Consider the following 113213-nt stretch of genomic DNA (forward strand, 5'->3'; position numbering starts at 1 on the left):
AGTTGGATCTTGCGCCAAGATGGCGTCAAGAATCGAATCAGAAATTTGGTCAGCTACTTTATCGGGGTGGCCTTCAGAAACGGATTCTGAGGTGAAGAAGTAATCATTTGCCATTGCATATTCCTTTAAAAATTAACACGATCTATGGGACAACTCGACGTGCCAGGAACCACAACGGCGACGCTTTAGCAGAATTTTTGAATCGCCCTGCAAGTTGTCTTAACTCAGCGATATTTGAATTTTAGCGAAAAAGGTAAATTTCAGCAAGAAAAGGCTAGTTATCCACTTTCTACCGAATCGCTACAGCATTGAATATCATTGGGGGGTGCGAAAACTCCTTCTCAAAATTGGCCTAAATATGATTGCTGTGCTTCCCCTTGCGGCAGTGCAGGTATTAGGTTCATTACTGGGCATGCTTGCTTATGTGGGTTCACAACAATATCGCTCGCTTTTCAGGCCTCAATATGAGTCTGTAGTGAATACTCGCAAACTTCCACTCGAGCTGTGGAAGGCAATCAGGGCATCTGGCATGCTGTTTTCAGACAGTCTTTGGATTTGGCGCAATCCCCAAAAAGCACTTCAGTTGGTTGAGGTACAAAACTGGGACTTAGTTGAATCTGCCATTAACGAAGGACATGGGCTAGTGATGCTCACACCCCACCTTGGCGGCTTCGAAATTATTCCGCGCGTCTTAGCGCAACATTTCCCTGCAACGATTTTGTATCGTCCTTCCCGCCAAGAGTGGCTCAACGAAGTTGTTGAAGAGGGTCGCGCTTACCCGAATATGCATTTCGTCCCGACCAATCTCCATGGTGTGCGCCAAATGACTAGAGCACTCACACGTGGAGAGGCTATTGGCATTCTTCCAGACCAAGTGCCCAGCGGGGGAGAAGGGGTCTGGGTTCCCTTCTTTGGGCGCCCTGCCTATACAACCCCCTTGCCAGCACGCCTTGCTAACCGCAATAGCACGCCCGTCATTATGTTTACTGCAAAACGAAAAGGTATTGGCAATGGCTGGCTAATGCAGGCCACGCGTCTTGCACCCTTCTCTGAAGACGCTAGCGTTGCTGCGGCTGAACTCAATGTAGCAATCGAGAACGCTGTTCTTATTGCACCAGAGCAATTTATTTGGTCCTATAACCGCTATAAGCATCCAGCTGGTGCAGAATTGCCACCAAGCGCCTAATTCAATCGTTATCATTTTTAGAATGGTCTGGTTATCTAACCTCTTCAATTTCTTGGCGCTCAGTCTCCTGCGCCTGTTTGCCTTTTTGCCATATGCCCTAACCATCTATGTTGGCTACGGTTTAGGCTGGCTAGCTGCCCATATTCCCAATAGCCGCGCGAAGGTTGTGAAAACCAATTTGCGCCTGTGCTTTCCCAATCTTAGCGAACCAGAAATTGATGCTCTCGCACTTGAGCACTGGAAATTATTTGGACGCAGCGTACTTGAACGCAGCCGTATTTGGCTGGGCAGCGGACGTCAAATCACTGACATTGTCACAATCGATTCTGCAATTACTCTAGGCGATCGCAAACCGCGCCTATTGATCAACCCCCATTTTGTTGGACTTGAGGGGGGCTTTATGGCTCTATCAGTATTAGCAAGTCAGCATGATTGGCCAAGAGGTGCCGGCCTTTACCAAAATATGAAGAATCCTTTTTTCAATCAAAAGATGATTGAGTGGAGAAACCGTTTTGGTGGCAAATCGATTGAAAGACAAAGCCGACTACGCGACCTCATTCGAGAAATTCAAACGGGTAACTTTATTTTTATTGCTCCCGATATTGACTTGGGGCCACGCGATTCAGTCTTTGTCCCGTTCTTTGGCATTCAGACCAATACCATTACCTCTGTATCTCGCTTAGCCAAACTCAGTGGAGCGGAAGTATGCCTGATGACGACCACTCTGAATGAGGATCGCAAAGCGTATACCTGCCATATCAGCGAGCCATTACCAAATTTTCCCAGCGATGATGTGGAGAAAGATACGGCCCGATTAAATCAATACATTGAAGAGCTTGTTCGAGAAAGGCCAGCGGAGTACTATTGGGTACATAAACGCTTTAAACATCGCCCTCCTGGCGAACCAAGCCTTTACGATTAATGAGATTTTTTTGAGCACATCTTCAAGCCATACCGGACGCAAATTGCGCTTCACCAAAATGCATGGTGCGGGGAATGATTTCATCGTACTAAATGGTATTGATCAAGATCTCAGCAACATCACTCGTGAGCAATGGCAAGCCTTGGCACACCGTCAATTTGGCATTGGCGCCGATCAAATTCTGCTCGTAGAAAAAGCGACTCGTCCCGATGCTGATTTTCGGTATCGCATTTTTAATGCCGATGGTGGCGAGGTTGAGCAATGTGGCAATGGCTCTCGCTGCTTTGTACGCTTTGTATTAGATCAAGGGCTTTCTGACAAGAACCCATTACGAGTAGAAGTGGCCCACACCGTACTCACTCTCAAGTCTCATGCCGATGGTCAAGTTGAGGTGAATATGGGTGCGCCAATTTTTGAACATGCTGCGATTCCATTTGATGCAACTGGCATCGCAAGCATGCAAGAGTTTCAAGAAGTGCTCTATGCCCTGCCTTTAGATTACCCAGCCACCCATGACAGCTTCGTCGGCGTTCTCTCTATGGGCAATCCTCATGCCGTTCAAGTCGTGGGCGATCTTGAAAGCGCGCCGGTTCTTCAAGAGGGCCCTGAAATTGAAAAACATCCAGCCTTTCCAAAAAGGGTAAATGCTGGGTACATGCAGATTGTGAACCGCAATGAAATTCAATTGCGTGTTTATGAGCGCGGTGCAGGGGAGACTCTGGCATGCGGTACTGGCGCCTGCGCAGCGGTAGTTTCAGGAATTCGAAGAGGCCTGCTGGACTCTCCAGTCAAAGTGCATACGCGTGGTGGCGACCTCCAGATTGCTTGGGGCGGCATCGTCAATGGTGTTTCACAACCCGTCATCATGACAGGCCCAGCGGTGACTGTATTTGAAGGCGAAACCGAAATCTAAGAACGTTGCCTTGCTTGTTCTTAGATACCGTATTTCTCGCGATACGCTTTTACAGCGGGCAAATAATTCGTTAGCTGACTATCGCTTGAAGCAGTCAAGAAGGCCATCAAACCAGTAAGGTTCGCTATAGAAATTACTGGCAAACCAAACTCTTGCTCAACAGCTTGTACTGCTGACTTGTCCCCAATATCAATCGCGGTTCCGGATCTCTCCATACGATCGAGTGCAATCAATACTGCTGCAGGCTCAGCACCCGCTTTACGAATCAAATCCACAGACTCTCTTACCGAGGTTCCCGCCGAAATCACATCATCCACAATGATGACTTTGCCCTTCACGGGCGCACCAACTAATACGCCGCCCTCACCATGGTCCTTGGCTTCTTTGCGGTTATAGGCATAAGGCACATTAATGCCATCATTCGCCAAAGCAATAGCCGTTGCAGCTGCGAGCGTAATACCCTTGTAAGCAGGCCCATAGAGCATGTCGAATGAAATTTTGGATTCTTGCAGTGCTTTTGCGTAATAACGACCTAGGGCGCTAAGACGAGCACCATCGTTAAATTCGCCAGCATTAAAGAAATAAGGCGAGAGTCTGCCTGCTTTAGTTTTAAACTCCCCGAAGGACAAAACCTTTGCCTCCAAGGCAAAACGAATAAAGTTATCTTGATTTGAATTATTTGAGCTCATAGGCCTACATGTTACGCATCATTTCCGCGAACCTCAACGGTATCCGTTCAGCAGTCAAAAAAGGCTTTCTACCTTGGGCTATTCAGCAAAAAGCGGACTTTATCTGCATGCAGGAACTTAAAGCCCAGCGTGATGATTTAGAAGACGCTATTTTGAATCCTGATGGCTTGCACGGTTTTTTTCATCATGCCGAGAAAAAAGGCTACAGCGGTTGTGGAATCTATACACCCCATCAACCAGATGAAGTCTTATATGGCTATGGCAACGAGGAATTTGATGCTGAAGGGCGATATGTAGAAGCGCGCTTTAAGGGGCTTTCCGTCATTTCCGTGTACATGCCCTCTGGATCGAGCTCACCAGAGCGTCAAGAGGCCAAATATCGCTATTTGGATAGCTTCTTGCCTCACCTAATAGCGCTAAAAAAATCGGGTCGTGAAATCGTGCTGTGTGGAGATGTAAATATTGCTCATCATGAGATCGATCTCAAAAACTGGAAGGGCAATCTGAAGAACTCTGGCTTTTTGCCAGAAGAGCGCGCCTGGCTTACCAATCTTTTTGACAAGGTGGGCTATGTAGACGTGTATCGCACATTAGAGCCGCAAGCGAGTGAATCCTGTTACACCTGGTGGAGCAATCGCGGCCAAGCCTATGCCAAGAACGTCGGATGGCGAATTGACTATCACATCAGCACACCGGGGATTGCTGCGACCGCCAAGAAAACCGCTGTGTATAAGGATGAGCGCTTTTCCGACCATGCGCCGCTGACGGTGGACTACGACTGGAAGCTTTAAAAAGTAAGTTCTTAAGGTGCTAGTCTTTTTGAACTTGCACAACCTTAAAGTGAATCGTCGCCCAAATTAAAATGAGTACGGGCGCGCCAATAATCGCGGTGCCGTAAAAGAAAGTCTGATACCCAAAGTTGTCAACAAAGACGCCGGAGAAGCCTGCCAACCATTTGGGTAATAGCAACATCATTGAACTAAATAGCGCGTACTGAGTAGCCGAGTAGCGAATGTTGGTAAGCGAAGATAAAAATGCAATGAAGGCAGCACTGGCTATGCCAGAACTTAAATTATCGGCCGAGATCACCCAAATCAAACCCTGTAAATCATGGCCTTGATTTGCAAGCCAGGCAAACAATAAATTGCTCACCGCCGACAGCACTGCACCCAAAAACAAAATACGTAGAACACCAAAACGTAGCGTCAATACCCCGCCCACAAAAGCGCCCACTAAAGTCATCACCACACCAAATACTTTGCTCACCGCTGCCACCTCGTCTTTGGTGTAGCCCATATCGACATAAAAAGGGTTGGCCATGATGCCCATCACCACGTCACTAATACGATAGATCGCAATTAAAGACAAAATCAAAACAGCATGCCAACCGTAGCGTTTAATAAAATCTGCAAAAGGCTCAACCAAGGTTTGATACAGCCATGCTTTTGCATCACGAGCCTTGGCTAGCTCATAGCGCGCAGGCTCCGTACTAAATAAAGTTGTCAGCACACCAACGCCAATAGAAGCAGCCATACAAAGATAGGCAAACTGCCATGCGCCAGCATCATAGCCGCTACCGGTTTCGGCCCTAGCTGCCAACCATAAGACACCTGCACCAGCCCATATTAAGGCGAGTCGATATCCTGTTTGGTAGGTAGCCGCAAGAGCAGCTTGATGGTCGCTATTTGCAGACTCAATGCGGAAAGCGTCCAAAGCGATATCTTGAGTTGCCGACCCAAATGCTACAAGCAACGCACACCAAACAATGGAATTGAGTGCAAGCTTGGGATCTAGAGTCGACATGCCGACTAAACCCAAGATGATAAGTGCTTGCGCAAAAATGAGCCAACTTCTACGGCGGCCCAATAACTTGGTCAGCAGCGGTATCTGTAAGCGATCGACCAAAGGTGCCCAAACCCACTTAAATGCATAGATCAGGCCAACCCAAGTTAAGTATCCAATCGTGCTGCGATCGATTCCTGCCTCACGCAACCAAAAGCTGAGGGTCCCCAGAATCAACAATAAAGGGAGGCCAGCCGAGAAACCCAGAAATAGCATGCGCAGACAAGGCCATTCGAGGTACACCCGAAAGTCTTTTAGCCAAGATTGGACTGCAGTCAACACCTGAATATTGTTAATCTATGCGCGACGAACACGGAACAGCGCAAGACTGCCAAAAAGGTTGGGTAGCAAGGTGACCTTACGACCATCATGCAAAATGCATTGGTCTACCACTTTCAAACCAAGACTTGAGGCGAGCCTCTCGAAATCAGCCACAGTTAATACACGCACATTGGGTGTGTTGTACCACTGATAAGGAAGACTCTTGGAGACAGGCATATGTCCCAGCGCTACCGCCAAACGATGAGACCAATGTCCAAAGTTTGGAAAAGAAACGATAGATTCTTTTCCAACACGCACGACTTCACGCAAGATTTTTTCTGTTTGATGAATAGTTTGTACGGTTTGTGACAAGACCACCGTATCAAAACTATTGTCTTCAAATAAGGCCAAGCCGCCCTCTAAGTCTTGCTGGATAACGTTAAGACCTTTTTGCACACAAGACAATACTCGTGCATCATCAATCTCTACACCATAGGCATGCACGGGTTTTTGCTTTTGCAAAAACTCCAAGAAGCTACCATCGCCACAACCTAGATCGAGCACCTGACTATTGGGCGCGATCCAATCAGCGATAGCCTGGAAGTCGGCACGTTTATTCACATGCATCATGAGCGTACCTCGCGCATCTTATTGAAATAGGCTCTGACCAAATTGTGATAACGCTCGTCATCTAACAAGAAAGCATCGTGGCCATGAGGCGCATCAATTTCTGCATAGGTAACTTCACTCTTATTGCTAAGCAAAGACTGCACAATCTCACGACTACGATTGGGCGGGAAGCGCCAATCAGTTGAGAAACTCACGACTAGAAACTTTGCATGTACCTCTGCTAAGGCGCGGTTCAAACTGCCGTCATAACGACGTGAAGGATCAAAATAATCCAGGGCACGTGTAATTAAGAGGTAGGTATTAGCATCAAAGTAGGTGGAGAATTTGTCGCCTTGGTGACGCAAATAACTTTCGACTTCAAATTCAACATCAAAGCTAAAGCGGTAGTCGTTCGACTCACCATTTGGACGCTGCAATTCCCGGCCAAATTTTTCAGCCATATCGTCATCTGATAAGTAGGTGATATGACCAACCATGCGAGCTAAACGTAAGCCACGCTTTGGCACCACACCATGTTCATAATAGTTGCCACCGTGGAAGTCTGGGTCAGAAAGAATCGCATTGCGCGCTACTTCATTAAATGCAATATTTTGTGCGCTCAATTTTGGCGTCGAAGCAATCACCACGCAATGGTCAAGACGTTTAGGAAACTGGATCGCCCAAGCCATTGCTTGCATGCCACCCAAACTTCCACCCATCACTGCAGCAAACTTACGAATGCCCAACTTGTCTGCCAAACGGGCCTGAGTATTTACCCAGTCTTCTACAGTTACTACTGGAAAATCGGCGCCATATGGCTTGCCGGTAGCAGGATTAATGCTCATGGGTCCAGTAGACCCAAAACAAGAACCCAAATTATTAATTCCGATAACAAAAAAATGATTGGTGTCTACTGGCTTACCAGGACCAATCATGTTGTCCCACCAACCAATGTCTTCAGGATTATCAGGACTCGGGCCAGCAACATGGTGAGAAGCATTGAGCGCATGACAAATGAGCACTGCATTACTTTTATCGGCATTGAGCTTGCCGTAGGTTTCTATAACTAAGTCATAACCAGACAAGATAGCGCCACTTTGCAAAGGCAAGGGCTCAGCAAAGTGAATGGTGTTTCTAGAGAGATGTAGCTCGCTCATTCTGACAGGAGAAGGCGCAAGCTAACATCGGAGGCCTCTGTAGGCAGCTTCTTAAATCCGCTGCGGGCAAAACGATGCCACCGGCCCAATACAAAACTCATCAACATGGCGGCACGAATACCGACTTCTTCTTGGCCCAACTTGGCCCAATTACCACCTTGAGTTTGAGCAATGCGCAAGGCTTGCTTCAAAGAAGCCTCTACGCGATCTAAAACCTGTGTAATGCGCTCTTGCAAGCGATCATCCTCTTGTAACAACGCATCCCCCAATAAAACGCGCGTCATACCGGGATTTTTCTCAGCAAAGTAAAGAAGCATCTGCAAAATGCCGCGGGCCTGCGCAAGCCCTGATTCTTCCTTTTGATTAATCTGATTAATCAAACCAAATACGGTTTGCTCAATGAAAGAAATCAAGCCTTCAAACATCTGGGCCTTACTCGCAAAATGACGATATAAAGCTGCTTCAGAAACATCAATCTTGGCCGCCAATGCAGCAGTAGTAACGCGCTCCCCTTTTGGGTTTTGCAACATCTCTGCGAGCACTTGCAAAATCTGTAAGCGACGCTCGCCGGGACGCGGACGCTTGCGTGTCTTGCCAGCGTCAGCGCTCGTGCTGTCGATATCTGCCGGTTCTAGAGATTCACGCATGTAGATTTGCTTATCGAGAACGAATCATTGTGCCGAACGCCTGTTCGGTCAAAATTTCTAACAACAAGGAATGTTCAATTCGGCCATCAATGATGTGAACTGAATTCACACCACTCTTAGCCGCATCTAAAGCAGAAGAGATCTTAGGCAACATACCACCCGAAATCGTGCCATCAGCAAACAATGCGTCGATTTCTCTTGCTGTTAAATCCGTTAACAACTTGCCGTCTTTATCCATCACGCCAGGGATGTTCGTCATCATGACCAACTTCTCTGCATGCAAGATCTCTGCCATCTTGCCAGCCACTAAGTCAGCATTAATGTTGTAGGCCTGACCCTCTGCACTAAAACCAATTGGCGAAATGACTGGAATAAACGCATCGTCTTGCAAAGCCTTAACTACCGCTGGATTAATTGCTTCAATCTCGCCTACAAAACCAATATCCACCTTCTTGCCTGGCTCCGTATCGCTAGGAATCATCATTTTCTTAGCGTGAATTAAGCCACCATCTTTACCGGTTAAACCCACTGCCTGACCGCCAAAGTGGTTAATCAGCATCACGATGTCTTGCTGTACTTCTCCGCCCAAGACCCATTCAACGACTTCCATCGTCTCTTCATCGGTGACGCGCATACCTTGAATAAAGGTCCCGGTCTTACCAATCTTTTTGAGGGCTTCATCAATTTGTGGGCCACCGCCGTGAACAACCACAGGGTTCATACCAACCAATTTGAGCAAAATGACATCGCGCGCAAAACTCTCTTTGAGGCGCTCTTCTACCATCGCATTTCCACCGTATTTAATAACGATGGTCTTGCCGTGATAGGCGCGGATATAAGGCAATGCCTCAGCAAGAATCTCCGCCTTTAATAAAGGCGAAATATCACTAATAGTTGTTAGATGCTTAGTCATTACAAATGAAATTTATTCGCCAAATAATTTTTGACGGAGTTCGCGACGCTCTTGAGCCTCAAGAGATAAATTGGCTGTAGGCCTTGCAATTAAACGGTTTAAGCCGATTGGCTCACCTGTTTCTTCACACCAACCATAGTCGCCTGACTCAATTCGACCCAATGCTTGCTCAACTTTTTTCAACAGCTTGCGCTCACGATCGCGTGTACGCAATTCCAATGCGTGCTCTTCTTCAATCGTTGCGCGATCCGCTGGATCGGGAACCAAAATGTTTTCGCGTAAATGCTCTGTAGTTTCCGAAGCATTTTTGAGAATGTCATCTTTGAGGGTCAATAATTTTTGACGGAAAAAATCTAACTGCGCAGCATTCATGTAGTCCTTATCGGACATCTTGAGCAATTCTGCCTCAGTCAGTGGAGCACCTTTTGCAGCTTTGGTGCTCGCAGCTTTACTGCTAGCTTTTGCAGCAGTTGCTGGTTTTGTTGCTGTTTTTACCGTCATCTCATTCTTTCCTAGATTTGAAGCATTATTGCCTCATTCTGCCAAACTTTTACAGCCTTTATGAATAATGGCCGTGGCGGCGGATTGTACCCGAATCTGGCTAGGCCAAACATCCCTCAAGCCCAGCCAGTAGGGTGTCTTTGGGCAAATCGATGCCAATAAAGACCATACGGGTTTGCTTGTGCTCAGCGCCCCATGGACCGGCCAAATCGCTACCCATCATCTGATGAACCCCCTGGAACACCACTTTTCGGTTGCTTCCCTTCACATAGAGCACCCCTTTGTAGCGCAACATCTTCTCCCCAAACACCTCCAAAATGCCCCCCAGGAAGTCTTCCAATTTTTTATGGTCAAAGGGTTTATCACTACGGAAAATGAAGGATTGGATGCGGTCTGTGTGACCAGCGTGCCCATGGTGATGATCGTGACTGTGATCATGGCCGCAAGTGCTGTGGTCATGATCATGTGAATGGTCATGACCACAATGGGCGTGATCATGGTCGTCTTGCTCTAAAAAGTGCGGATCAATATCCAACTTGGCATTGAGATTGAAGCCCTTGAGATCCAATACCGCATTCAAGGGCACAACCCCTTTAGAAATTGCAGTAATCGGCGCCCTAGGATTCATGTGCATTAAGCGCTGGCGCAAAGCCTCTACATCAGCGGGCGATACTAAATCAGTCTTCGTAATAAAAATTTGATCAGCAAAGCCCACTTGGCGCTGAGCTTCTTCATGTTCGGTGAGCTGCTGTTGGCCATGCTTGGCATCTACTAAAGTGACGACCGCATCTAAGACATAGTGATCAGCGACATCATCATCCATGAAAAAAGTTTGTGCTACAGGCCCTGGATTGGCTACCCCAGTGGTTTCAATGACAACGCGATCAAAGCTAATCTTTTTATCTTTACGCTGCTCCCAGAGTTCATTTAAAGCCTCTACGAGATCTCCACGAATCGTGCAGCAAATACAGCCGTTGCTCATCTGCACAATATTTTCTTCATGGTCCTGCACCAAAATATCGTTATCAATATTTTCTTCGCCAAACTCATTCTCAATTACGGCAATTTTTTTGCCATGATCTTCAGTGAGGATGTGCTTGAGTAAAGTGGTTTTTCCACTTCCCAAAAAGCCCGTCAAAATCGTTACCGGAATTAATGCCATGAATGATCCAATCTAAATCTAGCTATTGCAGATTCCCAAAAGGGGAAGCCTTCTATATTACCGACTTCCTCAGCCTTTACCAGCCTTTGCGCGAGGATGCGCTTTATCGTATGCCTGGGCCAGGTGCTGAAAATCCAAAGAGGTATAAATTTGGGTGCTCGCAATGCTGGCATGCCCCAGCATCTCTTGTACGGCCCGCAAATCCTGCGAAGACTGCAAGACATGGCTAGCAAAGCTGTGGCGCATCATATGGGGATGCACGTGCGTGGGTAAGCCAGCCCGCATGGCCAGAGTACGGAGACGCGCCTGAACAGTGCGCGGGGATAAGCGCTTGCCAGAGGCAGACAAAAATAAGGCGATAGATTCTGCTTCATATGCAACCCCGTCACGATGCTCGCGCCAAGCCGCCAGAGATTGCATCGCAGGACCGCCCACTGGCACAGAGCGTCTTTTGCCGCCCTTACCCAGGACCGTTACTTCAGCAGCATCCCAATCTAACCAACCAGCTGACTCCTGTTGACGATCTTTACTCTGCATGACATCAATTCCCAGTAACTCAGACAGTCGCAAGCCTGAGGAATACAACAAATCAATAATGGCGGCATCCCGAATCGATTCAAAATCTTTTTTCTCTTGGGCCTCTTTTACCGCCTGATTTACCAAAGAGAGAGCCTGCTCAACAGACAGCGCTTTTGGTAGGGACTTGAGGCGTTTGGGCGCCTTCACGTCATCGACCGGATTAGCCACAAGGTTGCTAGTCACCTTACCAGCATGCGCATCTCGTCGAGCATCTTTTTCTGTGAGCCAGTCATACCAGCCTCGCCAGGCCGACAGCGCCCTAGCAATGCTTCTGGAAGACTTTTCTTTGGAGTGCAAACGCCCCGCCCAACGACGGACATGGCTATTGCTAACTTTTAATAAATCTACTGCGTCTTCAAGAGCAAAGTTTTGAAGGTCGCTCAGATCCATGCCATAAGCTTTTAGCGTATGGGGCGAGAGTTGACGCAACACATGAAGCTCATGCAAATACTCTTGCATGAGCGGATGAAGATCAGTCGGCTTTAGCTTCATAAGCCTGGATACGATCCAAAGCTGCAGCAGTAAGTTCAGCAATTTGACGCAAATAGAATGCGCCCATATCCGCAGTAAAACGGGTTTCGTCTTTACTCGCCAACAGCAGAACTGCTGGTGATTGATTGCCACCAATACTTTTACCCAAAGGTAGGCCGATAGCCACCATGCTTTGCCATGCTGGATCAATCGTCGTTTGACTGGCTAGCAAATCAACGCTCGCTGCTGCCAACTCTTTTGCAGAGCCGCAGAGCGGCGTATCAACCCAAGGGCCAAACGCAGCATTAGGCGCCAACAATTGCGCAGACTCAACCTCAAATACTTCTGCTAAGCCTGCGGTAATGGCAGCTTCAACATCCGACTGATTATTGGCTTTCATCAAACGCAACAACCAGGCCACTAAGCTTTGCTGTGTCTTGTCATTGCGGCTACCAAAATGCAGCATCTCACTTAAGCGACGATTGAGCTCCTGGTTTTGAGTGCGCAATACCGTCATTTGACGTTCTTGCAAAGAGATGGCGCGATCTTCATGAGGATGCTTGATCCGAATCTCATTAAAGAGATCGGCGTAACGCTCAAAGAAGCCGGGCGTTGCACGCAACCATTCTGCAACCAATTCTTCTTGCTCAGCCTGCTTTGGATCAATTGCGCTCATCTATCTCTTTCTGTATTACGGATTGGTTAACTCAATTTTTTACGAAGCAATTCATTCACCTGACCAGGATTGGCCTTGCCTTGAGAGGCTTTCATAATCTGCCCCACCAACGCATTGAACGCCTTCTCTTTACCAGAGCGGAACTCTTCTACCGACTTCGCATTGGCCGCCAGTACTTGATCAATGATGGCCTCCAGGGCGCCACTATCGCTGATTTGCTTCAAGCCCTTGGCCTCAATGACTTGATCTACCGTGCTGATAGCTTTTCCGGCAACGGCTTCCTCCCAAAGAATTGCAAAGATATCTTTAGCAATCTTGTTAGAAATCGTGCCATCAGCCACGCGAGTGAGCAGGGGCCCCAAATGCACTGCTTTTAAGGGTGCATCTGCAGCAGCAATGCCTGCGCGATTTAAGGATGAAGCAAACTCACCAGCAATTAAATTGGCAGCTGCTTTTGCTAATGGCTTACCAACCATTGCTAATAGCTCTTCAAATACTTTTGCAGTATCGCGATCTTGCGTGAGTAACTGTGCATCGTACGCACTTAAACCAAATTCGCTTTGCCACTGCTCACGCAATTGCGCAGGCAGCGCAGGCATCTTGCTACGCACATCCGCAATCCACGCATCATCAATCACCACCGGCAATAAGTCGGGATCCGGGAAATAGCGGTAATCGTTCGCATCTTCTTTGCTGCGCATGCTGCGCGTTTCACCGCGATCAGGATCATATAGACGCGTCTCTTGAACAACAGTTCCGCCATCTTCAATCAATTCAATTTGACGACGCACTTCATATTGAATAGCTTCTTCCAAAAAGCGGAATGAATTTAAATTCTTAATTTCACAACGAGTACCAAACTCAGCCTGACCTTTTGGGCGGACCGATACGTTGGCGTCACAACGGAACGAGCCTTCTTGCATATTGCCGTCACAGACACCCAGCCACACAACCAATCCATGCAGGGCCTTGGCATAGGCAACCGCCTCCGCAGCGCTACGCATTACGGGCTCAGTCACAATCTCGAGGAGTGGTGTGCCAGCGCGGTTTAAATCGATGCCACTAGAAGGTTCGCCATGTGGGCCAATAAATCCCTCTTCATGAACTGATTTGCCTGCATCCTCTTCCATGTGGGCGCGGGTCAGCTGGACGACTTTTACCTCATCGCCAACCAAGATTTCGACTTGGCCCCCAACAACAACCGGAATCTCCATCTGACTAATTTGATAGCCCTTCGGTAAATCGGGATAGAAATAATTCTTGCGCGCAAAAATACTGGCTGGAGAAATCTTCGCGTTGACTGCTAATCCAAAACGAATGGCATGCTCAACCGCTTGACGATTGAGCACCGGCAAGACGCCTGGTAAGGCGAGATCAACTGCACAAGCTTGTGTATTTGGCGCAGCACCAAAGCGTGTACTTGCACCACTAAAAATCTTAGATTGCGTTTGTAATTGCGCGTGGGTCTCTAGACCAATAACGACTTCCCACTGCATCATGCCACCTCGCTTGCTTGACGCAAATGCCAATCACTGGCTTGCTGAAATTGATGGGCAACTTGTAATAGACGTGCCTCTGAAAAATAGTTGCCAATCAACTGCATACCAATCGGGAGGTTCTGGGCGTTAAAGCCACAAGGCGCACTCATTGCAGGCAACCCAGCCAAATTCGTGGATAAAGTGTAAATATCTTCTAAATACATTTGTACTGGATCTTTCGACTTCTCACCCAGGCGCCACGCCACATCTGGAGCTACCGGCCCAAGAATGATGTCGCACATGTTAAATGCCGCCTGAAAGTCTGCTGCAATAATGCGACGAATTTTTTGTGCCTGCAAATAGTAAGCATCGTAGTAACCATGACAAAGAACATACGTTCCAATCATGATGCGACGCTTGACCTCAGAACCAAAACCTTCGGTGCGAGACTTCTGATACATGTCACCAAGATCTTTGTACTCGCTAGCGCGATGACCATAACGCACACCATCAAAACGACTCAAGTTACTAGATGCTTCAGCTGGCGCTAATACGTAGTAAACCGGGATAGATAATTTGGTTTTAGGCAAACTCACTTCCACGAGCTTGGCGCCTAAATTTTCTAAAAGCTTTGCCGCTTCATTCACCGATTTAGCAACCTCTGCTGATAGGCCTTCAGCAAAAAATTCTTTTGGTAATCCAACGCGTAAACCTTCTAAAGGTTTTGCGGGATTAGAGTTACCTGCTTGCCATGATTGATTGAGGTAGCGACCATAGTCTTCGCCAGAATCTGCAAGTGAAGTTGAATCACGGGGGTCGTGTGATGACATGGCGGATAAGAGCAATGCACAATCTTCAGCCGTCTTACCCATTGGTCCAGCCTGATCTAAGGATGAGGCATAGGCAATCATCCCGTAACGAGACACGCGCCCATAGGTTGGCTTAATTCCGGTCAGCCCGCAAAAGGCCGCTGGTTGACGAATGGAACCACCGGTATCCGTACCGGTAGCAATCGGGGCTAAACCTGCTGCCACGGCTGCAGCTGAGCCGCCAGACGAACCCCCAGCCACGTGAGCGGCATTCCAGGGGTTTAAGACGGGTCCATACGCTGAGTTCTCATTGGATGAGCCCATCGCAAACTCGTCCATATTGGTTTTGCCCAAGCAAACCATGCCAGCACCATGGGGGTTGCTCTCATCTGGAATTCCCAAGTTAGCCACCACGGTGGCATCAAATGGACTTTGATAATCAGCCAAGATTTTGGAGGCTGCAGTAGATTTCCAACCGCGCGTTACGAAGACATCCTTGTGTGCCACGGGTATACCGGTTAATTTGCCTGCCTTACCAGATGAAATCAGTTGATCTGCTTTATTTGCTTGCTCTAAAGATAAGTGAGTACTCACATCAAGATATGCATTCCACTGCTTTCCGGCTTCAATGCGATCTAAAAAGTACTGAGTCAACTCGGTACTAGAGACCTTTTTTTCGGCCAATGCTTTTGCCATCAAGGCAATTGGAGTGTTGTGCCAGCTCATTCGATCACCCTGGGAACAAGGAAGTAACCATCATGCTGAGCAGGGGCTGATTGCATGTTTTCTGCGCGATGATCTGCTTCAGTCACCTGATCAACGCGCATGGGTTGGGCCAAATCACGCAAAAAGAGGATTGGGTGAGCCAATGGCTCAAGCCCAGTTGTATCGACAGCCTGCATTTCTTCAACCAAGGAAAAAATGGCCTGCAGCTGAGGCAAAACTGCTTCAGCTTCTGCTTGGTTTAGCTCAAGTCTGGATAGGTGCGCAATGCGCTGAACATCATCAAGTTTCATGGGACGAGAGTATCATTCCTATATATTTTTATTAACACCTTCTATTTTCCCACTACATCATGTTTGGTTTTTTCCGCAGCTACTTTTCCAATGACCTAGCCATCGACCTAGGAACCGCCAACACCTTAATTTATATGCGTGAGCGGGGTATTGTTCTCGATGAACCATCTGTTGTGGCAATCCGCCAAGAGGGTGGCCCAAATGGCAAAAAGACCATTTTGGCAGTCGGAAAAGAGGCAAAAGCGATGTTAGGTCGCGTTCCGGGCAATATTGAGGCGATTCGCCCTATGAAGGATGGCGTTATTGCCGACTTCACCATTACCGAACAAATGCTCAAGCAATTTATCAAGCTTGTGCACGAAAGCAAGCTCTTAAAACCAAGTCCTCGCATCATTATTTGCGTTCCTTGCGGATCTACTCAAGTTGAACGTCGCGCGATTCGCGAATCTGCATTGGGCGCTGGCGCATCACAAGTGTTTCTCATTGAAGAGCCAATGGCAGCAGCAATTGGTTCTGGTCTTCCAGTTTCTGAAGCAGCAGGCTCTATGGTCGTTGACATCGGCGGCGGCACAACAGAAGTTGGCGTGATGTCATTAGGCGGCATGGTTTACAAAGGCTCTGTGCGCGTTGGCGGTGATAAGTTTGATGAAGCGATTACTAATTACATCCGTCGTAACTACGGCATGTTGATTGGCGAACAAACTGCCGAGCAAATTAAGAAGACGATTGGCTCCGCTTTCCCAGGCGCAGAAGTGCGCGAGATGGAAGTAAAAGGTCGCAATCTCTCCGAAGGTATTCCACGTAGCTTCACAGTCACTAGCAACGAGATTTTGGAAGCATTGACTGATCCATTAAATCAAATCGTGACTGCAGTGAAAGCGGCACTTGAGCAAATTCCACCTGAGCTGGCATCCGACATTGCTGAGCGCGGCATGATGCTAACAGGCGGCGGCGCCTTATTGCGCGATCTTGACCGCTTGTTGCTCGAAGAAACTGGCTTGCCTATTCATGTTGCAGAAGATCCATTAACTTGTGTGGCTCGCGGTTGCGGCATTGCACTTGAGCGCATGGATAAGTTGGGCGGAGTGTTCTCGCACGAGTAAGCGACATACACGTCGATCAGGGAATTGCAACATAGCGCTCCACCACTTTTCAGACAGGGCATTCCGGCCTTACTCAAACTGATTGTCTGTCTGTCGATCAGCATCGCTCTGATGCTGATCGATTTTCGCTTTAAAGCACTCGATCCGATTCGCAATAATGTGAACTGGATTTTGCGTCCACTTGAATATGTCATGATGGCGCCACGCAACGCATTCGAAGCAACCTCAGAATATTTCACAACACGCTCTACGCTAGATCAAGAAAATCAAGCGATGAAAGTGCGCCAAGCGGAGCTCTCTCTGCTGGCAAATCAATCTGAGTTCTTGATGGTAGAAAATCAAAACTTGCGTGAACTAATGGCGCTGCAAAAGCAAGTGGCATTCAAAACTTTGCCAGTGGAAATTCTCTTTAATCCGCCCAACCCTATCTCGCAACGCATTGTGATTAACCGAGGCAGTAACGATGGCCTCAAGCTAGGCAACCCCATTGCCAATGATTCCGGAATTTTGGGTCAGGTAGTCCGCCTTTACGAGCGCTCTGCAGAGGTTTCCTTGCTCGAAGACCGAGATTTCGCCGTTCCTGTCCAGGTTGCTAGAAATGGTCTAAGGGCGGCCGTATTTGGGGCGGGGCGCGGAAACCCGCTAGAACTACGCTACTTACCGGTAGCTAGCGATCTCGAAGTTGGCGATATTTTGCTCACATCCGGCATTGATGGCGTTTACCCACCCGGTTTCGCAGTAGCTGTTATCAGCAAGATTGAGCGCAACGCTGATAAGAACTCTTCCAATGTATTTTGCGTACCAGTTGCTGCAGTGAATCGGTATCGCCAAGCGCTGGCATTTTTATATGATCCGCAATTTGATGCCAAGGCCCCCTCAATCAATAGCAAAAATGCCGCTGGCACAGCACCTAACAATACGCCCGGCCGCCGTCAAACACGCTCACGAGGAATGCAATGATTGATTTCCAGAGCGGCTATATTCTTCGGCCAGTTAATCCAGTATTTATTTATTTCAGTCTGTTTTGTGCGCTGCTGTTAAATCTGCTGCCGATCGGAAATTATGGATGGGTACCGGATTGGTTGATTCTGTGCATCGTGTTTTGGAATATCCACCAACACCGCTATGTCAGCGTGATCTGGGCATTTGTGCTCGGCCTCATGATGGATGTACACAATTCAGACCTCTTAGGACTGCATGCCTTTAGTTATTCTTTGGTTGCCTATATTGCCATCTCTTGGCATAGACGCATTATTGCGCTCACCGTTTTATCGCAAGCCCTACATCTGTTACCCATCTTTTTACTAGTCTCATTATTTCCAGTGCTGGTGCATTGGGTCTTGAGCGGCGAGCTTTACTGGTGGGCCTTAACGGGCGCTATTCAAGCCTTGATTGAGGCAATGCTTTGGCCGCTCGTAACACGCATTTTGCTGGCGCCGCAACGTCGTCCGATTGACGTTGATCACAATCGTCCACTTTAAGAAGCTGTATGGTTTCTTTTAAAAAACCTGATCTCGATTCGTTTCAAGAGCGCATTCATATTGCGGCTTTGTTTGTTACATTTTGTTTTTTATTGCTCGTGACACGCCTGGTATGGCTGCAATTAGTCAGTCACGGAAAATATGCATTGCTTGCAGAAAGCAATCGCATCGCACTAGTGCCAGCACCAGCCAATCGTGGACTCATCATTGATCGCAACGGCATTGTGATTGGCAGGAACTATTCAGCACTGACATTGGATGTCAATGCTGAAGAGGTTAAAGGGAATGTAGACCAGCTTATTAATGAACTGTCAGAGATTATTGATATCTCACCTCGGGATCGACGCAACTTTAAGCGCTCTTTAGAGGATTCCCGCAATATGGGGACCATTCCGCTGCGCTCGATGCTCAATGAAGCTGAAACAGCGCGTTTTATGGCCAATCGCTACCGCTTTCCAGGGGTCGAAATTCGGGCCAGGAGCTTCCGAGAGTACCCCTATAACGAGCTAGCCTCTCATTTAATCGGCTATATCGGCCGGGTATCCCAGAGGGATAAGGAGCGGATGCAAGCAGAAATTGAGAATTCCAAGGCTGATGATCCAGATGCGCTGCAGACTTCTTTCTTGCCCGGGATTCAATATGTCGGAAAAATTGGTCTGGAACAAAGCTATGAAAATGTTTTACGGGGCGTTCCTGGATACGATCAGGTAGAAATTACTGCTGGCGGAAAACCCGTGCGCACACTTTCAAGCTCACCCTCGGTACCCGGAAAAAATGTCGTGCTATCGGTCGACATTAAATTGCAGTATCTAGTGGAACAGTTGTATGGAAATTTTCGCGGCGCGTTTGTTGCTATTGAACCCGAGACTGGCGATGTGCTTGCTTTTGTTTCTAAGCCCAACTTCAATCCGAACGACTTTGTTGAAGGTATTGATTCCGTTACCTGGAAAGAGCTCAACGATTCCCCACAAAAGCCGCTGTATAACCGCCCGCTAAAAGGCATCTATCCGCCGGGCTCTACTTACAAGCCTTTCATGGCTCTCGCGGCGCTTGAAAATAAAAAACGTACGCCGTCCCAAACTATTTCAGATCCCGGTTACTTTGATTTTGGCAATCATACTTTCCGTGATGATAAAAAAGGTGGGCATGGCATTGTTGACATGCAAAAATCGATTGTGGAATCTTGCGACACTTATTACTACATGCTCGCGCGCGATATGGGTGTCAACATGATTGCCGACTTCATGAAGCCGCTTGGGTTTGGTCAAATCACTGGAATCGATTTACAGGGTGAAGCAAAAGGCGTTCTACCTTCGACCGAGTGGAAGAAAAATACTTTTAAAAAACCAGAGCAGCAAAAGTGGTACGAAGGTGAAACAATTTCACTGGGCATCGGTCAAGGCTACAACGCATTCACTATTTTGCAGTTGGCGCATGCCATGGCAAACGTTGCCAATAATGGCATTGTGATGAAGCCTCACCTGGTGAAGGCTATCGAAGATCCATTTACGCGTAATCGCGTACTGACAACACCAAAAGAAAGTTATCGCATAGACCTCAATGCTGACAATATTGAAGTCATTAAAAAAGCGATGCTTGAAGTGAATAACTCGGGCACTTCTGCAGCCGCATTTAAAGGAACGGGATATCAAGTCGGCGGCAAAACAGGTACAGCGCAGGTATTTAGCTTAAATTCGAAAGACTATAAGCACGGTGCCACTGCAGAATTTTTACGCGATCATGCTTTGTATATTGCTTTTGCACCCGCAGATAAACCTACTATTGTTATTGCCATGGTAGTAGAGAATGCTGGCTTTGGAGCGCAATACGCAGCACCTATCGCGCGTAAGGCGCTGGACTATTACATTGAAGGCAAATGGCCCAAGGAGGTTCCTGAATGGAAAAGAGCCCCTTAATCAAAATTAAAGGATTTTTCTTCGGCATCTTTGCCGGACTGGATCGCCAGCTAGGCCTTATTCTGCTTGGCTTAGCGGCTGTAGGCTTTTTTACTTTTTTATCTGCAAGTCAAAATACCCCCGTTCAAATTGGTGATGAATTTCGCAATCTAGCACTATCTTTTGCAGTGATGTGGTTAGTGTCTCGCATTCCACCAAAATGGTTGGAGATGGGAGCGGTATGGATTTATGGGTTGGGAGTGGTGCTACTCGTTGCCGTTGCTGCTTTTGGATTAATTAAAAAAGGTGCGCGGCGTTGGCTCAATATTGGCGTTGTCATTCAACCTTCTGAGATCATGAAGATAGCCATGCCTTTAATGCTTGCGTGGTATTTTCAAAAACGCGAAGGCATTCAAAAAGCCTGGGACTATGCTGTAGCCGGCGTCATTCTCATCATTCCCGTATTTCTGATTGCGCGCCAACCCGACCTTGGAACAGCGTTATTAGTTTTTGCTGCTGGCCTTTACGTCATCATCTTGGCTGGGCTGCCCTGGAAATGGATTTTGCCTTTCGTTGGCATTGGGGTGATAGGCATCCTGTTGATTATTATTTTTGGCGGCACGATATGTGCGCATGACGTTGTTTGGCCATTCGTACACGACTATCAAAAGCATCGCATTTGTACGCTGCTCGATCCTAGTAGTGATCCACTAGGAAAAGGCTTTCATACGATTCAATCCATGATTGCTATTGGCTCTGGCGGCTTCTTTGGTAAAGGCTGGTTTCAAGGCACGCAGGCTCACCTAGAATTCATTCCTGAAAAACATACTGACTTTGTATTTGCAGTGTTCTCAGAAGAGTTTGGTCTGCTCGGCAACTTAGTGCTGCTCGCACTGTTCTACGCCTTAATCAAAAGAGGGCTCGCGATTTCAGCAAGCGCGCCGAATTTATTTACACGCTTATTGGGTGGTGCGGTCACTTTAATTTTCTTTACCTATGCCTTTGTCAATATCGGCATGGTGAGCGGCTTACTTCCGGTGGTAGGTGTGCCCCTGCCATTCATTAGTTATGGGGGCACTGCATTAGTAACCCTTGGATTTGGGGCGGGCATTTTGATGAGCATTCATCGCCATCGTCGCTTAGTGCAAAGCTAATACAAGACTGGGTTGTATTCACTGTGTTTGATGGCAATAAAAAAGCCCGGCATGCCGGGCTTTTTTATTAACTAAGGAAGAATTACTTCTTGCGCTTGTTAACTGAATCTTTAAATGCTTTACCAGCAGAAAACTTAACAGTTTTTGCAGCAGCGATTTTGAGTGGCTCGCCAGTTTTTGGATTGCGGCCCATACGTGCAGCACGCTTACCAGATGCGAAAGTACCGAAGCCGATCAGTTGTACTGAATCACCTTTAGTAACAGCTTTGATAATGTTCTCGATTGCAGAATTCAATGCGAATTCAGCTTTAGCTTTAGAGATCTCCGCGTCGTCAGCAATCGCTGCGATTAGTTCGGCTTTGTTCAAGTGAAGCTCCTTATAGATATTGATGTCGGCGCACATTGCGCTTACATGATTTTAACCACAAAAAATTATAAAAATAAAGCAATCGCAAAGTAATTTTTTACCGCTCCGACATATTACTCATCCAATACTTCTATGCCAGAGACAAAATATTCTGTATCGCCAAAACAAGATGTTGGAAGCCCAATGTGCTGAGAGTATTTTAGGGCTACTTTTTTTCCTAAATTAGCATTGATTTTTTGCGCCACAGCATCTTCATGCACCGTAAAGAAGAATTTTTCTGACATTGTGCCGGGCATCGATACCATGGCTAATTCACCTTCCCAGGTCTTGCAGATATACCCGCGCTTAGAGAATTTCTGGACATATCCAGCCCGCTCCCCGCTGCCGTAGCTCCATGTGAGCATCAGCCATGTATAGGCTGAAATGCCCACTAAGCCAATTAAAACAAGGCTTAAGAGCCATTTTGTAAAGCGATTCATACGATTTTCTCCAAGCTATATCCACATAAACCCTAAGGCGGGCAAACGAACTATTCATGGCAAGTATATGAGGATCCCTGCTGAAGAAATAGTCTAAATAGCGCGCACTTACTAATTAAAATAAGAATTGTTACTCTAGATCGGCAAATAGCATGCAAGTTCGTCACATCATCTTTTTTATCTTTATTGCTTCGGCGATTTATGTCTATTTCAGGGGTAGGGTACGTTTTGGCATCATGAGATCGCTGCTGGACTATCAAGTGCTATTGGCGCCAATTAACACCCTGCTTTATGTATTTTCTAAAGTAAAGCCAACCGCTTTTATTCCGGTAAGCCAATTTACGGAAATGAAGGTTCTGCAAGATAACTGGGAAATCATTCGCCAAGAAGCGCTTTCTCTCAACGAAAACGGCCAAATTGCTGCGGCAACCGGTTACAACGATATCGGCTTTAATTCCTTCTTTAGGACAGGCTGGAAGCGTTTTTACCTCTACTGGTACGGAAAAGAAGTCCCATCTGCACTAGCCAACTGCCCCAAAACAGTAGCGCTACTCAAATCAATCCCCTCCGTTAAGGCAGCTATGTTTGCCTCCTTACCCCCAGGAGCAACGCTAGTGCGTCACCGCGACCCGTATGCTGGATCGCTGCGCTACCACATTGGTTTAGTTACGCCGAATGACCCTAAATGCTTCATTGAAGTCGATGGTGAGCGCTATTTCTGGAAAGACGGAGAGCCCGTCATGTTCGACGAAACCTATATTCATTTCGCCGCAAATGAAACCGACCATCAGCGCATAGTGCTCTTCTGCGACGTCGAGCGGCCCGTTTATACCAAGGTAGTGCAACTGATTAATCGCTGGTTTGGGCGCTACGTGATGAGCGCAGCTGCATCGCAAAATGTTCCTGGCGAAAAGATTGGTTTTGTAAATGTTTTGTTTACTTACTTCTATCACTTGCGAGCGCAAGCCAAAAAGCTCAAAGCATCACATCGCTCTGTTTATTACATTGGTAAATGGGTGCTTATTTTGGGACTTTTGTGGGCAATTTTTTGGTAGCTTGATGCCACCAAAATCAAGGCTGCAATATTTGAATAATCTGCTCGGGGCTGATTGAGCCCCAAATTTCTACCCGTTTTTTGCGGCTATTTTGCCCAGAAAGAAACTGAATTTGCTTTTGCGGCACTTTTAACTGCTTCGAAAGCCATGCCAGCAAAAGCTCATTGGCCTTATTTTCTAGGGCTGGCGCTTGCAATGAAATTTTCAAGCAGCCATCGTGCAGACCCACTACCTTGGTCTGTTTAGCGCCAGGCTGACAATGAAGGCTTAGCGCAATTCCTGTGGGGGTTTGTTTTAACCAATTAGGCATCATTAAAGTACTTTAAACTTAAACCATGCCATACAAAAATTCCCAAGCCCTAGAACACCTGTTTACCAGCAATCGCGAGTGGGCAGAAGGCATGATTGCGAAGGACCCGGACTTCTTTAAGCGCCTGGTGAATCAGCAGGCGCCAGAATATCTTTGGATTGGTTGCGCAGATAGCCGCGTGCCGGCCAATGAAATTGTGGACTTACTTCCCGGTGAGCTGTTTGTTCATCGCAATGTGGCCAACGTTGTAGTTCACACTGATCTCAATTGCTTATCCGTTATTCAGTTTGCAATCGACTTACTCAAAGTGAAGCATATCTTGGTAGTCGGTCACTACGGCTGTGCCGGTGTGCATGCCGCTCTGAGCGATAGACGAGTAGGTCTTGCAGATAACTGGCTGCGTCATGTCAAAGATGTCCATCAAAAACATGAGCGCTATCTGGGAGAGGTGTTGCCAACTGCCAAGCGTCAAGATCGCTTGTGCGAGCTCAACGTCATTGAACAAGTAGTGAATGTGTGTGAAACCACCATCGTTCAGGATGCCTGGGCACGCGGACAAGACCTCACTGTTCATGGCTGGGCATATCGCCTTGATACAGGGCTTGTGAACGACTTAGGAATGTCGATTAGCTCAACTGAAGAAATGCTTGAGCGTTACGCTAAGTCCGTGCAACGTTATGAAGTAGAGCAAAGTTAATTTGCTTAAATCTGTAGCCAACTATGCTGGGGTTGTATTTTTAAAACTCCTCTCCTTGCTGCCTTATGGGCTTTTGGTTTCTATTGGATATGGTCTGGGCTATATTGCAGCCAGAATTCCAAGCGACAGAAATCGAGTAGTCAAAAGAAATCTGCAGTTGTGCTTTCCGAAAATGAGTGCGGCAGAAATTGATTCTCTGAGCAAGCAGCATTGGCGCCTATTGGGCCGCAGCCTTGTAGAGAAAAGCATTATTTGGCTTGGCAGTGAAAAACAATTAAGTCACATGATTGAGGTAAAGTCCGCAGTCGATCTTGCGAGTCGTGAACCACGTATCTTGGTAAACATGCACTTTACGGGCATCGAGGGCAGCATTATTTTGAGCGCCTTGGCCAGAAGAATGGATTGGCCCCGCACCTCAGGATTTTTTCAGCGCATGAAGAATCCATTTTTTAATAAGCGTATTGTTGATTGGCGTAACCGCTTTGGTGGAAACTCGATTGACCGCCAAGGCAATGCCAAGGCCATCATTCGTGAAATTCGAAATGGTGACTTCATCATCATCGCTCCAGATATTGACTTGGGCTTAAAAGATTCTGAATTTGTTCCCTTCTTCGGAATTGAAACCAACACCATTACTACAATCTCTCGTTTAGCTAGCATCACAGGTGCACAAGTTTGCTTAATGACGACCACTTTAAAAGAGGATGAGTCAGGCTATCTTTGCGAAATTAGTAAGCCTTTAGAAAATTTTCCAGGTACAGACCCCAAATCTGATACAGCGCGCTTGAACGAATATTTTGAAAAAGAAATTCGGCTACGACCTGCTGAATACTACTGGGTACATAAGCGCTTCAAAAATCGCCCGAATAACGAAGTAAACCCCTATAACCCTTCTAACTAAAGGACTTTTGTCCTATCATTAGAGGATGAGTGAGCGCATTGGGCTATTTGCCGACCTTCACAGCAATCTAGAGGCTTTTGAAGCCTGCATCGCCAGAGCAGAAGAGCTTGGGGTCACTCGCATGGTTTTTCTGGGTGATTTAGTAGGCTATAACGCTGATCCTGTTGCTCTGCTGGAGCGTATCGGCGATCTGGTGAACTCTAAAAAAGCGATCGCTATTTTAGGCAACCACGATGAGGCAGTCTTTAAGGACTGCCGCAACCAAATGAATGCCAACGCGAATGCTGCAATTGAATGGACCAAGGCACAGCTCAGTGATACTCATGTGCAATTCTTAAAAAATTTGCCGCTGGTGGTCAATGAAGAATCTATTTGCTTTGTGCATGCCTCAGCCCATAATCCTTCGGACTGGAACTATGTCACCGACAGCATGAGCGCATGGCGCTGTGCACAAAGCTCTGGGAAAAGTTATACCTTTGTCGGCCATGCTCACGAACAAGCGCTCTTTTATCAAAGTGCCGTTGGAAAACTGATTCGTTTTGCTCCGCATCCTGGTGATGACATTCCGGTGTTGCCTCATCGCCAGTGGGTTAGCGTGGTTGGCTCGCTGGGTCAACCTAGAGATGGCAATCCTGAGGCTTGCTTCGCCGTATTTGAGCCTGAAGCAGAAGTCCTCACCTTTCACCGGACACCTTACGATCACTTTGCAGCAGCTGAAAAAGTTAGGCGCGCAGGGCTGCCAGAAGATTTAGCCACCCGCCTAATCACAGGCAAGTAAGCCAACATGCCAATTAAGACTGACATTGAAGCAGTTGATGATATTTTTCAAGAAGGTAAAGTTGTTGATGGATTTTTAATCGGCAAAGAAGTACACCGCGGCGGCATGGCCAGTCTTTTTTCGGCAACCAAAGAAGGTGAAGATACACCCATCCTGCTCAAAGTCCCTAGGGTTGGAAGAGATCAACCCGTCGAAAGTCTAATTGGTTTTGAAACCGAGCTCACGATCCTGCGCTCATTAAAGAGTCCATTTGTTCCAAAATATTTAGGCTCGGGAAATATGGCCACTCGCCCTTATATTGCGATGGAGCGTGTTGCCGGCCGCCCTCTTGAAGACCTTATCAAAGAAGGCAAACAATTTAGCATTGATGAAGTAGTGCGCATTGGCGCCGATCTTGCGCAAGCCGTTCAGTCACTTCATGCGCAAGATGCCATTCATTTAGACATCAAACCAGAAAATATCCTGATTGATGACAAGGGAAAATTAACCCTGATTGATTTTGGCTTATCACATCACGATCGCTTTCCGGATTTACTTGCGGAAGAAATGCGCAAGGGCATTGGATCTGCTCCCTACATCTCACCGGAGCAAGTAGCAGGAATTCGCACTGATTCTCGCAGCGATATTTACTCTATCGGCGTGATTATGTATGAGCTACTCACTGGTGAGCTGCCATTTGGGAATCCCCAAACCATGAGCGGCCTCAGAAAGCGCATGTGGGCTGAACCCTTTCCTCCGCGCGCGATTCGCAAAGAAATTCCACGCTGGCTTCAAGAAGTTGTTTTGCGCTGCCTTGAACCCCGCGCTGCAGACCGGTATCAAAGCGCCACCCAATTACGCCAAGTTCTTCGTGATCCTGAAAGCGTCAAGATTACTGAGCGCGGCGAACGAGTCGAACCCCCCAGCTTTTGGGACAGTCTCAAAAAGTGGTTTAGGGCTGCTGGCTATGAGCCATCGCCTAGCCCCCGCCCAAGCATGGGCAATCAAGATGCGCCACTCATGGTTGCCGCAATTGATACGCGCCAATCCGATGAAGTATTGCGTCAACGGATGCAAACAACAGCCAAGAATTTGCTACAAGCCTACCCAGAAAGTCGCTTAGTCTGCATCAGCACGATTGCCAGCACCCCAACTTATGAGGGCAATCACGAAAGCGAAACTGCTAGCGGAATTGTGCGCGGGCACTTAGTTCAATTAATGGAATGGGCTAAGCCTCTTAAATTACCGCCAGAACGTATTTCTTATCACGTTCTTGAGGCAATGGATCCTGCTTCACGCATTGTGGAGTTTGCTAAAGACAACGATGCATCTCTGATTCTGATTGGCGCATCTCACAAGCTGCCAAACAAAGTAACGCCCTGGAGAACTTCGATGACTAAGATTGTCGAAGAGGCTCCTTGCAGCGTTCACATTGTGCGTACTTAAAATTTATTCCGGAAAGCGTGGCAAGCGTTCATTGCCGAGTGGAGCGGGACGTCTTGCCATATTCATCTCCATTGCCAAAAAGGTGTAGTAGCCAGCAATACCCGCTAGATCAATAGCCCCCTTTTTGCCAAAACGTTTTTCTGTTTTCGCAAAAGTGATATCTGAGACCTGTTTGTAGCGCTGCAGCTCGATGGTGAAGTCATACACAATCGTCTGATCTTCGCTCATACCTTCTGGCCTTCTGCCCTCTTTTATTGCTTGGGCTATCTCAGGCTTGAGGCCAGATTTGATCGCAATCGGATAGTGAACAGACCATTCGTAGTCCTGACTCCATTCGCGTGCCGTAATCAAAATTGCAAACTCACTGAGTGCGCTATCGAAGACCGATTTATAGCGTAAATAATCTCCCATCGCACGTGCGTTATTCATGAGCTCGGGGCTGTACATCAACATTGCAAAAGGCCCCCAAGGGGCCTTTTTGCGTGCCACCTCAAATTCTTGGGCAGCCTTTTGTTGCTCTGCGGTGTATTGCTCTGCAGGTATTTCAGGAAGGCGATCCTGCGCAAATATTGACTTGCTGAGTATTGCCAATACTGCAGGCAATAAGAAAATATATTTGCGCATCAAAGCCTCCGCTGTAACGCTTACTTCATTCTTTCTTGCTTTTGATCCAAGATGACTTCTGGCTCTTGCGCTTCAATCCAATTATCGCGGTTGAGTACGCTAGTCAATTGTTTGTGATCTAGTTCACCAGTCCACTTAGCAACCACAATAGTGGCCACGCCATTGCCTACCAAGTTGGTTAATGCACGCGCTTCAGACATAAAGCGATCAATGCCCAAAATGATGGCCAAGCCAGCAACTGGAACATCACCTACGGCTGAAAGGGTGGCAGCCAAAACAATAAATCCACTACCGGTTACCCCGGCTGCGCCTTTTGAAGTCAAGAGCAATACCAGCAATAGGGTGACTTCTTGGAATAAGGTCATTGGCGTATTGGTTGCCTGCGCAATAAATACTGCTGCCATCGTCAAATAGATTGAAGTTCCATCTAGATTGAATGAGTAACCGGTTGGAATCACCAAGCCAACACAAGTTTTCTTGGCGCCCAATAACTCCATTTTTTCCATCATGCGTGGCAAAACAGATTCGGATGAAGAGGTGCCCAAAACAATTAAGAGCTCTTCTTTAATGTAGCGTACAAATTTAAAAATGCTAAAACCATTCAACTTCGCAATGATGCCCAGCACAATAAATATAAAAAGTAGGCATGTTAAATAGAACGAGCCCATCAATTTGCCCAGAGAAAATAATGAACTGATGCCATATTTTCCAATGGTGAAAGACATTGCGCCAAATGCACCAATCGGCGCAAATTTCATAATGACACCAATCATGTCAAAAAGCACATGGGATGTTTTTTCAATCAGATCGAATACTAAGGTTCCGCGACCGCCAAATTTATGCAGTGCAAAGCCAAACAAAATAGCCAAGAACAGTACTTGCAAAATCTCGCCTTTAGCAAATGCATCAACTGCACTGCTAGGGATGATGTTCATTAAGAAGTCTGTTGTCGTGCCCATTTTTCCGGGACCAGTGTAGGCAGCAATGCCTTTGGTATCTAAGCTGGCTGGATCAATGTTCATACCTGCGCCTGGCTGCAATACGTTGACCACCACTAAACCCACAATCAAGGCAATCGTGCTGACGATTTCAAAATACAAGAGCGCTAGGCCACCGGTTTTGCCCACCTTCTTCATATCTTCCATGCCAGCAATACCCAAAACTACAGTACAGAAAATAATTGGGGCAATGAGCATCTTGATGCCTTTAATGAAGGCATCGCCCAATGGCTTCATGTCCGTACCGAGACTAGGATAAAAATGTCCCAGCAATACACCTATGACAACTGCTGTAAGTACTTGAAAATAAAGGATTTTATAGATTGGCGGCTTTTTTAAGGTGGCGGTCATGGTGTCTTCCTTTATGTAATAGGTAATTTGTTTTTGTGAGCAGTAATCTAAGTGACATATTACCCCGAACTTTTTCGAGTCGGCCTTTGCCGGATAATGCAGGGATGGAAGAAAAAGTACGCGTCTCTAAATTACTCTCTGAGCTTGGCTTATGCTCTCGACGCGAAGCTGACTCTTATATTGAACAAGGTTTAGTGACTGTAGACGGCGAAGTGGTCAATGAGCTTGGCGTAAGAGCCTATCGTCACCAGAAGATTGAACTGCAGTCTGGCGCAAAAGCGCAACAAGCATCGCGCATCACCGTTATCCTAAATAAGCCCGTGGGTTATATCTCTCACTACGATGATGAACAAGAGTACCAACCTGCTGCCTCATTAATTACTCCAGAGAATTACTTTAGTAGCCCCCTCGATAGAGGTAGAAGCCCCCGCTTTAATACCAAAGGCCTAGCGCCTGCTGGTCGCTTAGACATTGACTCCACCGGACTCCTCGTCTTGACGCAAGATGGGCGTATTGCCAAGCTTCTCATTGGTGAAAATAGTCCGATTGAAAAAGAGTATTTGGTACGAGTTGAGGGCAAGCTTTCTTTTGAAGATTTGGATCGCCTAAAACACGGTCTATCTCTTGATGGTGTTGCACTAAAACCTGCGCAAGTGAGTTGGCAGAATGAAGATCAGCTACGCTTTGTTTTGCGCGAAGGTCGCAAGCGCCAAATACGTCGCATGTGTGAGATGGTTGGTCTCAAGGTCCTCGGTTTAAAGCGAGTCAGAATGGGGCGTATCTCACTCGGACCACTGCCACCTGGACAATGGCGATTTGTAAGGCCTGAAGAGCAGTTTTAACCAGTGTGCACGCTTATAATTGGGTCCAAACCTAGATTAATAAGCGCAGAATTACCATCGAAACCTCCAATCCCAGCACTCCTGCCGCAGAAGTACAAAGACGTCGCAGCTTTGCCATCATCTCTCACCCGGATGCAGGCAAAACGACGCTGACTGAAAAATTATTGCTTTATGCAGGAGCCATCCAGATTGCTGGCAGCGTGAAAGCACGTAAAGCAAGTAGACATGCCACATCTGACTGGATGGAAATTGAAAAGCAGCGCGGAATTTCTGTAGCAAGCTCAGTGATGCAGATGGAGTATCGCGATTGCATTATCAATCTCTTAGATACACCAGGACACCAAGACTTTTCCGAAGACACCTATCGCGTGTTAACAGCGGTTGACTCTGCCTTAATGGTCATCGATGCTGCGAACGGAGTGGAGTCACAAACCTTAAGACTGCTTGAGGTGTGTCGCGCCCGCAATACACCAATTGTTACTTTCATTAACAAAATGGATCGCGAAGTAAAGCCGCCCATGGAGTTGATGGATGAGATTGAGACAGCACTCGGAATTGAAGTAGTGCCATTCACCTGGCCAGTGGGAATGGGTAAATCGTTTGCGGGTGTCATTGATATCGCTAATGCGCGCATGCGCATGTTCAAAGCAGGCGAAGATCGCGTCACTGAAGACTCGCATGCTGTCGTAGACATCAATGATCCGGCCTTAAAAGAGCGCTTAGGCGCCGATCTGGAGAATGCTCTAGCTGAGGTGGAGCTCATTAAAGAAGCGATGCCGACCTTTGATCGCGAAGCCTTTCTTGCGGGCCGTCAGTCGCCGGTATTTTTTGGTTCTGCCATCAATAACTTTGGTGTGCGAGAAATTTTAAATACCTTGGTTGAGTTAGCGCCAGCACCTGGCTCTCGCAAGGCGCTGCAACGCGAAGTGAGTCCTGCAGAAAACAAATTTTCTGCAGTGGTCTTCAAAATTCAAGCCAATATGGATCCAGCACACCGAGATCGCGTTGCCTTTTTACGAATCTGCTCAGGACACTTTCAGCGCGGCATGAAGCTAAAAATTTGTCGCAATGGCAAAGAAGTGCGCACCAATAATGCCCTATCATTTTTGTCCCAAAGGCGAGACATTTTGGACGAAGCGTTTCCAGGCGACATTATTGGCTTACCAAATCATGGCTTACTGCGTCTCGGCGACACCCTGACAGAAGGCGAGCAACTGCAATTTACTGGCCTGCCATTTTTTGCCCCTGAAATCTTTCGTATGGTGGAGTCTGCAGATCCCCTACGCTCTAAGCAACTTCGCACTGGACTGATGCAGTTGGGTGAAGAAGGCGCCATTCAGGTATTTAGGCCCATGGCTGGCGGCACTATGTTGTTAGGTGCGTTTGGTCAATTGCAATTTGAAGTAGTTAGCCATCGACTGCAAACTGAATATGGAGCGGAGGTGCGCTTACTGCCCGCACGTTATAGTCTGGCCCGCTGGGTGAGCTCAGACGATCCTGTTGCTCTGAAAAAATTTACCCAAGAAAACATCCATCGTATGGCCGAGGACGTTGTGGGGGCTGCCGTATTTCTGGCCTCTCATAAATCAGAGCTTGACGTTGCCCAACAACGCTGGGAATCGATCCAATTCCATGCTCTCAGAGAGCATGCTGGCCTAATCTATCAGTCTAATTTAGCTGGTTAATTTTTAGTCGGCTGACGGGGAAAGTTGCAATCAAAAACGGCGACTAATGCGGAGTCTGTTTTTCTAAGAGAGGCAGTCTTGCCGTACTGCTGACAGTAAGCATTCGCTTTCTGAGTCAGCTGCTCAATAGACTCATCACTGCTATTGAGAAAAGTGACATGATTTGAATCGGATGCATCGGTATACACAGCTGCACAACCCCAGAGCATTGAGGCCACAGCAAGAAATGCAAGCGATCGGATAAGTTTCATTGTTGTGGCTTTCTATTAAGTGTTCGGCGTAGATGAGCTGACTTACTCAGTCTTATTCAATTTTTTAAGTATCGCTGCAGTCACTCTCGTAGCGAAAGGGCGATAAATCAAGATACAAATAATCGCCACCGGATAGGCTACAGACCAGACCTCAAGCCAAACCCAAAAGAAATTGCCTGCGGCACCAACACGCACAAAAGTAGTTGCCAAAGTGATGCTTGAGGACATCAAGAAGCCCATCACCAAGGAAAAAATAATGCCAGGTAAATTAATCATTCCCCAATCATAGCGCCTGAACTTCATAACTGTTATTCTGAACTGTGATCACTATTCTGCGCCCTAATTAGGGGAGTCTCTTGAGTAAATCCTTTAGATTCATCATTCCATTACTCAAGGAAAACTCATGGCTGTAGGCCAAAATCAAAAAAATAGAAAAAACGATCCCATGGTCACCAAAACAGGCAAAACACGCCTGGGACCCCTTAACACTGCCCAGCTTACTAAGCTCATGGAGGCAAGCACCAAGCCCAAAGAAAAGGGCAAAATTTTGCGAGCAATGAACAAGCTCACTATTGTTGCCGTATAAAAACTAAGCCCCGTCACTCGGGGCTTTTTATTGACCACCACATTCGACCAGATCAATAACGGGGTTGTAACATAGCTTAGGCCAAAATAAAAGCTACGCACCACATCCAAGATGGGCGATAAAGGAGAAACATGATTTGCTATCGTGACGATGCCAAGATTACCGCCAAGCAAGCAATTGATTTGTATGTCCGCTCAACCCTCGGAGAGCGTCGACCTATTGATAGCGAGCAAACCTTTCAGGACATGCTCGATCACGCCAACTTAACCATTACCGCCTGGGATGAAGACCGTCTCGTAGGCATTGCACGCACCCTCACCGACTTTTCTTATGTGGCTTACTTAGCCGATCTAGCGGTAGATAAAGAGCGGCAACGCTTAGGCATTGGGAAGGAATTAATTGCGCAGACTCAATCCCGTCTTGGCCCAAAGTGCATGATTGTTTTACTAGCAGCCCCAAAAGCCAACGACTACTACGAGCGCGTTGGCTTTGAACATAATCCACGAGCCTGGATGCTCAAGAAATAATGATGGCTTTATGATTGCTAGATGACTACAACACGATTCTGCCTGGTTCGCCACGGCGAGACCAATTGGAATGTGGAGCGCCGCCTACAGGGTCATACCGATATCCCCCTCAATGAGCGCGGCCTAACTCAAGCAATACAGATGGCAGCAGCACTAAAAGAGGCTGCTCTGAAATTTGATGTTTTATATTCCAGCGATCTCCAGCGCGCACATCAAACGGCTCAAGCAATTGAAAAAGTATTTCAGGTTTCAGCCGTCATTGATTCAGCCCTCAGAGAGCGCCATCTTGGAGCGCTACAAGGATTCACAACAGATGAAGCACCAAAAAAAGAGCCTGAACTCTGGCAAGCCCACCTCAGCAGAGATCTCTATCATCATTTAAATGGTGGTGAAAGTATTCAACAATTTGCCGAGCGCATTCATGGAGCACTAGAAAAGATTCGCAGCGCCCATTTAGGCAAAATCGTATTGCTGGTCAGTCATGGCGGAGCGCTAGATATGATGTATCGACTTGCAAGCAATCAACCCCTTTCAGCAGAAAAAGCGGTCTCCGTCCCCAATGCCTCTCTAAACTGGATTAGCCATGACGGTGGCGCCTGGAAGGTCGAAAAATGGGCTGATACGCGCCATTTAGATGGCCTAGCCCTTGATAACTTGGACCTCTAACCTAGCCCCAACTCAAATCCCCTATGATTAGCTTATGCGCCTAATTCTCAAAATCTTGCTTTGCTTTACGACCCTCATATTGCCTTTGTCTGTATCTGCCGCAGATGATGTGCCTGATGGTCTGCCAGATCATATTGTTGGCGATATTGGTGTAGCGGTTTATACCTCCAACTTGCATATCGGCACAGAAGGCACTCAATCTTTGGTTTTACCCTATGCTTTTTTTGACTACGAACGTTTTTTTGTGCGCATCGATGAAGTGGGCATCAAAACTTTCAAAATGGGTTATGGATATCTTGAAGTCATTGGAAAAATTAATCTGGACTCTTACAAAGTGAAATCTCCAATTAATGGTTCGTCCATCAATCGTAGCGATCCCATTCCTTTGGGGATAGGAACATTTCAAGAAACCCCCATTGGCGGTATTTTCTTGAATGCCTATCATGACTTTGGAAAATCTAAAGGCGCACTTTATGAATTTTTGTATTTTGCGGAACTTGAAACATACAAAAAAGTCGTTGTCTATCCGCAAGTGGGAGTAGAAAGACAGTCGAGCCAATACGCTAACTACTACTACGGCATTAGCCCTGGGGAGTCTAATCTCACTGGCTATAACGCCTATACTGCACCTGCCACAACCAATCTTCTTGCAGGTCTCATGGTTGAAATTCCAGTGGTAGATAACTGGTATATCAATATCTATGGAAAGCGTAAATGGATGGGCAATGGCGTCAACAATAGCCCCGTCATGAACCGCTCATTTCAAGATAATATTTTTGCCGCCCTGGCATACCGCTTTAAATAAGCCGCAATAAATAAGCCACACTAAGGTGGCTTATTAACACATACTGATCGCACTTATTTCGCTGGATGTAAACGATTGTGGTCTGACACACAAAAATCTACAATCACATCAGCAAAATTTAAATACCGTGAATTGCTTTTTCTAAAACGGTCAATCTCTGCAGACATGCGCGAAGCTTCGTCTTTGAAACCAACATCTTCATACCCTGGGTGATAGGGCGCCTCTTCAACAAATTTATTTGTCATTTCTTACCTTCGTTATTAAGCACTCAAATGCTATTGAGCAATTAGAAAAATGAGGTCCTGTTATTAGACCCAATACGGCAACGCTCAGTACTTAACTAGAATTTTTCATTTCGGGACTCCCTAAAAGCAGCACATCCAACACCTTGGTGTAGATGGATGCCGCTCCCCCTGTCCTTGATACCTGAGAGATTCACACCAAGCCGGGCTTGGCGCTTGCTCCTTCGGTGCACCATAAAGATGGCGACTCTCCAGACGGCTATTAAAGGCAAGCAGTACATTCCTTGGGGATACCTGAGCGTTCATGGGAGTTTGCGCCTTCGGTGGAGGGATTTCCCTCGCTCTCCTGCTTAACAAAAATTATAACTAGTTTTTAGCCCAGGGCAATACAGGCTGTAGCGGTTTTAATCCTGCTTTTTGAATCAACGGTGCGGCCTGAGATGAGGCCAAAAATGCCAGCAAGTCTTTAGCAGGATCTGGGTTCATGGCATCACTAGTAATGCCAGCAGAAAAAATCACAGTCTGCTGAACTTCTGCCGGAATCTCGCCAATAAAATCAATGCCAGGAATGGGTATTAACTCACTTACTTGCTGGAAACCTAATTCAGCATCGCCTCTAGCTACTACTGTGCCCACACGTTCACTATAAATTTTCTTGGCAGTCTTGCTCATTTGCTCAGCAATTCCAAGCTTAGGAAATACCTCGCCAGATAAATAGGTACCACTGGCGCTTGCTGAATATGCGACAGACTTGGCGTTTAACAAGGCTTGCTTGAGCGCGGCAACCGAACTGATATCCGGCCTAGGTGCTCCCGCTCTAACGGCGGCTCCAATCACCGAGGCAACTAGATCTACTCGACTTCGTGACTGAACGGCGCCGCTCTTAATAAAGCCCTCTAGTGCTGGACTGGCCAAAATTAAGACATCGAACTTCTCCCCCTTCGAGAGTCTGGAAGGAATTGAATCTGGGGCGCCACCCATAGACGAACCAAAGGAAATGATGACCTTATTTGAAGATTGCTTTTCATACTCGGGGGCCAATACTTTGAGCGCTTCAGCAAAAGCGCCTGATGTAATTACCTCAATATCTGCAGCAAATACAGCGCCCTCTAGGCATAGGGCAACAATGGAGCCGAGTATTAATTTTCTGATGAAAAAAGTTGTTTTCATTTTTGAATGCCTTAATGAATTACCCGTTTAATCCTCTTTCATATTGGCTCTTTTGACAATCGGCTCAAGGCGCATCTTTTCGTCGCTGAGGAATTTAGAAAAGGCTGTGCGACTACCGGGTGATGGCTCAATACCTTGAGGAATCAAACGACTTTGTACGCTTTGCGTTTTTAATGCTGCATTAATGGCTTGGTTCATTTTTTCCAAAATAGCATCTGGAGTTCCTTTAGGCGCAAATACACCCGCCCAGTGGCCAATGAACACTTCTGGGTAGCCCTGCTCTTTAGTAGTGGGCACATTAGGAAGTGCAGTAATTCTTTTGTTCCACGTTGAAGCAATCGGTTTTAATTTGCCGCCCTGGATTTGAGGAATGACCACCACGCTTGCCTCTGAAGTGGCGTCGACCTGATTTGAAATCACAGCAACCATTCCTTCCGAACCGCTTTTATAAGGGATGATTTCGTATTTGCCACCAGCCTTGACCTTTAACATCTCTGCTACAAAATGCGGCGTACTGCCCGTGCCAGCAGTAGAGAAATTTAAGCCGCGTGGACTATGCGCTACCGCCAGCAAATCTTTTAGGTTGTTCACTTTTGAGTCTTCTGCAACCACAATAATCGATGGGCTGATTGTGAGCAGGCCCACTGGAACTAAATCTCCCTCCTTATATGGCATGGCCGTTTTGATCATTGGATTGGTAATGATCCCGCCTGCACTGACAAAGAATGTATAGCCATCAGGCTGACTTTTTGCCACATAGTCAGCGCCCAGCACAGATCCAGCGCCTGGCTTATTTTCAACAATGATCGGCTGGCCAAGCTGCTTTGATGCTGCTTCAGCAACCGTTCTAGCCACTAAGTCATTTGCACCCCCAGGCCCAAACCCAACAATAAATTTAATGGGGTGGGTAGGCCAAGCATCTGCTGCGATCGCCTGACTTAGGCAAATATAGGGGATGAAAGATAGTGCAATTTTTGCCAGTAATTTCATGAGGGTCTCTATAAAAAATGGTTTAGTGGGCGATGAATTTAGCGGCCACCCACACAATCCGGATTTCTATCTTCCATTGGCAAAGGCTTGCAATTCACACCATCTGGAGAAGTACTGCTTGCCGCACAGCCAGTAATTAGGGTCGCAATAGTGATAACCATCAATAGGATTGCTCTGTTTTTCATCTGAATTTCCTTAAGAACGTGAACTACGATGCGAGTAGGACTTATGCTTACTTTAACCCCGAATACGCTTGAAGGAATCAGGTCTTACGCTGATCTCAATAAGCGAACCATCCACCTAGCGATAGATACCACTAGCAATATGCCTGTCAGGTCGCCCAAGAACATCACGCCATACCACTCCATGGCTGAGAGACTTGCTCATCGAGGTACAAAATAGATTGAACAACAAAGCTATTCAAAATGGCATAACTCAAGGAAATGACTAAAAGAGAGCGGAGACTTAAATTCGATAGCTCGTGATCTAGCTCAAACTTATCTGAACAAATCTTGCACACTAACCAAGGTACGCCAGCACTGCCCATTGAAAGAAACAATACCAAAGCAAATTGACCGGGGAAGGCAAACAATAGACCCCACGCATTGGACACAATAAAGATTGCTAGAGCGCCCAACGGGCCGGCAATCAAGGTCATCAGGATCTTGATACCACTTGGCAAATGTACCAAGTGGGCGCCAGGAGTTAAATACAAGAAGCTGGTGCAAAGATTGTTTACAAAATAAAACAGCCCGTACCCCAAAGTCAGGAATGCCAACAGCCGAATCTTTTGAAAAAATGAAGTCATGCAGCTTTATACCGCTAAAGCACAAATCAAGCAGAAAAGTCTTTTTTATATCTTCCCGATGAATTGATAACAGGCCCAAACTAAGTTCAGCGCTGCCAAGCTGGCAAGAGTTCCAAAAGTGAGCTGCATGCCCAATACCCGCTTACTAAAGTCTGGGGGTGGGGCCCGCATTCCCCGTGCGTGAATCAAACGTCCAGCAATCAGAGCCAGGCCAGGAATGGCAACCAGCCACCAGGGGGCGCCATTCAGCTCAAGACAAGCAATTAGAATGATTCCCAATGGAACATACTCTGCAAAATTACCTTGAGCACGAATAGCTCGCTCAAGATCTTCATATCCACCGCTGCCTAGACCCACTTTATTCTTTCTTCTCAGACGAATTACTGCAAACGAAAGTTTGATAAAGATTGCGGTTAGTAGGGCGGCAATAATTGAGGTTACCAGTAGCATTACTCTCTCCTTAGATCACTTCCAATACTTTGCTAAGCGAAGCACCTTCATAGTTTGGCGTCTCGCCAATCTCCTCAAAAGGGTGTCCTAAACGATTGACCCAGAACACATCAAAGCCATACCACTTGGCTGCCAGCGCATCCCAGGCATTACTGGATACAAACAGAACTTCTTCTTTCTGGACTGGAAATGCATTTAACAAGAGCGCATAGGCTTGGGGAGCCGTTTTAAATAGACGCACATCTTCAACCGTTACAACCTGATCTAAGTATGGATTTAAGCCATTGCTCTCTACTACAGTAGCAAGCATCTCTCTGCTGCCGTTAGATAAAATGGCAGTCGATATGCCCTTACTTTTAATGGCCTTCAGAACACTTAAGCTATCTTGAAAGCCCGTAAGCTTGGCATACTGGTCCATGAGTCGCTTTTCATACTCAGCAGTCAAATTCAAGCCCATACGCTTGCAAACATAACGCAATGAGCGAATGGTTAATTCCCAAAAAGGAAGATAGTGTTTACTGCCATCGGGACTGGGGTCGCTCATAGTGACCAAGCGGGTGTATTCAATCTGACGATCACGCCACATCAAAGCGAAGGCCTGGCCATGACCAGGAAATAATTCTTCTGCTAACTGACCCATGGAATACACATCAAACAATGTGCCGTAGGCATCAAAAGCAATCAGCTTATACATACTTATCTCCTGCTTTTTATCATGAGTTTCTATTGTCGTTTAAAACAAACTCTTTAGCATTGATTTGCAGTAAATTAGAAACTGCTGAATCTGACTGAGGACTTCATGAAATTAAAAATAATTGGTTTATTTACTTGCGCCCTATTTTTATTGGGCTGCGGGCCCAAAGCACCCGAACCTAATACATCGCTTACCTTAAAACAACTAATGGAATGGGTGATTGATACCAATGCAGATCTTATTTGGGACTCAGTTAAATCTATCTCCAATGCCAAAGGCACTACAGAGATATATCCGCGCACTGATGCTCAGTGGGAGGCCGTCCGCAATAGCGCTGCTACCTTAGTTGAGGCTGGCAATAGTCTCATGATTGAAGGTAGAGCGAAAGACACTCAACAATGGATGAAATTCGCCAAACAACTTAGTCAATCAGCAGAGCTAGCCCTAAAGGCTGCTCAAAATAAAAATAAAGATGCATTATTTGATGCGGGCGGCGAAATCTATAGCGCCTGCAAAAGCTGTCACGATAAATACGCAGACTTTGATAAGCCATCTTCTAAATAAAACCACTCTTGGGTGGTTTTATTGCTTCCTGGCATTCTCAGGCATTTAATCCTTGTCGGCATATTGCATTTCACCATTACCAAATGACCAATTTTCTTTATCAACCTCAAGTAAGTTAATAAAAATATCTTGGGGCCTTAGCTGAAGGTCTTGTACTAAAGCATCGCAGATGCCTTTATATAAATTCTTTTTAAGATCTATAGACCTTCCAAAGCTGATGGTCGCCTGAATAAAAATAATCCCCTCGGAATACTCGATTCCCAAATAGCTTTTTGGAATATTCAACTCTGATGTGTCATGCCTAGTAATAATCTGAAACTTATCATCTGCAGGCACGTTGATTTGCTCTCGCATTACCCTATAAACAATATCCCCAACTTGTTGAGCAATACTTTCAGGATATTTTTTGCTTAAATCGATTCTGACTAATGGCACTGCATTTCTCCTTGGGTTTCTCTATCCTCTAGAGATCTAGTATGTAAGCCCTGCGATATAGGCGTAAAGCGGGATTCCCAAGATAATGTTAAAGGGGAAGGTAATCCCCAAGGACATTCCCATATACAAGGCAGGATTTACTTCGGGCAGTGCATGTCTCAATACTGCTGGCACAGCAATGTAAGAGGCGCTAGCAGCAAGCACCATCAATAAAACCGTGTCGCCTAGAGGCAAGCCCAATAACTTACACAGGCCCAATGCGATTGAGGCATGAACCAAAGGAGCACCAATGGCGTATAACAGGGTAATGGGGGGCTTGCCTTTTAATCCCTCAAAATTCTTCGCTGCCATCAGACCCATATCTAGCAAGAAGAAGGCTAGCATGCCTTTAAATAAATCTATTGAAAATGGCGCCATGATTTTTTGTCCGCCATCACCGCTCACTAGCCCAACAATCATTGAGCCCAATAAAAGTAGCTGCGCACCATCAGTAAATGATTCATGCAAAATTTTTGACATGCCTGTGGACTGCTTTGAATTGGTAGTGGATGCTCTGGCCTTATTTGCCAATAAGATGGCCAGAATAATTGCGGGTGACTCCATCAGCGCCATTGCTGCAGCCATATGTCCACCAAATGCAATGTCGTATTGGTCCAGTGCTTGGGTAGCCGTGATAAAGGTAACCGCGCTTACAGAGCCATAGGTGGCGGCAATGGCGGCGGCATCGTAATTATTCAACCTCGTTCTTAGGACTGCATAGCCCATCAAGGGAATAATGATCGCAAGAAATACTGCGAGGCCAAGCGCCAAAGCAATCTCCAGGGTAAATCCTGACTTATGAAGTGCAAAACCACCTTTAAGGCCTAAGGCCATCAAGAGATACAAAGACAGAAATCTGGCTATTGGCTGCGGAATTTCTAGATTTGACTTTACGGCACCAGCAAAGGCACCGAAGACAAAGAAGAGAATTGCCGGATCTAAGAAATTACTCATCACTACATATTAGGTAGTTTTATAACTTCTTGCATTAGCCCTACCCAACCTGAGGCCAAGCCATCCGTCAGCAAGAATATTCTGGGAGAGCTCTATGCTGAATCAGCAAATTTAGCCAACGCATGCCAACCAAAGCTTAGCAATGGCAGCATGTCTTTGGCAAAGCTGGCAACTTCTTTGACCAACTCTTTTGAACAAACAGTAGATCGCGGTAACTGCTTGCGAATAATCCACCCCTTTAACTTGATGGCGCCCTCTACTTCTTTAGGAACATCGTTAAATCCCCTGGGAATGCGAGCTAGAGTGTGGGAATAATCGAGTGCATAGCCTTTTCGCTTTAATGCTTTTTCCAAGGCAATCCATGCCTTTGGGTTGTCCAAAATTCCTTGTCGAAGTTTCTTAAGAATATGGGCTTCGGGCTGCAGATAGCCTGCTGCGCATCTACTACCTAGGGGGTCTAAACGAAAATACAAAACGCCAGGAGAGTGTTTATCACCGGTTCTCGTAAACAAGCCGCTAGCATGCATGTTGTAGGGATGTTTTGCTTTTGAAAATCGAGCATCTCGATTAATTCTAAAAAGAGATCTTTTGGGATCTCCCCAGACCGGCACCTCTTTCTTGGACAAAGCCTCAGATAAAGATTCGGTAAAGCGCTTCATTGGCTCGCGTACATACTCTTCATAATCTGCGCGATGCTCACCAAACCAAACTCTATTTTGATTATTGGTCAGCTCTTCAAGGAACTGAAAAGCCTTTGGACTAAATCCCGGAAATTCTGTCATAGATTAATTCTTATTTTTATTAATTTAGCGAGACTTGAAAATCCCCGCCGAATAGATTGCGGCCTAAGATACTTTGGCTTTCGTAACCCAAGTGGCCATGAGTACAAATGCTAATAGCGCACAACCCCCAGAGAAAAAGAAAGCGTAGAGTGGCGCGATAGATTCATATACCCAGCCAAAGATAAACGAAGCAGGAAAGAGCATGAGGCCCGTAATTAAATTAAACCAGCCAAAGGCCGTCCCTGCCAAGCCTTTTGGCGCCATATCTGCTACCAAGGCCTTCTCTACGCCCTCAGTTGCCGCCTTGAATAGTCCATAGATCGCAAACAGTCCAAATATTTGATAGGTAGAAATTCCAGGTAATCCCATTGCAATATAGAAGAACGCAAATGCAATCCAGGCAATCAAAATAAATCGCTTGCGCCCAAAGGTATCCGATAGCGCTGATAGGGGCGTACCAAATAAGGTCGTAATTAATGAAATTGCTGCCCACAGCAATGGAATCTGTTCTTGCGGAACCCCTGCCTCTCTTGCCCGAAGTAGCAGAAACATGTCTGATGAATTTGCTAAAGCAAATATTCCTGCAACTACTAAATATCTTTTGAACTGATCCGGCATGCCTTGAAGTGACCAGCTAAATTGACTAGCCTGCGGGACTGCCTCACGCTTGGGTTCTTTGATGCATAAAGCGAGTGCAATCGTGATTACGGCAGGAATAATGGCCCACAGAAAAATGTCTTTCAGCGGCACGCCCATAGATAAAAACATGGCGGCCAATAAAGGGCCAATCACTGCGCCTGCGTTATCCATCGAGCGATGCAAACCAAACGTAACCCCACGCTGACACTCGCTAACACTCTCTGCCAACAGGGCATCCCTAGGCGAACTTCTCATCCCTTTGCCCATGCGGTCTGTAAAACGAATCGCCAGCACCCACAACCATGAATTAGCAAATGCAATCAGGGGCCTTCCAACGCCTGCCAGCGTGTAACCCAATACGATCCAAGGTTTAGCCTTTTTTGTACGATCAACAATTACGCCTGAGACTAACTTGAAAATGCTCGAACTAGCTTCAGCAATGCCCTCAATAATGCCGAGTGCTTTTGGCCCCGCCATCAGCACTGAGGATAGATATAAAGGCATGAGTGGATAAAGCATCTCACTTGCAGAATCATTGACCAGACTAATAAAGCCAATGAGCCAAACAGTGCGAGGAAGAGCAAGAATGGTTTTGAACATAACAGGCTCAATTTAGCACCATAGCGTATTTTATTGTTGATTAAATCAGCATTCTTATTGATCCTTTATAGTGCCCAAATGTCTTTTGTTCGCAATCCAATTTTCTTGATTAAATTCAGCCTCAGCGCGCTATGGATTGCTAGCGGCCTTGTACTTGCAGCCCCTTTCGAAATCAAGGTTCATGATGAACTGATTGCCGATTACCAACATTCGGCTTATGAAGTAGAAACGAACTTATTCCAGGCCCCATCATCCCAAAACCTTACAACAAATGTCTTTCAAACAAGGCTTGAGTATGGCTATGGGATTACCGAAAAAAGTGAATTGGGTGCTAACGTTTATCTCAGCAACTACAACGGTGTGAGTTATGTAAATGGCGGCAAGTTAAGTCACATGTACATACCGACACATGATGAAGAGGGCCTGTGGCACTACGGCGTTAAGAATGAAATTAACTATATTCAAGATGTTCTTGGTACGCAAACCACTTATTACGAACTCACGCCCATTTTGGCAATTCAACTTCAAGCATGGCGCTTGACGATTAACCCTAGCGTTGACATCACACTCAACAAAAACAGTACTGTCACATTTTCACCGTCAGCCAAGGTGGCATACAGCCTAACAGCCGTGACAGATATTGGAATCGAGTATTACGCTGATAACGTACCCAATAAAAGTCTTTATAGCCTGACTCAACAGCCACACACTGCCTACCTCGTGTTAGATACAAAGTACCAGAAAACTGAACTGAACCTGGGGGTTGGAAAGGGCGTAACTGCAACGAGCGATAACTGGGTTGTCAAACTCATCGCTGCATTTCACTTTAATTAGTTGCTGGCAAACCAAAAGAAAAGGCGGCCTGAAGGTAGTTTGGTGTTTCTCGGTGGCCCGGCTCGGAATCGACCAGGACCTAGGATGCTCGACCTTATGCCCAAAACTCTTTAATTTTTGACGCTTCTACTTTTGCTCGACCATATCCAGTTCGCAAAGCGCCCTCGATCTGTTTTGGATCCAACAAATTTATGCCTACTGGAGTGCCGGCAACAATCCACTTTACTTTGGTGCCTGTTGCTTCTACATCTTTAATGTTTTGTGCAATGGGGTGTGGAATTGTTGTAAGAATTGCCCCCGTTACACCATCAGTTAGCGTAATGACTAAAGCTCTTTTTGAGCCGGCCACCAAATCCACGTGGGCTGGATTAGAGCAAATTCCGCCATCCATAACATAACGCTGACCTAATAAAGTTGGCCCAGCAACGCCAGGCAATGAACTACTTGCGGCAGCCCCATGCGCTAAAGCAATATTATTTTTCTTAGCCGTTTGCTGACCTACAACCAATCGCTCCCCTGTGTAGCAATCAATTCCAGTGGTGTACATTCTTTTTGGTGGCCAACTGGTTTTGCTATCACCAGTTAATAAAGCGGCTAACTTTTCAATGCGATCACTATTTAATTTATTGTCAGCGGCCAGTGCGGCGGCACCAATAGTTCTGCGCGTTTCAACACTGCCATCTGTCGCACTCATATTGACCTTATCAGCCCTCATCTGACTGATATTAGGCGTTGCCAAAGGCGCCATCTTTGAAAAGATTTCTGGAAACTTTCCAAAAAAATCAAACTCTGTTCGCAAGCGATAAAACTCCCCGGAGAGTAGTGATGATCCCATGTATGAACCGGCAGAAGTGCCAACAACCATTTCAGGCATATTGGCCATATCTAAACCGGCTTCATAAAGACCATGAAAAAATCCGCAGTACCAAGCGATGTAGTACTCGCCCCCACCACCAAGCACCATTGTTCGATCCAATTCTTTTGCTAAGCTCGAAACAGTTGGCTTGGTAGCAATTGGAATTGCTAACCCATCATCAGAAAACAGTTTTTGAGATATCTCGTTTGCTTTGAGCTCTATAGAAGATTGCTTGGACATTGATTGAGCCTGGGTAGACTCAATGATTGATCCGGAAGCCCCAACAATTGATGCTGAGCCAAGTACAGAAGTTTTTAAAAAACTACGGCGAGAAGATCGAGTCATATTGGCTCCATTGATTGTTGATCAATTTATAGCAGATACGCACATGAAAAAACCACCCGAAGGTGGTGTTGATGTTTCTTGGTGGCCCGGGGCGGAATCGAACCACCGACACAAGGATTTTCAACACTAAAAATCATTGTTTTCCTCAGCTAAGACATTAACTAACACTGCCGTCAGACTTGTTGCCCTATACGCACTGAGACCCCTGTTTTTGAATAGAACGAGGTGGTGTTGGGTGGCTTAGACAGGGATAGTGCGCAAAGCATTAATCCCTGGGGGATTCAAACGCTTTTCCTTATATGACTTAAGAATGATAGTTTCCGACTCGCCTATTTTATTTTGCCGATTTTTTGTTTGGAAAAAATATTCTAGCGGTCGATAGCACCTCTCTGGATCAATCCAATAGTTAATTTCTATAACTCCATTTGTGCTAACAACAATTCCTCGAGCCTCTATGAAAAAGGCATTGAAGGTGCCGAGATCGAGATTGCGGAGCTCCCGCTTTTTTATTACAAATTCAATATGACATAAATCATTCATGCCAAAACCATTTACCCAGCCAAACTGGGTTGCCCATTTATTTCCAATGGCATATTCAGCAGGATAGAACTGAATTGGATTTAAAAAACGAGGGTGTGGTGCTTTTGTTTCGTTGCCAAGCAAATCAAAAGCCCGTTCACCGTTATTAAAAATAACTTGATCATCTGCTAAAGAGGTTACAGTATCGGTATATCGCCTGGGATCTTCGAAACGTTTTGTATTTTCAAATGTGTAAGCATCGCCAACAAAATATTTTCCAATACCAGTTACGGTGCCCTTTGAAAATGGATTTTCAACGCTTCCCTTAATTTGAACCTTCTTTTCACCAGCTTTAGCCAACAACTCATCAAGTCGAACTTCAGCCAGTTGATTGAAATACCCTGATGGATATTTTTCTAAATATTTAATGGTCAAACTTGGATTACTACTCTTGCTAGCAGACTCCCATAGAGCAAGCTCTTGCTTAAAATCATCCTGATTACTCATTTGGAGCCCCCAATAGCTGCCTCGATGTCTTGTGGATTCAAGCCTTTTGCATTGAAATAGAAGTCCTCCTCAAGCGATGTGCTTTCCCAAGGAATTTGTTGCCCCTTTGAGGCAAGCCTTACCTTTAAACGAACCCGCTTAAATACGTCCTCAATCTTTGCTTCAGGGTCACGCATCTCACGAAGGAGATTTTCTGTAAACAAGCCATTGGCTCCCGCCCCATCACTTGCTACGTTACCAGGGGCTGTTGCATAGCATAAGAGTGAATTATTTGGAGCATCGAATTGGCTTAGGCCTTTCTGCTCCGTTGGTAATTTTTTACCGAAGGGATTATCACGACAAGCATCAAGAATAATAATGTTCATCGGGTTTTGGGCTTTGTTAAGAGCTATCAGCATAGTGTTAAGCTCAAACGTCTGCTTCGGTATGTCATCAACGCGATCAATATTTGCATCAACCGGAACCAAATAATTTCTCCAGGCCAATTGAACACCGTGTCCCGCGTAATAAAAAAGGCCAACGGCCTTAGATTTGGCAATTCTTCCGCTATAGGCCTGAATAGCTGAACCCAAATCTTTTAGGCTCGAATCTAGCAACACCTGAGTATCAAAACCTAAGGCCTTGAGCTCCTTACCCATTGCACTTGCATCATTAAATGGATTAATAAGTGGGCTATCGGGATATTTACTATTGCCAATAATCAATGCAATGCGGGGCGCATCAATTCCCCTTGCAGCCTCCAAGAGCCCAGAGGGAATAAGAGATGTACCAGCTAAAAAGCCAGCAGTTTTAAGAATACTTCTTCGTTGAATATTTGTAGGCATCTGATAGGAATCTTAGCAGTACCTGCCAATAAAAAACCACCCGAAGGTGGTTTTGGTGTTTCTTGGTGGCCCGGGGCGGAATCGACCAGGGCCTAGGATACTTAACCCTAACTTAACTACCTTCTGTAATCTTGCGGCCATTTAGCGGCATTACAGGGCGAGCATTCATTGGGAAAATCTTTTTGAATGCTGACAACTGTGCGCTAGAGAGCTCAACAGGAGTTTTTAGAATATAGAACTGCACGCCTTCACCACATCCCGGGGTTGTAAGTGATCCTGCATAGTTGTAATAAGCTAAAGAGCTTGGCAACATAGTGCCGGTATTCAAAGGTGTCTTCAAGGGTGTCTTGCCTTCGGCACTTGGCATATTGGTAAATACCTCTTTGAGGGCTACATTTTCTTTGCCTTCATTGAAGAGAACGCCAATTACAGCTAACTTACCATCTGCACTCTGGTGCACTAGGTGAGCATTAAATGGAAAGCTTTTGCCATCAATCTTTTCCTCTGCTGGAGTGTGCATATGAAATTGCAAAATCTTATAGTCAGCACCGCCTAAGTTTGCAGAACCGCCATCAGCTAGATTAACTTGAATCGTATGGCCATTATTTAAAATTTCGCCAGCTGATGCTTTGTAATTTGTTTTAATTGGGGCATTATTTTTAGAGGCTTGCTTAGTTTGAATATCGATGGGGGCTTGCACTTGGCCTGTTTTACAGGTTGCAAAGTCCTTGCTCAAGTCACCCCAGTTAGCAGGGCCGATATTGCCATCGTATCCCCATTTAACTGCGCTATCTGCATAACTAAAACCAGCAAATGCAGTCAAACAAACTGCAATTAATACTTTTTTCATTTTGGCTCCTAAGAATTTTGATTGGCTATCAACTCCCATAAAGTCTTGTTTGACAAAATGATTACAAAAAACTTTATCACTTTTATAAGTTTTAGGTATTACAGTAGGTTGCACTATCACTAATTACTTTTTAATTAATCAGTAGCCATGTCCTTTTAAAGGACGCCTCCTGATTAGGCGGTTCAAGATTAATCATGGTTAACCCTGCCAAGCCCCAAATGAAAAAACCACCCGAAGGTGGTTTTGGTGTTTCTTGGTGGCCCGGGGCGGAATCGACCAGGGCCGAGGATGTTTAATCCTGCTTTAGACTATCCAATAACCACTTCTTCATAAGGCTCAAATGGCTTGGATCATCGCAAAGTATCTATTAACAGCAGGGATGGTTGTATTCATATCTGAGGTTGCCAAACGCAGTGATCGATTAGGTGGCTTTATTGCGGCATTGCCCGTAATGACTCTTTTAACTCTAGTGTGGCTCTATGTAGAAAACCAGTCCGAAGAGAAAATAGCCAATCACGCCTATTACACCTTTTGGTATGTGATTCCCACATTGCCAATGTTTTTGCTGTTTCCATACCTACTTCCCAAGCTAGGATTTTGGATAACCATGGGAGCTTGCGTAGTGGCAACGGTTATCTGTTTTGGCTTATTTGCCTTGGTGATGAAGAGCTTTGGAATTAACCTGCTCTAGAGATGAAAAAACCACCCGAAGGTGGTTTTGGTGTTTCTTGGTGGCCCGGGGCGGAATCGACTAGGGCCTAGGATGCCTAATCCTAGCTAGACTGCTTATGCCACTTCTGTTTTTCTTCTGGACTCATATTTTCCCATTTGGCTTTGCGAGCTTTCATTTCAGCTTGCTCCTCAGGCGTTAATCCATCAAAGAAAGCTTTTCTCTCTGCTTTCATTTTCTCTTTTTGCTCAGGAGTAATAGATTGCCATTGAGCCTTCATCTTCTCGTGAACTAATTTACGATCTTCGGGGCTTAAAGCCTTCATTTGATCGCGCATCTTATGCCAATAGGCTTTGCGCTCTTCTGGGGTTGCCTTTAGTAATGCGGCATCTGTTTGTTTCATCTGCTCAAGGCGCTGATCAAATGTCAGGTTGATGTTTGCCAACGGATTTGGTGGTTCAGGTATCGCCGCACCGGCCAAAGAAAACACTGAAATACCAAATAGCAGTCCCACTACAAATTTCTTAGAACTCATAACACCCCCTCTTGTTGGTTATTCCTCATTCTAATCCTGGCCAACGGAACCTCATCCTACGGACCAAAACAAAAAACCACCCGAAGGTGGTTTTGGTGTTTCTTGGTGGCCCGGGGCGGAATCGACCAGGGCTGAGGAACTATTATCCTTGTGGAAAATGCTCAATATGAACTTCACCTTGCCGCCCGAAATAACTCACGTGCTTTCCAGTTATCCAAACGATGTATCCGATACAGCCGGCAGACATCGTTAACTTAAGAAACTCAGGATATCTAACCATATCGCTTTGAGCGCCGCGAATAGCTGAAACGACGCCTTCTTTGTTGAATGAAGTCGGAGTTTCAATTGAGGGCATTGTCATTGGAACGGTATACGCTTCATTGCCGGACAAATAATAAGTAGTTGATTGATTGCGATAGTCAGCAAAGTAAGATTCAACGCCAACCCCAATCAACCGCCCCAAAAACTCTGGAAAGGTTAGCAAACCAGCGTGAGATTCGTGCGTAGATTTTTCAATTACCTCTTTTATGTTGGGATTCATTGGTTACCTCAAATAGATTGGGTAGATTATCCAATCGCCGAAAAGAAAAAACCACCCAAAGGTGGTTTTGATGTTTCTTGGTGGCCCGGGGCTGAGTCGACCAGGGCAGAGGATGCCCAACCCTACTTCAATACAGCTTTCACTTTCCTTCTGAGAGAAGGCAAAACCTCTTCCTCAAACCAAGGATTCTTCTTTAGCCAAATATTGTTTCTGGGACTTGGGTGTGGCAAAGGAATCGCTTTTGGCCAATAGCTCTTCCATGCCATTACCGTTTCAGTCAAATTCTCTTTACTGCTTTTGTCTAAATGCCATGCTTGAGCATATTGACCAACAATGATGGTTAGCTTGATATTGGGTAGTTGCTCTAATAGTTTTACTCGCCATGTGTCCGCACATTCCGGTCTTGGAGGTAGATCCCCTGATTTACCTGTTCCTGGAAAGCAAAAGCCCATGGGAACAAGAGCAATTTTCTTATCGTTATAAAAGACTTCTTTATCAATGCCCATCCACTCCCTAAGACGATCGCCACTAGGATCGTTAAATGGAATTCCGGTTTCATGAACTCGACTGCCGGGCGCCTGCCCAACAACAAGAATCCTTGCCAAACTACTCACCTGAATAATGGGTCTTGGGCCCAAAGGTAAATGCTCTGTACACAAGGTACAAGAACGGATTTCTTTAACCAGCTTGGCGAGGGCTTGACTCATCAATTGAAATTAGGCTATCTTGCTTCTTCTATCGTGTCGTGAATCAAAGTCTGATCAATAAGAACTTTCATGCCTGACTCATTTTTACGATACAAATCTACAAAGCGATGATTCCATCGAATATCTTCGAATGTATAGGTGTGGTTGGAGTGAATTGTTTGTGAAACAGTCTCATCCAAACCTTTAACGGTTGCGACTAAAGCAAAGTCTGCTTTTGATAAATCCTCTTCGGACATCCTTGATAAAGGACTCTTTTCATCAATCGGGTGAATCACAAGCCAAGTAAGGGCCAACATAGGCGTATGGTTGCGGGCTAGACTTAAGTCATATATCCGCCTCATGCTTTGACCTTCTTTAGTGGTCTCTTGTATGAACAGGCTCAACTCCACTTCAGCGCCAATGATGCGGTTGTTTCTCTCATTAGCCATCCTAAACATAAGGGCTGGTTGACCCTCAAAATTATTTATTACTGCTGTATTACTAAAAACCACTCGCGATCTTGGCAATGAAATTCGGGCAAATGCGAGGGCCGCAAACATTCCTACGCCCAATAGACCAACCATTGCTTCAACCGTAACCAACACATGTCCGTAGAGCGTTTGGGGGAACATGCTTCCATAGCCAATAGTGGCTAGAGTTTGAACGCTAAAGAAAAAATATTCCAGGAACCCAAGGCCCTTAAGGCCAGAAATAGAGTCGCCCCGAACTGAATATAAAAACCCAAACAATAAATTAATCGCTAAAAACACCATGACAAAGGAAGCCAAAAAACGGGGCCATGTCATCCGCACCACTAAATGATAGAAATCTATAAACGCATTTGAAAACAGCGATGTTGAAGATCGCTTAACAGGCGTAGCCATGAAATTATTTTTATCCATGGAAATAGCTTAACCCATAGCGTCTTTCAGCACATTCGGAACAATAAGCCACAAATGAAAAAACCACCCGAAGGTGGTTTTGATGTTTCTTGGTGGCCCGGGGCGGAATCGAACCACCGACACAAGGATTTTCAATCCTCTGCTCTACCGACTGAGCTACCAGGCCAAGACTTGGAATTATAACGAATTGGGCATGCCTGTGATCAATTTCTCGGAAGGCAGCCTTTTGGCTCTGCCTCACCTTTGTTTATTGGGGGTGGGGGGCCCTAGGGGTAAATAGCGCCTAACTCTCGCCTTTATTGCGTGAGGTATCGATCCCCAACGCTTTGAGCTTACGGTATAGATGGGTTCTCTCGAGACCGGTGTATTCAGAAATCTTGGTCATGCTGCCGCCCATGATTTGCATTTGATGCTCAAAATAGGCTTTTTCGAAAAGATCTCTTGCCTCTCTTAGGGGTAAATCAAAATAGGTTTTTGCGATTCCACTGATGTATTCGCCATCAACAGGCGCAGCAGGTTCGCCACTGGATGCCTTTGGTGCAGCAGCTACTGGGGCACCCGTTTGAACAGCTTTTTCTTCCAGTGGTTCAACATACTTTGGAGAACTCTCTAATGCTTTGCTTACTGTCTTCAGTAATTTTTGAAGTGCGATGGGCTTCTCTAAAAAATTGAGCGCGCCAATACGGGTAGCCTCAACTGCAGTATCAATAGTTGCATGGCCCGACATCATGACTACAGGCATAGTGAGTTGACCAGTCTTAGACCACTCTTTTAATAAAGTAATGCCGTCTGTATCGGGCATCCAAATATCTAGTAGCACTAAATCGGGTCTCATTTGTTCGCGAATGGTGCGAGCCTGTACAGCACTTTCAGCCGCATAAACAGTATGGCCTTCATCCGTAAGAATCTCATTGAGAAGCTCACGAATTCCCATCTCATCATCAACGACCAAAATACTAGCCATACTTAGGCTGCCTCTTTTGCTAAGTTCATAAACAAAATTGATACTTTCGCACCGATTACCTCTTCACCCTGCATTCGATTTCGGATTTCAATTTTGGCTCCATGATCATCAATGATTTTTTTGACGACCGCCAAACCTAATCCGGTGCCCTTACTCTTAGTGGTGACATAAGGCTCAAATGCTCTTGCCAATATCTTAGCTGGAAATCCAACTCCACGATCACTTATTGTTAATCGCACCGCATTTTCACTGAGCCCATTTTGTTCACCGTAAGGCACCAATTCCGTTTTCACCTCAACTGGCTGACCTTTATGCTCACCCTCGAGCGTGGAGTCTTGCGCATTTTGAAGTAAGTTATGAATAATTTGACGCAGCTGAGTTGGGTCACCCATGATATCGGGGCAATCTGGATCTAGCTGAGTTCTGATTGGGCTACCTTCATAAAGACCCAAAATCTCTGTGATGAGTGCATTAATCGAAACGGGCTTTAATTGAGGCGTTGGGGTCTTAGCAAAATCCCTGAAATCATTGACCATCTCTTTCATGGCCTGCACCTGACCAATAATGGTTTCAGTGCTGCGGTTGATCATTTCTTCTTGTTCTGGGCTTAGCTTACCGGCGAGCTTGTGTTGCAAGCGCTCTGCAGAGAGCTGAATTGGGGTAAGCGGATTCTTAATCTCGTGCGCCAAACGCCTTGCGACTTCACTCCACGCTATCGATCTTTGTGCGCTCACTACATCAGTAATGTCATCGAATACCACCATGCGCAAATCGCCTGTCAATTGTGTGCCGCGCACAAACAAGGTAACACCCAGCTCATTCTCAAATTCATTGGTTGCATGCAACTGAATTTGTTTTTGCCAAACAGGCGCGCCCTGGGAGTCTGCAGCTAGCTCTGGATTAGCTACCGCCAACTTCATAGTGGCAAAACCTTCTTTAATTGCACCCTCAAACTCCACGAGTACCGGGTTGCTACTCAGAGGCTTGCCGTCAAGCAGGGTAAGGTCTTGCGCAAAAATACGATCAGCGCCAGCATTGCTTGAAACAACGTTGTAGTTGCGATCAAAGATGCAAACCCCTGCGGTTAAGCTTCCCAGCACTTTTTCTAAGAAGGCCTTGGACTCTTGTAAAGAAGTGCGTGTATCAGCCAACTGCCTGGTCATCACATTAAATTGGCGCGTGAGCATGCCCAGCTCATCTCCCGTATCAAGCTCAGGCTTGGGCGATAGATCGCCTTGCGCTACCGCTTGCGTACCCTTTAACAGCATTAACAGCGGCCTAGCCAATTGACGACCCAAGAGTAAAGCCAAGATCACCGCTACAAATAAAGCGAAAAAGAGGGTGAGCGTTAAGGTTCCAACAAACATCTTGCGCAAACCAAGGCGCCCCAGAGACTTCTCTTGATATTCGCTATAAGCTGACTCGACAGCGAAAATGTTCTTAGCCAGTGGCGCAGGAATCACCCGCACCAATTGCAAGAAGTATTTATCGCTTAGGTCTTTATTCGCATCTGACTTACTTTGTGGCGCTTTTTTGCGAACGATGGGGACAATCGCGCGGATACGGTAACCCCGTTGCCCCCCCTCCATCTCAATCTGGTCTAAGAAGGTTACGCCCTTCTTTTTAAAAGCTTCAGCAACCACGTCTGCACTCGGGGCTGGTAAATAATTTTTAGGCTTTAACTCACTCGTTAAGATCAAGTTGCGCTGCATGTTAAACAGGCTCACCTCTTGAATGCCAAATTGATTCCGGATCTTCATCACCATAGAACCAACCTGTTCAGAACTAGTGCCTGAAGGAACTTGCGCTACTTGTTCGGCAATGAAATTGCCTTCGCCCAAAATCTCTTCTTGAGCAATTCTCAAAGTAACGCGCCCCAACTCCAAGCCCGAGTTCAGCGCTGACTCAACCTTCACATCAAACCAAGTTTCAATGCTGCGGGATACGAATTGCAATGAAACACCGTACAAAATGAGCCCTGGAACAATCCCCACTAAAGCAAAGATCATGGCCAGCTTTGCAATCAAGCGTGTACCAAAGCGCCCTTGATACCAACGTACTGCAATCACAATCACTAAAGTCAGAATCACCAAGATCAAGCAGGCCCCGATGATCACGTTCGCGGCATACAGCCAAATAAAGTAACGATCAAAAAACTCGGTATTAGAAGATGCGATCGATAGCAAGAGCAGTAGCAATAAAGCAAATCCTCCAATCAAACCAATCGCGGTTGGGAGTATTTTTTTTCGCCAAACTTTGGTTTCAAAAAAGCTTGGTGATGTTGGTGCTGTAGCAGCTCTCATCGCTTAATCAGATTTGCTCCGCCCGAAGAAAAAGGCACGCGCACCCAGTCACTGGAGATATTCCAGTCGCGGTTGTTTAAGGCGTTCACCTGGAATGGCTTTGGTAGCTTGCTCAGATCTAGGAACATGCGCAAATCTGCTGAATACGATTTGCTGGGGTCTAACTGTCCGTTATCAATCACGCGCCAGCCCCCAATGCTACCAACTGCCTGCAAAGCCTCTGACATGGTTTTTGCCGAAAAAGTAAAGCCCTCTGAGGCAATGCGATATTGCTGTGTCAGCGGCTGATAAGACAAGCGGGTTTGTCTTTGCGCAAGAACTGGTTTTTCATCGAACCAATACCAACGCGAACGCGTGAGATCAAACTCGGTCTGAAAATAGAGCACTACCCCTTTTTGCACAGCATCTTCTAGGCCTGGTGAGAGCTCAATTTGAAATGCGGCGCTTAAATACCAGTCGTTATCAACCCTCTCCAATTCAAAGGATTTGATTTTGATACCCTCAGCGCTAACGGTCGTTGAAAAAATACTCAACGCCATCAAGCACAACAAGATGAGTTGCTTAATGCCTTGGCTCATGGCCCATTTTTCTTAAACAAAGCATAGTAAAAACCATCGTTCGCTTCCGCAGGTAAAAGCTGTCCTGGAGCGCCTAATCGTACCGCATTGCTGTGCTGCTGAGCAAACCAAAGGGCCTGATCCTCGCCCTCCTCTGGAAATACCGAGCAAGTCACGTAGAGCAAGAGGCCCTCTGGCTTGAGCATCGTCCACGCTTGATTCAGAATTTCACGCTGCCTTAGCTGCAATGCCTTGATATCAGCCTCGCGACGCAAAAACGGGATATCCGGATGCCTTGCCACAATGCCCGACGCGGAGCACGGCGCATCTAGCAAAATCTTGTCAAAGGGTTGGCCGTCCCACCAAGCCGTTTTTGATGCATCGCCACGCTGTATTTTTACTTTTTCGGAGTGCAGGCGTAATCGATCTAAGTTGCCACCAATTTTCCCAAGGCGCTCGCCATCTAACTCCAAAGCCAACATCTCACAATCGGCCAATTCCAATAGATGCGCAGTCTTACCACCAGGCGCCGCACAGGCATCTAATATTCGCTCTCCATCCTGTGGATGTAATAAAACTGCAGCAAGCTGCGCGCCAGCATCTTGCACTGATACCGCGCCGCTATAAAAGCCCGGCAACTCGGAAACAGGAACCGGATTTGCTAGCAACAATGCGCCGGGCAACGGCACACCGGCAACTGATTCAATTGGAGAAGATGCAATGCCTTCCTCGGTCAATAAAGCCTGATACTCTTCGCGCGAATGTTGGCGTTGGTTCACACGCAAAATCAGTGGGGCTCGTTTTGCCTGTGCAAATAAAATCGATTGCCACGCTTTGGAATAATTCCGCTTTAAGTTTGCGCGCCACCAGGCAGGCACAAACATGGCGATTGGATCAGGTGGATAGTGTGGCTGCCCCTCCGGAGCCTCTACTGTTTGGCTCACTTTACGCAATACAGCGTTTACTAAGCCTTTTGCGTACATCGTTTTGTCGTACTCGGCGCAAGCCCTTACTGCCTGATCGACGATGGTATGGGTTGCATAGCCTTTACCCTCCGAACCATCGCGCAGAAATAACGCAATGGCCACACTTAACAAGTGATCAACTTCAATAGGGGGCGCCTTAGGTACAAATTGTTTAATCAACTCATGCGAGCGCGTCCATTTTCGTAGCGTATCAAACGTTAAACTTTGAACGATGGGTCTCTCATGTGCATCGAGCTGCTCTAACACTTCAGTGAGCGAACTACCGCTCATTACCTCGCTAATCGCCTGAGCGGAAATCGTAATGGCCTCAGAAAGAGGCAAGCTATGTAATGTTTTTTGTTCTGCCAAAAGAGTGCGCTCTAAGCCGAAAGGCTAGGCCTTATTTTGAAAGCGGATGGGTTGTTCGGCAACATCAAATGTTTGCAAACACGTCTTAGCATTCATTCGTTTTCCGCCGGGCTTTTGCATTTCTAAAACTTCGATCACGCCATCACCGCTCTGTACATATATTCCATCGGGTCCAAGGCCCAGGATTTCACCGGGGGTCGCCCCTTTAGCGCCAACCTCCACCTTGGGGATGCGGGAATGCCACAGCTTAATAATGTGATCACCAATCGCAGCAGTAGCGCCGGGAAAGGGATTAAACGCACGAATACGAAGATCCAATTCTTTTGCGCTTTGATTCCAATCGAGTTGCGCCTCACTTTTGAGAATCTTTTCTGCATAGGTAATGCCATCGCTTGGCTGCGGAACTCGCTGCATATTTTCACCAGCTTGCAGCCGCTTAAGTGTCTCAACGATCAGCTTTGCACCTAAAGTAGCAAGCCTATCGTGCAGGCTTGCACTGGTTTCGTCTGCGCCAATCAGGATCTCGCCCGACAACACGGTAGGACCAGTATCTAAGCCAGCATCCATCTGCATAATGCAGACGCCCGTTTGATGATCGCCCGCCTCTAAGGCCCTTTGAATCGGAGCTGCGCCACGCCAGCGAGGCAATAAGGAGGCGTGGATATTAAAACTTCCAAATCGACCTGGGCGCTCAGAAAGACCCAAAATATCTTGCGGCAGTATCAACCCATAAGCCACAACCACCATCGCATCGAAATCTAAGGCAGCGAGTTCTTGGTAGGCAAACTCAGCTTGCTCCCGCTTGTGCGGATCTGCGCTATTACGCCTTAGTGTCTCAGGCTGTAACACGGGGATGTTTTTCTCAAGCGCATACGCTTTTACTGGGCTTGCTTGTAAATGCATACCCCTGCCAGCACGGCGATCTGGCTGGGTGAGTGCCAAAACAATTTCGTGTCCAGCATCATGTATTGCGCGCATTGCTTGCGCTGCAAACTCAGGAGTGCCGGCGAAGACAATCTTCATCAATGCGCTTAGCGCTGGCCTTCTAATTCTTTGGCGCGCTTCTTCATCTTCTGAGAAATACGACTACGTTTTAACAAAGACAAATACTCAACAAATACTTTGCCCTGCAAATGATCTAGCTCGTGTTGCAAACACACTGCTAATAAGCCATCGGCCTCCAACTCAAACTCTTTGCCGTCTAGGCCTAAGGCCTTGACCCGTATCTGCGCAGGTCTTTCTACCTCATCATAAAAATCTGGTACGGATAAACAACCTTCGCGCCATGATTTTTTTTCGGAACTTGCCCAAGTAATTTCAGGGTTAATAAAAACCTGCAATTCGTTTTGATCATCGGAAACATCGATCACCACAATGCGCTCATGAATATCTACTTGCGTGGCAGCCAAACCAACACCAGGGGCGTCATACATGGTGTCCGCCATGTTGGAAACGATTTCTTTGATGCGGTCATCTACCTGCTTCACCGGTTTAGCAACCTGATGCAAGCGGGGGTCGGGGTAACAGAGGACGGTTAATAAAGCCATATAGGAATTATCCAACAGTGCAATCGGTCTGTCCTGATTGTTCTTCATCCCCTACAAATCACAATGTCAGATGTCCATGTCAGCGCCGCCTATCAACCCCACTACCGTCCACTACGGGGATCTCAATTACCCCTCTCGACTCAAAGATCTATATGACCCTCCAGAAAAGCTTTATCTAGCGGGGGATGCCGAGCTACTCAAGCTGCCAATGATCGCCATCGTGGGCTCCCGCAACGCAAGTGCTGCCGGACTAAAGAATGCGGCTATTTTTGCGCAAGGGCTTTCTGCGGCTGGCGCGCTCATTATTTCTGGTCTAGCGCGAGGCATTGATGGGGCAGCGCACTACGCCACGCTACAAGCGGGGCCGCAGCACTTCACCGCAGCCGTATGCGGAACAGGTATAGATATTGTTTACCCTCGGCAACACCGCTGGCTAGCAGGGGCGATCTGCCAACGGGGTCTTTTGCTCTCTGAGTTGCCAATGGGGGCTGGGCCGCAAGCCTTTCACTTTCCCAGGCGAAACCGGCTGATTGCCGCCCTCTGCTTGGGGGTGGTGGTTATTGAGGCAGCCGAAAAGTCAGGATCACTAATTACCGCCAGGATTGCGGCAGAACTCGGAAGAGAGGTTTTTGCGCTCCCCGGCCCTATTCAGGATCCTCTTTTTGGGGGTTGCCATCGCCTTATTCAGCAGGGGGCGAAGCTCGTCACCAGCCCAAAAGAAGTTCTAGACGAGCTGATTTTCCCCAAAAACCCACTTTAAAGGGTCTTAAATGGGGTTTTATCCCAAAATAGAGGCTGTTTTACGTGTTGACTAGGGCCCCAAAAGGGCTGTTTTTGGACTTTTCGGGATTTATCGGTTAATAATAAAAAAGGGGGTTGCCATAGGCTAAATCCTGATTTGGTTTAAATTGGTCAACCTTTTCCCCTATTAAAAACATTCATTCAGGCTCAAATTTAGGCAAACGCGTGGCTAAAGCATCTACCAAAAGCAGTTCTAAGACTTCATCCGTGGACCACCCTAAGGCACTGATCATTGCCGAGAAACCCTCGGTAGCCAACGATATTGCAAAGGCCCTGGGCGGCTTTACCAAGCACGAGGATTATTTTGAGAGCGATGATTTCGTAATCTCCTCTGCAGTGGGTCATTTGCTTGAAATTGCAGCCCCAGAAGAATATGACGTCAAACGTGGCAAATGGTCATTTGCAAACTTGCCTGTAGTTCCACCTTATTTTGATTTGCGCCCGATTGCCAAAACAGAGTCACGTTTAAAGGTTTTGCAAAAACTCATTAAACGTAAAGACATCACAGCGCTGATTAACGCCTGTGACGCGGGGCGTGAGGGCGAACTTATTTTCAGATTAATTGCGCAGCATGCAAAAGCGCCTCAATCGGTTAAGCGACTCTGGTTGCAATCGATGACCCCGGCAGCCATTCGCGATGGCTTTGCAAGCCTGCGTAGCGATGAGGATATGCAGCCACTAGCTGACGCTGCACGCTGCCGCTCAGAAGCGGATTGGCTTGTAGGTATTAATGGCACGCGCGCGATGACTGCTTTTAATAGCAAGAGCGGCGGCTTCTTTCTAACCACTGTAGGGCGCGTTCAAACACCAACGCTCTCTATTGTGGTGGAGCGTGAAGAACTCATTCGCAAATTTGTTTCAAAAGATTACTGGGAAGTTAAAGCAGAATTTATTGCAGCGGCAGGCGTTTATGAAGGCCGCTGGTTTGATCCCAAATTTAAGAAAGATGCAGCCGAGCCTGACGCGCGCGAGAACCGTCTGTGGAGCGAGGCCGCAGCAGAAAGCATCGTAGCTGCATGTCGCGGCAAGAAGGCAACCGTCACCGAGGAAGCCAAGCCTGCAACACAACTTGCCCCTCAATTATTTGACTTAACCAGTCTGCAGCGCGAAGCCAATGCCCGTTTTGGCTTTTCTGCGAAAAATACCTTGGGCCTTGCGCAAGCGCTATATGAGCGTCATAAGGTTTTAACCTATCCACGTACAGATGCAAAAGCGCTGCCTGAAGATTATTTAGATACCGTCAAGCAGACCATGGAGAATCTTGCTGAGCATTCACAAGACTACCGTCCATTTGCCAAACAAATTTTGCAGGGCGATCCAAAGGATCCGAAAGCAAAAGCAGGCTATGGTTGGATTAAACCTAATAAGCGTATTTTTGATAACTCAAAAATCTCTGATCACTTTGCGATCATCCCAACGCTTGAAACACCTAAGAGCTTAAGCGAGCCCGAAGCCAAACTCTATGACCTGGTGGTACGTCGCTTCTTGGCAGTGTTCTATCCTGCAGCAGAATTTAGAGTGACTACTCGCATTACTGAAGCCTCGGGACATCACTTTAAGACTGAAGGGCGCGTGCTTGTTAACCCAGGCTGGTTAACGGTTTATGGCAAATCGAACCAGGCAGATGATGAGCTGGTACCGGTGCAAGCAGGTGAAACAGTGCAAACAGAATCGGTGGTCGTTGTTTCCCTGAAAACCAAGCCTCCAGCGCGCTATACCGAAGCAACATTGCTATCAGCGATGGAGAGCGCGGGTAAATGGGTAGACGATGATGACATGCGTGAAGCCATGGCTGAAAAAGGTCTTGGTACACCAGCAACACGTGCTGCCATTATCGAAGGTCTATTGGCAGAAAAATACATTGTGCGTGAAGCGCGCGAGCTCATACCTACTGCAAAAGCGTTTCAACTAATGACCCTCTTGCGTGGCTTGGATGTTGAGGAATTAACTCGTCCAGATCTGACCGGCAGCTGGGAGAACAAGCTCTCCCTGATTGAGCAAGGGAAGATGAATCGTGACACGTTCATGCAAGAAATCGCCCAAATGACTCAGCGCATTGTGAAGCGTGCCAAAGAATACGATAGCGACACCATTCCTGGCGATTACGCCACCATGACCACGCCATGCCCTCATTGCAAGGGCCCAGTAAAAGAAAACTATCGTCGTTTTGCGTGCGAAAAATGCGGCTTTACGATTAGCAAAACACCGGGTGGCCGCGCCTTTGAATACCCTGAGGTAGAAGAGCTGCTGCGCGAGAAGACCATCGGACCCCTACAAGGATTCCGCAGCAAAATGGGTCGTCCATTTGCTGCAATCATCAAACTTTCGGAAATCCCAGAAGATGATGCCGACTATCCGAACGCTGGATTTAAGTTGGAGTTTGACTTTGGCAATACTCAAGACGATGAAACTGAAGCGATTGACTTTACGGGACGCCAGGCCTTAGGCGCTTGCCCAAAATGTTCTGGCGCGGTGTACGAAGATGGCATGCGCTATGTTTGCGAAAATAATACTGGCCCAAGCAAATCGTGTGATTTCAAAACCGGCAAGGTAGTGCTTCAGCAAGAAGTCTCTACAGAACAGGTTCAAAAGCTACTCAGCGAAGGCAAAACAGATTTGCTCACCAACTTCAAATCTAACCGGACCGGGCGTGGCTTTAAGGCTTATTTAGCCTTAGGCTCTGATGGAAAAATTGGTTTTGAATTTGAGGCCAAGGCGCCGGGCGCAGCGAAGGCTCCAGCGAAGAAACGAGCGGGGGCCAGTGCGGCAACCAAGTCTGCGGCAAAGCCTAAGCGGGCTAGTAAAGCAAAGTCATCCTCTAGCACTTGAGCTGTAATTAGCTTAGCTGCTAGAGCCGACCACAATATTCCTCGCGAGCCCAAAGCGGTCGCCAAGAAAATCCCTGGGCACTGATTCAGCGGCCCAATCATGGGAAGACGGTCGCCCGCAACACAGCGAACCCCAACAAATTCACCGCTTTGAATCAAGCTTTCTGCGCTGCCCTGCGGATAAGCGAGCAATGATTTTGCTTGTTCTCGATTAAAGTCGTCACTACTAGATCTTGGTGCGAGATCATCCTCACCCTCATCAAAACTCGAGCCCACAATCCAGCGATAGCTACCGTCTGCAAGCTGCTCTGCCGGTAGACAGTAACCATCTCCAGAAATGCCCACTCTGGGTAATTTCTTTGCCCAAGAATCGTGTTGCCCAACAGCAAAAATACTGAGTTGGCCGCGCACTGGCTTTAAGGGAACGCGTACACCAAGACTCTGGATCAAAGCTTTACTCTCCATGGCCGCAGCAATCACCACCTTATCCGCAGAAATCATTAAGTGACCGCCTGCGTCAAACAAATTCCATCTGCCATCTTGCTCTTGAAGCCTTGTAATTCGGGTGCTCCAAAGGCATGTGAGGCCTTCGCGTGCCCGCAGCAATTGCTGACTTGTCTCGAATAAATTTAAACAAGCGCCTCGCGGCAACCACACCCCACTTTGTGAAATGCCACAGATTTTTTCAGCCTCCTCTATGCTCAGAGGTATCGCCATATCTTCATCGAGCTCGAGTGAGCGCAAGTGCGCAGTGACTTCTTCTCGATCAAATATTCTGTCTTTTTTGGTCGGCTGAAATATTCCATGCTGCCGCCAAACCTGAGCCCATCGAGCTTCAGCTAATAAAAATGCCAAGCGCGTTAGGCGCAGTAGGCGCGGCGAACCTTTACCAATATGGGGATGCGCGATTGCATAAGCATGGCTTGAACAAGCGGTAGCCGGAGAATGTGCAGCATCGACAACGCAAACCGACTTGCCGCGTTCGAGCAACTCGTGAGCAATTGTTGCGCCACAAATGCCTGCCCCAATCACCACTATTTCATGGTGTTGGGGGTGGGTCATTGAATAAATCTAAATAAAAAAGAAGTGTTGCTTAGGCGTTTAAGCGTTGTTCAATCTTGGCACGAGTTTCTTTGAGCTCTTTTGGCAAACGATCGCCAAGATGCTCAAACAATTCCGTATGCAATTTCAACTCATTCTTCCAGTCTTCAACTGCAACTTGAATTGCTTTGCCGAACTTCTCCGCCGAGTAATCTAAGCCGCCCCAGTGCATATCGCTGTACTCGGGGGTAATACCAAATGGAGTTTCTTTGCCCTTAGCAGTACCTTCAGCGCGGTCCAAAATCCAAGAGAGAACACGCATATTCTCACCAAAACCAGGCCATACGAATTTGCCATTCTCATCTTTGCGGAACCAGTTCACGCAATAGATTTTTGGCAATACTGCGCCTTCTGCTTCGAGCTTCTTACCAATGTTGAGCCAATGTTGGAAGTAGTCGCTCATGTTGTAACCAGCAAATGCGATCATCGCAAATGGGTCACGACGAACTACGCCGATTTGACCGGTAATAGCGGCAGTGGTTTCTGAGCCTAGGGTTGCGGCCATATAAACACCCTCAACCCAATCGCGCGCTTCGCTTACCAATGGCACGGTATTAGATCGACGGCCACCAAACAAGAATGCATCAATTGGAACGCCCTCTGGATCATCCCACTTAGGATCAACTGCTGGGTTATTTGTTGCTGCGACTGTGAAGCGTGAATTTGGATGAGCAGCCTTACGACCTGCAGCACCATCTGCTGGAGTCCAGTCTTTGCCCTGCCAATCAATTAAGTGTGCTGGAGGAGTTTCTGTCAAACCTTCCCACCAAACATCACCATCATCGGTTAAACCAACGTTTGTGAAAATCACGTCTTGATTTAAGGAGTCGATACAGTTTTGGTTGGTTTGACGATTGGTTCCCGGTGCAACACCAAAGTATCCGGACTCTGGGTTAATGGCAAACAAACGGGTCTTGCCAGTCACTGGATCTTTGCGTGGCTTAATCCATGCAATGTCATCACCAATGGTGGTTACCTTCCAACCATCAAAGCCTTTTGGAGGAATCATCATGGAGAAGTTTGTTTTACCGCAAGCAGATGGGAATGCTGCAGCAATGTGATATTTCTTACCTTCAGGCGATGTCACGCCAAGAATCAACATATGCTCTGCAAGCCAGCCTTGATCGCGGCCCATGTTTGAAGCAATGCGCAAAGCGAAGCATTTTTTACCTAACAATGCATTGCCGCCGTAGCCGGAACCAAAGGACCAAATCTCACGAGTCTCTGGATAGTGAACGATATATTTGTTTTTGTTATTAGGCCATGCAACATCTTTTTCGCCAGCAGCCAAAGGCTTGCCAACAGTGTGAATGCAAGGAACAAACTCACCATCCGCGCCCAGCTGATCGATCACCGCTTTGCCCATGCGAGTCATGAGTTTCATGTTAATAGCAACATAAGGGCTGTCTGATAGCTCGACACCAATATGTGCAATTGGTGAGCCAATAGGGCCCATAGAAAACGGTACAACGTACATGGTTCTGCCGCGCATACAACCATCAAACAAAGGCTTTAGGGTTGCGCGCATTTCGCTTGGCTCTACCCAATTGTTGGTTGGGCCAGCATCTTCTTTTTTTGCAGAACAAATAAAGGTGCGGTCTTCAACGCGTGCCACATCCTCAGGATCTGAGAGGGCCAAGAAAGAGTTTTTGCGCTTGGCAGGATTCAGACGCTTAAATACACCAGCCTTTACGAGTAACTCGCAAAGCTCATCGTATTCGGCCTGCGAGCCATCACACCAACGAATAGCATCAGGCTTGGTGAGGGCAGCAACTTCAGCCACCCATTCAATTAAACGCTTGTTTTTTACGTAAGCTGGCGCATTCACATTGATCTGGCCGGTGGCTGTTGAAGTCATATGTTTCCTTATGAAAATTGAATTTTTTAATCCAATGATTTTAACATTTTGGACATATTTGCACTCTTCACCCTAGGGGGGTGCAAACCCCTTACTTGCCGATACAAAATTGGCTAAAGATTTTGCCCAAAAGGTCGTCCGGAAGCAGCCTTCCGGTAATTTGCCCTAGATGATTTTGCGCCAAAGAGAGCTCTTCTGCGAATAATTCAAGCGAATTGTTGCCATTTTCTGCGAATTGTTGAGATTTTTCAATATGTTCAGCGGCTCGCTCCAGACAGTCCAAATGGCGGCGGCGAGCTACAATCGCGCCCTCCTGGGGACCATTCCAACCGACTGTTTCAAGGATTTTGAACTTTAACGCCTGAATTCCGTCACCATTTTTGGCGGATATCAACAAAGCCCCTTCCTGAGGTGGTTTTTGATCCAAATCTAACAAATCGACCTTGTTCATTACCTCTAAAACCGGACATTTTGATGGCAGGGCCTCTAAAATTTGGTCTCTAAGTTCATTTGCCTCGTTTTGGGCATTGGGCGCCGTCAAGAAAATGACCAGGTCGGCCAAGCGAATAGCCTCCCATGTGCGCTCAATACCCTTCGCCTCTACTTCGTCCGTGGTTTGTCGCAAGCCGGCAGTATCAATAATGTGCATGGGCACACCCTCAATTTGAATGCTTTCTTTCACGCGATCGCGAGTGGTTCCAGCAATCGGGGTAACAATGGCGACTTCTTCACCAGCGAGCCTATTTAAAAGCGAGCTTTTGCCAACATTGGGTGCGCCAGCTAAAACCAGCTGGATACCGTCACGCAAAATTTTTCCTTGCTTAGCGCCTTCCCGCAAAGATTGGAGCTTGGTTTTTACAGCCTCCAAACGTTTGCGCGCTTGGGCATTTTCCAAGAACTCAATTTCTTCTTCCGGAAAATCTAAGGTCGACTCAACCAAAATTCTGAGTTGTGTAATTTCTTCTACCAAGTCATTGATGTCATCTGAAAATGCGCCTTGCAACGATCTGGCTGCGCCGCGCACCGCCGCCTCACTTTGCGCATCAATGAGATCTGCTATCGCCTCAGCCTGTGCAAGGTCGACTTTATTGTTCAGATAGGCGCGTAAAGTAAATTCGCCAGGCTCAGCAATCACGAGGCCACTTTCTTTGCCCAACTCCAGGCAGCGCTTCATGACCAACTCAAGCAGTTGGGGGCCTCCATGGCATTGAAGCTCTAAGACGTCTTCACCCGTAAAGGAGGCAGGAGCAACAAAATAAATAGCAACCAATTGATCAATCAATTGCCCGGCGCCATCACGCAAGCTCAGCAGGGTGGCCTGCCTAGGAGATAAATCTTTCTGAAATAAGGCCCGAACAATGGGACCAAGGTCTTGGCCGCTGATGCGCACCACACCGACCCCGGCCTTACCAGGAGCCGTTGCAACAGCAATGATGGGCAGCTTTCGAGTCATCATTGCTGTTGGTTTTCCATTAGGGCATTACTTGCTTACTTGGCAGTTTTTTTGCCAAAGAGCTTGTTGATTTGCCACTGTTGCGCAATAGATAGTAGGTTGTTTGTAACCCAATACAAAACCAAGCCGGCAGGGAAGAAGAAGAACATGATTGAAAACACAATCGGCATGTACATCATCACCTTAGCTTGCACTGGATCTGGTGGGGTGGGGTTGAGTTTGGTTTGCACAAACATCGACACCGCCATAATCACCGGCAAAATGTAATACGGATCTGGAACAGATAAGTCATGGACCCACAAAATCCATGGGGCACCGCGCATTTCGACCGAGGACAACAATACCCAATACAAAGAAATGAATACTGGGATTTGAATGACCACAGGCAAGCAACCACCTAAAGGATTGATCTTCTCTTTGCGATACATCTCCATCATTGCTTGATTAAGTTTTTGTGGTTCTCCCTTGTATTGCTCTTTCATGGCCACCAAGCGAGGCTGGACTTCTTTCATGCGCGCCATTGATTTATAACTAGCCGCTGAAAGTGGGAAGAAGACCAATTTGATCAATACGGTTAAGAGGATGATCGACCAACCCCAGTTGCCGACGATATTATGAATATGCTCAAGCAACCAGAATATGGGTTTTGCCAAAATGGTGAGGTAGCCATAGTCTTTTAATAGCTCCAGGCCTGGAGCAATCGTCTCCAACATGCGCTCTTCTTGTGGGCCAACAAACAATTGGGCGTTGGCTGTCAGCGTGCTACCCGTGGCAATCGTGCCCAACTGGGTTTGCATCCCAACGCGATACAGGCCATTGTCAATTTTTCCAGAGTAGATATCGCGTACCAGCTTATCGTCTGGAATCCATGCACTAGCAAAGTAGTGTTGCACCATGGCCACCCAGCCAGGTTGGCCGGCAGCAATTTGAGCTGGAGGAGTAAATTTATTTTTTTCAATATCCGCAAACGGAATTTTTTTGAATTTGTCGCCGTCGGTATAAATGGCCGGCCCAGTAAAGGTACTCGCAGCAAATGCGCCGCCAAATGGTCCGATTTTTGCCTCTTCGGAGCCGTCTCTCACAATCTCCGTGTAGAGAATGAGGGGCACGCCATTAGAGCCTAATTGGGTAACGCGATGCCCAACATAAACATCGTAACTTCCAGGATTGAGAATGAAAGTTTTTTCTAATTTGACGCCATTGCGCTCGCTGGATAAAACCAAGAATGGTCGACCGGAACCATCTTTACCAGAACGGTCAAGCTTGAAGGTGCTGGTGTGGTTTGGTAATTCCACATTACCAATCGCCACCAAACCTGAGCGTGCTACATAAGTATTGGTTGGGGTATGTTTGAAAATTTCAACAGGCTGTTGATCAGCAGTCAATTCTTTTAAGAGTTTTGCATCAACAACATTTGCGCCTGCGGCGCTCACTTGTAAAGAGAGTAGTTCATTTTGTAAAGCGAATTTTTCTGTGCTTTGGGCGGGTTCAGTTTTGCCGGATGGAGATACAAGCGCTGAGGGCGAACCCGAAATAGCAGCGGGGGTATCAGCCTTTGGGGCACTTGCTGCATTAGGCGCAGTGGCCACCACGCTAGATGAGCCGCCAAACAAAGAAGGTTTGCCCTCATGCACCTGCCAGTTGTTGTAGAGCATTAATCCCGACAAGGAAAACACAGCCCAAAGAATTGTCTTTTTAAAGTCCATTGATATTCACTTAAATTAATGAGATGTCTGTTTTACTGCAGGATCATAACCGCCGTGTGACCACGGGTTACAACGAAGAATGCGCCACACCATTAGCCTAAAACTTTTAAAAAATCCGTAGTGCTCAAAACAATCACATGCGTATTGCGAACAACTAGGAACATACTTACATTGCATGCCAATGTAGGGGCTGAGCAGCAGCTGGTACAGCTTGACTGATTTAATGGCGACATGATTTAAAACGTGCACCTAAATCAACCTTACGATTTGTGAGCGAAGGAGTTCTTTTTCTTTTTTTCTAAGCCTACCGCGGGTTTGGCGGCCCACGGGTTTTTTTAACTTAACCACAACATCGCTACTCAGTGATGTGGATTGTGCGGCCCAAACAAGTGCTCGAATCATCCGCTTGAGACGATTGCGGTCAACTGCACGCTTTACCAATTTTTTGGCGACCGCAATTCCTAAGTCAGGCTGGGCATCCTTTTGAATGCCTGCAGCATACATGCCCCAATACTCATTTGCCTTGGGGCGCGTTTTTAGTAAATCAGAAATCCTTGCGCTATTCAACTGCTAACTTAAACAGCTAAACGTTTGCGACCTTTTGCACGGCGTGCGTTTAATACTGCACGTCCGCTCTTTGTTTTCATACGAATACGAAAACCGTGGGTGCGTTTACGACGTGTTACTGATGGTTGGTATGTTCTTTTCATGATAGATCCCTGCAAAACCAAGTATTTTCCTTGTTGCAGAGCAAAAGGTCAATCCATAGCTCTGAATATCTAGGTGTTTTTATCTATTTTTAAGTCTTTTTTTATTAAAACCCTATTTTGTAAGGCTTTTTTAGTTTTATTCACAAGTTATCCACAGCTTTTCCACGCTTTTATAGCTTGTGGATAACTTTGGCGGGTGGCTACAATGGATCCTCCAAAAATATGAGCAACTTACAGAATCCCCCCGCCTTGAATTCAACCAGCCCACTGGGTTTTTGGGATAGCGCTATTAGCACCCTATCCCGCGAACTATCGCCCCAACAATTTAAAACCTGGATACAACCCCTAACACTCATATCCTTTGATGAGAGTGAACGCTTACTTACTGTTGGAGCCCCCAATAGATTTAAGTTGGATTGGATTAAGAAAACATTTGCCGATCGCTTCCAAGAGCTGGCATCTCAGTATTTTGCGGGGCCGATCACGGTTGGTTTTGCGCTTGCGGTAGAGGCCGCAACTTCCGTGACAACCAGCACGGCACCAGAAAATGTGGTGCTGACACCAGAGCCTACAGCGGAGGTTAGTCCAATAATTACGGTTGAGGAGCAGTCTTTTGAGATCGAAGACCATTCAAAACTGAACCCAAACCTCACTTTTGAAACGTTTGTAACCGGTAAAGCCAATCAACTCGCTAGAGCGGCTTCAATCCAGGTTGCCCACAATCCCGGCACCTCTTACAACCCCATGTTCTTATATGGCGGGGTAGGTTTGGGTAAAACCCACTTAATTCATGCTATCGGCAATCACTTACTAAAAGAGAAGCCAAATGCGCGCATTCGCTATATCCACGCCGAACAATATGTATCTGATGTTGTTAGGGCTTATCAGCAAAAAGCATTTGATCGCTTTAAGCGTTATTACCACTCTCTAGACTTGTTATTAATTGACGATATTCAGTTTTTTAGCGGCAAATCGAGAACCCAGGAAGAGTTTTTCTATGCATTTGAGGCGCTTTTAAGCAATAAGTCTCAAGTCATTATCACCAGCGATACCTATCCAAAAGAAATGGCGGGCATTGATGATCGACTGATTTCCAGGTTTGATTCTGGCCTAACCGTCGCCATTGAACCGCCCGAGTTAGAAATGCGCGTGGCGATTTTGATGAAAAAGGCTGCCAGCGAAGGCATTCCCATGAGTGAGGATGTCGCTTTCTTTGTTGCAAAGCATTTACGGTCTAATGTCCGCGAGCTGGAGGGCGCGCTTCGCAAAATCCTCGCTTTTGTGCGATTCCATGGGCGAGAAGTCACTATTGAGGTTGCTCGCACAGCCCTTAAGGATCTGTTGTCGATCCAAAACCGTCAGATTTCGGTTGATAACATCCAAAAAGCCGTTGCAGACTTCTACAGCATTAAGGTTGCGGACATGTATTCAAAGAAGCGTCCAGCCAACATCGCTCGACCCCGTCAAATTGCTATGTTTATGGCAAAGGAATTGACCCAAAAGAGCCTACCAGAGATTGGTGAGTTATTTGGTGGGCGAGACCACACAACCGTACTACACGCTGTTAGAAAGATTGGTGAAGAGCGTTCACACGACAGCCAACTCAACCATGAAATACACGTTATTGAGCAAACCTTGAAAGCGTAATTTTTTGCCTGTGGATAAGTCTGTGGCTAACCCTAGGGATAAGTTGGTGGATAAATTGTGGAAAGTTCTCGCTTCATGCAAAAATAGGGTGTTGAGAAAGAGTTATCCAATATTTATGCAGTCTTTATACAGAAGTTTTCCACAGGTTTTTGAACGTTTAATGTGTTGTTTTGTTTGAGGTTTTTGACTTATCCACGGAAAAGCGAAGCCTTATTACTATTACTACTAAGATATATACAAGGATTTAAAAGCAATGCAACTTGTTAACACCTCGCGCGATAACTTATTAAAACCACTTCAAGTGGTCAGTGGGATTGTTGAACGTAGACACACCCTTCCGATATTGGCTAATCTTTTATTTAAAAAGAATGGCGAAAGAGTTTCTTTTGTCTCCACTGATATTGAAATCCAAATCACTACCAATGCAAATTTTGGCGTTGGGTCCGAAGACGTCACCACAACAGTTGCTGCTAGAAAATTGTTGGATATTTTGCGTGCTTTGCCTGAAGGTCCGGTATCCCTAAACCTTAAAGACAACAAGATGGTTGTGCAAAGCGGTAAAAGCCGCTTTTCTTTACAAACACTTTCTGCAACCGAGTTTCCGGTAATGCAAAGCGTTGGAGAGGTTACAGCTGCATGGAAGATGTCACAAAAAAGCTTTCGACAATTAATTAGCCAAGTCCACTTTTCAATGGCGCAACAAGATATTCGTTATTACTTAAATGGCATGTTGTTGGTGGTTGAGGGTAAAGAGGTTGTTGCGGTTGCAACAGACGGTCATCGTTTAGCGTATTCACAAGTTGAGCTTGCGGAAGCCCCTACTGGCGCTGGTCAAAGACAAGAAATCATCATTCCTCGCAAAACCATTTTAGAGTGTCAACATTTGTTGGAAGACTCCGATGAGCCGCTTGAAATCAGCCTAACAGCAAATCAAGTGAAATTTGCTTTTGGTGATATTGAGCTGATTTCTAAGTTGGTTGAGGGTAAATTCCCAGATTTCCAAAGAGTAATCCCTAAGGGTCATAAAAATTCCTTAACAGTTGGTCGTGATGTGTTGCAGGCCGCCCTACAACGCGCGGCTATTTTGACGACAGACAAATTCAAAGGTGTTCGTTTTTCCTTATCCCCTAATCGCATTACTGTGCAATCCACCAATGCTGAACAAGAGGAAGCACAAGAAGAGATCGAAACTGAGTACAGCGGTGATGCTGTCGAGATTGGTTTTAATGTGAGTTACTTGTTGGATGTTTTATCGAACCTCAAGAATGAAAAAATTCAAATTAGTTTGGGCGATGCAAACAGTAGTGCGGTGATTACATTACCAGGATCAGAGAACTTTAAGTATGTAGTAATGCCAATGCGCATTTAATTTAGAAAAAAATGACTGAAGAAAAAAAAGTAGTAGAGCAGTACGGCGCTGCATCGATTCAAATCCTAGAAGGTCTTGAAGCTGTTCGTAAACGTCCTGGTATGTATATCGGAGACACTTCCGATGGAACGGGTTTGCATCACCTCGTGTTTGAGGTTTTGGATAACTCTATTGACGAAGCCTTAGCTGGTTATTGCTCTGAAATTACAGTAGTCATTCAAACCGACAATTCCATTTCAATTGTTGATAATGGTCGTGGCGTTCCAACAGGAATCAAATACGACGATAAACACGAGCCTAAACGTAGTGCTGCAGAAATCGTTATGACAGAACTGCATGCTGGCGGCAAGTTTGACCAAAATAGCTATAAGGTTTCGGGTGGTTTACATGGCGTGGGCGTGAGTTGTGTAAACGCACTTTCAAAATGGTTGAAGTTAACCATCCGACGCGACGGTAAAGCCCACTATATGGAGTTTGAGCGCGGTGTTATTAAAAACCGAAATGTGGTGGATGAGAATGGAGTATTGGTTTCTCCAATCACAGTAACTGGCGACACAGAGTTATCTGGAACAGAAGTTCACTTTTTAGCGGATGAAGAAATCTTCGGAAACGTTGAGTTCCATTATGAGATTCTGGTTAAACGTATTCGCGAGTTGTCATTTTTAAATAATGGCGTTCACATCAAGTTAATTGATCAACGCACTGGTCAAGAAGAAGATTTTGCCTTTTCTGGTGGTGTAAAAGGTTTTGTTGAATATATCAACCAAACTAAAAACGTCTTACATCCCAACATCTTTTATGCTGAAGGTGTTCGTCCTTCAGATTTGGGTGGACAAATTACTGCCGAAGTATCTATGCAGTGGAATGATAGCTTTAGTGAACAAGTTTTATGTTTTACAAACAATATTCCACAGCGTGATGGTGGTACCCATTTAACCGGCTTACGTGCCGCAATGACACGCGTCATCAATAAGTATATTGATGAAAACGAAGTTGCAAAAAAGGCCAAGGTAGAAATTTCTGGCGATGACATGCGCGAAGGTTTGGCTTGCGTCTTGTCTGTTAAGGTTCCTGAACCAAAATTCTCTAGCCAAACTAAAGATAAGCTGGTGTCCAGTGAGGTTCGTGGTCCAGTTGAGGAGATTGTTGCTGAGGCATTGAGTGCTTATTTGCAAGAGCGCCCAGCCGACGCCAAAATCTTATGTGGAAAAATTGTTGACGCTGCACGTGCACGTGAGGCTGCTCGTAAAGCGCGGGATATGACAAGGCGTAAAGGCGCCTTAGATGGACTGGGCTTGCCGGGTAAATTGGCAGACTGCCAAGAGAAAGACCCAGCCAAGTCTGAACTCTTTATTGTCGAGGGTGATTCTGCGGGTGGCTCTGCGAAGCAGGGCCGTGACCGCCGTTTCCAGGCTATTCTTCCTTTAAAGGGAAAAATTCTGAACGTAGAAAAAGCACGTTTTGACAAAATGCTGGCAAGCCAAGAGGTGGTAACACTTATTACGGTTCTTGGTACTGGTATTGGTATTGAAGAGTACAAGGCAGACAAACTCCGCTATCACCGCATCATCATCATGACCGACGCGGACGTCGACGGCAGTCACATTCGCACCTTGTTGTTAACCTTCTTCTATAGACAGATGCCTGAGTTAATTGAGCGCGGACACATCTACATTGCTCAACCACCACTTTATAAAGTGAAGTTTGGTAAGAGCGAGCAATACATTAAAGATGATGCAGAGCTCAATCAATTGCTTTTAAAAATCGCATTAGAAACCGCTTCTCTACAAACCCCATCCGGCGAGGTGATTGAGGGTGACTCATTAAATGAGTTGGCCAAACATTACCAAGTCATTCAATCTATTGTTGATCGCCTTTCCCGCACAATCGATGAAGATGCGTTGCGAGCCATTGCGTCTGGTACGCAGCTTAATCTCGATACCGAGAAATCTGCAAACGAATCTGCCGATCGCCTCAGACAGGCTTTGGCAGACTCCCTAAATCCTTTGGCTTTGCCACCAGAAATCATTGTGCAGAAAGAAGATCGCACAGAGCGCTTCCGTTTGTTGTTGTCACGCCGTATTCATGGCAACTTAAAGCTTTCAACTATTAACTCTGATTTTGTTCATGGCGATGATTACCAAAGCCTTGCGAATGCGGCTGCGGTTTTATCGGGCAAAGTCCTGCCGGGTACTAAAGTGCGTCGTGGCGATCCAGATAAAAATCAAAAAGAACAAACCATTAGCGACTTTAGAGGCGCGTTCTCTTGGTTGTTATCTGAGGCTGAGCGTGTCTTAAGCCGTCAGCGCTATAAGGGTCTTGGTGAGATGAACCCATCACAGTTGTGGGAAACCACAATGGATGCAAGTTCACGCACCTTGTTACAAGTGAAGATTGAGGACGCTATTGCTGCAGACCAAGTCTTTACAACGCTTATGGGTGACGAGGTTGAGCCTCGTCGTGCGTTTATTGAAAAGAACGCTCTTATTGCACGTAATCTAGACGTTTAAACATGGCATCTAAAAAATTAAAACCACCCAAGGTGGACCGATCTTCCATTATTGTGAAATCTTCACCGATTCATGGAAAGGGCGTATTTGTGGCCAAGCCCATTAAAAAAGGCCAAGCCATTATTGAGTACAAAGGTGAGCGTATTAGTTGGAAGCTCGCTGAAAAGCGCCACCCCCACGACCCTAAGGATCCCAATCACACCTTCTACTTTTCTTTAGAAGATGGTCGCGTTATTGATGCCAAATACGGTGGCAATGCCGCACGCTGGATTAATCACTCTTGCAAGCCTAGCTGTGAAACGCGCGAAGATAGTTTTAATGGAAAGCCGCGCGTCTTTATTTATGCAAAGCGCGCCCTCAAAGTTGGTGAAGAGTTGTTTTATGACTACTCTTTAGATGTTGAGGGCAAGGTCACGAAAGAGATGAAAAAAGATTATGAGTGTCGCTGTGGCGCGAAGAAATGTCGCGGCACAATGCTGGCGCTTGACGGTAAATAATTCGCCCTATGCTGTACATCACGATTCAAGAGCTCGAGGCGGCCATTAATTATTGGCGCAGCCAATCGCCTTCGGCGGGTGATGAGCTATGCCTATGTCCAGAAGCATCTGCACTGGCAAAGTCTTACGCCCTCATGATTATTCAGGGCGCTCAAAGATTGCCCATGGATGTTTTGGATGAGTCCGCAAGAGAAGCTATTCAAAAGTTCGTGAAAACTTCACAAAACTCCTAAGCGATAAACCCATAGCATTTAGGGTTATCGCTATATATAGCAACGCGGTCTTGAGTTATTCTCAATACCTTGCCCCAAGAAGGGGTAGAGGGTATGAGCTTGCAAGAAACAATCTTAAAAACAATCGGGCTGGGCAAATCCTTCAAAGGATTTTCTGCGGTAAGTGACGTTAACCTAGACGTTACTCGGGGAACTATTCACGCCTTAATCGGCCCAAATGGCGCAGGTAAAACGACCTGCTTTAATCTCCTGACAAAATTTTTAGAGCCCAGTAGTGGCCAAATTTTGTTTAATGGTTTCGATATCACCAATGAGGCGCCTGCACAAATTGCACGGCGCGGCGTGATCCGTTCGTTCCAAATTTCGGCAGTTTTTCCACATCTAACCGTCCTGGAGAATGTTCGTGTTGCACTGCAGCGAGGATTGGGCACGGAATTCCACTTCTGGAAATCAGGCGATTCTTTGAATGTCCTCAATGAGCGCGCCCAGGCGCTTTTACATGAGGTTGGTCTTGAGGCGTTTGCCCACGAAGAAACCTTGAACTTGGCTTATGGCCGCAAGCGGGCATTAGAAATTGCCACTACTTTGGCGATGGAGCCCGAGTTAATGCTCTTGGATGAACCAACGCAAGGTATGGGGCATGAAGACGTGGAGCGCGTTACCGAATTAATTGATCGTGTGGCGAAGGGCCGCACGATTTTGATGGTTGAACACAATATGAAGGTGGTTTCTTCAATTGCAGATCGCATCACTGTGCTGCAACGTGGGTCGATACTGGCCGAGGGTAGTTATCACGAAGTCTCAACCAATCCTTTGGTGGTTGAGGCTTATATGGGCAGCCACGGGGGAGAAGCGCTATGACCATGGCCCTCGAAGTTAAAAATTTAGAGTCTTGGTATGGTGAATCCCACATTCTGCATGGCGTGAATTTTGCTGTGCGTGATGGCGAGGTGGTAACCCTATTAGGTAGAAATGGTGCCGGTCGCAGCACTATTCTCAAAACCATTTTGGGCTTAACTAGCAAGAGAACCGGCTCGGTAGAGGTTTATGGGGCCGAGACGATTTCAATGCCAACCTACAAAATTGCTCGCCTAGGTGTTGGCTTCTGCCCAGAAGAGCGGGGCATCTTTGCTAGCCTAAGTACAGAAGAGAATTTGCTTCTATTGCCTGAAATTGCTCCGGGCGGCATGGGTTTGGATGAGATTTACGAAATGTTTCCAAATCTCTACGAGAGAAGAAATAGCCCGGGCACGCGTTTATCTGGTGGCGAGCAGCAAATGTTGGCCATGGCCCGCATTCTTAGAACGGGCGCAAAACTTTTGCTTTTGGATGAGATCACCGAAGGCTTGGCGCCGGTGATTGTGCAAAAACTAGGTGAGGTTGTTACGAGTCTGCGCAACAAGGGCTTCACGATTGTTTTGGTTGAACAGAATTTCCGCTTTGCTGCACCTTTGGCTGATCGCCATTATGTAGTTGAGCATGGCAATGTGGTTGAGGTGGTGCAGCAAAACGAGCTTGCTGAAAAAGCGGCCCTATTAAATGAGTATCTTGGTGTTTAGTGGTTTTATTTAGGAGATAACAATGAAGTTAAAGCAAATAACCGCAAGCCTGGTGGCAGCGACGATGTTCGCCTCAAACCCAGTTTTTGCACAATCTGGTTCTAAAGTTAGTGGTGACGTTGTCAAGATCGGTGTGTTGACCGACTTGTCTTCTACTTATTCTGATTTGGCTGGTCCTGGTGCGGTGATCGCCGCCAAAATGGCAATTGCTGATTTTTCTAAAGACGGCACCGTGATTGGCAAAAAGATTGAGCTAGTTAGCGCAGATCACCAAAACAAAGCCGACATCGCCGCCAATAAGGCGCGCGAGTGGTACGACAAAGATGGTGTGGATGTGATTGTTGAGTTGGTTTCAACCAACGTTGCCTTGGCGGTAATGGAAGTGGCTGAGCAAAAGAACAAGATCACCTTGGTTTCTGGGGCTGGTTCACTCCCAATCACCAACGAAAAATGTACAGCTAATAACGTTCACTGGACATACGACACTTATGCGCTATCAAACGGTACTGGTAAGGCTGTTGTAAAGCAGGGTAAAAAGAATTGGTACTTCATTACTGCTGACTATGCTTTTGGCGCCGCTCTTGAGAAAGATGCTACTGCTGTTGTAAATGCAAACGGCGGTAAAGTTTTGGGAACAAGTAAACATCCATTTCCTAACAGTGATTTTTCTTCATACTTGTTGAAGGCGCAAGCTAGTGGCGCTGATGTTGTAGCCTTGGCCAACGCTGGACAAGACACCATTAACACCGTTAAACAGGCCTCTGAGTTTGGAATTAACAAGAAACAAACAGTTGTACCTTTGTTGATGTTTATCTCGGATGTGCACTCTTTGGGTTTGAATGCTGCTCAAGGCATGTACCTTACAGAAGGCTTCTACTGGGATAAAGACGACAAAACACGTGCCTTCTCTAAGCGCTTCATCTTGCAACACAAGCGTATGCCAACCAGTGTTCAGGCTGGCGTTTACTCATCTGTTTTGGCTTACTTAAACGCCGTTCAAAAAGCTGGTACTGATGACACCCAGGCGGTAATGAAGGCCTTGAAGTCCACCAATATTGACGATGGTTTGTTCAAAGGCAAGATTCGTGCCGATGGTAAGTTTGAGCATGACATGTATTTGCTAGAGGTGAAAAAGCCAGCTGATTCTAAGAGCCCATGGGACTACTACAACGTTAAGGCGGTTATACCTGCGGCTGAGGCGACTTTGCCATTGTCTCAATCGAAGTGCAAATTAGTTAACAAGTAAGTTACTTAGAAATCAAGAATGTTTGAACTTCTCGGAATTACCCCTCAAGGGCTGGTTGCCCAGCTCTTGGTGGGGCTTATCAATGGCTCTTTTTATGCCATATTGAGTTTGGGATTGGCCATTATTTTTGGCCTTCTCAACATTATTAATTTTGCCCATGGTGCGCAATACACGATGGGCGCATTTATTGCGTGGATTGGTTTAACGCAAATTAGTCAGTGGTTAGGATTCCCTGAGCTGACGATTAATTACTGGTTTGCTTTAATCGTGGTTCCCTTGGTATTGGCGGGATTTGGTTTGATTCTTGAGCGCACGATGTTGCGACGCCTCTATCACTTGGACCATCTTTACGGCTTGTTGCTCACTTTTGGTTTGGCTTTAATCATTGAGGGTATGTTCCGTCATTGGTATGGTATCTCTGGTGAGAGCTATCCAGCCCCAGAGCTGCTTCAAGGCGCCATCCCCTTAGAGTCCATTGGCATCATTCTGCCTATTTATCGCTTATGGGTGGTGGTGATCTCGTTAACAGTTTGCTTTTCTACTTGGTACGTTATTGAGAGAACTAAGCTTGGGGCCTACTTGCGCGCCGGCACTGAAAACCCAAAATTGCTCCAGGCTTTTGGCATTAATGTTCCCTTGATGATTTCCTTGGCTTACGCATATGGTGTAGGTCTTGCTGGTTTTGCCGGCGTCTTAGCGGCCCCTATTTTTCAAGTAAACCCATTGATGGGTTCCAACCTCATTATTGTGGTTTTTGCGGTGGTGGTGATTGGCGGCATGGGTTCAATCATGGGCGCCATCTTGACTGGTCTGGGCTTAGGTCTGGTTGAGGGTCTCACCAAAGTGTTTTATCCAGAAGCTTCTGGCGTTGTGATTTTTGTGATCATGGCAATCGTGTTGTTGATTCGTCCTGCTGGACTATTCGGGCGGGAAAAATAATCATGAATCCAAAAACAAAATTGTTGTATGGCATCTTGGTTTTAATTGCGCTTCTATTGCCTTTCCAGGACTTCATTTATCTTGTGTTTGCGATGAAGGTGCTTTGTTTTGCACTTTTTGCCTGCGCGTTTAATTTGCTATTGGGTTTTACTGGCCTTCTATCTTTTGGTCACGCAGCATTCTTTGGAACGGCCGCCTACATTACAGCTTATTTTTGCAAAGAGATGGGCCTTTCTCCGGAGTTTGGAATCATATTGGGGGTTATCGGATCTGGGGTGCTCGGCTATCTCATTGGTTCTTTGGCCATTCGTCGCCAAGGCATTTATTTTGCGATGGTTACCTTGGCACTGTCCCAAATGATCTATTTCTTGGCCGTTCAACTGCCTTATACCGGTGGCGAAGATGGTATCCAGGGCGTTCCTCGCGGCATGTTATTTGGCTTGATCGATCTCAAAGATGACGTTGCCATGTATTACTTTGTATTGGCCGTTTTCTTGTTTGGTTTTGCCTTGATCATGCGCGCAGTTCACTCTCCATTCGGCCAAGTCCTCAAAGCCATTCGTGAAAACGAACCTCGCGCAATCTCTCTGGGTTACGACGTGGACCGCTTTAAGCTGATGTCTTTTGTGCTCTCCGCCGCCCTGTCTGGTTTGGCTGGCTCAATGAAGTCATTGGTATTCCAATTGGCGACATTAACGGATGTTCATTGGCACATGTCGGGCGAAGTGGTGTTGATGACATTGCTTGGTGGCATGGGAACCATTCTTGGTCCAGTGGTTGGTGCTGGCATCGTTGTTGGTTTGCAAAACTACCTTGCTAACATTGGCTCATGGAGCACGATTGCGACAGGATTTATTTTTGTAGTTTGCGTACTAGCATTCCGACGTGGCGTTGTTGGTGAAATTGCCGCGCACTTTAAAAACAAAAACTGAGTTTTTTGTTTTTCCTTTTATTATTTGGTTTTAGTACGGCGCGCTTGAAAAGCGCCGTACTCATTTAAATAAAAGAGACGCTCATCGAATTTTCAATTTATATCTGGCCATTGCTTTTAGCGATGGCTTTTTTTGCGGGACTGGTGGATGCAGTTGCTGGCGGCGGCGGCTTGATTCAAGTACCAGCGCTGTTTGCCGCCTATCCCGATGCCCCACCTGCCACCCTATTGGCAACCAATAAGGTTTCTGCTGTTGGCGGAACCTTAAATGCCGCGCGCAGATATTTACGACACGTTGCTTTGCCTTGGGCGATAGTGGGCCCGGCAATTATTGCGGGCTTCATTGGCTCTTTGGCGGGTGCAAATGCGGTCAGTAATTTTCCAGCGGAGCCTTTACGCAAAGCGCTGCCCTTTGTTCTGTTGTTCTTATTGTTGTACACCTGGTTTCAGCCATCACTTGGAGAGGCGCATGCGCCAAAAGAGTCAAGCCGGATCCAGCAAATCAAGGGCGTGGTTTTGGGTTTGACGATTGGTTTTTACGATGGCTTCTTTGGTCCCGGCACCGGCAGTTTTTTATTGTTTGGGTTTGTGCGCTTTTTTGGCTTTGATTTCTTGCACGCTTCTGCTGCCACCAAGTTGGTGAATGTTGCGACGAACTTAGCTGCGATTTTGATGTTGGCCAGCTTGGGTCAAATTAATTGGCCGCTTGGCTTTGCCATGATGATCGCCAACATTGCAGGCAGTCAGTTTGGAAGTCGCCTGGCAATTCAGCATGGCAGCGCCTTTGTGAGAAAGGCGTTTTTAGTCATTGTCAGTGCGTTGATTCTAAAATCCGCCTGGAACGCCTATTTCATTAATTAAATCAGTCACTTATAGAACACGCCGTTGTTTTTGAATGATTTTTTCATGTTTTGTTTCACGTGAAACAAACAAAATGCTATGATCATCGCCCTATCTGAGGCAAATCATGCGTTATTCCAAAAGTTTCGATGTCATTGTTGTTGGAGGCGGTCACGCTGGGACCGAGGCCGCCCTTGCGGCCGCCCGCATGGGTTGCGACACCCTCTTGATTACCCATAGCATCGAAAATTTAGGTGCTATGAGCTGCAACCCCTCCATCGGTGGAATTGGTAAAGGCCATTTAGTCAAAGAAATTGATGCCATGGGTGGCGCTATGGCGGCAGCCACGGATGAGGCGGGAATTCAATTTCGAATTCTGAATTCCAGCAAAGGACCTGCTGTGAGAGCAACTCGCGCCCAGGGTGACCGCGTTCTTTATAAAGCCGCCATTCGTCGTCGCTTAGAAAACCAGCCGAATTTAAGTCTTTTCCAGGCTGCAGTAGACGACCTTCTGGTGCAAGGCGATGAGGTTCGGGGTGTAGTAACCCAGATGGGTCTTGAATTCATGGCTAAAAAGGTGGTTTTGACAGCAGGAACCTTTTTAGATGGAAAAATTCATGTTGGCTTAAACAATTACGCAGGTGGCAGGGCTGGCGATCCGGCAGCCGTTTCGCTATCTGCCCGCTTAAAAGAATTAAAACTCCCCCAAGGAAGACTAAAGACCGGGACTCCACCGCGCATTGATGGCAGAACAATCGACTTTTCCGTCATGCTTGAGCAGCCTGGCGACCTAGACCCCTTGCCGGTTTTTTCTTATTTGGGCCGTCCTGAGCAGCATCCTAAACAGGTTCCCTGCTGGATTTCTCATACAAATGAGAAAACCCACGACATTATTCGTGGGGGCCTAGATCGCTCCCCTATGTATACGGGAGTTATTGAGGGTGTTGGTCCGCGCTACTGCCCTTCTATTGAAGACAAAATTCATCGTTTTGCCTCTAGAAATAGCCATCAGATCTTTTTGGAGCCAGAGGGCCTGACAACGAACGAGTTTTATCCCAACGGAATCTCAACCAGCCTTCCTTTTGATGTTCAGTGGGATTTAGTGCGCAGCATACGCGGTCTGGAGTCTGCAGTCATTGTGCGCCCAGGCTATGCAATTGAGTATGACTTCTTTGATCCCCGCCATTTGCGCCACAGTTTAGAGACCAGAGCCATTGCGGGCTTGTATTTTGCCGGTCAAATTAATGGCACTACAGGTTATGAAGAGGCTGCAGCACAGGGCATGTTGGCTGGCATTAACGCTGGCCTGGCCGCTCAGGGCAAAGAGCCTTGGCTACCCAAACGAAGCGAGTCCTATATTGGCGTTTTGGTTGATGACTTAATTACCCGGGGTGTGCAAGAACCCTATCGGATGTTCACCAGTCGCGCTGAATACCGCCTCAGTTTGCGTGAAGACAATGCCGATATGAGATTAACCGCTATTGGCCGCAAATTGGGTTTAGTAGACGATCATCGTTGGGAGGTGTTTTGTAGAAAACAGGACGCTGTTTCACGTGAAACATCTCGTTTGCAAGATATCTGGGTGGGCCCCAAGCATGAGGCAGCCCCCTTGGTTTCTCAGTTATTGGGCCAAGACCTCTCGCATGAGTGTAGTTTGGCGGAGTTATTGAGGCGTCCGGGCGTTACCTATGATGCAATTACTGCGCTGGGTGATGGATTGTGGTCCCCTGGTGTTTTGGATGATGACCTTGGTCTGGCTGCTCAAATCAGCGACCAAGTAGAGATTTCAGTGAAATACCAGGGATATATTGATCGTCAGGCAGTTGAAATTGCGCGCCAAGAACATAACGAGACCTTTCCGCTTCCAGAATCCTTGGATTATGGGCAGGTGCTTGGCTTATCCAAAGAGGTCCAGCAGAAGTTGAATCTGCACAAACCGGAAACGCTTGGTCAGGCTGGCCGAATTTCTGGCGTAACTCCGGCAGCACTATCTCTTTTATTGGTTCATCTTAAAAAGGGCTTGGGCCGCACCCAAGAAACCCATGAGTGAGGGCCTGCTCTCCCTTGGTATTGAAGAGCTTGGTCTGGAATTAAGTCCGGCCAATATTGCGGATTTAGAACTTTTTTTGCAAGAGATGGGTCGCTGGAATCAGGTTCATAACCTGACGGCAATTGAAGGCGAAAAAGATTCTGTGCGGCTGCATCTCATTGATTCTGTTGCAGTTTTGCCTGTGTTGAGGCAGTTTTTGAGAGCTGCCTCCCCTAAGATTGCGGATCTGGGTTCTGGGGGTGGATTGCCTGCTATCCCGATCGCAATTGTGCAGCCTGAATGGCGCCTAACCTTGATTGAGGCGATCCGCAAGAAAACTGCATTTTTGCAGCATGTGCGCGGAAAGCTGAAGCTCAAAAATATCGAGGTGCTCAGTGAGCGCGTGGAAGATGTTGCGGTGCAGCAACCGGGGCAATTCGATGCCGTCATTTCTCGTGCCTTCACAAACCTAGCCCGTTTTTTGGAATTGGCATTGCCATTTTTAAAGCCCGATGGCTTGGTATTTGCTATGAAAGCGAAGCGCGCTGATGAAGAAATGCAAGATGTTTGCATGGATGATTGGCGCTTGGTAGCCGACGAACCTCTTCATATTCCCAATTTAGCGGTGGAGCGACGTCTTTTGGTGCTGACCCCCGTGAGAAAATCTCCCTCCCCTCTTGAGTAAAACCCAAAAAGTAGCCATGGCAAAAATTTTCTGTATTGCAAATCAAAAAGGCGGAGTTGGTAAAACAACTACAGCCGTCAACTTGGCAGCGGGTTTAGCTGGGCTTAAACAGCGCGTTTTGCTGGTGGACTTAGACCCGCAGGGCAATGCCACGATGGGGTCAGGTGTTGAAAAGGCGGATCTTAATACAAGTGTTTATCAGGTGCTTATTGGTCTTGCATCTGTTCAGGATTGTGCTCAACGATGTGAGAGTTCCGGTTATGACGTGCTTCCAGCAAATCGGGATTTGGCTGGCGCTGAAATTGAGTTAGTAGATTTAGATGCGCGCGAGTCTCGTCTGAAAGATGCACTGGCACAAGTTGCAAATGATTATGACTTTGTACTAATTGATTGCCCGCCAGCTTTGTCCTTGCTAACGCTCAATGGTTTATGTGCAGCTAACGGCGTAATCGTGCCAATGCAATGCGAATATTTTGCATTAGAAGGCTTATCTGATTTGGTAAACACCATCAAACAAGTTCACGCAAACTTGAATCCGGATTTGGTCATCATTGGTTTGTTGCGCGTGATGTTTGATGCGCGCATGACCTTGCAGCAACAAGTATCTGAGCAACTGCTTGAGCACTTTGGCGACAAGGTGTTTAAGACTATTATTCCGCGCAATGTTCGCCTCGCTGAAGCCCCATCCTATGGGCTGCCTGGGGTTGCATTTGATAAATCATCACGCGGCGCAAAAGCCTATTTAGAGTTTGGTGCCGAGATGGTCGAGCGCATCAAGCACATGTAATTATTGAAGAAGAAAACATCATGGTCGCTATTAAGAAAAAAGGTTTGGGTAGAGGTTTAGAGGCGCTGTTGGGCGAAAAGACTCCTACCAGCAGTTCATCCACTGCAGAAATTAATCGCCTGCCTTTGACGGCGCTGCAAGCGGGCAAATATCAACCGCGTCAAAAAATGGAAGCGGGCGCTTTACAAGAGTTAGCCGAAAGCATTCGTGAACAAGGTGTGATGCAACCTTTATTGGTCCGCTTGGTTGGTGCGGGTAAGTATGAAATTATTGCTGGTGAGCGCCGCTTCCGGGCTGCCACTATTGCAGGCCTTAAAGAGGTTCCTGTTTTGGTGTCTGGGGCCGATGATCAAGCAGCGGCGGCAATGGCACTTGTGGAAAACATGCAGCGCGAGGACTTAAACCCGCTTGAAGAGTCACAAGGTTTAGCCAGATTGATTGAAGAGTTTGGTTTTACCCATGAGCAAGCTGCAAAAGCTGTAGGTAAATCGCGCAGCGCCATTACCAATTTATTGCGCTTAGCCCAGCTAGCCAAGCCCGTCCAGGCGATGCTATTGGCTGGCGATATTGATATGGGCCATGCTCGCGCTCTATTGCCTTTACCGGGCGCTAGCCAGGTGGCTTTGGCCCAAAGAATTTCCGCTCAAGGCTTGTCAGTGCGCGAGGCAGAAAGAATGACGGCAGCTTTGGTGATTGCCGGGGGTCAAATTGGCGACAAAAAAGCTAAAAATAAGCCTGGTGGCTCCGCCCCAAGTGCCGATCCAGATATGCGTCGCCTGACACAGGAAATTGCAGATTTAATTGGCTTGAGCGCAGAATTTAAGTTCAAAGGCAAAGGCGGAGAGCTAAGAATTAGCTTTAGCCAGTTTGACGAGCTTGATTCCTTATTAAAAAAGTTGGGTATTGAGTCTTAAATTGCATTCAAAAATGTCCCCAAATCCTTTGACATATTGCACTGCACACATTAAACTTCCGGGGCTAAATTGATTCCTCAAAAAAATCAATATTCCGAGGTGGATGCATGGGATGAGCCCGAAGAAGAGGCGTATCGGGTTTACAGTAAAGAAGAAATTGTTGCGTTGCAGCAAAGTAATGCGCAAAAGTACCGCACTCTTTCTCCTTGGAAAATTTTATTGGCCCAAATGCTGATAACGGTAGTCAGCATGGTGTTTTGGTCAATTTTTGGGGAGCCGGTAGGGGTAAGCCTTTATACTCAGTCGGCCTTTTTAGGTGGTTTAATTAGCGTCTTGCCTACGACCTTGTTTTTAACGAGATTAGAGTTGGCAAAAAAATCGCAAAGATTGAATCCAGGAAGATTTTTGGCAGCATTGGTTTCGGGCGAGTTTTTAAAAATCGTCACGACATTAATGTTGTTTATAGGGATTGCGTATTACGTCCCTGGCGTGCTGTGGGTCCCCTTGTTGGTGACTTACTTGCTAGCCTTGAAGTGTGTATGGCTAGCGTGGTTGTGGCGCTAAGTAGTGACAATTGAGATTGAAACAAAGGACCAGTTAAGAGATGTCTAGCGAAGTACACCAAGCCCACGAGGCAGCAGAACAAATGACGCCAACGGCGTACATTTCTGAGCACTTACAAAACCTCACCAGCACTGGTGAGCATCAGTCTTCCATTATTGATTTCAGCATTATTAATTTAGATACTATTTTTTGGGCCTCTTTAATGGGCTTGATTGCTGTATTTATTTTGTTGATTGCAGCGCGTCGCGCTACTCCAGGTGTTCCAGGCCGCTTCCAATGTTTAGTGGAAATGGTTGTTGAGATGGTTGACACTCAAGCTAAGAGCATTGTTCATGGCAACCGCACTTTCATTGCGCCGCTTGCACTCTTCGTATTCTTCTGGATCATTCTTTTAAATACGCTCGACTTAATCCCAGTGGATTGGGTTTTGGGTGTGAATCACTTCATTGGTAATTTTGGCGGCCATGTGCCCCATAACCGTATGGTTCCGACCACTGACTTAAACGCGACAATGGGCATGTCTTTGTCAGTGTTGGTATTAGTTTTCTTCTACAGCTTCAAAGTCAAAGGTTTTGGCGGATTCTTGCACGAGCTCATTTCTGCTCCGTTTGGCGCCAAGTGGTACTTAGCACCATTTAACCTTGCATTGAACATCATTGAGTATTTGGCAAAAGGCGTTTCTTTGGGAATGCGACTTTTTGGCAATATGTACGCTGGTGAGCTGGTCTTTTTATTGATCGCTTTGCTTGGTAGCGTATGGACCTTTAATTTAGATTTAACCCTGTTCGGTTTGGTGGGCCATGTTATTGCTGGATCAGCTTGGGCCATCTTCCACATTTTGGTTATTTTGTTGCAAGCCTTTATTTTTATGATGTTGACCTTGGTCTACATCGGGCAAGCGCATAGCCATCACTAAGATTTATTTTTAACTTACCTCTTTTAACTTCAGGAGTCAGCAACATGCAAGCATTTTTAGCAACTATTCAAGGTTCAACAGCTATCTGTATCGGCATCATCATCGGCCTCGGCGCGATCGGTGCTTGTTTGGGTATCGCATTGATGGGCGGCAAATACATCGAAGCTTGTGCACGTCAACCAGAATTGATGGAGCCACTCCAAACTAAGATGTTCCTTTTGGCTGGTTTGATCGACGCTGCGTTCTTGATCGGCGTTGGTGTTGCAATGTTGTTTGCTTTCGCAAACCCACTGCTCGCAGTTATTAAGTAATTGTTTTGGCGTGGATGACCAACGGGTCATCCAACTGTTCTCAACAATACTGAAAGGAATATCGTGAATCTGAACGCGACCCTATTCGCGCAAATGATCGTTTTCTTCGTCTTATGGTGGGTTGTTGCACGCTTTGTGTGGCCACCACTGGTTAAGGCGTTAGATGAGCGTTCAAGCAAAATTGCTGATGGTTTAGCTGCTGCCGAGCGTGGCAAAGAAGCACTCGCGCTGGCAAGCAACGAAGCAGAGCAAGAATTACACAAAGCACGCCAAGAAGGTGTTCAACGTGTTGCTGAAGCGGAAAAACGTGCGCAAATGTCTGCGGAAGAAATCCGCGCTAACGCACAAGCCGAAGCAGCCCGAATCATTTCTCAAGCGCAGCAAGATGCGGCTCAACAAGTTACTCGCGCACGTGAAGTATTGCGCGCTGAAGTTGCTCTGCTTGCTGTTAAGGGTGCCGAGCAAATTTTGCGTCGTGAAGTTGATGCAAAAGCGCATGGCCAATTACTTGACCAACTAAAGGCAGAACTTTGATATGGCTGATTTAGCCACTATTGCACGTCCTTATGCTGAAGCGCTTTTTCAAAGCGCTAAGCCAGCTGAGCTTGCAGGTTGTTTGGAGCAACTAAATGAATTGGCGCAGCTTGCTGCTTTGCCAGAAGTTGCTGCTTTATCAAACAACCCAAAAGTTTCCGCTGATGATTTGAGTAAATTGCTTTCTGGCATGGTGAAGACCAAATTAGATGGCAAAGTTGCCAGCTTTTTAAATCTTGTAAATCAAAACCACCGCTTAGCAGCCGTTCCTGAAATTGCGCATCAATTTGAAGCAATGAAGAACAAGAGCGAAGGCGCAGCAGAAGTAAACATTACTAGCGCATTTCCTTTAGAGGGATCCGCGTTAAATGATTTGTTGTCAAGTTTGAAGAAGCGCTTTGGGGGTAAGGAATTGCGCCCAACTATTCAAGTTGATCCATCGTTGATTGGCGGAGTTCGCATTCAAGTTGGTGATGAAGTAATGGATAGTTCAGTTAAGGCCCAGTTAGCTCAAATGCAAGCAAGCCTTGGCGCATAAGTGATCCCTATTAAGAACATACGAAATAAGACCCAGGAGTAAGTAATGCAACTCAACCCTTCCGAGATCAGCGAACTGATCAAAAGCCGAATTAGCGAATTGGGCGTTGACTCCCAAGTTCGCAACGAAGGCACTGTAATTTCAGTGACCGACGGTATTTGCCGCGTACATGGCTTGTCAGGCGTGATGCAGGGCGAAATGTTGGAGTTCCCTAACAACACCATCGGCCTCGCATTGAACCTTGAGCGTGATTCTGTTGGTGCCGTAGTGTTGGGTGAGTACACCCACATTAAAGAAGGCGACCCAGTGAAATGTACTGGCCGCATTTTGGAAGTTCCAGTTGGCCCAGAGTTGCTCGGCCGCGTTGTAAACGCACTTGGTCAGCCGATTGATGGCAAAGGCCCAATTAACACTAAGTTAACTGACTTTATTGAAAAAGTTGCTCCTGGCGTTATCGCACGTCAATCTGTTAGCCAACCAGTTCAAACTGGTTTGAAGGCGATTGATGCGATGGTTCCAATTGGCCGTGGTCAGCGTGAGTTGATCATTGGCGACCGTCAAACTGGTAAGACAGCAGTTGCAGTTGACGCGATCATTAACCAAAAAGGTAAAGGCGTTTATTGCGTTTACGTGGCGATCGGTCAAAAGGCTTCTACTATTGCTAACGTTGTTCGCAAGCTCACCGAATTGGGCGCGATGGAATACACCGTTGTTGTTGCAGCAAGTGCTTCTGAGTCTGCAGCAATGCAGTATCTCTCTGCATACGCTGGTTGCACCATGGGTGAATACTTCCGTGACCGTGGTGAAGATGCTTTGATTGTTTACGATGACTTGACCAAGCAAGCAGTTGCTTATCGTCAAATCTCCTTGTTGCTCCGCCGCCCACCAGGCCGTGAAGCATATCCTGGCGACGTGTTCTACCTCCACTCACGCTTGCTCGAGCGCGCTGCTCGTGTAAATGCTGAGTATGTTGAGAAGTTCACTAACGGTGCAGTAAAGGGCAAAACTGGTTCTTTGACCGCATTGCCAATTATTGAAACTCAAGCTGGTGACGTTTCTGCATTCGTTCCAACCAACGTAATTTCGATTACTGACGGCCAGATCTTCTTGGAAACTGACTTGTTTAACGCTGGTGTACGTCCTGCGATTAACGCCGGTATTTCTGTTTCCCGCGTTGGTGGTGCCGCACAAACTAAAGTGATTAAGAAATTGTCTGGCGGTATTCGTACCGACTTAGCGCAATATCGTGAATTGGCAGCGTTTGCTCAGTTCGCATCTGACCTTGACGAAGCAACCCGCAAGCAACTCGAGCGTGGTCGTCGTGTTACTGAATTGTGTAAGCAAGCTCAATACAAGCCACTCCAAGTTTGGGAAATGGCTGCTTCACTCTATGCTGTGAATAACGGCTACTTCGATGACCTCGAAGTGAAGAACGTATTGGCCTTCGAAAAAGGTTTGCAAGACCATTTGAAATCTAAGTACGCTGACTTGGTTGCGCGTATTGAAGAGACCAAAGACTTGAGCAAAGATGACGAAGCTGCTTTGCGTGCTGCAATTGAGGATTACAAGCGTTCCGCCTCTTTCTAAGAGGGCTCGCATAAATCATGGCAAGCACAAAAGAGATACGATCTAAGATCAAGAGCGTGCAAAACACGCGCAAGATCACGAAGGCAATGGAAATGGTCGCCGCATCCAAGATGCGTCGCGCCCAGGAGCGCATGCGTAACGCACGCCCATATGCTGAAAAAATTCGTGAGATTGTTGCCAATCTTTCAAAAGCAAATCCTGAGTTCCGCCCTGCTTACATGGCAACTCGTGAAGTGAAGAAAGTTGGCACGATTTTGGTTACGACAGACAAGGGCCTGTGCGGCGGTTTAAATACCAACGTCTTGCGTTTGATTGCTAACCAAGTGCGCGATTTGCAAGAAAAAAATATTGAGATTGCGTACACCGCAATTGGTTCAAAAGGTTTGCAATTTTTGAATCGCTCAAAAGCAAAACTCATTTCTCAAACAATCCAAATCGGTGACACACCGCATATGGATGTTTTGATTGGCGCAATTGTTACCCAATTAGAAGCGTTTGAGCGTGGCGAGATTGATGCCGTTTATTTGGCATACACCCGCTTTGTAAATGCAATGAAACAAGAGCCTGTTTTAGAAAAACTCTTGCCTTTGGAGCCAGAAGCTTTGACTCCGCAAGAGAAAACAGGCAATTCTTGGGATTACATCTACGAACCTGATGCAGAGTCTATTTTGAATGGCCTGCTAAAGCGTTACGTTGAAGCCATGATTTATCAGGCGGTTGCTGAAAATATGGCTTCTGAGCAGTCTGCACGCATGGTCTCAATGAAGGCCGCTTCAGATAATGCGAAGAACGTAATTGGCGAATTGCAATTGGATTACAACAAGACACGACAGGCTGCTATTACCAAAGAGTTGTCAGAAATTGTTGGTGGAGCGGCTGCGGTTTAAGCGGTCAGCGTTTAGGAATACGAAAGAATTTACGGAATTAAAAGCGGAGAAAGCGATGAGTAACGGAAATATCGTGCAATGTATCGGTCCAGTGGTGGACATTCAGTTCCCACGCGACAAAATGCCAAACATTTATGATGCATTGACATTAGTTGATAGCGGCGAAAAATCATTTGCTGAAAAAGGTTTGACCTTTGAAGTTCAGCAACAAATTGGTGACGGCGTAGTTCGCGCAATTGCTATGGGTGCGAGCGATGGCTTGCGTCGTGGCATGGAAGTGAAATCTACTGGTAAGCCAATTTCTGTACCGGTTGGTCCAGCAACTCTGGGCCGCATTATGGACGTTTTAGGACGCCCAATTGATGATGCGGGTCCGATTGCTACTGAAGAGCGTCGCGCTATTCACCAGCCAGCGCCTAAGTTTGATGAGCTTTCCCCTTCTGTTGACTTGTTAGAGACCGGTATTAAGGTTATTGACTTAGTTTGCCCGTTCGCTAAGGGCGGTAAGGTTGGCTTGTTCGGTGGTGCGGGTGTTGGTAAGACCGTGAACATGATGGAATTGATTAACAACATCGCTAAGCAACACTCTGGTTTGTCAGTGTTCGCCGGTGTTGGTGAGCGCACTCGTGAAGGTAATGACTTCTATCACGAGATGAAAGAATCTAACGTTATCGACAAAGTGGCGATGGTGTTTGGTCAGATGAACGAGCCTCCTGGTAACCGTTTACGCGTTGCGTTGACAGGTTTGACAATGGCTGAAGCGTTCCGTGACGAAGGCCGTGACATTTTGTTCTTCGTTGACAACATCTACCGTTACACATTGGCTGGTACTGAAGTTTCTGCGTTGCTCGGTCGTATGCCTTCCGCTGTGGGTTATCAGCCTACTTTGGCCGAAGAGATGGGTAAATTGCAAGAGCGTATTACTTCTACTAAGACAGGTTCTGTTACCTCTATTCAGGCCGTTTACGTTCCTGCGGATGACTTGACCGATCCGTCACCAGCAACAACCTTCTTGCACTTAGACTCCACCGTTGTGTTGTCACGTGATATTGCTGCCTTGGGTATCTACCCAGCGGTTGATCCACTGGATTCGACCAGCCGTCAGCTTGACCCACAAGTAGTTGGCCAAGAGCACTATGAAGTTGCTCGTGATGTTCAGATGACTTTGCAGCGTTACAAAGAATTGCGCGACATTATTGCGATTTTGGGTATGGACGAATTGTCTCCAGAAGACAAATTGGCTGTATCACGTGCTCGTAAGATTCAACGTTTCTTGTCCCAGCCTTTCCACGTTGCTGAAGTGTTTACTGGTTCACCAGGCAAATACGTTCCATTGAAAGAAACTATCCGTGGTTTCAAAATGATCTGCAGCGGCGAATTGGATCACTTGCCAGAGCAAGCGTTCTACATGGTGGGTTCAATTGATGAAGCCATCGAGAAAGCCAAGAAGCTTTAATCGAAGTCATCTAGGGAAATTATGTCAACCATACGCGTCGATGTAGTAAGTGCTGAGCAGTCTATTTTCAGCGGGGAAGCCAAGTTTGTTGCTCTTCCTGGTGAAAGTGGAGAGCTCGGCATTTTGCGCGGCCACACTCCTTTGATTACACGTATTCGTCCAGGTTCAGTTCGTATTGAAAAAGCTGATGGAGACGAAGAGTTTGTTTTCGTAGCAGGTGGCTATTTAGAAGTTCAGCCAGATCACGTTACCGTATTAGCGGATACCGCTATTCGTGGACATGATCTTGATGAAGCTAAAGCAATTGAAGCTAAGAAACGTGCGGAAGAAGCGATGCAAAATCGTGGCACTGACTTTGATTTGGCCTTGGCCCAATCTGAGTTTGCAATGGCGGCTGCGCAGTTGGCAGCAATTGCACGTTTCCGTCGTAAAAAGTAATAGCCGGTCATCTCCTTGCTGTTAAATGATCGGTTTTTAAAGGCCTGCCTGGGCGAAGCGGTTGATCAAACACCGCTTTGGCTCATGCGCCAAGCTGGCCGATATCTTCCTGAATACAACGCTACCCGAGCAAGAGCTGGAAGCTTCTTGGGTCTTGCAAAAACCCCCGCTTATGCAACTGAGGTAACTCTTCAGCCTTTGGATCGTTATCCACTGGATGCGGCCATTTTATTTTCAGATATTTTGACCATTCCTGATGCGATGGGCTTGGGCTTGAAATTTACTGCGGGCGAAGGCCCCAGTTTTGATCATCCTTTGCGCACTGAAGAGGCTGTCAAAAAATTACATGTAGCGGATATGGATCAGCTCAAATATGTATTTGATGCTGTTTCAGAAATTCGTAAAGCGCTGATACAGGACGGCAAGCAGCGCGTCCCCCTCATTGGATTCTCCGGAAGCCCATGGACACTGGCTTGTTACATGATTGATGGTTCGAGTGCGGATGATTTTCGCCATGCTAAAACTATGATGTTTAGTCGCCCTGATTTGATGGAGCATATCCTCAATATCAATGCACAATCTGTTGCAAGTTACTTAATTGAGCAAGTCAAAGCAGGCGCACAGGCGCTGATGATTTTTGATACCTGGGGCGGCATGCTGCCAGATGGTTGGTATCAAAAAGTATCTTTAGCGTCCATGCAAAAGGTGATTGCTTTGTTGCCCCGAGAATACGAAGGCAGAAAAATCCCGGTCATCATGTTTACTAAGGGCGGCGCAATTTGGTTGAACGATATGGCCCAAGTCGGTGCTGATGTGATTGCGATGGACTGGACTATGTCGCTGAGTCGCGCTCGCAAACAGCTGCTTGCATTGAATAAGCCTTTAGCCCTGCAAGGCAATCTAGATCCATTGATTTTATTTTCCGAACCAAAGCAAATTGCTGAACAGGCTGCTCGCATTTTGGAGGATTTAGCATCCGCACCAGCTCTCAAGCCAGGGCTGCACCCTTTAGATGGGCATGTCTTTAACTTGGGGCACGGGATATCTCAGTTCACCCCACCAGAAAGCGTGACTGCTTTGGCAGAGGCGGTTATTCAGCGCTCTAAGGCTCTTAGAACAAAGCAGTAATACTGAGTAGTCGCTAACTTGCAGTTAAAACCTTTGGCTAAAGTTATGCACAGTTTTGGTCCGCAATCGAAATTCAGTGAGATTCCGTTTAAAGATAAACTTTAACTTTCGAAAGATGTTTTAAGTTATTGATTTATATAATAATTTAGCTATTATGCCCAAATTGAGTGCTAAAGAGGTTTGCTGTTAAATTAGCTGATAAATCCGAGTTCCTGGATGATATCCACAGACTTATCCACAAGCAAAATAGAAAAACGAAGTAAATCATGTCATCACCCATAGTGGTTCAAGTAGTGGTTGATAAGCCTTTGGCACAGGGCTTTGATTACCTATGGGATCAGGCGCTGTTGGGTGTCGCGCCTGAGGTGGGCCATGTGGTGGAAGTCCCGTTTGGACGCTACAGTTTGATCGGCGTAGTTATTAAAGTAAGTGCTCACTCTGACTTTGATGTTGACAAATTAAAGCCAGTTATCCAGGTTGCGCCATTGCCCCCCATGGACCCCGCTGCTCTTCGGTTGATGAACTTTGCTAGCCAGTATTACATCCATGGGCTTGGGGAGACCATCATTCCTACGATTCCCCAAATGTGGAAAAAGGCGGAGAACTGGAAAAAAATTCCTGAAAAGTTGGAGTCAGCAAAAGCAAAAAAGAAAAAGGAAGAGCCTAAGCTTAGCGAAGGATATATCAGCGAAACGCAACTCAATGATGCACAGTCGCAAGCATTAGACAGTTTGCGCATCGATCACGAGAAAAAAGAATTTAGAGCAACTTTGCTTCAGGGGCAAACGGGTAGCGGAAAAACCGCAGTATTTTTAAATTGGTTGAGCGCAATCCTTCAAGAAGAAAGTGCTCAAGCATTAATTTTGGTGCCAGAGATCAATTTAACGCCACAGCTAGAGCGCAGAGTGCGGGCCTACTTCCCAGATAAAAAGATGGTGGTATTACACAGCGGCATTAGCGAAAAAAAACGGGGGCTAGCTTGGCATGAGGCAAGCATTGGTAAGGCCCAAATTATTTTAGGAACAAGGTCAGCAGCATTAACGCCGATACCAAGCTTGCGTGCAATCGTAGTGGATGAAGAGCATGACCCTTCTTATAAACAGCAAGATGGAATTCGTTATTCGGCGCGTGATTTAGCTGTATGGCGCGCACACGATTTGAAGATTCCGATATTGCTATCTTCCGCAACACCCTCTCTCGAAACCTGGATGGCTGCAAATTCTGGCAGATACCAGTATGTGCGTCTTGATCAGCGCGCTCAGGGCGCCGGTATGCCAACAGTGCATTTAATCAATACCCGCGATCCTCAAAATCAGTTCAGCCCTGGAGATCTTGAGAAACCCGCAGCCACAATTTCGCTCAGCAAGCCCCTGGTGCTGGCGATGAATAAAAATTTAGCAGCCCAAAAGCAAAGTTTGCTTCTCATTAATCGCAGAGGTTATGCACCTGTGCTCAGTTGTAGTGCTTGCTCATGGCTATCAAAATGCCAACAATGTAGCGCTTACATGGTGATGCATAAGGCGGGCGCCCTAGGACGTAAAGCCATTTTGAATTGTCATCATTGCGGGCTTGCAAAACCCATCCCAAGCCACTGCCCTGATTGCGGTAATGCCGACCTTAAAACGCTTGGGCAAGGTACGCAAAAGCTTGAGGATGCGGTTGAGGAGGTTTGGCCGAGCGCTAGAGTATTGCGTGTTGATACTGATTCGAGCCGCAAAAGCAAGGGAGCAGAGGAGCTGTTTCAGGAAATTCATGAGGGCAATGTAGACATCGTTGTAGGCACCCAAATGATTGCCAAGGGGCACGATTATCAAAACATTGGATTGGTTGCGGTGTTGGACGCGGACGGCCGTTTATTCTCCCAAGACTTTCGTGCAGCTGAAAGATTATTTGCCCAGCTCGTGCAGGTAGCCGGTCGCGCCGGCAGGGCTGGCAAGGATGGAGAAGTTGGTGGCGATATCTATATTGAAACCCAGTTTCCAGAGGCGGCAGTATTTCAATATCTCATGCGCCACGATGTGGATGGATTTTTATCCCATACTGCAAGTGAGCGCGAGGAAGCCAAGTTGCCGCCCTTCTCATACCAGGGCTTAGTTCACGCAGAGGCGAAAAGCCTTGATAAGGCAATTCAGTTTTTGAGCGCGCTAAAGGGGCGCCTCAAGGCTTTGGGCCTGATCAACCCAGGATTGCGGGTTTATGACCCCGTGCCCAGAAGTATGGTGCGTGTAGCCGGTATTGAGCGAGCCCAACTGGTTCTAGAGGCAGACGACCGCAGGCAACTGCAGGACGTCTTAGAGGCGATTAATCTTGAATTACGAGCCCATTCTCAGGGACGGATTAGTAAGGGCGATCGCATTCGTTGGTTAATTGAGCGCGACCCTATTTCAATTTAATTTCTAGGCGCCAGGACCAGAGCTGTATTTTTCCAAACTCAAGAGTTGACTTAACTCGGCAGCAAGACTGTCGGCGGAAGTAGGTTTAATCTTAAAAAGCCAAATGCTGTAAGGATTTTCATTCACGAGCTCTGGTGCGGCATCTACCTCAGCATTGAGCTCAACAACCTCCCCGCTAATAGGCGCATGAATATCACTCGCCGCTTTCACGGACTCAATCACTGCAATGGCCTCACCCTGTTTAACTTGTTGACCTAATTTAGGCGCTTGGAAGAACATCACATCTCCCAGAGCTTCTTGCGCATGGTTGCTAATCCCAACCCATACTAGTCCCTCGTCTTCAACGTCTGCCCATTCATGAGTTTCTGCAAATTTAAAAGTATCTTGGGTGTTCATGATTTTTCCTTTTGAAACATTTTATGCCGAGTCTCATACACTAGAGGCTTATTGGATAATGAATTTATTTGCTGGTGATATATGCCAATTAAATTAGGAATAGTGCCCGTTACACCATTTGAGCAAAACTGCTCCATTTTGGTTTGCCAGGAAACGGGTGATGCTGCTGTGGTTGATCCAGGTGGCGATATTGAAAAAATATTGGCTGGCGTACAGCAAATGGGCGGCACTGTAAAAAAGATTTTGCTGACGCATGGGCATCTAGATCACTGTGCTGCAGCAAAAGATTTGGCTGATCAGCTGGGAGTGCCCATAGAAGGGCCCCAAGAGGCAGAGCGTTTTTGGATTGATCAATTACCAGAGCAAACCGTACGCTTTGGTTTTGGGCACGCTAAAGTGTTTGAGCCTAATCGTTGGCTGAATGATGGCGATCATGTGCAAGTAGGCAATGTCGATTTAGAAGTCTTTCACTGCCCAGGTCATACACCTGGTCACGTAGTGTTCTATGACAAAGAAGATCGCTTGGCGATCGTAGGCGATGTGCTTTTTGCAGGCTCAATTGGCAGAACAGATTTTCCGCGCGGCAATCATGCAGATTTAATCCATGCGATTAAAACAAAGCTATGGCCACTGGGTGATGATGTTCAATTTGTGCCAGGTCATGGACCAATGTCGACTTTTGGCAATGAGCGCAAAACAAATCCCTACGTGGGAGATGGTGCTTAACTACAAAAGAATTGGCAGTCAATGCTGCCGAGAAATTAGGTTTTTGCTGAACCGGTACGGTGCGTACGGTTATACAAACAGCTAGCGCAGATCCAGCGCTGCTTGCGATTGCTTGTTGGAATCCAAGTGCCGCCTTCTAGTCGTTTTTCACGACTGCAAGAAGAGCAAAATTTAAGGCTCTGTGAAGAATCTTGGGTAGCAGCTGGAGTCGAGGTAGTCATGGGCAATCCGGGTAAGGCAAATCTTTATACAGAGATCTATTTTACCCGTTTTGTCCCGCTGGCACTGGGGTTAGGACAACCCGGACCGAATCGGCCGTTTTGTTGCCATCAAAATCTAACCATGCCTTATTTTCAAAGTCATAGAGCTTGCACTTGCGAGCAGTATCGAAATACCAGCCCCAAGAGAACTTTTGAATAAAAATGCGCTCTGGAAGGATAGTTTCCAGGGTTTTCTGAGCCTCTGGCAGGCGGTAGAGTGGAACACTCATATCTACGTGATGGGCGGTATGCTCCATGATGTGGTGCATTAAAGAGCCCCAGATCCAGTTAAACGTTAGGTGCACTGTAGTTGAAACAAAAGGTTGGGCGCGTAACCACTCGGATTTTTTGTCATACCAAGATACGGATGGGTGGGTGTGGTGCACATAAACCACGAAGCCAATCATCCCGTTCCAGAACAAAAATGGCACCGCAAAACCGGTGATTAAACCAAGCCAAATAGACTGTCCGGTAGCAATTGCGCCAGCGATCAAGCAGCCAATCCAAACGATTGCAAATGCAGTAACCAGCAAGTTGTCCTTTAAGAAAATCGGGCGATCACCAGGCTTGTTTTTTGCATTTGGGAAATATTCACGTCTCCACCAGATTTCAATCAGGTAGTAAAAAACAGGGCCCCAGCCGCTACGATACAAACGCTCTAAAGCCTTACGCCATGGGGGTAGCGCGTCGTATTCTGATTTAGAGAGTGGTGCCCAAACGAAGTCAAAACCTTTTAAGTTGGTTTGACCATGGTGCACTACGTTATGTCCTACATCCCACAAGCTGTAAGGTGTTAGTGAAGGCAAGAAGGCAATGCGCCCCAATACTTTATTCAGTTCGCGATTCGGTGTGAAGCTCTGATGACAGGCGTCATGACCCAAGATAAAAATGCGGCCAGTAACGAATCCAGCAACCACTCCAAAAACGAGCTTCAGAAGAATGTTCTCAACAAATATGGTGCCTGCAATGCAGCCCAGCCACAACAATGAGTCGATTATTAAAAGCAAGATTGCGCGCCCAGTTTCTCCTTGTGCCATTGGAATTAGCCAGCTCCGAATAATTTTGCGGTGCGGCAATGGCGCCTCTGGATGCAGAGGATTGGTCAAGGATGGCTCAGAAAGGGCGGTATTTAGATGTGTAGACACGATAAGAATCAATAAGTTAGATGCAAATGATAGCGGTTTTCGTGATTTCTCGCATGATGTATGTCAAAAAACCCCCTGGTTTTGGCGCGCCCGGCAGGAATCGAACCTGCGACCCTTGGCTTCGGAGGCCAATACTCTATCCACTGAGCTACGGGCGCCAGCGGGAAAACTGGATACCTCGCTATTGTAAGTGCCTAAACCCCTACTTCTCTAGTTATAATCTCGGCAAATCAACCCTAAAACCCGTCAAACGATAAATTCTTATGAGCAATGAGCACGGAAATCTAATTAAGTCCCCAAAACAACTCATCATCATGGTGTTTGCAAGCTTTTTTGTGCCCTTGATCATTATTTTGTTGTTAATGGTTTTTGTTAATAACGGTAAACGTGGCGATTCCTCCGCGACTACTGAGCAACTTATTAAGCCGGTAGCCCAGCTCAATTTTCAAGGTGCTGCTAGTGGTCCGCGCGATCCTCAATCGGGCGAGCAAGTTTATAAAGCGGTTTGTGCTGCATGTCATGCTACTGGTGCAGCTGGTGCGCCAAAGTTTGGTGATACTGCTGCGTGGGCACCACGCATTGCAAAAGGTTACGACGCTTTATTGACATCAGTGTTGAAGGGCAAAAACGCAATGCCTGCGCGCGGCGGTTCTTTGCCAGCAGACGTGAGCGATTATGAATTGGGTCGCGCCGTTGTTTACATGGCAAACGCCTCTGGCGGCAAGCTGCCTGAGCCAAAAGCCCCCGCAGCAAAATAAAATTCGCTGCAAGTATTGAAAAGCTGGCTATATGCCAGCTTTTTTATTATTCATTCTCCGCAGTTTTTGCTTCTAATGCAATTTGATACGCATCTTTTTTGGTCAGGCCAAGAGTCTGCGAGAGGACGGTGGCAATTTCTTTGCTGCCAAGATAGGGGCTCAGCGAATGAACCCAACGCAATAAGGTAGCGTGTTCCGGGGTCTCATCTAGACTGCCCTGGCGGCCTGCTACCAGAATAATGAATTCACCTTTTAGACTTTCTGCGTTGGCTAGCCAGGATGGAAGATCTTGCGCTCTTAGTGAAACAAGTTGCTCAAACTTTTTAGTTAACTCTCGACATACCAAGATCTGGCGATCGGGCTCTAAGCTTTGCGCTAAAGTCTGCAACGTTTCGTGGATATGGTGAGGTGATTCAAAGAAAATGCTTGTTTTTTTGCTAGTCGAGATGTCATGTAAAAGCGCATCCCGCTCTTTTGTTTTGTGTGGCCAAAAACCTAAAAACTGAAAGCGCCCTTCGGAGTTCAGCATGACTGAGCCAGATGCAGAGATTGCGCAAGATATAGCGCTTGCACCCGGAACTGGTATTACCCGAAAGCCCGCTTTTTGTACTTCATCTACTAAACGTGCGCCAGGGTCAGAAACACCGGGCGTGCCTGCATCGGAGATATAAGCCCAGCGCTCATTGTTTGCAAGGCGTTGAATAATGGTTTGGGCACCACTGAGTTCGTTGTGGGTATGAAGTGCTACACATTTTTTGTGAATGCCAAATTGTTGTAGAAGCGGCGCGCTGTGTCGAGTGTCCTCACAGGCAATCCCATCAACCGTGTTCAGAATATGGAGTGCACGCAAGGTGATGTCACCTAAATTACCAATTGGCGTCGCCACCATATAGAGGGCCCCAGCAGGCAAATCCTGTTGTTTTAAAAAATCGAATGAGCCAAGTTCCATGAGGGTATTGTCTGCTGAAGGTTAAAGAATATGCAAGAGAATACGTTGCTTTTGAGTTAAGCTGGGCTCAACAGAAATCACCGTCGCTTTGGCGCATAATATTGTTATGGATAAAAACATCATTGAAAGTTTGCGCAAACGCGCATCCCAACATTTTTTAGACAGCATTGCAGTAAAGCAAGAGGCAGAAAAAGTGCTACCCGAGCCAGTTGCTCATGGCGTCTTAGCAATGGTGGATTGCTTGCGAGCAGGCGGCAAAGTGATGGCTTGTGGCAATGGTGGTTCTGCTGCAGACGCGCAACATTTTGCAGCTGAGCTGATTGGCCGATTTGAGCGCGAGCGACAAGAATTAGCAGCGATTGCCTTGACAACAGATAGCTCGATATTGACTGCGGTTGGCAATGACTACAGTTACGACGAAGTTTTTAGCAAGCAAGTGCGTGGACTAGGAAAAAAAGGCGACATCCTTCTAGGCATATCAACTTCTGGCAACTCAAAAAATGTGATCAAAGCAATCGAGGCGGCAAAAAAATTGGGCATCAAAATTATTGCGCTGACCGGTAATGGCGGAGGCAAGATTGCAGCCTTATTAGATAAAGATGATATTCATCTCTGCGCACCTTCTACGCGTACCGCCCGTATTCAAGAAACACATTTAGTGTTATTGCATAGTTTGTGCGATGGCGTTGATCATGTTCTGCTCGATTAATTTTCTATATCAACATTAAAGAAATACTAATGCAAATTCACTCTCTCAGTAAATTGATTATTGCTACAGTCATTGCTACACAACTGTCTGCTTGCGGGTTGTTGGCAGTAGGAGGTGTGGCTGCAGGTGCAAGCGTCATGGCGGATAGACGTACGCCAGGTGTGCAAGCAATTGATAATGGCATCGAATTAGAAGCCAATGCTGCTTTGTCAAAAAGATTTGGCGATAACGCCCACATTAACGTAACGTCATTCAATCAAAAAGTATTGTTGACCGGTGAAGTGAAGGATGCTGATATCAAGGGTGAGGCCGGCGCATATGTGAAGGCGATGAAGAATGCACGCACTGTATTTAATGAGTTAGTAATCGGGCCCAATAGCTCCTATACTGCGCGCGCTAACGATTCTTATCTAGAGTCAAAAATTAAAACACAGATGATCTTCACAGATAAATTACCATCCAATTCAATGGCGATTGTGGCTGAAGGCACTAGCGTTTATTTAATGGGCATCCTGACACAGGATGAGGCAGATCTGGCGAAAAAAGTTGCGAGCAATACCAACGGGGTTAAAGAAGTGTTTGTTTACTTTGACATCATTTCTGAAGAAGAAAAGAATCGCCTTGAAAAACAAGGTAAGGCTGATCAGACACAACCAAACACACCCCCAAAATTCCAATAAACTTTTTTAGAGTCGTGATGTACCTAAAGCGAATTGACGTAAAAATAATTTTTATATTTACGTTCTTCGCCTTTTTTATTTCTGTTGCACATGCAAATGCAGAGGATGAAAAAGCCTTTGCAATAGCCAAACAAAATGCATGCTTAGGTTGTCATGCAATTGATAAAAAAATTGTAGGACCAAGCTTTCAGTCTGTTCAGCAAAGATATAAAAGCGATGCGAATGCGCAAGTGTTTTTAAAAAGTAAGATTGCTAAAGGTGGCAATGGCTCTTGGGGCGTAGTGCCTATGCCAGCAAATACAAAACTGAGTGATGCAGATTTGTCTCTATTAGTGAGTTGGATTTTGCGTGGCGCGCCAAAACAAAATTAACGCGCGACGTTAGGCCTACCTAAGAACCACCACCAAGCTTGGTTCGCAAGCTTTAGGTTTTCTTTCAGGGCGTAATCGAAGTCAGCCCATTGCTCATTCGCAGCCTCTTCGACTATGGTCGCTGGATTTGCTGGTGGCAACTTGAGATAGGCATCAGCATCGCCATAAGCGTATTCCACACTCATGCCAGCCTTTTGAGCCAAATGCATCATGGCTTTGTTGTTAGCAAGGCAATGTACATAGAGTATTTGAATATTGCTATTGCGTGAATGCACTGCAGAGCGATTGAGAAGTGCAGTACCAAGTCCTTGCGCCCTGCCCTCTGGCAATACAGATACACCAAATTCAGCGGCCCGGGCTTGACCCTGAATTTCAGGAAGATAAGCTAGGTGCGCCATGCCAATTAAGCGCAGGTCTGCATTAAAGATGCCAAAAACCGCATCTTTATTGAAATCTAGCTGCTCAACATAGTGATGAATGACCTCGTCAGGGGTTTGAGTACCAAAGCGCAGGCGCCGATCTTCGTCCCCTAGCGCCAATAAGTGCTGGAGGATTTCTTCTCTGTGCCCTGCATGTAGTTCGCGCACAGGGATCACCTGCCCCGCCATATATGGCTTGCTAGGTGAGTGACTGTTCGCTAATTTATTGTGCATAGCAATATTTTAGCAGAAAGCAAGGAAAATTTCAGGGTTTTCCCTTAGGTTTGTGGTTTATAGGCAATAGAGGCATGTAAAACGCTGCTTTTTTGCTTTGGAGTCCTCTGAAATCTCTAAATGAGGAGAAATTTTAAAAAAAGTTGAAATTTTTTTTAAAAACTAAGCCGTTGATTTTATTGAGGTTATTTAAAAAATAGGAAAAAACCCGCACTTTTTTAAGAAAAAGAGTACGAAAGGTGTTGACGACCCAAAATAAGTGCGCTATAGTCTCACCTCTCTGCTGAATGTTTTTTGAAACGAGAAACAAGTCAGCCCTCTTTAAAAATTAGTCAACCGATAATTGTGGGTACTAAGTGAAAGCATCCAGTCCTTCGGGACAGATGTAAATAAATAGTACTCATAGACAGTAAAAAGATTTGGTTTTATTACCAAGTCAATTTCTTGAATGAGTGCGACGATCCGCAAGGATCACAGGAATTGAACTGAAGAGTTTGATCCTGGCTCAGATTGAACGCTGGCGGCATGCCTTACACATGCAAGTCGAACGGCAGCACGGGTGCTTGCACCTGGTGGCGAGTGGCGAACGGGTGAGTAATACATCGGAACGTACCTTATCGTGGGGGATAACGCAGCGAAAGCTGTGCTAATACCGCATACGCCCTGAGGGGGAAAGCGGGGGATCGAAAGACCTCGCGCGATTAGAGCGGCCGATGCCTGATTAGCTTGTTGGTGGGGTAAAAGCCCACCAAGGCAACGATCAGTAGCTGGTCTGAGAGGACGATCAGCCACACTGGGACTGAGACACGGCCCAGACTCCTACGGGAGGCAGCAGTGGGGAATTTTGGACAATGGGGGCAACCCTGATCCAGCAATGCCGCGTGAGTGAAGAAGGCCTTCGGGTTGTAAAGCTCTTTTGTCAGGGAAGAAACACCGGCTCTAACACAGTCCGGGAATGACGGTACCTGAAGAATAAGCACCGGCTAACTACGTGCCAGCAGCCGCGGTAATACGTAGGGTGCGAGCGTTAATCGGAATTACTGGGCGTAAAGCGTGCGCAGGCGGTTATACAAGACAGGCGTGAAATCCCCGGGCTTAACCTGGGAATGGCGCCTGTGACTGTATAGCTAGAGTGTGTCAGAGGGGGGTAGAATTCCACGTGTAGCAGTGAAATGCGTAGATATGTGGAGGAATACCAATGGCGAAGGCAGCCCCCTGGGATAACACTGACGCTCATGCACGAAAGCGTGGGGAGCAAACAGGATTAGATACCCTGGTAGTCCACGCCCTAAACGATGCTGACTAGTTGTTCGGGATTTACATCCTGAGTAACGTAGCTAACGCGTGAAGTCAGCCGCCTGGGGAGTACGGTCGCAAGATTAAAACTCAAAGGAATTGACGGGGACCCGCACAAGCGGTGGATGATGTGGATTAATTCGATGCAACGCGAAAAACCTTACCTACCCTTGACATGTCACTAACGAAGTAGAGATACATTAGGTGCTCGTAAGAGAAAGTGAACACAGGTGCTGCATGGCTGTCGTCAGCTCGTGTCGTGAGATGTTGGGTTAAGTCCCGCAACGAGCGCAACCCTTGTCTTTAGTTGCTACGCAAGAGCACTCTAAAGAGACTGCCGGTGACAAACCGGAGGAAGGTGGGGATGACGTCAAGTCCTCATGGCCCTTATGGGTAGGGCTTCACACGTCATACAATGGTGCATACAGAGGGTTGCCAACCCGCGAGGGGGAGCTAATCTCAGAAAATGCATCGTAGTCCGGATCGTAGTCTGCAACTCGACTACGTGAAGCTGGAATCGCTAGTAATCGCGGATCAGAATGTCGCGGTGAATACGTTCCCGGGTCTTGTACACACCGCCCGTCATACCATGGGAGTGGGTTTTGCCAGAAGCCGTTAGCCTAACCGCAAGGAGGGCGACTGCCACGGCAGGGTTCATGACTGGGGTAAAGTCGTAACAAGGTAGCCGTATCGGAAGGTGCGGCTGGATCACCTCCTTTCTAGAGAAAAGATGCTGGATCTATAGTGCCCACACTTATCGGTTGACAATAAAAGCCACGGGTCTGTAGCTCAGCTGGTTAGAGCACTGTGTTGATAACGCAGGGGTCGTAGGTTCAAGTCCTACCAGACCCACCAATCAGCAGTGATATGGACTTAGTGGACGTTGGGGGATTAGCTCAGCTGGGAGAGCACCTGCTTTGCAAGCAGGGGGTCGTCGGTTCGATCCCGTCATCCTCCACCAACATCTAAATGTCAAAACTAAGCGATTTAACGATTGTTTAGTTTTGCCATTTATGGCTGTTCTTTAAAAATTTGAGTAAGCAAAGTGTCAAATGTTTCTTTGAGAGGACATTTGACAATGTAATAAGGGTAAAGATTGAATCATCAATCAGTAATACAAACGAGTTTTACCAAGTTCTTAACAAAGTACTTACAGTTTGGATTACGGCAAACATGTCAGAAGTAGAAGTAAAACCTATAACGGTTACTAGCAATGGTGCTCGTTATAGGATCAAGTGAATAAGTGCACATGATGGATGCCTTGGCGATTACAGGCGACGAAAGACGTTATAACCTGCGATAAGCCCCGGGGAGCTGGTAAATAAGCTTTGATCCGGGGATTTCTGAATGGGGAAACCCACCACTTTTGTGGTATCCATACCTGAATACATAGGGTATGAGAAGCGAACCTTGTGAACTGAAACATCTAAGTAGCAAGAGGAAAAGACATCAACCGAGATTCCCAAAGTAGTGGCGAGCGAAATGGGAAGAGCCTTCTAGTGATAGCTCAGTAATTAACAGAATGGAATGGAAAGTCCAACAATAAAGGGTGATAGTCCCGTATGTGAAAATTATTGAGTGGTACTAGGCTAGAGACAAGTAGGGCGGGACACGAGAAATCCTGTCTGAATATGGGGGGACCATCCTCCAAGGCTAAATACTCGTAATCGACCGATAGTGAACAAGTACCGTGAGGGAAAGGCGAAAAGAACCCCGGGAGGGGAGTGAAATAGATCCTGAAATTGTGTGCATACAAACAGTAGGAGCCTCGTAAGGGGTGACTGCGTACCTTTTGTATAATGGGTCAGCGACTTACATTCAGTAGCAAGCTTAACCGAATAGGGAAGGCGTAGCGAAAGCGAGTCCGAATAGGGCGCTAGTTGCTGGGTGTAGACCCGAAACCAGTTGATCTATCCATGGCCAGGTTGAAGGTGCGGTAACACGTACTGGAGGACCGAACCCACTAACGTTGAAAAGTTAGGGGATGAGCTGTGGATAGGGGTGAAAGGCTAAACAAAACTGGAAATAGCTGGTTCTCTCCGAAAACTATTTAGGTAGTGCCTCGTGTATCACCGTAGGGGGTAGAGCACTGTCATGGTAGTGGGGTCCATTGCGGATTACTGCGCCATAGCAAACTCCGAATACCTACGAGTGCAAGCACGGGAGACAGACATCGGGTGCTAACGTCCGGTGTCAAGAGGGAAACAACCCAGACCGCCAGCTAAGGTCCCTAATATATGCTAAGTGGGAAACGAAGTGGGAAGGCTAAAACAGTCAGGAGGTTGGCTTAGAAGCAGCCATCCTTTAAAGAAAGCGTAATAGCTCACTGATCGAGTCGTCCTGCGCGGAAGATGTAACGGGGCTAAGCATATAACCGAAGCTGCGGATCACAGCAATGTGATGGTAGGAGAGCGTTCTGTAAGCCTGTGAAGGTGTCTTGTAAAGGATGCTGGAGGTATCAGAAGTGCGAATGCTGACATGAGTAGCGATAAAGGGGGTGAAAAGCCCCCTCGCCGTAAGCCCAAGGTTTCCTGTTCAACGTTCATCGGAACAGGGTGAGTCGGCCCCTAAGGCGAGGCAGAGATGCGTAGCTGATGGGAACAAGGTTAATATTCCTTGACCATTGTTAGATGCGATGGGGGGACGGATCGCGGAAAGTTGTCCGGGTGTTGGAAGTCCCGGTTCTTGCGTTGGAGATGGCTATTAGGTAAATCCGGTAGCGTAATTCAAGGGCGTGAGACGAGCGAATTTATTCGCGAAGCAATTGGAAGTGGTTCCAAGAAAAGCCTCTAAGCTTCAGTCTAACAAGACCGTACCGCAAACCGACACAGGTGGGCGAGATGAGTATTCTAAGGCGCTTGAGAGAACTCAGGAGAAGGAACTCGGCAAATTTGCACCGTAACTTCGGGATAAGGTGCGCCCTTGTAGTTTGACCGTGAACAACGGAAGGACGAAAGGGTTGCAATAAAAAGGTGGCTGCGACTGTTTAATAAAAACACAGCACTCTGCAAACACGAAAGTGGACGTATAGGGTGTGACGCCTGCCCGGTGCTGGAAGATTAAATGATGGGGTGCAAGCTCTTGATTGAAGTCCCAGTAAACGGCGGCCGTAACTATAACGGTCCTAAGGTAGCGAAATTCCTTGTCGGGTAAGTTCCGACCTGCACGAATGGCGTAACGATGGCCACACTGTCTCCTCCTGAGACTCAGCGAAGTTGAAATGTTTGTGATGATGCAATCTACCCGTGGCTAGACGGAAAGACCCCATGAACCTTTACTGTAGCTTTGCATTGGACTTTGAATCGGTCTGTGTAGGATAGGTGGGAGGCGTTGATAACAGGATGCTAGTTCTGTTGGAGCCAACCTTGAAATACCACCCTGATTTATTTGAGGTTCTAACCTTGGCCCGTTATCCGGGTCGGGAACAGTGCATGGTAGGCAGTTTGACTGGGGCGGTCTCCTCCCAAAGTGTAACGGAGGAGTACGAAGGTACGCTTGGTACGGTCGGACATCGTACCTAAAGTGCAATGGCAAAAGCGTGCTTAACTGCGAGACCGACAAGTCGAGCAGGTGCGAAAGCAGGTCATAGTGATCCGGTGGTTCTGTATGGAAGGGCCATCGCTCAACGGATAAAAGGTACTCTGGGGATAACAGGCTGATACCGCCCAAGAGTTCATATCGACGGCGGTGTTTGGCACCTCGATGTCGGCTCATCTCATCCTGGGGCTGTAGCCGGTCCCAAGGGTATGGCTGTTCGCCATTTAAAGAGGTACGTGAGCTGGGTTTAAAACGTCGTGAGACAGTTTGGTCCCTATCTGCCATGGGCGTTGGAGATTTGACGGGGGCTGCTCCTAGTACGAGAGGACCGGAGTGGACGTACCGCTGGTGTACCTGTTGTTTCGCCAGAAGCATCGCAGGGTAGCTATGTACGGAAGAGATAACCGCTGAAAGCATCTAAGCGGGAAACTTGCCTGAAGATGAGATCTCCCGTAGGTTTAACCTACATAAAGGGTCGTTGAAGACCACAACGTTGATAGGTCGGGTGTGGAAGCGCAGTAATGCGTTAAGCTAACCGATACTAATTGCCCGTTAGGCTTGATCCTATAACCAGCACTATTGTGTTGGATGTTTGCCAGATTTAATCTGCATCCTTATTACATGCTTACTCAAATAGAGTTGTTGATTTATTCAACAACTCAACCCTCTACGCCCGGTGACCATAGCGAATTGGAACCACTCCTTCCCATCCCGAACAGGACAGTGAAACGATTCTACGCCGATGATAGTGCGGATTACCCGTGTGAAAGTAGGTAACTGCCGGGCACCAATGCGACGCCCAGACCCTCTTAGGTCTGGGCGTTTTTACTTGTGCAAAGCGTTTAGAGAGATTGACAGAAACTCCATTTGGAGTCAGAATATTGGGTTCGCGGAGGGGTGTCCGAGCGGCTAAAGGAGGCAGACTGTAAATCTGTTGGCTACGCCTACGTAGGTTCGAATCCTACCCCCTCCACCAGATGTGCGGGATTAGTTTAATGGTAAAACAGCAGATTTCCAATCTTCGGTCAAGAGTTCGATTCTCTTATCCCGCTCCAGATTTGTTGCATTAGATTTCGCCCATGTGGCTCAGTGGTAGAGCACTCCCTTGGTAAGGGAGAGGTCGGCAGTTCGATCCTGCCCATGGGCACCATGTTTGGTTTTATTAATTGTGTATTTCGTGTTTGGTTTAAGAGTTAACTAAAGGCAGATTAAAAATGGCAAAAGAAAAGTTCGAGCGGACAAAACCGCACGTAAACGTAGGCACCATCGGTCACGTTGACCACGGTAAAACCACATTGACAGCAGCAATTGCAACCGTGCTCTCAAAGGCATTCGGTGGCGAAGCGAAAGCATACGATCAGATCGATGCTGCTCCAGAAGAAAAAGCACGTGGTATTACGATTAATACAGCACACGTTGAGTACGAGACAGCAAACCGTCACTACGCTCACGTTGACTGCCCAGGACATGCTGACTACGTTAAAAACATGATTACTGGTGCTGCTCAGATGGACGGCGCAATTTTAGTTTGCTCTGCTGCTGACGGCCCAATGCCACAAACTCGTGAGCACATCCTCTTGGCACGCCAAGTTGGTGTTCCTTACATCGTGGTTTTCTTGAACAAGTGCGACATGGTTGATGACGCTGAATTGCTCGAGTTAGTTGAAATGGAAGTTCGTGAACTTCTGTCTAAATATGACTTCCCAGGCGATGACACACCAATCGTTCAAGGTTCTGCTAAGTTAGCCCTTGAAGGCGACGAAGGCCCATTGGGTAAAGAAGCCATCATGAAATTGGCTGAAGCACTCGATACTTACATCCCAACTCCAGAGCGTGCTGTTGACGGCGCGTTCTTGATGCCAGTAGAAGACGTGTTCTCTATCTCCGGTCGCGGTACTGTTGTGACTGGTCGTATCGAGCGCGGTATCGTTAAAGTCGGTGAAGAGATTGAAATCGTTGGTATCAAACCAACTCTCAAAACCACTTGTACTGGTGTTGAAATGTTCCGCAAATTGCTCGACCAAGGTCAAGCAGGCGATAACGTTGGTATCTTGTTACGCGGTACAAAACGTGAAGAAGTTGAGCGCGGCCAAGTATTGGCTAAGCCAGGTTCAATCACCCCACATACTCACTTTACAGCCGAGGTTTACATCTTGGGTAAAGACGAAGGTGGCCGTCATACTCCATTCTTTAACAACTATCGTCCACAGTTCTACTTCCGTACAACGGACGTGACTGGTTCAATCGAGTTGCCAAAAGACAAAGAAATGGTAATGCCTGGTGATAACGTGACGATTACCGTAAAACTCATCGCTCCAATCGCGATGGAAGAAGGTTTACGTTTTGCGATCCGTGAAGGTGGCCGTACTGTTGGCGCCGGCGTGGTTGCAAAGATTTTGGCTTAAGTAGTTTTTATAAAGGGGTGTAGCTCAATTGGCAGAGCGTTGGTCTCCAAAACCAAAGGTTGGGGGTTCGATGCCCTCCGCCCCTGCCACGATTTGAACTGAAAGTTATATGTCTCAACATACTGCAAGTCACTCTGAAGAAAGAAGCAGCTGGGTCTCCGGACTCGCTGCTTTAATCGTCGTTGCTGCGTTAGTGCTTTACTACACGCTCATTGACCAATCTTTATTGGTGCGCTTGGCGGTATTGTTTGGCGGCATTGCAGCTGCAGTGATGATTGTGGCGATTTCTCCTGATGGGCGTCGTTTTATCGCCTACGCAAAAGATTCTTGGTATGAAGTAAAAAAGGTTGTTTGGCCGACTCGTAAAGAGACTACCCAGATGACTCTAGTCGTATTTGGCTTTGTTCTGATCATGTCCCTGTTTTTATGGATTGCAGACAAATTGATTGAATGGCTAGTTTTTTCAGTCTTTTTGGGCTGGAAGTGAGTAAAAAATGATTGATTCTGAAGTAGCCGCAAATCCACAAGCTACCGGCAATATGCGCTGGTACGTTATTCATGCTTATTCAGGCATGGAAAAAAGCGTCAAAAAAGGCCTTGAGGAGCGTATTGCACGCTCTGGCATGCCTGAGAAGTTTGGCCGTATTTTGGTTCCCTCAGAAGAGGTCGTTGAGATCAAATCTGGCGCCAAATCCGTAACTGAGCGCCGTTTCTTCCCAGGGTACGTCTTAATTGAGATGGAAATGACCGACGAAAGCTGGCATTTGGTGAAAAATACGCCAAAAGTGACCGGATTCGTGGGTGGCGTACGCAACCGCCCAAGCCCGATTTCTACAGCAGAAGTCACCAAAATCATGGATCAAATGCAGGCTGGAGTGGATAAACCAAAGCCTAAGACCCTGTTTGAGGTGGGTGAGATGGTTCGCGTTAAAGAAGGTCCGTTTACTGACTTCAACGGAAACGTTGAGGAAGTGAACTATGAGAAGTCAAGATTGCGCGTTTCTGTTACAATTTTTGGCCGCGGTACCCCAGTTGAACTGGAGTTCGGCCAAGTAGAAAAGATGTAAAAACAAGGACTTAGTCCGGTTTTGCAGTGCAGTAGTTTGTAGTACTAGATGGTTATTTAGATGTAGTAATTAACCGAGGAGCGGAGCTAGAAAGCCAAAAACTAGCGAAGCGTTAACTCAACGGCGGTCTTTCCTAATGAGGTTAGGCGCGCTTTAAGGAGCAACACATGGCAAAGAAGATTATTGGCTTTATTAAGCTGCAGATTCCTGCAGGTAAAGCAAATCCATCACCACCCGTAGGTCCAGCATTGGGTCAACGTGGCCTGAACATTATGGAATTCTGTAAGGCGTTCAATGCTCAAACTCAGAGCATGGAACCTGGCTTGCCAATTCCAGTCGTGATTACAGCGTTCGCTGATAAGAGCTTCACATTCATCATGAAGACTCCTCCAGCAACCATCATGATTAAGAAGGCTGCAAAGATCGAAAAAGGATCACCACGTCCTCATACCGATAAGGTAGGAAAAATTACCCGTGCTCAAGCGGAAGAAATCGCTAAAGCAAAAATGCCAGATTTGACAGCAGCCGACATGGACGCAGCTGTTAGAACAATCGCTGGTAGCGCCCGTTCCATGGGCATCACTGTGGAAGGTCTCTAATCATGACTAAATTATCTAAACGCGTAAAAGCGATTCAATCTAAAGTTGATCGCAACAAGTTCTATCCATTAGAAGATGCGTTGAACCTCGTTAAAGAGTGTGCAACTGCTAAGTTTGACGAATCTATTGACGTTGCTGTTCAGCTCGGCATTGATGCTAAGAAATCTGACCAGGTTGTGCGCGGCGCGGTTGTGCTCCCAGCTGGTACAGGTAAGCATGTTCGCGTTGCTGTTTTTGCACAAGGCGAGAAGGCTGAACAAGCTAAAGCCGCAGGTGCAGAAATCGTTGGCATGGAAGATTTGGCCGATCAAATTAAAGGCGGCAAGATTGACTTTGATGTGTTGATCGCATCCCCAGACACAATGAAAATTGTTGGTACTTTAGGTCAGGTATTGGGCCCACGTGGTTTGATGCCAAATCCAAAAGTTGGAACAGTGACACCTGACGTTGCTACTGCAGTTAAAAATGCAAAAGCTGGTCAAGTGCAGTTCCGTGTGGACAAAGCCGGTATTGTTCACGCAAGCATTGGCCGTCGTTCATTCGAGCCAGCTGCATTGAAATCCAACTTGCTCGCATTGCTTGAGGCTTTGAATAAAGCAAAACCTCCTGCATCTAAGGGCGTTTATTTAAAGAAGGTTGCCGTAAGCAGCACCATGGGTGCAGGCGTACGCGTAGACCAAGCATCGTTACAGGCAGCAGCTTAATTAGCCTGTAGCAAAAAAGAACTTTGGGTCGACTCCCGCTCTTTGAGTGAGAGTCGAACATCAAAGACCGTTGGTGAATTGGTTTGCTTGCATGGGAATGAATTCTTAATCGTTACGAAAGTAATAACCAGCGCAGATGGCGACCCTGAAAAGATTTTCACAAGAACCTTTGTGAACAAATGATCAGACGCTGGTGTGTAACCCCAACTGGAAACAGTTGGTTTTTATGGAGTTAAACCGTGCCTTTGAATGTACAAGACAAAAAAGCGATTGTTGCTGATGTCGGCGCTCAATTGGCTGGAGCCCAAACCGTCGTGCTCGCTGAATACCGTGGTATTCCAGTAGAGCAGTTGACAAAGCTACGTGCTAGCGCACGTGACCAAGGTGTATATCTTCGCGTTTTGAAGAACACATTGGCACGCCGTGCAGCACAAGGCACACAGTTTGAGCCTCTTGCTGATTCGATGGTTGGCCCCTTGATTTACGGCATTTCTGCTGATCCGATTGCTTCGGCAAAAGTATTGCAGGCATTTGCTAAGACTCAAGATTTGCTAGTCATTAAAGCTGGCTTATATAACGGCAAGTTGTTAGACGTTGCAGGCGTAAAAGCCCTCGCAACAATTCCAAGCCGCGAAGAGTTGTTATCTCAGTTGTTGGGCGTGATGTTGGCCCCAGTTTCTGCGATGGCTCGCGTATTGGGCGCAGTAGCAGCACAAAAGGCAGCTGGAGCGCCCGCTCCCGTAGCCGAAGCCGCAGCACCTGTAGAAGCAGCAGCCCCAGCAGCAGTAGCCGCTGAAGCCGCTCCTGAAGCAGCCGCTGAGCCTGCAGCCGCAGCCCCGGAAGCTGGAACAGAAGCAAACGAAACCCCTGCCGCTGAATAAGCGACAGATTAACTATTTAAGTATTAGGAGCTAAAAATGGCGATTACTAAAGAAGAAATCATTGAAGCAGTAGGTAGCATGTCCGTTATGGATTTGAACGACTTGGTTAAAGCGTTCGAAGAGAAGTTTGGTGTATCAGCTGCGGCGATGGCTGTTGCTGGTCCTGCTGGTGCCGGTGGTGCTGGTGCTGCTGCTGAAGAGCAAACTGAATTCACAGTAAACCTCGTTGAAGCTGGCGCAAACAAAGTTTCAGTAATTAAAGCAGTTCGCGAAATTACTGGTCTTGGTTTGAAAGAAGCTAAAGATTTGGTTGACGGTGCACCGAAGCCAATCAAAGAAGGCGTTGACAAGAAAACTGCTGAAGAAGCTAAGAAGAAGCTTGAAGAAGCTGGCGCTAAAGCAGAACTCAAGTAATACAAACACTGCTGGCGCCTCTCACAAAGGGGCGTTAGCCATGTTGGGTTTGACCTCTAGAGGTCAAACCCGATTTCATTTCTGATTGAAATCGGGTTTGCCTTCTGATACGACTGCAGAATGCAAGTTTGGTCGGACACTAGATCTATCGGTTTAGTGTTGTCCGCCAGTGATTGGTAGTGGCCAATCGCCAAATCTTTGTACAGTCGCTGAATTCGGAGATGAAATGAACTACAGCTTCACCGAACGCAAGCGAGTCCGTAAAAGCTTTGCTAAGCGAGTAAACAACCACCAGGTTCCGTACCTGATCGCAACG

At 46.7% G+C, this 113213-nt stretch carries 121 protein-coding genes, 8 tRNA genes, 3 rRNA genes, 2 pseudogenes and 1 riboswitch (2 of these 135 only partly in view); of the genes and pseudogenes, 74 read left to right on the forward strand and 60 right to left on the reverse strand.

Annotation, left to right across the window (positions count from 1 at the left end):
- On the reverse strand, positions 1–114 hold the 5' portion of the coding sequence (gene metK / locus ICN24_RS00855) for a methionine adenosyltransferase (RefSeq protein WP_216220741.1). The gene continues 1053 nt to the left of window position 1, outside the view; 114 of the gene's 1167 nt are visible here — the first part of the coding sequence; the start codon lies at positions 112–114; its stop codon lies off the left edge, out of view.
- A gap of 211 nt (positions 115–325) precedes the next feature.
- Between metK and ICN24_RS00860 the strand changes: the two genes are divergently transcribed.
- Genes ICN24_RS00860 through dapF form a run of 3 tightly spaced genes read left to right on the forward strand, consistent with a single transcriptional unit; the run spans position 326 to position 3021 of the window.
- Positions 326–1186: a lysophospholipid acyltransferase family protein gene (locus ICN24_RS00860; RefSeq protein WP_370623085.1), complete on the forward strand. Its 861-nt coding sequence runs from the start codon at positions 326–328 to the stop codon at positions 1184–1186.
- A gap of 22 nt (positions 1187–1208) precedes the next feature.
- Entirely contained in the window at positions 1209–2108 is a 900-nt protein-coding gene (locus tag ICN24_RS00865; RefSeq protein WP_216220743.1) for a lipid A biosynthesis acyltransferase, read from the forward strand.
- Positions 2109–2166: 58 nt separating this feature from the next.
- Complete coding sequence (gene dapF, locus ICN24_RS00870) at positions 2167–3021, forward strand: diaminopimelate epimerase (RefSeq protein ID WP_216222148.1); 855 nt, start codon at positions 2167–2169, stop codon at positions 3019–3021.
- Between the two features lie 20 nt (positions 3022–3041).
- Here the strand turns inward: dapF and pyrE are convergent, their stop codons facing one another.
- Positions 3042–3710 carry an orotate phosphoribosyltransferase gene (gene pyrE / locus ICN24_RS00875; RefSeq protein ID WP_216220745.1) on the reverse strand — a complete coding sequence of 223 codons (669 nt, stop codon included), beginning with the start codon at positions 3708–3710 and terminating at the stop codon, positions 3042–3044.
- A gap of 8 nt (positions 3711–3718) precedes the next feature.
- On the opposite strand from pyrE, the gene ICN24_RS00880 reads away from it, so the two are divergent.
- Positions 3719–4501, forward strand: a complete 783-nt coding sequence (locus ICN24_RS00880) for an exodeoxyribonuclease III (RefSeq protein WP_216220747.1) — start codon at positions 3719–3721, stop codon at positions 4499–4501.
- A gap of 19 nt (positions 4502–4520) precedes the next feature.
- Here ICN24_RS00880 and ICN24_RS00885 read toward each other — a convergent pair whose 3' ends face one another.
- The 12 genes from ICN24_RS00885 to gatC all read right to left on the reverse strand — a co-directional run bounded on the left by ICN24_RS00885 (position 4521) and on the right by gatC (position 15831).
- On the reverse strand, positions 4521–5768 hold the full coding sequence (locus ICN24_RS00885; protein WP_370623107.1) for an MFS transporter: 1248 nt from the start codon (positions 5766–5768) through the stop codon (positions 4521–4523).
- A gap of 81 nt (positions 5769–5849) precedes the next feature.
- On the reverse strand, positions 5850–6443 hold the full coding sequence (gene metW, locus ICN24_RS00890) for a methionine biosynthesis protein MetW (RefSeq protein WP_216220749.1): 594 nt from the start codon (positions 6441–6443) through the stop codon (positions 5850–5852).
- Positions 6440–7579 (reverse strand): homoserine O-acetyltransferase, encoded by a 1140-nt coding sequence (locus ICN24_RS00895; protein WP_216220751.1) that lies wholly within the window; start codon positions 7577–7579, stop codon positions 6440–6442. The genes metW and ICN24_RS00895 overlap by 4 nt, the downstream gene beginning before the upstream one ends.
- Positions 7576–8226 (reverse strand): nucleoid occlusion factor SlmA, encoded by a 651-nt coding sequence (slmA, locus tag ICN24_RS00900; protein ID WP_216220752.1) that lies wholly within the window; start codon positions 8224–8226, stop codon positions 7576–7578. The genes ICN24_RS00895 and slmA overlap by 4 nt, the downstream gene beginning before the upstream one ends.
- Positions 8227–8236: 10 nt before the next feature.
- Positions 8237–9139 (reverse strand): acetylglutamate kinase, encoded by a 903-nt coding sequence (gene argB / locus ICN24_RS00905; RefSeq protein WP_216220753.1) that lies wholly within the window; start codon positions 9137–9139, stop codon positions 8237–8239.
- A gap of 12 nt (positions 9140–9151) precedes the next feature.
- The gene (gene dksA / locus ICN24_RS00910) at positions 9152–9529 is read right to left on the reverse strand and encodes an RNA polymerase-binding protein DksA (RefSeq protein WP_173956792.1); all 378 of its coding nucleotides are present in this window, start codon (positions 9527–9529) and stop codon (positions 9152–9154) included.
- 211 nt (positions 9530–9740) lie between these two features.
- On the reverse strand, positions 9741–10802 hold the full coding sequence (locus tag ICN24_RS00915) for a GTP-binding protein (RefSeq protein WP_216220755.1): 1062 nt from the start codon (positions 10800–10802) through the stop codon (positions 9741–9743).
- A 69-nt stretch (positions 10803–10871) separates the two neighbouring features.
- The gene (locus tag ICN24_RS00920) at positions 10872–11873 is read right to left on the reverse strand and encodes a tyrosine recombinase XerC (protein ID WP_216220757.1); all 1002 of its coding nucleotides are present in this window, start codon (positions 11871–11873) and stop codon (positions 10872–10874) included.
- Positions 11854–12528 (reverse strand): DUF484 family protein, encoded by a 675-nt coding sequence (locus ICN24_RS00925; protein ID WP_216220759.1) that lies wholly within the window; start codon positions 12526–12528, stop codon positions 11854–11856. Before ICN24_RS00925 ends, ICN24_RS00920 begins: the two co-directional genes overlap by 20 nt.
- Positions 12529–12554: 26 nt before the next feature.
- On the reverse strand, positions 12555–14027 hold the full coding sequence (gene gatB / locus ICN24_RS00930; RefSeq protein ID WP_216220760.1) for an Asp-tRNA(Asn)/Glu-tRNA(Gln) amidotransferase subunit GatB: 1473 nt from the start codon (positions 14025–14027) through the stop codon (positions 12555–12557).
- Positions 14024–15541, reverse strand: a complete 1518-nt coding sequence (gatA, locus tag ICN24_RS00935; protein WP_216220761.1) for an Asp-tRNA(Asn)/Glu-tRNA(Gln) amidotransferase subunit GatA — start codon at positions 15539–15541, stop codon at positions 14024–14026. Before gatA ends, gatB begins: the two co-directional genes overlap by 4 nt.
- Positions 15538–15831, reverse strand: a complete 294-nt coding sequence (gatC, locus tag ICN24_RS00940) for an Asp-tRNA(Asn)/Glu-tRNA(Gln) amidotransferase subunit GatC (RefSeq protein ID WP_216220762.1) — start codon at positions 15829–15831, stop codon at positions 15538–15540. The genes gatA and gatC overlap by 4 nt, the downstream gene beginning before the upstream one ends.
- A gap of 59 nt (positions 15832–15890) precedes the next feature.
- Here gatC and ICN24_RS00945 point away from each other — a divergent pair, with 59 nt between their 5' ends.
- Genes ICN24_RS00945 through rodA form a run of 5 tightly spaced genes read left to right on the forward strand, consistent with a single transcriptional unit; the run spans position 15891 to position 21464 of the window.
- Positions 15891–16934, forward strand: a complete 1044-nt coding sequence (locus ICN24_RS00945; protein WP_215374401.1) for a rod shape-determining protein — start codon at positions 15891–15893, stop codon at positions 16932–16934.
- Between the two features lie 24 nt (positions 16935–16958).
- The gene (mreC, locus tag ICN24_RS00950) at positions 16959–17894 is read left to right on the forward strand and encodes a rod shape-determining protein MreC (RefSeq protein WP_216220763.1); all 936 of its coding nucleotides are present in this window, start codon (positions 16959–16961) and stop codon (positions 17892–17894) included.
- Positions 17891–18415 carry a rod shape-determining protein MreD gene (mreD, locus tag ICN24_RS00955; RefSeq protein ID WP_216220764.1) on the forward strand — a complete coding sequence of 175 codons (525 nt, stop codon included), beginning with the start codon at positions 17891–17893 and terminating at the stop codon, positions 18413–18415. Before mreC ends, mreD begins: the two co-directional genes overlap by 4 nt.
- Before the next feature lie 8 nt (positions 18416–18423).
- On the forward strand, positions 18424–20331 hold the full coding sequence (mrdA, locus tag ICN24_RS00960; RefSeq protein WP_216220765.1) for a penicillin-binding protein 2: 1908 nt from the start codon (positions 18424–18426) through the stop codon (positions 20329–20331).
- Positions 20313–21464: a rod shape-determining protein RodA gene (gene rodA, locus ICN24_RS00965; RefSeq protein ID WP_216220766.1), complete on the forward strand. Its 1152-nt coding sequence runs from the start codon at positions 20313–20315 to the stop codon at positions 21462–21464. Before mrdA ends, rodA begins: the two co-directional genes overlap by 19 nt.
- Positions 21465–21546: 82 nt before the next feature.
- Here rodA and ICN24_RS00970 read toward each other — a convergent pair whose 3' ends face one another.
- Both ICN24_RS00970 and ICN24_RS00975 read right to left on the reverse strand, forming a co-directional pair.
- Positions 21547–21831 carry an HU family DNA-binding protein gene (locus ICN24_RS00970; RefSeq protein WP_087908896.1) on the reverse strand — a complete coding sequence of 95 codons (285 nt, stop codon included), beginning with the start codon at positions 21829–21831 and terminating at the stop codon, positions 21547–21549.
- A 113-nt stretch (positions 21832–21944) separates the two neighbouring features.
- Complete coding sequence (locus ICN24_RS00975) at positions 21945–22310, reverse strand: hypothetical protein (RefSeq protein WP_216220769.1); 366 nt, start codon at positions 22308–22310, stop codon at positions 21945–21947.
- 152 nt (positions 22311–22462) lie between these two features.
- Between ICN24_RS00975 and ICN24_RS00980 the strand changes: the two genes are divergently transcribed.
- Entirely contained in the window at positions 22463–23365 is a 903-nt protein-coding gene (locus ICN24_RS00980) for an aspartyl/asparaginyl beta-hydroxylase domain-containing protein (protein WP_216220770.1), read from the forward strand.
- Positions 23366–23381: 16 nt separating this feature from the next.
- Here the strand turns inward: ICN24_RS00980 and ICN24_RS00985 are convergent, their stop codons facing one another.
- Positions 23382–23675 (reverse strand): DUF167 domain-containing protein, encoded by a 294-nt coding sequence (locus ICN24_RS00985; RefSeq protein WP_216220772.1) that lies wholly within the window; start codon positions 23673–23675, stop codon positions 23382–23384.
- A 25-nt stretch (positions 23676–23700) separates the two neighbouring features.
- Between ICN24_RS00985 and can the strand changes: the two genes are divergently transcribed.
- The 4 genes from can to ICN24_RS01005 are packed head-to-tail and all read left to right on the forward strand — an operon-like array spanning position 23701 to position 27476.
- Entirely contained in the window at positions 23701–24372 is a 672-nt protein-coding gene (gene can / locus ICN24_RS00990) for a carbonate dehydratase (RefSeq protein ID WP_216220774.1), read from the forward strand.
- Between the two features lies 1 nt (position 24373).
- Positions 24374–25273, forward strand: coding sequence for a lipid A biosynthesis acyltransferase (locus tag ICN24_RS00995; RefSeq protein ID WP_216220776.1), 900 nt, complete (start codon positions 24374–24376; stop codon positions 25271–25273).
- Between the two features lie 25 nt (positions 25274–25298).
- Positions 25299–26051: a metallophosphoesterase gene (locus ICN24_RS01000; RefSeq protein WP_216220777.1), complete on the forward strand. Its 753-nt coding sequence runs from the start codon at positions 25299–25301 to the stop codon at positions 26049–26051.
- Positions 26052–26057: 6 nt separating this feature from the next.
- Positions 26058–27476 (forward strand): protein kinase, encoded by a 1419-nt coding sequence (locus ICN24_RS01005; protein ID WP_216220778.1) that lies wholly within the window; start codon positions 26058–26060, stop codon positions 27474–27476.
- Positions 27477–27479: 3 nt separating this feature from the next.
- Here the strand turns inward: ICN24_RS01005 and ICN24_RS01010 are convergent, their stop codons facing one another.
- On the reverse strand, positions 27480–28100 hold the full coding sequence (locus ICN24_RS01010; RefSeq protein ID WP_216220786.1) for a carboxymuconolactone decarboxylase family protein: 621 nt from the start codon (positions 28098–28100) through the stop codon (positions 27480–27482).
- A 20-nt stretch (positions 28101–28120) separates the two neighbouring features.
- Positions 28121–29449, reverse strand: coding sequence for a dicarboxylate/amino acid:cation symporter (locus ICN24_RS01015; RefSeq protein WP_216220787.1), 1329 nt, complete (start codon positions 29447–29449; stop codon positions 28121–28123).
- A gap of 104 nt (positions 29450–29553) precedes the next feature.
- On the opposite strand from ICN24_RS01015, the gene ICN24_RS01020 reads away from it, so the two are divergent.
- A complete protein-coding gene (locus ICN24_RS01020; RefSeq protein ID WP_216222150.1) occupies positions 29554–30291 on the forward strand; it encodes a pseudouridine synthase in 738 nt (245 codons plus the stop codon).
- Positions 30292–30347: 56 nt separating this feature from the next.
- Positions 30348–31976, forward strand: a complete 1629-nt coding sequence (locus ICN24_RS01025; protein WP_216222151.1) for a peptide chain release factor 3 — start codon at positions 30348–30350, stop codon at positions 31974–31976.
- Here ICN24_RS01025 and ICN24_RS01030 read toward each other — a convergent pair.
- Positions 31973–32227 (reverse strand): hypothetical protein, encoded by a 255-nt coding sequence (locus ICN24_RS01030; RefSeq protein WP_216220789.1) that lies wholly within the window; start codon positions 32225–32227, stop codon positions 31973–31975. The two genes, ICN24_RS01025 and ICN24_RS01030, sit on opposite strands and share 4 nt — an antisense overlap.
- Positions 32228–32269: 42 nt before the next feature.
- Positions 32270–32503: a DUF2798 domain-containing protein gene (locus ICN24_RS01035; protein WP_216220791.1), complete on the reverse strand. Its 234-nt coding sequence runs from the start codon at positions 32501–32503 to the stop codon at positions 32270–32272.
- A 127-nt stretch (positions 32504–32630) separates the two neighbouring features.
- Here ICN24_RS01035 and ICN24_RS01040 point away from each other — a divergent pair, with 127 nt between their 5' ends.
- The 4 genes from ICN24_RS01040 (at position 32631) to ICN24_RS01055 (ending at position 34811) form a co-directional block, all read left to right on the forward strand.
- Positions 32631–32813, forward strand: coding sequence for a hypothetical protein (locus ICN24_RS01040; protein WP_216220792.1), 183 nt, complete (start codon positions 32631–32633; stop codon positions 32811–32813).
- A 131-nt stretch (positions 32814–32944) separates the two neighbouring features.
- A complete protein-coding gene (locus tag ICN24_RS01045; protein WP_216220794.1) occupies positions 32945–33340 on the forward strand; it encodes a GNAT family N-acetyltransferase in 396 nt (131 codons plus the stop codon).
- Positions 33341–33361: 21 nt separating this feature from the next.
- Positions 33362–34006: a histidine phosphatase family protein gene (locus ICN24_RS01050; protein WP_216220797.1), complete on the forward strand. Its 645-nt coding sequence runs from the start codon at positions 33362–33364 to the stop codon at positions 34004–34006.
- Positions 34007–34040: 34 nt separating this feature from the next.
- Complete coding sequence (locus ICN24_RS01055; protein ID WP_216220798.1) at positions 34041–34811, forward strand: MipA/OmpV family protein; 771 nt, start codon at positions 34041–34043, stop codon at positions 34809–34811.
- A gap of 53 nt (positions 34812–34864) precedes the next feature.
- On the opposite strand, the gene ICN24_RS01060 is transcribed toward ICN24_RS01055, so the two are convergent.
- The 7 genes from ICN24_RS01060 to ICN24_RS01090 all read right to left on the reverse strand — a co-directional run bounded on the left by ICN24_RS01060 (position 34865) and on the right by ICN24_RS01090 (position 39165).
- Positions 34865–35056, reverse strand: coding sequence for a hypothetical protein (locus tag ICN24_RS01060; RefSeq protein WP_216220800.1), 192 nt, complete (start codon positions 35054–35056; stop codon positions 34865–34867).
- A 158-nt stretch (positions 35057–35214) separates the two neighbouring features.
- A riboswitch (glycine riboswitch) is annotated at positions 35215–35318 on the reverse strand.
- 101 nt (positions 35319–35419) lie between these two features.
- Positions 35420–36223: a substrate-binding domain-containing protein gene (locus ICN24_RS01065; protein ID WP_216220802.1), complete on the reverse strand. Its 804-nt coding sequence runs from the start codon at positions 36221–36223 to the stop codon at positions 35420–35422.
- Positions 36224–36250: 27 nt separating this feature from the next.
- Positions 36251–37213 (reverse strand): tripartite tricarboxylate transporter substrate binding protein, encoded by a 963-nt coding sequence (locus ICN24_RS01070; RefSeq protein ID WP_216220804.1) that lies wholly within the window; start codon positions 37211–37213, stop codon positions 36251–36253.
- A gap of 38 nt (positions 37214–37251) precedes the next feature.
- Positions 37252–37398: a hypothetical protein gene (locus ICN24_RS01075; protein ID WP_216220806.1), complete on the reverse strand. Its 147-nt coding sequence runs from the start codon at positions 37396–37398 to the stop codon at positions 37252–37254.
- A gap of 164 nt (positions 37399–37562) precedes the next feature.
- Entirely contained in the window at positions 37563–38021 is a 459-nt protein-coding gene (locus ICN24_RS01080) for a hypothetical protein (protein ID WP_216220808.1), read from the reverse strand.
- 45 nt (positions 38022–38066) lie between these two features.
- A complete protein-coding gene (locus tag ICN24_RS01085; protein ID WP_216220809.1) occupies positions 38067–38471 on the reverse strand; it encodes an MAPEG family protein in 405 nt (134 codons plus the stop codon).
- Positions 38472–38481: 10 nt separating this feature from the next.
- Positions 38482–39165: a haloacid dehalogenase type II gene (locus ICN24_RS01090; RefSeq protein ID WP_216220811.1), complete on the reverse strand. Its 684-nt coding sequence runs from the start codon at positions 39163–39165 to the stop codon at positions 38482–38484.
- 105 nt (positions 39166–39270) lie between these two features.
- On the opposite strand from ICN24_RS01090, the gene ICN24_RS01095 reads away from it, so the two are divergent.
- A complete protein-coding gene (locus tag ICN24_RS01095; RefSeq protein WP_216220813.1) occupies positions 39271–39729 on the forward strand; it encodes a cytochrome c in 459 nt (152 codons plus the stop codon).
- 45 nt (positions 39730–39774) lie between these two features.
- Here the strand turns inward: ICN24_RS01095 and ICN24_RS01100 are convergent, their stop codons facing one another.
- From ICN24_RS01100 to ICN24_RS01115, 4 genes are all read right to left on the reverse strand, one after another.
- Entirely contained in the window at positions 39775–40164 is a 390-nt protein-coding gene (locus ICN24_RS01100) for a tautomerase family protein (RefSeq protein ID WP_216220815.1), read from the reverse strand.
- Positions 40165–40200: 36 nt separating this feature from the next.
- Positions 40201–41157: a sodium-dependent bicarbonate transport family permease gene (locus ICN24_RS01105; RefSeq protein WP_216220816.1), complete on the reverse strand. Its 957-nt coding sequence runs from the start codon at positions 41155–41157 to the stop codon at positions 40201–40203.
- A gap of 92 nt (positions 41158–41249) precedes the next feature.
- Positions 41250–41939: a DUF2461 domain-containing protein gene (locus ICN24_RS01110; protein ID WP_216220818.1), complete on the reverse strand. Its 690-nt coding sequence runs from the start codon at positions 41937–41939 to the stop codon at positions 41250–41252.
- 63 nt (positions 41940–42002) lie between these two features.
- Positions 42003–43178, reverse strand: a complete 1176-nt coding sequence (locus ICN24_RS01115) for an MFS transporter (RefSeq protein WP_216220820.1) — start codon at positions 43176–43178, stop codon at positions 42003–42005.
- Between the two features lie 78 nt (positions 43179–43256).
- On the opposite strand from ICN24_RS01115, the gene ICN24_RS01120 reads away from it, so the two are divergent.
- Positions 43257–44012: a hypothetical protein gene (locus ICN24_RS01120; RefSeq protein WP_216220821.1), complete on the forward strand. Its 756-nt coding sequence runs from the start codon at positions 43257–43259 to the stop codon at positions 44010–44012.
- A 94-nt stretch (positions 44013–44106) separates the two neighbouring features.
- Here the strand turns inward: ICN24_RS01120 and ICN24_RS01125 are convergent, their stop codons facing one another.
- Positions 44107–45108, reverse strand: a complete 1002-nt coding sequence (locus ICN24_RS01125; protein WP_216220823.1) for a patatin-like phospholipase family protein — start codon at positions 45106–45108, stop codon at positions 44107–44109.
- 22 nt (positions 45109–45130) lie between these two features.
- Here ICN24_RS01125 and ICN24_RS01130 point away from each other — a divergent pair, with 22 nt between their 5' ends.
- The gene (locus ICN24_RS01130; protein WP_216220826.1) at positions 45131–45343 is read left to right on the forward strand and encodes a hypothetical protein; all 213 of its coding nucleotides are present in this window, start codon (positions 45131–45133) and stop codon (positions 45341–45343) included.
- A 110-nt stretch (positions 45344–45453) separates the two neighbouring features.
- Here ICN24_RS01130 and ICN24_RS01135 read toward each other — a convergent pair whose 3' ends face one another.
- The 3 genes from ICN24_RS01135 to ICN24_RS01145 form a co-directional block, all read right to left on the reverse strand.
- On the reverse strand, positions 45454–46239 hold the full coding sequence (locus ICN24_RS01135; protein WP_216220828.1) for a hypothetical protein: 786 nt from the start codon (positions 46237–46239) through the stop codon (positions 45454–45456).
- Entirely contained in the window at positions 46236–47063 is an 828-nt protein-coding gene (locus ICN24_RS01140; RefSeq protein WP_216220830.1) for a caspase family protein, read from the reverse strand. The genes ICN24_RS01135 and ICN24_RS01140 overlap by 4 nt, the downstream gene beginning before the upstream one ends.
- A gap of 112 nt (positions 47064–47175) precedes the next feature.
- Positions 47176–47913, reverse strand: a complete 738-nt coding sequence (locus ICN24_RS01145) for a carbonic anhydrase (RefSeq protein WP_216220832.1) — start codon at positions 47911–47913, stop codon at positions 47176–47178.
- Between the two features lie 340 nt (positions 47914–48253).
- On the opposite strand from ICN24_RS01145, the gene ICN24_RS01150 reads away from it, so the two are divergent.
- A complete protein-coding gene (locus ICN24_RS01150; RefSeq protein ID WP_216220833.1) occupies positions 48254–48604 on the forward strand; it encodes a DUF3147 family protein in 351 nt (116 codons plus the stop codon).
- Positions 48605–48686: 82 nt separating this feature from the next.
- On the opposite strand, the gene ICN24_RS01155 is transcribed toward ICN24_RS01150, so the two are convergent.
- From ICN24_RS01155 to def, 11 genes are all read right to left on the reverse strand, one after another.
- Positions 48687–49118: a DUF3106 domain-containing protein gene (locus ICN24_RS01155; RefSeq protein ID WP_216220834.1), complete on the reverse strand. Its 432-nt coding sequence runs from the start codon at positions 49116–49118 to the stop codon at positions 48687–48689.
- Between the two features lie 142 nt (positions 49119–49260).
- Positions 49261–49659: a DUF1398 family protein gene (locus tag ICN24_RS01160; RefSeq protein ID WP_216220836.1), complete on the reverse strand. Its 399-nt coding sequence runs from the start codon at positions 49657–49659 to the stop codon at positions 49261–49263.
- A 122-nt stretch (positions 49660–49781) separates the two neighbouring features.
- Complete coding sequence (locus ICN24_RS01165; protein WP_216220839.1) at positions 49782–50366, reverse strand: uracil-DNA glycosylase family protein; 585 nt, start codon at positions 50364–50366, stop codon at positions 49782–49784.
- Positions 50367–50380: 14 nt separating this feature from the next.
- Positions 50381–51247, reverse strand: a complete 867-nt coding sequence (locus ICN24_RS01170) for an ion channel (RefSeq protein ID WP_216220841.1) — start codon at positions 51245–51247, stop codon at positions 50381–50383.
- Positions 51248–51337: 90 nt separating this feature from the next.
- Positions 51338–51413: transfer RNA gene (locus ICN24_RS01175), tRNA-Phe, on the reverse strand.
- A 117-nt stretch (positions 51414–51530) separates the two neighbouring features.
- Positions 51531–52211 (reverse strand): response regulator, encoded by a 681-nt coding sequence (locus ICN24_RS01180; protein WP_216220843.1) that lies wholly within the window; start codon positions 52209–52211, stop codon positions 51531–51533.
- A gap of 2 nt (positions 52212–52213) precedes the next feature.
- Positions 52214–54514: an ATP-binding protein gene (locus ICN24_RS01185; protein ID WP_216220845.1), complete on the reverse strand. Its 2301-nt coding sequence runs from the start codon at positions 54512–54514 to the stop codon at positions 52214–52216.
- Positions 54511–55092 carry a DUF4390 domain-containing protein gene (locus ICN24_RS01190; protein WP_216220846.1) on the reverse strand — a complete coding sequence of 194 codons (582 nt, stop codon included), beginning with the start codon at positions 55090–55092 and terminating at the stop codon, positions 54511–54513. Before ICN24_RS01190 ends, ICN24_RS01185 begins: the two co-directional genes overlap by 4 nt.
- Complete coding sequence (gene rsmB, locus ICN24_RS01195) at positions 55089–56405, reverse strand: 16S rRNA (cytosine(967)-C(5))-methyltransferase RsmB (RefSeq protein WP_255532521.1); 1317 nt, start codon at positions 56403–56405, stop codon at positions 55089–55091. Before rsmB ends, ICN24_RS01190 begins: the two co-directional genes overlap by 4 nt.
- A 24-nt stretch (positions 56406–56429) precedes the next feature.
- Positions 56430–57428, reverse strand: a complete 999-nt coding sequence (gene fmt / locus ICN24_RS01200; protein WP_216220847.1) for a methionyl-tRNA formyltransferase — start codon at positions 57426–57428, stop codon at positions 56430–56432.
- Positions 57429–57436: 8 nt separating this feature from the next.
- Complete coding sequence (gene def, locus ICN24_RS01205; RefSeq protein ID WP_216222154.1) at positions 57437–57952, reverse strand: peptide deformylase; 516 nt, start codon at positions 57950–57952, stop codon at positions 57437–57439.
- Between the two features lie 76 nt (positions 57953–58028).
- On the opposite strand from def, the gene dprA reads away from it, so the two are divergent.
- Both dprA and ICN24_RS01215 read left to right on the forward strand, forming a co-directional pair.
- On the forward strand, positions 58029–58712 hold the full coding sequence (gene dprA / locus ICN24_RS01210) for a DNA-processing protein DprA (protein ID WP_255532522.1): 684 nt from the start codon (positions 58029–58031) through the stop codon (positions 58710–58712).
- Positions 58713–58918: 206 nt separating this feature from the next.
- Positions 58919–61582, forward strand: a complete 2664-nt coding sequence (locus ICN24_RS01215) for a DNA topoisomerase III (RefSeq protein ID WP_370623086.1) — start codon at positions 58919–58921, stop codon at positions 61580–61582.
- A 59-nt stretch (positions 61583–61641) separates the two neighbouring features.
- On the opposite strand, the pseudogene mnmC reads toward ICN24_RS01215, so the two are convergent.
- The 7 genes and pseudogenes from mnmC to rpmH all read right to left on the reverse strand — a co-directional run.
- Positions 61642–62643, reverse strand: a pseudogene (gene mnmC / locus ICN24_RS10315) (FAD-dependent 5-carboxymethylaminomethyl-2-thiouridine(34) oxidoreductase MnmC); the annotation flags it as partial.
- Positions 62644–62674: 31 nt separating this feature from the next.
- Positions 62675–64540, reverse strand: a complete 1866-nt coding sequence (locus ICN24_RS01220) for a phosphoenolpyruvate carboxykinase (GTP) (RefSeq protein ID WP_216220849.1) — start codon at positions 64538–64540, stop codon at positions 62675–62677.
- 91 nt (positions 64541–64631) lie between these two features.
- Positions 64632–65993 carry a tRNA uridine-5-carboxymethylaminomethyl(34) synthesis GTPase MnmE gene (gene mnmE / locus ICN24_RS01225; protein WP_216220850.1) on the reverse strand — a complete coding sequence of 454 codons (1362 nt, stop codon included), beginning with the start codon at positions 65991–65993 and terminating at the stop codon, positions 64632–64634.
- 35 nt (positions 65994–66028) lie between these two features.
- The gene (yidC, locus tag ICN24_RS01230; RefSeq protein WP_216220851.1) at positions 66029–67699 is read right to left on the reverse strand and encodes a membrane protein insertase YidC; all 1671 of its coding nucleotides are present in this window, start codon (positions 67697–67699) and stop codon (positions 66029–66031) included.
- Between the two features lie 15 nt (positions 67700–67714).
- On the reverse strand, positions 67715–67948 hold the full coding sequence (yidD, locus tag ICN24_RS01235; RefSeq protein WP_216220853.1) for a membrane protein insertion efficiency factor YidD: 234 nt from the start codon (positions 67946–67948) through the stop codon (positions 67715–67717).
- Positions 67949–68266: a ribonuclease P protein component gene (gene rnpA / locus ICN24_RS01240; protein ID WP_216220854.1), complete on the reverse strand. Its 318-nt coding sequence runs from the start codon at positions 68264–68266 to the stop codon at positions 67949–67951.
- 8 nt (positions 68267–68274) lie between these two features.
- Entirely contained in the window at positions 68275–68409 is a 135-nt protein-coding gene (rpmH, locus tag ICN24_RS01245; protein ID WP_011903922.1) for a 50S ribosomal protein L34, read from the reverse strand.
- 222 nt (positions 68410–68631) lie between these two features.
- Between rpmH and dnaA the strand changes: the two genes are divergently transcribed.
- The 26 genes from dnaA (at position 68632) to priA (ending at position 95347) form a co-directional block, all read left to right on the forward strand.
- Entirely contained in the window at positions 68632–70056 is a 1425-nt protein-coding gene (gene dnaA, locus ICN24_RS01250; RefSeq protein ID WP_255532523.1) for a chromosomal replication initiator protein DnaA, read from the forward strand.
- 253 nt (positions 70057–70309) lie between these two features.
- The gene (gene dnaN / locus ICN24_RS01255) at positions 70310–71425 is read left to right on the forward strand and encodes a DNA polymerase III subunit beta (protein WP_216220855.1); all 1116 of its coding nucleotides are present in this window, start codon (positions 70310–70312) and stop codon (positions 71423–71425) included.
- Positions 71426–71436: 11 nt separating this feature from the next.
- Positions 71437–73935, forward strand: coding sequence for a DNA topoisomerase (ATP-hydrolyzing) subunit B (gyrB, locus tag ICN24_RS01260; RefSeq protein WP_216220856.1), 2499 nt, complete (start codon positions 71437–71439; stop codon positions 73933–73935).
- Between the two features lie 2 nt (positions 73936–73937).
- The gene (locus ICN24_RS01265; RefSeq protein WP_216220857.1) at positions 73938–74432 is read left to right on the forward strand and encodes an SET domain-containing protein; all 495 of its coding nucleotides are present in this window, start codon (positions 73938–73940) and stop codon (positions 74430–74432) included.
- An 8-nt stretch (positions 74433–74440) separates the two neighbouring features.
- Positions 74441–74665 carry a DUF3717 domain-containing protein gene (locus ICN24_RS01270; RefSeq protein ID WP_216220858.1) on the forward strand — a complete coding sequence of 75 codons (225 nt, stop codon included), beginning with the start codon at positions 74441–74443 and terminating at the stop codon, positions 74663–74665.
- 93 nt (positions 74666–74758) lie between these two features.
- The gene (locus tag ICN24_RS01275; protein WP_216220859.1) at positions 74759–75526 is read left to right on the forward strand and encodes an ABC transporter ATP-binding protein; all 768 of its coding nucleotides are present in this window, start codon (positions 74759–74761) and stop codon (positions 75524–75526) included.
- On the forward strand, positions 75523–76224 hold the full coding sequence (locus tag ICN24_RS01280; RefSeq protein WP_216220861.1) for an ABC transporter ATP-binding protein: 702 nt from the start codon (positions 75523–75525) through the stop codon (positions 76222–76224). The genes ICN24_RS01275 and ICN24_RS01280 overlap by 4 nt, the downstream gene beginning before the upstream one ends.
- A gap of 22 nt (positions 76225–76246) precedes the next feature.
- On the forward strand, positions 76247–77470 hold the full coding sequence (locus ICN24_RS01285; protein ID WP_216220863.1) for an ABC transporter substrate-binding protein: 1224 nt from the start codon (positions 76247–76249) through the stop codon (positions 77468–77470).
- Between the two features lie 18 nt (positions 77471–77488).
- Complete coding sequence (locus ICN24_RS01290; RefSeq protein ID WP_216220864.1) at positions 77489–78409, forward strand: branched-chain amino acid ABC transporter permease; 921 nt, start codon at positions 77489–77491, stop codon at positions 78407–78409.
- A gap of 2 nt (positions 78410–78411) precedes the next feature.
- The gene (locus ICN24_RS01295; RefSeq protein ID WP_216220865.1) at positions 78412–79341 is read left to right on the forward strand and encodes a branched-chain amino acid ABC transporter permease; all 930 of its coding nucleotides are present in this window, start codon (positions 78412–78414) and stop codon (positions 79339–79341) included.
- A 122-nt stretch (positions 79342–79463) separates the two neighbouring features.
- Positions 79464–80201, forward strand: coding sequence for a TSUP family transporter (locus ICN24_RS01300; RefSeq protein WP_216220866.1), 738 nt, complete (start codon positions 79464–79466; stop codon positions 80199–80201).
- A gap of 106 nt (positions 80202–80307) precedes the next feature.
- Positions 80308–82230, forward strand: a complete 1923-nt coding sequence (gene mnmG / locus ICN24_RS01305) for a tRNA uridine-5-carboxymethylaminomethyl(34) synthesis enzyme MnmG (RefSeq protein WP_216220867.1) — start codon at positions 80308–80310, stop codon at positions 82228–82230.
- Positions 82223–82894 carry a 16S rRNA (guanine(527)-N(7))-methyltransferase RsmG gene (rsmG, locus tag ICN24_RS01310; protein ID WP_216220868.1) on the forward strand — a complete coding sequence of 224 codons (672 nt, stop codon included), beginning with the start codon at positions 82223–82225 and terminating at the stop codon, positions 82892–82894. Before mnmG ends, rsmG begins: the two co-directional genes overlap by 8 nt.
- Before the next feature lie 16 nt (positions 82895–82910).
- Entirely contained in the window at positions 82911–83681 is a 771-nt protein-coding gene (locus ICN24_RS01315) for a ParA family protein (protein WP_216220869.1), read from the forward strand.
- Positions 83682–83701: 20 nt separating this feature from the next.
- Positions 83702–84595, forward strand: coding sequence for a ParB/RepB/Spo0J family partition protein (locus ICN24_RS01320; protein ID WP_216220871.1), 894 nt, complete (start codon positions 83702–83704; stop codon positions 84593–84595).
- A 69-nt stretch (positions 84596–84664) separates the two neighbouring features.
- Complete coding sequence (locus tag ICN24_RS01325; RefSeq protein WP_216220873.1) at positions 84665–85159, forward strand: ATP synthase subunit I; 495 nt, start codon at positions 84665–84667, stop codon at positions 85157–85159.
- Between the two features lie 40 nt (positions 85160–85199).
- A complete protein-coding gene (gene atpB / locus ICN24_RS01330; protein WP_216220875.1) occupies positions 85200–86075 on the forward strand; it encodes a F0F1 ATP synthase subunit A in 876 nt (291 codons plus the stop codon).
- Between the two features lie 44 nt (positions 86076–86119).
- Positions 86120–86386, forward strand: coding sequence for a F0F1 ATP synthase subunit C (atpE, locus tag ICN24_RS01335; protein WP_011901869.1), 267 nt, complete (start codon positions 86120–86122; stop codon positions 86384–86386).
- Between the two features lie 63 nt (positions 86387–86449).
- Positions 86450–86920, forward strand: coding sequence for a F0F1 ATP synthase subunit B (locus ICN24_RS01340; protein ID WP_216220877.1), 471 nt, complete (start codon positions 86450–86452; stop codon positions 86918–86920).
- A 1-nt stretch (position 86921) separates the two neighbouring features.
- On the forward strand, positions 86922–87458 hold the full coding sequence (locus tag ICN24_RS01345) for a F0F1 ATP synthase subunit delta (protein WP_216220879.1): 537 nt from the start codon (positions 86922–86924) through the stop codon (positions 87456–87458).
- 45 nt (positions 87459–87503) lie between these two features.
- Positions 87504–89045 (forward strand): F0F1 ATP synthase subunit alpha, encoded by a 1542-nt coding sequence (atpA, locus tag ICN24_RS01350; RefSeq protein WP_215348165.1) that lies wholly within the window; start codon positions 87504–87506, stop codon positions 89043–89045.
- A 17-nt stretch (positions 89046–89062) separates the two neighbouring features.
- The gene (gene atpG / locus ICN24_RS01355) at positions 89063–89932 is read left to right on the forward strand and encodes a F0F1 ATP synthase subunit gamma (protein WP_216220880.1); all 870 of its coding nucleotides are present in this window, start codon (positions 89063–89065) and stop codon (positions 89930–89932) included.
- Positions 89933–89987: 55 nt separating this feature from the next.
- Complete coding sequence (gene atpD, locus ICN24_RS01360; RefSeq protein ID WP_071467468.1) at positions 89988–91388, forward strand: F0F1 ATP synthase subunit beta; 1401 nt, start codon at positions 89988–89990, stop codon at positions 91386–91388.
- A 21-nt stretch (positions 91389–91409) separates the two neighbouring features.
- Entirely contained in the window at positions 91410–91826 is a 417-nt protein-coding gene (locus ICN24_RS01365; protein ID WP_068320066.1) for a F0F1 ATP synthase subunit epsilon, read from the forward strand.
- Positions 91827–91835: 9 nt separating this feature from the next.
- The gene (gene hemE / locus ICN24_RS01370; protein ID WP_216222157.1) at positions 91836–92954 is read left to right on the forward strand and encodes a uroporphyrinogen decarboxylase; all 1119 of its coding nucleotides are present in this window, start codon (positions 91836–91838) and stop codon (positions 92952–92954) included.
- Positions 92955–93220: 266 nt separating this feature from the next.
- Positions 93221–95347 carry a primosomal protein N' gene (priA, locus tag ICN24_RS01375; protein ID WP_216220881.1) on the forward strand — a complete coding sequence of 709 codons (2127 nt, stop codon included), beginning with the start codon at positions 93221–93223 and terminating at the stop codon, positions 95345–95347.
- A gap of 3 nt (positions 95348–95350) precedes the next feature.
- Here the strand turns inward: priA and gcvH are convergent, their stop codons facing one another.
- Positions 95351–95743 carry a glycine cleavage system protein GcvH gene (gene gcvH / locus ICN24_RS01380; RefSeq protein WP_216220882.1) on the reverse strand — a complete coding sequence of 131 codons (393 nt, stop codon included), beginning with the start codon at positions 95741–95743 and terminating at the stop codon, positions 95351–95353.
- A gap of 81 nt (positions 95744–95824) precedes the next feature.
- Between gcvH and ICN24_RS01385 the strand changes: the two genes are divergently transcribed.
- Positions 95825–96469 carry an MBL fold metallo-hydrolase gene (locus tag ICN24_RS01385; RefSeq protein ID WP_216859874.1) on the forward strand — a complete coding sequence of 215 codons (645 nt, stop codon included), beginning with the start codon at positions 95825–95827 and terminating at the stop codon, positions 96467–96469.
- A gap of 35 nt (positions 96470–96504) precedes the next feature.
- Here the strand turns inward: ICN24_RS01385 and ICN24_RS01390 are convergent, their stop codons facing one another.
- From ICN24_RS01390 to ICN24_RS01400, 3 genes are all read right to left on the reverse strand, one after another.
- Positions 96505–96690, reverse strand: a complete 186-nt coding sequence (locus ICN24_RS01390; protein ID WP_143070006.1) for a hypothetical protein — start codon at positions 96688–96690, stop codon at positions 96505–96507.
- Between the two features lie 41 nt (positions 96691–96731).
- Positions 96732–97874, reverse strand: coding sequence for a fatty acid desaturase (locus ICN24_RS01395; protein WP_370623087.1), 1143 nt, complete (start codon positions 97872–97874; stop codon positions 96732–96734).
- Positions 97875–97956: 82 nt separating this feature from the next.
- Positions 97957–98032 (reverse strand) — tRNA-Arg (locus tag ICN24_RS01400).
- 105 nt (positions 98033–98137) lie between these two features.
- Here ICN24_RS01400 and ICN24_RS01405 point away from each other — a divergent pair.
- On the forward strand, positions 98138–98632 hold the full coding sequence (locus ICN24_RS01405; protein WP_216220883.1) for a cytochrome c5 family protein: 495 nt from the start codon (positions 98138–98140) through the stop codon (positions 98630–98632).
- A gap of 46 nt (positions 98633–98678) precedes the next feature.
- On the opposite strand, the gene rsmI is transcribed toward ICN24_RS01405, so the two are convergent.
- Positions 98679–99581, reverse strand: coding sequence for a 16S rRNA (cytidine(1402)-2'-O)-methyltransferase (rsmI, locus tag ICN24_RS01410; RefSeq protein ID WP_216220884.1), 903 nt, complete (start codon positions 99579–99581; stop codon positions 98679–98681).
- A gap of 106 nt (positions 99582–99687) precedes the next feature.
- On the opposite strand from rsmI, the gene ICN24_RS01415 reads away from it, so the two are divergent.
- The 3 genes from ICN24_RS01415 to ICN24_RS01425 are packed head-to-tail and all read left to right on the forward strand — an operon-like array spanning position 99688 to position 101341.
- Positions 99688–100290, forward strand: coding sequence for a phosphoheptose isomerase (locus ICN24_RS01415; RefSeq protein ID WP_216220885.1), 603 nt, complete (start codon positions 99688–99690; stop codon positions 100288–100290).
- A 29-nt stretch (positions 100291–100319) separates the two neighbouring features.
- The gene (locus ICN24_RS01420) at positions 100320–100970 is read left to right on the forward strand and encodes a BON domain-containing protein (RefSeq protein WP_216220886.1); all 651 of its coding nucleotides are present in this window, start codon (positions 100320–100322) and stop codon (positions 100968–100970) included.
- Between the two features lie 17 nt (positions 100971–100987).
- Positions 100988–101341: a c-type cytochrome gene (locus ICN24_RS01425; RefSeq protein WP_255532524.1), complete on the forward strand. Its 354-nt coding sequence runs from the start codon at positions 100988–100990 to the stop codon at positions 101339–101341.
- Here ICN24_RS01425 and ICN24_RS01430 read toward each other — a convergent pair.
- On the reverse strand, positions 101338–101994 hold the full coding sequence (locus ICN24_RS01430) for a GNAT family N-acetyltransferase (RefSeq protein WP_216220888.1): 657 nt from the start codon (positions 101992–101994) through the stop codon (positions 101338–101340). The genes ICN24_RS01425 and ICN24_RS01430 overlap by 4 nt on opposite strands.
- Positions 101995–102476: 482 nt before the next feature.
- Between ICN24_RS01430 and ICN24_RS01435 the strand changes: the two genes are divergently transcribed.
- From ICN24_RS01435 to rpoB, 17 genes and pseudogenes are all read left to right on the forward strand, one after another.
- Positions 102477–104009, forward strand: a 16S ribosomal RNA gene (locus tag ICN24_RS01435).
- Between the two features lie 59 nt (positions 104010–104068).
- Positions 104069–104145: transfer RNA gene (locus ICN24_RS01440), tRNA-Ile, on the forward strand.
- 30 nt (positions 104146–104175) lie between these two features.
- Positions 104176–104251: transfer RNA gene (locus ICN24_RS01445), tRNA-Ala, on the forward strand.
- Between the two features lie 268 nt (positions 104252–104519).
- A 23S ribosomal RNA gene (locus ICN24_RS01450) occupies positions 104520–107393 on the forward strand.
- A gap of 106 nt (positions 107394–107499) precedes the next feature.
- Positions 107500–107613 (forward strand): 5S ribosomal RNA (gene rrf / locus ICN24_RS01455).
- The 16S, 23S and 5S rRNA genes sit together here with 5 tRNA genes alongside, the layout of an rRNA operon.
- 105 nt (positions 107614–107718) lie before the next feature.
- Positions 107719–107803 (forward strand) — tRNA-Tyr (locus ICN24_RS01460).
- Positions 107804–107808: 5 nt separating this feature from the next.
- Positions 107809–107882 (forward strand) — tRNA-Gly (locus tag ICN24_RS01465).
- Positions 107883–107902: 20 nt separating this feature from the next.
- Positions 107903–107977, forward strand: a tRNA-Thr gene (locus ICN24_RS01470).
- Between the two features lie 64 nt (positions 107978–108041).
- The gene (gene tuf / locus ICN24_RS01475; protein WP_076024535.1) at positions 108042–109232 is read left to right on the forward strand and encodes an elongation factor Tu; all 1191 of its coding nucleotides are present in this window, start codon (positions 108042–108044) and stop codon (positions 109230–109232) included.
- Positions 109233–109245: 13 nt separating this feature from the next.
- Positions 109246–109321: transfer RNA gene (locus tag ICN24_RS01480), tRNA-Trp, on the forward strand.
- A gap of 20 nt (positions 109322–109341) precedes the next feature.
- Positions 109342–109719 (forward strand): preprotein translocase subunit SecE, encoded by a 378-nt coding sequence (secE, locus tag ICN24_RS01485; RefSeq protein WP_216220889.1) that lies wholly within the window; start codon positions 109342–109344, stop codon positions 109717–109719.
- 7 nt (positions 109720–109726) lie between these two features.
- Complete coding sequence (nusG, locus tag ICN24_RS01490) at positions 109727–110299, forward strand: transcription termination/antitermination protein NusG (RefSeq protein WP_068947685.1); 573 nt, start codon at positions 109727–109729, stop codon at positions 110297–110299.
- A gap of 167 nt (positions 110300–110466) precedes the next feature.
- Positions 110467–110898: a 50S ribosomal protein L11 gene (rplK, locus tag ICN24_RS01495; protein WP_011901890.1), complete on the forward strand. Its 432-nt coding sequence runs from the start codon at positions 110467–110469 to the stop codon at positions 110896–110898.
- Positions 110899–110900: 2 nt separating this feature from the next.
- On the forward strand, positions 110901–111602 hold the full coding sequence (gene rplA, locus ICN24_RS01500) for a 50S ribosomal protein L1 (RefSeq protein WP_216220891.1): 702 nt from the start codon (positions 110901–110903) through the stop codon (positions 111600–111602).
- 239 nt (positions 111603–111841) lie between these two features.
- Positions 111842–112387: pseudogene (gene rplJ, locus ICN24_RS01505) on the forward strand (50S ribosomal protein L10); the annotation flags it as partial.
- A 132-nt stretch (positions 112388–112519) separates the two neighbouring features.
- The gene (rplL, locus tag ICN24_RS01510) at positions 112520–112897 is read left to right on the forward strand and encodes a 50S ribosomal protein L7/L12 (RefSeq protein WP_216220896.1); all 378 of its coding nucleotides are present in this window, start codon (positions 112520–112522) and stop codon (positions 112895–112897) included.
- A gap of 226 nt (positions 112898–113123) precedes the next feature.
- Positions 113124–113213, forward strand: the 5' end (the start) of a protein-coding gene (gene rpoB / locus ICN24_RS01515) for a DNA-directed RNA polymerase subunit beta (RefSeq protein ID WP_216220897.1). It continues 4011 nt past the right edge of the window; only the first 90 of its 4101 coding nucleotides appear in the window; the start codon lies at positions 113124–113126; its stop codon lies off the right edge, out of view.

Origin of the sequence: Polynucleobacter sp. UK-Kesae-W10 (assembly GCF_018881575.1) — a bacterium.
Taxonomy (GTDB): Bacteria; Pseudomonadota; Gammaproteobacteria; order Burkholderiales; family Burkholderiaceae; genus Polynucleobacter.

Bases quoted from the DNA above. Each gene is read 5' to 3' on its own strand.
- ICN24_RS00865 (WP_216220743.1), top strand. From the start codon at position 1,209: ATGGTCTGGTTATCTAACCTCTTCAATTTCTTGGCGCTCAGTCTCCTG.
- dapF (WP_216222148.1), top strand. From the start codon at position 2,167: ATGCATGGTGCGGGGAATGATTTCATCGTACTAAATGGTATTGATCAA.
- pyrE (WP_216220745.1), bottom strand. From the start codon at position 3,710: ATGAGCTCAAATAATTCAAATCAAGATAACTTTATTCGTTTTGCCTTG.
- ICN24_RS00880 (WP_216220747.1), top strand. From the start codon at position 3,719: ATGTTACGCATCATTTCCGCGAACCTCAACGGTATCCGTTCAGCAGTC.
- ICN24_RS00885 (WP_370623107.1), bottom strand. From the start codon at position 5,768: ATGCTATTTCTGGGTTTCTCGGCTGGCCTCCCTTTATTGTTGATTCTG.
- metW (WP_216220749.1), bottom strand. From the start codon at position 6,443: ATGATGCATGTGAATAAACGTGCCGACTTCCAGGCTATCGCTGATTGG.
- ICN24_RS00895 (WP_216220751.1), bottom strand. From the start codon at position 7,579: ATGAGCGAGCTACATCTCTCTAGAAACACCATTCACTTTGCTGAGCCC.
- slmA (WP_216220752.1), bottom strand. From the start codon at position 8,226: ATGCGTGAATCTCTAGAACCGGCAGATATCGACAGCACGAGCGCTGAC.
- argB (WP_216220753.1), bottom strand. From the start codon at position 9,139: ATGACTAAGCATCTAACAACTATTAGTGATATTTCGCCTTTATTAAAG.
- dksA (WP_173956792.1), bottom strand. From the start codon at position 9,529: ATGTCCGATAAGGACTACATGAATGCTGCGCAGTTAGATTTTTTCCGT.
- ICN24_RS00915 (WP_216220755.1), bottom strand. From the start codon at position 10,802: ATGGCATTAATTCCGGTAACGATTTTGACGGGCTTTTTGGGAAGTGGA.
- ICN24_RS00920 (WP_216220757.1), bottom strand. From the start codon at position 11,873: ATGAAGCTAAAGCCGACTGATCTTCATCCGCTCATGCAAGAGTATTTG.
- ICN24_RS00925 (WP_216220759.1), bottom strand. From the start codon at position 12,528: ATGAGCGCAATTGATCCAAAGCAGGCTGAGCAAGAAGAATTGGTTGCA.
- gatB (WP_216220760.1), bottom strand. From the start codon at position 14,027: ATGATGCAGTGGGAAGTCGTTATTGGTCTAGAGACCCACGCGCAATTA.
- gatA (WP_216220761.1), bottom strand. From the start codon at position 15,541: ATGAGCTGGCACAACACTCCAATTGCCTTGATGGCAAAAGCATTGGCC.
- gatC (WP_216220762.1), bottom strand. From the start codon at position 15,831: ATGAAACTTGATGATGTTCAGCGCATTGCGCACCTATCCAGACTTGAG.
- ICN24_RS00945 (WP_215374401.1), top strand. From the start codon at position 15,891: ATGTTTGGTTTTTTCCGCAGCTACTTTTCCAATGACCTAGCCATCGAC.
- mreD (WP_216220764.1), top strand. From the start codon at position 17,891: ATGATTGATTTCCAGAGCGGCTATATTCTTCGGCCAGTTAATCCAGTA.
- mrdA (WP_216220765.1), top strand. From the start codon at position 18,424: ATGGTTTCTTTTAAAAAACCTGATCTCGATTCGTTTCAAGAGCGCATT.
- rodA (WP_216220766.1), top strand. From the start codon at position 20,313: ATGGAAAAGAGCCCCTTAATCAAAATTAAAGGATTTTTCTTCGGCATC.
- ICN24_RS00975 (WP_216220769.1), bottom strand. From the start codon at position 22,310: ATGAATCGCTTTACAAAATGGCTCTTAAGCCTTGTTTTAATTGGCTTA.
- ICN24_RS00980 (WP_216220770.1), top strand. From the start codon at position 22,463: ATGCAAGTTCGTCACATCATCTTTTTTATCTTTATTGCTTCGGCGATT.
- ICN24_RS00985 (WP_216220772.1), bottom strand. From the start codon at position 23,675: ATGCCTAATTGGTTAAAACAAACCCCCACAGGAATTGCGCTAAGCCTT.
- can (WP_216220774.1), top strand. From the start codon at position 23,701: ATGCCATACAAAAATTCCCAAGCCCTAGAACACCTGTTTACCAGCAAT.
- ICN24_RS01000 (WP_216220777.1), top strand. From the start codon at position 25,299: ATGAGTGAGCGCATTGGGCTATTTGCCGACCTTCACAGCAATCTAGAG.
- ICN24_RS01005 (WP_216220778.1), top strand. From the start codon at position 26,058: ATGCCAATTAAGACTGACATTGAAGCAGTTGATGATATTTTTCAAGAA.
- ICN24_RS01010 (WP_216220786.1), bottom strand. From the start codon at position 28,100: ATGCGCAAATATATTTTCTTATTGCCTGCAGTATTGGCAATACTCAGC.
- ICN24_RS01015 (WP_216220787.1), bottom strand. From the start codon at position 29,449: ATGACCGCCACCTTAAAAAAGCCGCCAATCTATAAAATCCTTTATTTT.
- ICN24_RS01020 (WP_216222150.1), top strand. From the start codon at position 29,554: ATGGAAGAAAAAGTACGCGTCTCTAAATTACTCTCTGAGCTTGGCTTA.
- ICN24_RS01030 (WP_216220789.1), bottom strand. From the start codon at position 32,227: ATGAAACTTATCCGATCGCTTGCATTTCTTGCTGTGGCCTCAATGCTC.
- ICN24_RS01035 (WP_216220791.1), bottom strand. From the start codon at position 32,503: ATGATTAATTTACCTGGCATTATTTTTTCCTTGGTGATGGGCTTCTTG.
- ICN24_RS01040 (WP_216220792.1), top strand. From the start codon at position 32,631: ATGGCTGTAGGCCAAAATCAAAAAAATAGAAAAAACGATCCCATGGTC.
- ICN24_RS01045 (WP_216220794.1), top strand. From the start codon at position 32,945: ATGATTTGCTATCGTGACGATGCCAAGATTACCGCCAAGCAAGCAATT.
- ICN24_RS01050 (WP_216220797.1), top strand. From the start codon at position 33,362: ATGACTACAACACGATTCTGCCTGGTTCGCCACGGCGAGACCAATTGG.
- ICN24_RS01055 (WP_216220798.1), top strand. From the start codon at position 34,041: ATGCGCCTAATTCTCAAAATCTTGCTTTGCTTTACGACCCTCATATTG.
- ICN24_RS01060 (WP_216220800.1), bottom strand. From the start codon at position 35,056: ATGACAAATAAATTTGTTGAAGAGGCGCCCTATCACCCAGGGTATGAA.
- ICN24_RS01065 (WP_216220802.1), bottom strand. From the start codon at position 36,223: ATGAAAACAACTTTTTTCATCAGAAAATTAATACTCGGCTCCATTGTT.
- ICN24_RS01070 (WP_216220804.1), bottom strand. From the start codon at position 37,213: ATGAAATTACTGGCAAAAATTGCACTATCTTTCATCCCCTATATTTGC.
- ICN24_RS01075 (WP_216220806.1), bottom strand. From the start codon at position 37,398: ATGAAAAACAGAGCAATCCTATTGATGGTTATCACTATTGCGACCCTA.
- ICN24_RS01080 (WP_216220808.1), bottom strand. From the start codon at position 38,021: ATGACTTCATTTTTTCAAAAGATTCGGCTGTTGGCATTCCTGACTTTG.
- ICN24_RS01085 (WP_216220809.1), bottom strand. From the start codon at position 38,471: ATGCTACTGGTAACCTCAATTATTGCCGCCCTACTAACCGCAATCTTT.
- ICN24_RS01090 (WP_216220811.1), bottom strand. From the start codon at position 39,165: ATGTATAAGCTGATTGCTTTTGATGCCTACGGCACATTGTTTGATGTG.
- ICN24_RS01095 (WP_216220813.1), top strand. From the start codon at position 39,271: ATGAAATTAAAAATAATTGGTTTATTTACTTGCGCCCTATTTTTATTG.
- ICN24_RS01105 (WP_216220816.1), bottom strand. From the start codon at position 41,157: ATGAGTAATTTCTTAGATCCGGCAATTCTCTTCTTTGTCTTCGGTGCC.
- ICN24_RS01110 (WP_216220818.1), bottom strand. From the start codon at position 41,939: ATGACAGAATTTCCGGGATTTAGTCCAAAGGCTTTTCAGTTCCTTGAA.
- ICN24_RS01115 (WP_216220820.1), bottom strand. From the start codon at position 43,178: ATGTTCAAAACCATTCTTGCTCTTCCTCGCACTGTTTGGCTCATTGGC.
- ICN24_RS01120 (WP_216220821.1), top strand. From the start codon at position 43,257: ATGTCTTTTGTTCGCAATCCAATTTTCTTGATTAAATTCAGCCTCAGC.
- ICN24_RS01125 (WP_216220823.1), bottom strand. From the start codon at position 45,108: ATGTCCAAGCAATCTTCTATAGAGCTCAAAGCAAACGAGATATCTCAA.
- ICN24_RS01130 (WP_216220826.1), top strand. From the start codon at position 45,131: ATGATTGATCCGGAAGCCCCAACAATTGATGCTGAGCCAAGTACAGAA.
- ICN24_RS01135 (WP_216220828.1), bottom strand. From the start codon at position 46,239: ATGAGTAATCAGGATGATTTTAAGCAAGAGCTTGCTCTATGGGAGTCT.
- ICN24_RS01140 (WP_216220830.1), bottom strand. From the start codon at position 47,063: ATGCCTACAAATATTCAACGAAGAAGTATTCTTAAAACTGCTGGCTTT.
- ICN24_RS01145 (WP_216220832.1), bottom strand. From the start codon at position 47,913: ATGAAAAAAGTATTAATTGCAGTTTGTTTGACTGCATTTGCTGGTTTT.
- ICN24_RS01150 (WP_216220833.1), top strand. From the start codon at position 48,254: ATGGCTTGGATCATCGCAAAGTATCTATTAACAGCAGGGATGGTTGTA.
- ICN24_RS01155 (WP_216220834.1), bottom strand. From the start codon at position 49,118: ATGAGTTCTAAGAAATTTGTAGTGGGACTGCTATTTGGTATTTCAGTG.
- ICN24_RS01160 (WP_216220836.1), bottom strand. From the start codon at position 49,659: ATGAATCCCAACATAAAAGAGGTAATTGAAAAATCTACGCACGAATCT.
- ICN24_RS01165 (WP_216220839.1), bottom strand. From the start codon at position 50,366: ATGAGTCAAGCCCTCGCCAAGCTGGTTAAAGAAATCCGTTCTTGTACC.
- ICN24_RS01170 (WP_216220841.1), bottom strand. From the start codon at position 51,247: ATGGATAAAAATAATTTCATGGCTACGCCTGTTAAGCGATCTTCAACA.
- ICN24_RS01180 (WP_216220843.1), bottom strand. From the start codon at position 52,211: ATGGCTAGTATTTTGGTCGTTGATGATGAGATGGGAATTCGTGAGCTT.
- ICN24_RS01185 (WP_216220845.1), bottom strand. From the start codon at position 54,514: ATGAGAGCTGCTACAGCACCAACATCACCAAGCTTTTTTGAAACCAAA.
- ICN24_RS01190 (WP_216220846.1), bottom strand. From the start codon at position 55,092: ATGAGCCAAGGCATTAAGCAACTCATCTTGTTGTGCTTGATGGCGTTG.
- fmt (WP_216220847.1), bottom strand. From the start codon at position 57,428: ATGAAGATTGTCTTCGCCGGCACTCCTGAGTTTGCAGCGCAAGCAATG.
- def (WP_216222154.1), bottom strand. From the start codon at position 57,952: ATGGCTTTATTAACCGTCCTCTGTTACCCCGACCCCCGCTTGCATCAG.
- dprA (WP_255532522.1), top strand. From the start codon at position 58,029: ATGTCAGCGCCGCCTATCAACCCCACTACCGTCCACTACGGGGATCTC.
- ICN24_RS01220 (WP_216220849.1), bottom strand. From the start codon at position 64,540: ATGACTTCAACAGCCACCGGCCAGATCAATGTGAATGCGCCAGCTTAC.
- mnmE (WP_216220850.1), bottom strand. From the start codon at position 65,993: ATGACTCGAAAGCTGCCCATCATTGCTGTTGCAACGGCTCCTGGTAAG.
- yidC (WP_216220851.1), bottom strand. From the start codon at position 67,699: ATGGACTTTAAAAAGACAATTCTTTGGGCTGTGTTTTCCTTGTCGGGA.
- rpmH (WP_011903922.1), bottom strand. From the start codon at position 68,409: ATGAAAAGAACATACCAACCATCAGTAACACGTCGTAAACGCACCCAC.
- dnaA (WP_255532523.1), top strand. From the start codon at position 68,632: ATGAGCAACTTACAGAATCCCCCCGCCTTGAATTCAACCAGCCCACTG.
- dnaN (WP_216220855.1), top strand. From the start codon at position 70,310: ATGCAACTTGTTAACACCTCGCGCGATAACTTATTAAAACCACTTCAA.
- gyrB (WP_216220856.1), top strand. From the start codon at position 71,437: ATGACTGAAGAAAAAAAAGTAGTAGAGCAGTACGGCGCTGCATCGATT.
- ICN24_RS01265 (WP_216220857.1), top strand. From the start codon at position 73,938: ATGGCATCTAAAAAATTAAAACCACCCAAGGTGGACCGATCTTCCATT.
- ICN24_RS01270 (WP_216220858.1), top strand. From the start codon at position 74,441: ATGCTGTACATCACGATTCAAGAGCTCGAGGCGGCCATTAATTATTGG.
- ICN24_RS01275 (WP_216220859.1), top strand. From the start codon at position 74,759: ATGAGCTTGCAAGAAACAATCTTAAAAACAATCGGGCTGGGCAAATCC.
- ICN24_RS01280 (WP_216220861.1), top strand. From the start codon at position 75,523: ATGACCATGGCCCTCGAAGTTAAAAATTTAGAGTCTTGGTATGGTGAA.
- ICN24_RS01285 (WP_216220863.1), top strand. From the start codon at position 76,247: ATGAAGTTAAAGCAAATAACCGCAAGCCTGGTGGCAGCGACGATGTTC.
- ICN24_RS01290 (WP_216220864.1), top strand. From the start codon at position 77,489: ATGTTTGAACTTCTCGGAATTACCCCTCAAGGGCTGGTTGCCCAGCTC.
- ICN24_RS01295 (WP_216220865.1), top strand. From the start codon at position 78,412: ATGAATCCAAAAACAAAATTGTTGTATGGCATCTTGGTTTTAATTGCG.
- ICN24_RS01300 (WP_216220866.1), top strand. From the start codon at position 79,464: ATGGCTTTTTTTGCGGGACTGGTGGATGCAGTTGCTGGCGGCGGCGGC.
- mnmG (WP_216220867.1), top strand. From the start codon at position 80,308: ATGCGTTATTCCAAAAGTTTCGATGTCATTGTTGTTGGAGGCGGTCAC.
- rsmG (WP_216220868.1), top strand. From the start codon at position 82,223: ATGAGTGAGGGCCTGCTCTCCCTTGGTATTGAAGAGCTTGGTCTGGAA.
- ICN24_RS01315 (WP_216220869.1), top strand. From the start codon at position 82,911: ATGGCAAAAATTTTCTGTATTGCAAATCAAAAAGGCGGAGTTGGTAAA.
- ICN24_RS01320 (WP_216220871.1), top strand. From the start codon at position 83,702: ATGGTCGCTATTAAGAAAAAAGGTTTGGGTAGAGGTTTAGAGGCGCTG.
- atpB (WP_216220875.1), top strand. From the start codon at position 85,200: ATGTCTAGCGAAGTACACCAAGCCCACGAGGCAGCAGAACAAATGACG.
- atpE (WP_011901869.1), top strand. From the start codon at position 86,120: ATGCAAGCATTTTTAGCAACTATTCAAGGTTCAACAGCTATCTGTATC.
- ICN24_RS01345 (WP_216220879.1), top strand. From the start codon at position 86,922: ATGGCTGATTTAGCCACTATTGCACGTCCTTATGCTGAAGCGCTTTTT.
- atpA (WP_215348165.1), top strand. From the start codon at position 87,504: ATGCAACTCAACCCTTCCGAGATCAGCGAACTGATCAAAAGCCGAATT.
- atpG (WP_216220880.1), top strand. From the start codon at position 89,063: ATGGCAAGCACAAAAGAGATACGATCTAAGATCAAGAGCGTGCAAAAC.
- atpD (WP_071467468.1), top strand. From the start codon at position 89,988: ATGAGTAACGGAAATATCGTGCAATGTATCGGTCCAGTGGTGGACATT.
- ICN24_RS01365 (WP_068320066.1), top strand. From the start codon at position 91,410: ATGTCAACCATACGCGTCGATGTAGTAAGTGCTGAGCAGTCTATTTTC.
- priA (WP_216220881.1), top strand. From the start codon at position 93,221: ATGTCATCACCCATAGTGGTTCAAGTAGTGGTTGATAAGCCTTTGGCA.
- gcvH (WP_216220882.1), bottom strand. From the start codon at position 95,743: ATGAACACCCAAGATACTTTTAAATTTGCAGAAACTCATGAATGGGCA.
- ICN24_RS01385 (WP_216859874.1), top strand. From the start codon at position 95,825: ATGCCAATTAAATTAGGAATAGTGCCCGTTACACCATTTGAGCAAAAC.
- ICN24_RS01390 (WP_143070006.1), bottom strand. From the start codon at position 96,690: ATGACTACCTCGACTCCAGCTGCTACCCAAGATTCTTCACAGAGCCTT.
- ICN24_RS01405 (WP_216220883.1), top strand. From the start codon at position 98,138: ATGAGCAATGAGCACGGAAATCTAATTAAGTCCCCAAAACAACTCATC.
- rsmI (WP_216220884.1), bottom strand. From the start codon at position 99,581: ATGGAACTTGGCTCATTCGATTTTTTAAAACAACAGGATTTGCCTGCT.
- ICN24_RS01415 (WP_216220885.1), top strand. From the start codon at position 99,688: ATGGATAAAAACATCATTGAAAGTTTGCGCAAACGCGCATCCCAACAT.
- ICN24_RS01420 (WP_216220886.1), top strand. From the start codon at position 100,320: ATGCAAATTCACTCTCTCAGTAAATTGATTATTGCTACAGTCATTGCT.
- ICN24_RS01425 (WP_255532524.1), top strand. From the start codon at position 100,988: ATGTACCTAAAGCGAATTGACGTAAAAATAATTTTTATATTTACGTTC.
- ICN24_RS01430 (WP_216220888.1), bottom strand. From the start codon at position 101,994: ATGCACAATAAATTAGCGAACAGTCACTCACCTAGCAAGCCATATATG.
- tuf (WP_076024535.1), top strand. From the start codon at position 108,042: ATGGCAAAAGAAAAGTTCGAGCGGACAAAACCGCACGTAAACGTAGGC.
- secE (WP_216220889.1), top strand. From the start codon at position 109,342: ATGTCTCAACATACTGCAAGTCACTCTGAAGAAAGAAGCAGCTGGGTC.
- nusG (WP_068947685.1), top strand. From the start codon at position 109,727: ATGATTGATTCTGAAGTAGCCGCAAATCCACAAGCTACCGGCAATATG.
- rplK (WP_011901890.1), top strand. From the start codon at position 110,467: ATGGCAAAGAAGATTATTGGCTTTATTAAGCTGCAGATTCCTGCAGGT.
- rplA (WP_216220891.1), top strand. From the start codon at position 110,901: ATGACTAAATTATCTAAACGCGTAAAAGCGATTCAATCTAAAGTTGAT.
- rplL (WP_216220896.1), top strand. From the start codon at position 112,520: ATGGCGATTACTAAAGAAGAAATCATTGAAGCAGTAGGTAGCATGTCC.